The 114,148-nt window shown below is 65.8% G+C and carries 108 protein-coding genes and 3 tRNA genes (1 of these 111 cut by a window edge); 46 read left to right on the forward strand and 65 right to left on the reverse strand.

Annotation, left to right across the window (positions count from 1 at the left end; all coding sequences use genetic code 11):
* The 3 genes from BMW72_RS11625 to BMW72_RS11635 all read left to right on the forward strand — a co-directional run.
* A partial coding sequence (locus BMW72_RS11625) for an HNH endonuclease signature motif containing protein (RefSeq protein ID WP_139175912.1) occupies positions 1-428 on the forward strand: 428 nt, incomplete at its 5' end.
* Positions 429-741: 313 nt separating this feature from the next.
* Positions 742-1,032: a DUF4287 domain-containing protein gene (locus BMW72_RS11630; RefSeq protein WP_092110734.1), complete on the forward strand. Its 291-nt coding sequence runs from the start codon at positions 742-744 to the stop codon at positions 1,030-1,032.
* Between the two features lie 30 nt (positions 1,033-1,062).
* Entirely contained in the window at positions 1,063-2,025 is a 963-nt protein-coding gene (locus BMW72_RS11635; protein ID WP_092110736.1) for a phosphotransferase family protein, read from the forward strand.
* Positions 2,026-2,088: 63 nt separating this feature from the next.
* On the opposite strand, the gene BMW72_RS11640 is transcribed toward BMW72_RS11635, so the two are convergent.
* A complete protein-coding gene (locus BMW72_RS11640) occupies positions 2,089-2,649 on the reverse strand; it encodes a YceI family protein (protein ID WP_092110737.1) in 561 nt (186 codons plus the stop codon).
* 194 nt (positions 2,650-2,843) lie between these two features.
* On the opposite strand from BMW72_RS11640, the gene BMW72_RS11645 reads away from it, so the two are divergent.
* From BMW72_RS11645 to BMW72_RS11665, 5 genes are all read left to right on the forward strand, one after another.
* Positions 2,844-3,641 (forward strand): oxygenase MpaB family protein, encoded by a 798-nt coding sequence (locus tag BMW72_RS11645; protein ID WP_241983754.1) that lies wholly within the window; start codon positions 2,844-2,846, stop codon positions 3,639-3,641.
* A 6-nt stretch (positions 3,642-3,647) separates the two neighbouring features.
* A complete protein-coding gene (locus BMW72_RS11650) occupies positions 3,648-4,136 on the forward strand; it encodes an Lrp/AsnC family transcriptional regulator (RefSeq protein WP_092110741.1) in 489 nt (162 codons plus the stop codon).
* A 109-nt stretch (positions 4,137-4,245) separates the two neighbouring features.
* Positions 4,246-5,400, forward strand: coding sequence for a pyruvate dehydrogenase (acetyl-transferring) E1 component subunit alpha (gene pdhA / locus BMW72_RS11655; protein WP_092110743.1), 1,155 nt, complete (start codon positions 4,246-4,248; stop codon positions 5,398-5,400).
* Positions 5,397-6,416, forward strand: coding sequence for an alpha-ketoacid dehydrogenase subunit beta (locus tag BMW72_RS11660; protein ID WP_092110745.1), 1,020 nt, complete (start codon positions 5,397-5,399; stop codon positions 6,414-6,416). Before pdhA ends, BMW72_RS11660 begins: the two co-directional genes overlap by 4 nt.
* On the forward strand, positions 6,416-7,918 hold the full coding sequence (locus tag BMW72_RS11665) for a dihydrolipoamide acetyltransferase family protein (RefSeq protein WP_092110747.1): 1,503 nt from the start codon (positions 6,416-6,418) through the stop codon (positions 7,916-7,918). Before BMW72_RS11660 ends, BMW72_RS11665 begins: the two co-directional genes overlap by 1 nt.
* Positions 7,919-8,026: 108 nt before the next feature.
* Here the strand turns inward: BMW72_RS11665 and BMW72_RS18755 are convergent, their stop codons facing one another.
* Entirely contained in the window at positions 8,027-8,194 is a 168-nt protein-coding gene (locus tag BMW72_RS18755) for a hypothetical protein (RefSeq protein ID WP_166787635.1), read from the reverse strand.
* Between the two features lie 125 nt (positions 8,195-8,319).
* Between BMW72_RS18755 and BMW72_RS11670 the strand changes: the two genes are divergently transcribed.
* The gene (locus tag BMW72_RS11670; protein WP_092110749.1) at positions 8,320-9,702 is read left to right on the forward strand and encodes a DUF2079 domain-containing protein; all 1,383 of its coding nucleotides are present in this window, start codon (positions 8,320-8,322) and stop codon (positions 9,700-9,702) included.
* Positions 9,703-9,785: 83 nt separating this feature from the next.
* Here BMW72_RS11670 and BMW72_RS11675 read toward each other — a convergent pair whose 3' ends face one another.
* From BMW72_RS11675 to glgX, 6 genes are all read right to left on the reverse strand, one after another.
* Positions 9,786-10,772 (reverse strand): hypothetical protein, encoded by a 987-nt coding sequence (locus BMW72_RS11675; protein WP_134360326.1) that lies wholly within the window; start codon positions 10,770-10,772, stop codon positions 9,786-9,788.
* Between the two features lie 248 nt (positions 10,773-11,020).
* Positions 11,021-11,773: an enoyl-CoA hydratase/isomerase family protein gene (locus tag BMW72_RS11680; RefSeq protein ID WP_092110753.1), complete on the reverse strand. Its 753-nt coding sequence runs from the start codon at positions 11,771-11,773 to the stop codon at positions 11,021-11,023.
* Between the two features lie 72 nt (positions 11,774-11,845).
* A complete protein-coding gene (locus BMW72_RS11685; RefSeq protein ID WP_092110755.1) occupies positions 11,846-12,400 on the reverse strand; it encodes a hypothetical protein in 555 nt (184 codons plus the stop codon).
* 73 nt (positions 12,401-12,473) lie between these two features.
* The gene (gene treZ / locus BMW72_RS11690) at positions 12,474-14,240 is read right to left on the reverse strand and encodes a malto-oligosyltrehalose trehalohydrolase (RefSeq protein WP_092110757.1); all 1,767 of its coding nucleotides are present in this window, start codon (positions 14,238-14,240) and stop codon (positions 12,474-12,476) included.
* Positions 14,237-16,591 carry a malto-oligosyltrehalose synthase gene (gene treY, locus BMW72_RS11695; RefSeq protein ID WP_092110920.1) on the reverse strand — a complete coding sequence of 785 codons (2,355 nt, stop codon included), beginning with the start codon at positions 16,589-16,591 and terminating at the stop codon, positions 14,237-14,239. Before treY ends, treZ begins: the two co-directional genes overlap by 4 nt.
* 46 nt (positions 16,592-16,637) lie before the next feature.
* Positions 16,638-18,824: a glycogen debranching protein GlgX gene (gene glgX, locus BMW72_RS11700; protein WP_092110759.1), complete on the reverse strand. Its 2,187-nt coding sequence runs from the start codon at positions 18,822-18,824 to the stop codon at positions 16,638-16,640.
* A gap of 223 nt (positions 18,825-19,047) precedes the next feature.
* On the opposite strand from glgX, the gene BMW72_RS11705 reads away from it, so the two are divergent.
* Positions 19,048-19,446: a hypothetical protein gene (locus BMW72_RS11705; protein WP_092110761.1), complete on the forward strand. Its 399-nt coding sequence runs from the start codon at positions 19,048-19,050 to the stop codon at positions 19,444-19,446.
* Positions 19,447-19,483: 37 nt separating this feature from the next.
* Here the strand turns inward: BMW72_RS11705 and BMW72_RS11710 are convergent, their stop codons facing one another.
* The 14 genes from BMW72_RS11710 to rplU all read right to left on the reverse strand — a co-directional run bounded on the left by BMW72_RS11710 (position 19,484) and on the right by rplU (position 29,301).
* The gene (locus tag BMW72_RS11710; RefSeq protein ID WP_092110763.1) at positions 19,484-19,825 is read right to left on the reverse strand and encodes a TIGR02611 family protein; all 342 of its coding nucleotides are present in this window, start codon (positions 19,823-19,825) and stop codon (positions 19,484-19,486) included.
* Positions 19,826-19,870: 45 nt separating this feature from the next.
* Entirely contained in the window at positions 19,871-20,272 is a 402-nt protein-coding gene (locus tag BMW72_RS11715; protein ID WP_092110765.1) for a YchJ family protein, read from the reverse strand.
* 43 nt (positions 20,273-20,315) lie between these two features.
* Positions 20,316-20,660, reverse strand: coding sequence for a histone-like nucleoid-structuring protein Lsr2 (locus BMW72_RS11720; protein WP_092110767.1), 345 nt, complete (start codon positions 20,658-20,660; stop codon positions 20,316-20,318).
* Between the two features lie 287 nt (positions 20,661-20,947).
* Positions 20,948-21,023, reverse strand: a tRNA-Ala gene (locus BMW72_RS11725).
* 73 nt (positions 21,024-21,096) lie between these two features.
* Entirely contained in the window at positions 21,097-21,510 is a 414-nt protein-coding gene (rsfS, locus tag BMW72_RS11730) for a ribosome silencing factor (protein ID WP_092110769.1), read from the reverse strand.
* A gap of 124 nt (positions 21,511-21,634) precedes the next feature.
* Positions 21,635-22,714 carry a hypothetical protein gene (locus BMW72_RS11735; protein WP_092110771.1) on the reverse strand — a complete coding sequence of 360 codons (1,080 nt, stop codon included), beginning with the start codon at positions 22,712-22,714 and terminating at the stop codon, positions 21,635-21,637.
* A complete protein-coding gene (gene nadD / locus BMW72_RS11740; protein WP_092110773.1) occupies positions 22,711-23,304 on the reverse strand; it encodes a nicotinate-nucleotide adenylyltransferase in 594 nt (197 codons plus the stop codon). The genes BMW72_RS11735 and nadD overlap by 4 nt, the downstream gene beginning before the upstream one ends.
* Positions 23,305-23,319: 15 nt before the next feature.
* The gene (locus tag BMW72_RS11745) at positions 23,320-23,535 is read right to left on the reverse strand and encodes a hypothetical protein (RefSeq protein ID WP_092110775.1); all 216 of its coding nucleotides are present in this window, start codon (positions 23,533-23,535) and stop codon (positions 23,320-23,322) included.
* Between the two features lie 117 nt (positions 23,536-23,652).
* Entirely contained in the window at positions 23,653-24,921 is a 1,269-nt protein-coding gene (locus BMW72_RS11750) for a glutamate-5-semialdehyde dehydrogenase (RefSeq protein ID WP_092110777.1), read from the reverse strand.
* A gap of 46 nt (positions 24,922-24,967) precedes the next feature.
* Complete coding sequence (proB, locus tag BMW72_RS11755) at positions 24,968-25,774, reverse strand: glutamate 5-kinase (protein WP_092110779.1); 807 nt, start codon at positions 25,772-25,774, stop codon at positions 24,968-24,970.
* Positions 25,775-26,062: 288 nt separating this feature from the next.
* The gene (gene proB, locus BMW72_RS11760; RefSeq protein WP_092110780.1) at positions 26,063-26,869 is read right to left on the reverse strand and encodes a glutamate 5-kinase; all 807 of its coding nucleotides are present in this window, start codon (positions 26,867-26,869) and stop codon (positions 26,063-26,065) included.
* Entirely contained in the window at positions 26,866-28,563 is a 1,698-nt protein-coding gene (obgE, locus tag BMW72_RS11765; protein WP_092110782.1) for a GTPase ObgE, read from the reverse strand. The genes proB (BMW72_RS11760) and obgE overlap by 4 nt, the downstream gene beginning before the upstream one ends.
* A gap of 153 nt (positions 28,564-28,716) precedes the next feature.
* On the reverse strand, positions 28,717-28,974 hold the full coding sequence (rpmA, locus tag BMW72_RS11770; protein WP_035836705.1) for a 50S ribosomal protein L27: 258 nt from the start codon (positions 28,972-28,974) through the stop codon (positions 28,717-28,719).
* 18 nt (positions 28,975-28,992) lie between these two features.
* The gene (gene rplU, locus BMW72_RS11775; RefSeq protein ID WP_092110784.1) at positions 28,993-29,301 is read right to left on the reverse strand and encodes a 50S ribosomal protein L21; all 309 of its coding nucleotides are present in this window, start codon (positions 29,299-29,301) and stop codon (positions 28,993-28,995) included.
* A 250-nt stretch (positions 29,302-29,551) separates the two neighbouring features.
* Between rplU and BMW72_RS11780 the strand changes: the two genes are divergently transcribed.
* Positions 29,552-29,842 (forward strand): DUF4031 domain-containing protein, encoded by a 291-nt coding sequence (locus BMW72_RS11780; protein WP_092110786.1) that lies wholly within the window; start codon positions 29,552-29,554, stop codon positions 29,840-29,842.
* Here BMW72_RS11780 and BMW72_RS11785 read toward each other — a convergent pair.
* The 4 genes from BMW72_RS11785 to BMW72_RS11800 form a co-directional block, all read right to left on the reverse strand.
* On the reverse strand, positions 29,839-31,359 hold the full coding sequence (locus BMW72_RS11785; RefSeq protein WP_134360331.1) for a hypothetical protein: 1,521 nt from the start codon (positions 31,357-31,359) through the stop codon (positions 29,839-29,841). The two genes, BMW72_RS11780 and BMW72_RS11785, sit on opposite strands and share 4 nt — an antisense overlap.
* 20 nt (positions 31,360-31,379) lie before the next feature.
* The gene (locus BMW72_RS11790; protein ID WP_092110790.1) at positions 31,380-32,153 is read right to left on the reverse strand and encodes a TIGR03943 family putative permease subunit; all 774 of its coding nucleotides are present in this window, start codon (positions 32,151-32,153) and stop codon (positions 31,380-31,382) included.
* Entirely contained in the window at positions 32,143-33,120 is a 978-nt protein-coding gene (locus tag BMW72_RS11795; RefSeq protein WP_241983753.1) for a permease, read from the reverse strand. Before BMW72_RS11795 ends, BMW72_RS11790 begins: the two co-directional genes overlap by 11 nt.
* 87 nt (positions 33,121-33,207) lie before the next feature.
* Complete coding sequence (locus BMW72_RS11800) at positions 33,208-36,150, reverse strand: Rne/Rng family ribonuclease (protein ID WP_134450284.1); 2,943 nt, start codon at positions 36,148-36,150, stop codon at positions 33,208-33,210.
* A 349-nt stretch (positions 36,151-36,499) separates the two neighbouring features.
* Between BMW72_RS11800 and BMW72_RS11805 the strand changes: the two genes are divergently transcribed.
* On the forward strand, positions 36,500-37,099 hold the full coding sequence (locus BMW72_RS11805; protein WP_241983752.1) for a vitamin K epoxide reductase family protein: 600 nt from the start codon (positions 36,500-36,502) through the stop codon (positions 37,097-37,099).
* Between the two features lie 59 nt (positions 37,100-37,158).
* Here the strand turns inward: BMW72_RS11805 and ndk are convergent, their stop codons facing one another.
* From ndk to ileS, 4 genes are all read right to left on the reverse strand, one after another.
* Positions 37,159-37,581 carry a nucleoside-diphosphate kinase gene (gene ndk / locus BMW72_RS11810; RefSeq protein ID WP_092110791.1) on the reverse strand — a complete coding sequence of 141 codons (423 nt, stop codon included), beginning with the start codon at positions 37,579-37,581 and terminating at the stop codon, positions 37,159-37,161.
* Positions 37,578-37,955: a DUF4233 domain-containing protein gene (locus tag BMW72_RS11815; protein WP_166787634.1), complete on the reverse strand. Its 378-nt coding sequence runs from the start codon at positions 37,953-37,955 to the stop codon at positions 37,578-37,580. Before BMW72_RS11815 ends, ndk begins: the two co-directional genes overlap by 4 nt.
* Positions 37,952-39,322, reverse strand: coding sequence for a bifunctional folylpolyglutamate synthase/dihydrofolate synthase (locus tag BMW72_RS11820; RefSeq protein WP_092110926.1), 1,371 nt, complete (start codon positions 39,320-39,322; stop codon positions 37,952-37,954). The genes BMW72_RS11815 and BMW72_RS11820 overlap by 4 nt, the downstream gene beginning before the upstream one ends.
* 82 nt (positions 39,323-39,404) lie before the next feature.
* Positions 39,405-42,824, reverse strand: a complete 3,420-nt coding sequence (gene ileS, locus BMW72_RS11825) for an isoleucine--tRNA ligase (protein WP_422386288.1) — start codon at positions 42,822-42,824, stop codon at positions 39,405-39,407.
* 283 nt (positions 42,825-43,107) lie between these two features.
* On the opposite strand from ileS, the gene BMW72_RS11830 reads away from it, so the two are divergent.
* From BMW72_RS11830 to BMW72_RS11860, 7 genes are all read left to right on the forward strand, one after another.
* Positions 43,108-44,760 (forward strand): ABC transporter substrate-binding protein, encoded by a 1,653-nt coding sequence (locus BMW72_RS11830; RefSeq protein WP_092110796.1) that lies wholly within the window; start codon positions 43,108-43,110, stop codon positions 44,758-44,760.
* Positions 44,745-45,710, forward strand: coding sequence for an ABC transporter permease (locus BMW72_RS11835; protein WP_092110927.1), 966 nt, complete (start codon positions 44,745-44,747; stop codon positions 45,708-45,710). The genes BMW72_RS11830 and BMW72_RS11835 overlap by 16 nt, the downstream gene beginning before the upstream one ends.
* Positions 45,707-46,567: an ABC transporter permease gene (locus tag BMW72_RS11840; protein WP_092110798.1), complete on the forward strand. Its 861-nt coding sequence runs from the start codon at positions 45,707-45,709 to the stop codon at positions 46,565-46,567. The genes BMW72_RS11835 and BMW72_RS11840 overlap by 4 nt, the downstream gene beginning before the upstream one ends.
* 13 nt (positions 46,568-46,580) lie before the next feature.
* Positions 46,581-48,272: a dipeptide ABC transporter ATP-binding protein gene (locus tag BMW72_RS11845; RefSeq protein WP_338419417.1), complete on the forward strand. Its 1,692-nt coding sequence runs from the start codon at positions 46,581-46,583 to the stop codon at positions 48,270-48,272.
* Positions 48,273-48,384: 112 nt separating this feature from the next.
* Complete coding sequence (gene valS, locus BMW72_RS11850) at positions 48,385-50,982, forward strand: valine--tRNA ligase (RefSeq protein ID WP_092110799.1); 2,598 nt, start codon at positions 48,385-48,387, stop codon at positions 50,980-50,982.
* An 8-nt stretch (positions 50,983-50,990) separates the two neighbouring features.
* Positions 50,991-51,437: a GNAT family N-acetyltransferase gene (locus BMW72_RS11855; protein WP_092110801.1), complete on the forward strand. Its 447-nt coding sequence runs from the start codon at positions 50,991-50,993 to the stop codon at positions 51,435-51,437.
* 3 nt (positions 51,438-51,440) lie between these two features.
* Positions 51,441-51,710, forward strand: a complete 270-nt coding sequence (locus BMW72_RS11860) for a hypothetical protein (protein WP_092110803.1) — start codon at positions 51,441-51,443, stop codon at positions 51,708-51,710.
* Between the two features lie 51 nt (positions 51,711-51,761).
* On the opposite strand, the gene BMW72_RS11865 is transcribed toward BMW72_RS11860, so the two are convergent.
* Positions 51,762-52,595 (reverse strand): methyltransferase domain-containing protein, encoded by an 834-nt coding sequence (locus BMW72_RS11865; protein WP_092110805.1) that lies wholly within the window; start codon positions 52,593-52,595, stop codon positions 51,762-51,764.
* A gap of 50 nt (positions 52,596-52,645) precedes the next feature.
* On the opposite strand from BMW72_RS11865, the gene BMW72_RS11870 reads away from it, so the two are divergent.
* Entirely contained in the window at positions 52,646-54,709 is a 2,064-nt protein-coding gene (locus BMW72_RS11870) for a M3 family metallopeptidase (RefSeq protein ID WP_092110807.1), read from the forward strand.
* Positions 54,710-54,774: 65 nt separating this feature from the next.
* Positions 54,775-55,545, forward strand: coding sequence for a hypothetical protein (locus tag BMW72_RS11875; RefSeq protein ID WP_092110809.1), 771 nt, complete (start codon positions 54,775-54,777; stop codon positions 55,543-55,545).
* Between the two features lie 166 nt (positions 55,546-55,711).
* Here the strand turns inward: BMW72_RS11875 and clpX are convergent, their stop codons facing one another.
* The 5 genes from clpX to BMW72_RS11900 all read right to left on the reverse strand — a co-directional run bounded on the left by clpX (position 55,712) and on the right by BMW72_RS11900 (position 60,149).
* A complete protein-coding gene (clpX, locus tag BMW72_RS11880) occupies positions 55,712-56,989 on the reverse strand; it encodes an ATP-dependent Clp protease ATP-binding subunit ClpX (RefSeq protein WP_092110931.1) in 1,278 nt (425 codons plus the stop codon).
* 133 nt (positions 56,990-57,122) lie between these two features.
* Positions 57,123-57,806, reverse strand: coding sequence for an ATP-dependent Clp protease proteolytic subunit (locus BMW72_RS11885; protein WP_092110811.1), 684 nt, complete (start codon positions 57,804-57,806; stop codon positions 57,123-57,125).
* Positions 57,807-57,833: 27 nt separating this feature from the next.
* Entirely contained in the window at positions 57,834-58,436 is a 603-nt protein-coding gene (locus BMW72_RS11890; RefSeq protein ID WP_092110813.1) for an ATP-dependent Clp protease proteolytic subunit, read from the reverse strand.
* A gap of 180 nt (positions 58,437-58,616) precedes the next feature.
* Positions 58,617-60,032, reverse strand: coding sequence for a trigger factor (gene tig / locus BMW72_RS11895; RefSeq protein WP_166787633.1), 1,416 nt, complete (start codon positions 60,030-60,032; stop codon positions 58,617-58,619).
* A 43-nt stretch (positions 60,033-60,075) separates the two neighbouring features.
* Positions 60,076-60,149, reverse strand: a tRNA-Pro gene (locus BMW72_RS11900).
* Positions 60,150-60,330: 181 nt separating this feature from the next.
* On the opposite strand from BMW72_RS11900, the gene BMW72_RS11905 reads away from it, so the two are divergent.
* Positions 60,331-60,401 (forward strand) — tRNA-Gly (locus BMW72_RS11905).
* Between the two features lie 75 nt (positions 60,402-60,476).
* Here BMW72_RS11905 and BMW72_RS11910 read toward each other — a convergent pair.
* From BMW72_RS11910 to BMW72_RS11925, 4 genes are read right to left on the reverse strand one after another with little or no spacing between them, the layout of a single operon-like run.
* Positions 60,477-62,069: a multicopper oxidase family protein gene (locus BMW72_RS11910; RefSeq protein ID WP_092110817.1), complete on the reverse strand. Its 1,593-nt coding sequence runs from the start codon at positions 62,067-62,069 to the stop codon at positions 60,477-60,479.
* A gap of 59 nt (positions 62,070-62,128) precedes the next feature.
* Positions 62,129-63,124, reverse strand: coding sequence for an Fpg/Nei family DNA glycosylase (locus BMW72_RS11915; protein ID WP_092110819.1), 996 nt, complete (start codon positions 63,122-63,124; stop codon positions 62,129-62,131).
* 6 nt (positions 63,125-63,130) lie between these two features.
* Positions 63,131-63,622: a ribose-5-phosphate isomerase gene (locus tag BMW72_RS11920; protein ID WP_092110821.1), complete on the reverse strand. Its 492-nt coding sequence runs from the start codon at positions 63,620-63,622 to the stop codon at positions 63,131-63,133.
* A 9-nt stretch (positions 63,623-63,631) separates the two neighbouring features.
* Positions 63,632-64,252, reverse strand: a complete 621-nt coding sequence (locus tag BMW72_RS11925) for a mycothiol-dependent nitroreductase Rv2466c family protein (RefSeq protein ID WP_092110823.1) — start codon at positions 64,250-64,252, stop codon at positions 63,632-63,634.
* Positions 64,253-64,418: 166 nt separating this feature from the next.
* Between BMW72_RS11925 and BMW72_RS11930 the strand changes: the two genes are divergently transcribed.
* Positions 64,419-65,993, forward strand: a complete 1,575-nt coding sequence (locus tag BMW72_RS11930; RefSeq protein WP_092110825.1) for an MFS transporter — start codon at positions 64,419-64,421, stop codon at positions 65,991-65,993.
* 99 nt (positions 65,994-66,092) lie between these two features.
* Positions 66,093-67,619, forward strand: a complete 1,527-nt coding sequence (locus tag BMW72_RS11935; RefSeq protein ID WP_092110827.1) for an SDR family NAD(P)-dependent oxidoreductase — start codon at positions 66,093-66,095, stop codon at positions 67,617-67,619.
* 3 nt (positions 67,620-67,622) lie between these two features.
* Here the strand turns inward: BMW72_RS11935 and BMW72_RS11940 are convergent, their stop codons facing one another.
* On the reverse strand, positions 67,623-67,925 hold the full coding sequence (locus BMW72_RS11940) for a type II toxin-antitoxin system PemK/MazF family toxin (RefSeq protein ID WP_338419420.1): 303 nt from the start codon (positions 67,923-67,925) through the stop codon (positions 67,623-67,625).
* Entirely contained in the window at positions 67,925-68,161 is a 237-nt protein-coding gene (locus BMW72_RS11945) for a YlcI/YnfO family protein (RefSeq protein ID WP_092110941.1), read from the reverse strand. Before BMW72_RS11945 ends, BMW72_RS11940 begins: the two co-directional genes overlap by 1 nt.
* A 275-nt stretch (positions 68,162-68,436) precedes the next feature.
* Here BMW72_RS11945 and BMW72_RS11950 point away from each other — a divergent pair, with 275 nt between their 5' ends.
* Both BMW72_RS11950 and BMW72_RS11955 read left to right on the forward strand, forming a co-directional pair.
* Positions 68,437-69,309, forward strand: coding sequence for a hypothetical protein (locus BMW72_RS11950; protein ID WP_092110829.1), 873 nt, complete (start codon positions 68,437-68,439; stop codon positions 69,307-69,309).
* Positions 69,310-69,377: 68 nt separating this feature from the next.
* Positions 69,378-70,970 carry an AAA family ATPase gene (locus tag BMW72_RS11955; protein WP_092110831.1) on the forward strand — a complete coding sequence of 531 codons (1,593 nt, stop codon included), beginning with the start codon at positions 69,378-69,380 and terminating at the stop codon, positions 70,968-70,970.
* 72 nt (positions 70,971-71,042) lie between these two features.
* Here the strand turns inward: BMW72_RS11955 and BMW72_RS11960 are convergent, their stop codons facing one another.
* From BMW72_RS11960 to BMW72_RS18760, 4 genes are all read right to left on the reverse strand, one after another.
* The gene (locus tag BMW72_RS11960; RefSeq protein ID WP_092110833.1) at positions 71,043-73,682 is read right to left on the reverse strand and encodes a multicopper oxidase domain-containing protein; all 2,640 of its coding nucleotides are present in this window, start codon (positions 73,680-73,682) and stop codon (positions 71,043-71,045) included.
* Entirely contained in the window at positions 73,679-74,896 is a 1,218-nt protein-coding gene (locus tag BMW72_RS11965; RefSeq protein WP_174843152.1) for a hypothetical protein, read from the reverse strand. The genes BMW72_RS11960 and BMW72_RS11965 overlap by 4 nt, the downstream gene beginning before the upstream one ends.
* Positions 74,897-74,929: 33 nt before the next feature.
* A complete protein-coding gene (locus BMW72_RS11970; protein ID WP_092110835.1) occupies positions 74,930-75,268 on the reverse strand; it encodes a DUF2249 domain-containing protein in 339 nt (112 codons plus the stop codon).
* A gap of 149 nt (positions 75,269-75,417) precedes the next feature.
* Positions 75,418-75,555: a hypothetical protein gene (locus BMW72_RS18760; RefSeq protein WP_166787632.1), complete on the reverse strand. Its 138-nt coding sequence runs from the start codon at positions 75,553-75,555 to the stop codon at positions 75,418-75,420.
* Between the two features lie 91 nt (positions 75,556-75,646).
* Here BMW72_RS18760 and pepN point away from each other — a divergent pair, with 91 nt between their 5' ends.
* The 7 genes from pepN to BMW72_RS12005 all read left to right on the forward strand — a co-directional run bounded on the left by pepN (position 75,647) and on the right by BMW72_RS12005 (position 85,003).
* Positions 75,647-78,193, forward strand: coding sequence for an aminopeptidase N (gene pepN, locus BMW72_RS11975; protein ID WP_092110837.1), 2,547 nt, complete (start codon positions 75,647-75,649; stop codon positions 78,191-78,193).
* A 210-nt stretch (positions 78,194-78,403) separates the two neighbouring features.
* A complete protein-coding gene (locus BMW72_RS11980; protein WP_092110839.1) occupies positions 78,404-79,534 on the forward strand; it encodes a mechanosensitive ion channel family protein in 1,131 nt (376 codons plus the stop codon).
* A 99-nt stretch (positions 79,535-79,633) separates the two neighbouring features.
* On the forward strand, positions 79,634-80,041 hold the full coding sequence (locus tag BMW72_RS11985) for a globin (protein WP_092110943.1): 408 nt from the start codon (positions 79,634-79,636) through the stop codon (positions 80,039-80,041).
* 98 nt (positions 80,042-80,139) lie between these two features.
* Positions 80,140-82,947, forward strand: a complete 2,808-nt coding sequence (locus tag BMW72_RS11990; RefSeq protein WP_092110841.1) for a cation-translocating P-type ATPase — start codon at positions 80,140-80,142, stop codon at positions 82,945-82,947.
* A 39-nt stretch (positions 82,948-82,986) separates the two neighbouring features.
* Positions 82,987-83,409 carry a GNAT family acetyltransferase gene (locus tag BMW72_RS11995; RefSeq protein ID WP_092110843.1) on the forward strand — a complete coding sequence of 141 codons (423 nt, stop codon included), beginning with the start codon at positions 82,987-82,989 and terminating at the stop codon, positions 83,407-83,409.
* Between the two features lie 49 nt (positions 83,410-83,458).
* The gene (locus tag BMW72_RS12000) at positions 83,459-83,968 is read left to right on the forward strand and encodes a DinB family protein (RefSeq protein ID WP_092110945.1); all 510 of its coding nucleotides are present in this window, start codon (positions 83,459-83,461) and stop codon (positions 83,966-83,968) included.
* Between the two features lie 57 nt (positions 83,969-84,025).
* Positions 84,026-85,003 (forward strand): epimerase, encoded by a 978-nt coding sequence (locus BMW72_RS12005; protein ID WP_241983750.1) that lies wholly within the window; start codon positions 84,026-84,028, stop codon positions 85,001-85,003.
* 36 nt (positions 85,004-85,039) lie between these two features.
* Here BMW72_RS12005 and BMW72_RS12010 read toward each other — a convergent pair whose 3' ends face one another.
* The gene (locus tag BMW72_RS12010; RefSeq protein ID WP_166787631.1) at positions 85,040-85,537 is read right to left on the reverse strand and encodes a MarR family winged helix-turn-helix transcriptional regulator; all 498 of its coding nucleotides are present in this window, start codon (positions 85,535-85,537) and stop codon (positions 85,040-85,042) included.
* Between the two features lie 52 nt (positions 85,538-85,589).
* Between BMW72_RS12010 and BMW72_RS12015 the strand changes: the two genes are divergently transcribed.
* From BMW72_RS12015 to BMW72_RS12025, 3 genes are all read left to right on the forward strand, one after another.
* The gene (locus BMW72_RS12015) at positions 85,590-86,291 is read left to right on the forward strand and encodes an NADPH-dependent F420 reductase (protein ID WP_134360355.1); all 702 of its coding nucleotides are present in this window, start codon (positions 85,590-85,592) and stop codon (positions 86,289-86,291) included.
* Between the two features lie 14 nt (positions 86,292-86,305).
* Positions 86,306-87,361, forward strand: coding sequence for an LLM class flavin-dependent oxidoreductase (locus BMW72_RS12020; protein WP_092110847.1), 1,056 nt, complete (start codon positions 86,306-86,308; stop codon positions 87,359-87,361).
* A gap of 223 nt (positions 87,362-87,584) precedes the next feature.
* Entirely contained in the window at positions 87,585-88,280 is a 696-nt protein-coding gene (locus BMW72_RS12025) for a class I SAM-dependent methyltransferase (protein WP_092110849.1), read from the forward strand.
* Between the two features lie 74 nt (positions 88,281-88,354).
* On the opposite strand, the gene BMW72_RS12030 is transcribed toward BMW72_RS12025, so the two are convergent.
* The 6 genes from BMW72_RS12030 to gabT all read right to left on the reverse strand — a co-directional run bounded on the left by BMW72_RS12030 (position 88,355) and on the right by gabT (position 96,060).
* Complete coding sequence (locus BMW72_RS12030; RefSeq protein WP_134450283.1) at positions 88,355-89,029, reverse strand: hypothetical protein; 675 nt, start codon at positions 89,027-89,029, stop codon at positions 88,355-88,357.
* 339 nt (positions 89,030-89,368) lie between these two features.
* A complete protein-coding gene (locus BMW72_RS12035; RefSeq protein ID WP_092110853.1) occupies positions 89,369-90,919 on the reverse strand; it encodes an APC family permease in 1,551 nt (516 codons plus the stop codon).
* Between the two features lie 6 nt (positions 90,920-90,925).
* Positions 90,926-91,798: a universal stress protein gene (locus tag BMW72_RS12040; protein ID WP_092110855.1), complete on the reverse strand. Its 873-nt coding sequence runs from the start codon at positions 91,796-91,798 to the stop codon at positions 90,926-90,928.
* A complete protein-coding gene (locus BMW72_RS12045) occupies positions 91,795-93,171 on the reverse strand; it encodes a flavin monoamine oxidase family protein (protein WP_092110857.1) in 1,377 nt (458 codons plus the stop codon). Before BMW72_RS12045 ends, BMW72_RS12040 begins: the two co-directional genes overlap by 4 nt.
* Positions 93,172-93,196: 25 nt before the next feature.
* On the reverse strand, positions 93,197-94,684 hold the full coding sequence (locus tag BMW72_RS12050) for an NAD-dependent succinate-semialdehyde dehydrogenase (RefSeq protein WP_092110859.1): 1,488 nt from the start codon (positions 94,682-94,684) through the stop codon (positions 93,197-93,199).
* Positions 94,681-96,060, reverse strand: coding sequence for a 4-aminobutyrate--2-oxoglutarate transaminase (gene gabT, locus BMW72_RS12055; protein ID WP_092110951.1), 1,380 nt, complete (start codon positions 96,058-96,060; stop codon positions 94,681-94,683). Before gabT ends, BMW72_RS12050 begins: the two co-directional genes overlap by 4 nt.
* A 149-nt stretch (positions 96,061-96,209) precedes the next feature.
* Between gabT and BMW72_RS12060 the strand changes: the two genes are divergently transcribed.
* Complete coding sequence (locus tag BMW72_RS12060; protein ID WP_092110861.1) at positions 96,210-97,763, forward strand: PucR family transcriptional regulator; 1,554 nt, start codon at positions 96,210-96,212, stop codon at positions 97,761-97,763.
* 4 nt (positions 97,764-97,767) lie between these two features.
* Here the strand turns inward: BMW72_RS12060 and BMW72_RS12065 are convergent, their stop codons facing one another.
* The gene (locus tag BMW72_RS12065) at positions 97,768-98,445 is read right to left on the reverse strand and encodes a DUF8185 domain-containing protein (protein ID WP_092110863.1); all 678 of its coding nucleotides are present in this window, start codon (positions 98,443-98,445) and stop codon (positions 97,768-97,770) included.
* Between the two features lie 68 nt (positions 98,446-98,513).
* Here BMW72_RS12065 and BMW72_RS12070 point away from each other — a divergent pair, with 68 nt between their 5' ends.
* Entirely contained in the window at positions 98,514-99,389 is an 876-nt protein-coding gene (locus BMW72_RS12070) for an acyl-CoA thioesterase (protein WP_241983749.1), read from the forward strand.
* A 5-nt stretch (positions 99,390-99,394) separates the two neighbouring features.
* On the opposite strand, the gene BMW72_RS12075 is transcribed toward BMW72_RS12070, so the two are convergent.
* Together BMW72_RS12075 and BMW72_RS12080 are read right to left on the reverse strand one after the other, a co-directional pair.
* Positions 99,395-100,099 carry a zf-HC2 domain-containing protein gene (locus BMW72_RS12075; RefSeq protein WP_092110864.1) on the reverse strand — a complete coding sequence of 235 codons (705 nt, stop codon included), beginning with the start codon at positions 100,097-100,099 and terminating at the stop codon, positions 99,395-99,397.
* The gene (locus BMW72_RS12080) at positions 100,096-100,605 is read right to left on the reverse strand and encodes a sigma-70 family RNA polymerase sigma factor (RefSeq protein ID WP_092110866.1); all 510 of its coding nucleotides are present in this window, start codon (positions 100,603-100,605) and stop codon (positions 100,096-100,098) included. The genes BMW72_RS12075 and BMW72_RS12080 overlap by 4 nt, the downstream gene beginning before the upstream one ends.
* A 142-nt stretch (positions 100,606-100,747) precedes the next feature.
* Between BMW72_RS12080 and BMW72_RS12085 the strand changes: the two genes are divergently transcribed.
* Positions 100,748-101,197 carry a QcrA and Rieske domain-containing protein gene (locus tag BMW72_RS12085; protein ID WP_092110868.1) on the forward strand — a complete coding sequence of 150 codons (450 nt, stop codon included), beginning with the start codon at positions 100,748-100,750 and terminating at the stop codon, positions 101,195-101,197.
* A gap of 55 nt (positions 101,198-101,252) precedes the next feature.
* Here BMW72_RS12085 and BMW72_RS12090 read toward each other — a convergent pair whose 3' ends face one another.
* The 5 genes from BMW72_RS12090 to msrA form a co-directional block, all read right to left on the reverse strand.
* Positions 101,253-101,723: an acyl-CoA thioesterase gene (locus BMW72_RS12090; RefSeq protein WP_092110870.1), complete on the reverse strand. Its 471-nt coding sequence runs from the start codon at positions 101,721-101,723 to the stop codon at positions 101,253-101,255.
* A 12-nt stretch (positions 101,724-101,735) separates the two neighbouring features.
* Complete coding sequence (ettA, locus tag BMW72_RS12095; protein WP_092110872.1) at positions 101,736-103,418, reverse strand: energy-dependent translational throttle protein EttA; 1,683 nt, start codon at positions 103,416-103,418, stop codon at positions 101,736-101,738.
* A gap of 5 nt (positions 103,419-103,423) precedes the next feature.
* Complete coding sequence (locus tag BMW72_RS12100; RefSeq protein WP_134450282.1) at positions 103,424-103,993, reverse strand: DUF6993 domain-containing protein; 570 nt, start codon at positions 103,991-103,993, stop codon at positions 103,424-103,426.
* A gap of 35 nt (positions 103,994-104,028) precedes the next feature.
* A complete protein-coding gene (locus tag BMW72_RS12105; RefSeq protein WP_092110876.1) occupies positions 104,029-104,610 on the reverse strand; it encodes a single-stranded DNA-binding protein in 582 nt (193 codons plus the stop codon).
* 208 nt (positions 104,611-104,818) lie between these two features.
* A complete protein-coding gene (gene msrA / locus BMW72_RS12110) occupies positions 104,819-105,343 on the reverse strand; it encodes a peptide-methionine (S)-S-oxide reductase MsrA (protein ID WP_092110878.1) in 525 nt (174 codons plus the stop codon).
* Between the two features lie 154 nt (positions 105,344-105,497).
* Between msrA and BMW72_RS12115 the strand changes: the two genes are divergently transcribed.
* Positions 105,498-105,746, forward strand: a complete 249-nt coding sequence (locus BMW72_RS12115; RefSeq protein WP_134360365.1) for a hypothetical protein — start codon at positions 105,498-105,500, stop codon at positions 105,744-105,746.
* Positions 105,747-105,830: 84 nt separating this feature from the next.
* A complete protein-coding gene (locus tag BMW72_RS12120) occupies positions 105,831-106,592 on the forward strand; it encodes a hypothetical protein (RefSeq protein ID WP_174721695.1) in 762 nt (253 codons plus the stop codon).
* Positions 106,593-106,685: 93 nt separating this feature from the next.
* Here the strand turns inward: BMW72_RS12120 and nadE are convergent, their stop codons facing one another.
* Positions 106,686-107,507 carry an ammonia-dependent NAD(+) synthetase gene (nadE, locus tag BMW72_RS12125; RefSeq protein ID WP_092110882.1) on the reverse strand — a complete coding sequence of 274 codons (822 nt, stop codon included), beginning with the start codon at positions 107,505-107,507 and terminating at the stop codon, positions 106,686-106,688.
* Positions 107,508-107,792: 285 nt separating this feature from the next.
* Here nadE and BMW72_RS18765 point away from each other — a divergent pair, with 285 nt between their 5' ends.
* The 3 genes from BMW72_RS18765 (at position 107,793) to BMW72_RS12135 (ending at position 109,712) form a co-directional block, all read left to right on the forward strand.
* On the forward strand, positions 107,793-108,539 hold the full coding sequence (locus tag BMW72_RS18765; RefSeq protein WP_166787630.1) for a DUF222 domain-containing protein: 747 nt from the start codon (positions 107,793-107,795) through the stop codon (positions 108,537-108,539).
* A gap of 188 nt (positions 108,540-108,727) precedes the next feature.
* Positions 108,728-108,871, forward strand: a complete 144-nt coding sequence (locus BMW72_RS19290; protein ID WP_244151243.1) for a hypothetical protein — start codon at positions 108,728-108,730, stop codon at positions 108,869-108,871.
* A gap of 13 nt (positions 108,872-108,884) precedes the next feature.
* Complete coding sequence (locus BMW72_RS12135) at positions 108,885-109,712, forward strand: SDR family NAD(P)-dependent oxidoreductase (RefSeq protein WP_092110886.1); 828 nt, start codon at positions 108,885-108,887, stop codon at positions 109,710-109,712.
* Between the two features lie 591 nt (positions 109,713-110,303).
* Here the strand turns inward: BMW72_RS12135 and BMW72_RS12145 are convergent.
* Positions 110,304-110,651 carry a DUF3140 domain-containing protein gene (locus tag BMW72_RS12145; RefSeq protein WP_092110890.1) on the reverse strand — a complete coding sequence of 116 codons (348 nt, stop codon included), beginning with the start codon at positions 110,649-110,651 and terminating at the stop codon, positions 110,304-110,306.
* A gap of 205 nt (positions 110,652-110,856) precedes the next feature.
* On the opposite strand from BMW72_RS12145, the gene BMW72_RS12150 reads away from it, so the two are divergent.
* Complete coding sequence (locus BMW72_RS12150; RefSeq protein WP_092110892.1) at positions 110,857-111,072, forward strand: hypervirulence associated TUDOR domain-containing protein; 216 nt, start codon at positions 110,857-110,859, stop codon at positions 111,070-111,072.
* A 239-nt stretch (positions 111,073-111,311) separates the two neighbouring features.
* Here BMW72_RS12150 and BMW72_RS18770 read toward each other — a convergent pair whose 3' ends face one another.
* Entirely contained in the window at positions 111,312-112,829 is a 1,518-nt protein-coding gene (locus BMW72_RS18770; protein WP_092110894.1) for a TrwC relaxase, read from the reverse strand.
* Between the two features lie 250 nt (positions 112,830-113,079).
* Between BMW72_RS18770 and BMW72_RS12160 the strand changes: the two genes are divergently transcribed.
* Entirely contained in the window at positions 113,080-113,622 is a 543-nt protein-coding gene (locus tag BMW72_RS12160; RefSeq protein ID WP_092110896.1) for a hypothetical protein, read from the forward strand.
* Positions 113,623-113,828: 206 nt separating this feature from the next.
* On the opposite strand, the gene BMW72_RS19585 is transcribed toward BMW72_RS12160, so the two are convergent.
* Positions 113,829-114,148, reverse strand: partial view of a relaxase domain-containing protein gene (locus BMW72_RS19585; protein ID WP_338419415.1) — the 3' portion only. Its footprint extends 241 nt past the window's final position; 320 of the gene's 561 nt are visible here — the last part of the coding sequence; its start codon lies off the right edge, out of view — the gene reads right to left on this strand; the stop codon is at positions 113,829-113,831.

Genomic DNA, 114,148 nt, shown 5'->3' on the forward strand with positions numbered 1-114,148 from the left:
ACCAACCCGTGTTGTTCGGCCACACCGGCACGATTCTCAACCTCGGCACCAGCAACCGGTTCTTCACCACCCAACAACGAAGAGCCCTCGCCGCCCGCGACGGCGGCTGCGTCATCCCCGGCTGCACCGTGCCACCCCAACACACCCAGGCCCACCACGTCATCCCGTGGAACCAAGGCGGCCCCACCGACATCGGAAACGCCGTGCTCATCTGCAACGCCGCCCACTCCAGCATCGACACCTCCGGCTGGAACATCCAAATGCGAAACGGCCGACCCTGGATCCGCGGCCCCCTCCTCTTCGACCCCACCCAAACCTGGCGCCCCGCCGGCCAGAACCGTGCCGCCACCCCCACCGAACCATCCAACTGGAACAAATCTGTGCACCAGCCCACCGGCTTACCATCCAGCCCGCCAACTAGCGTCTAGCCTCAAGCCTCAAGCCTCAAGCCTCAAGCCTCACGCCAGCCCGCCAGCGGCCAGCGGCCAGCGGCCAGCGGCCAGCGGCCAGCGGGAATTATCTCGGACTGCCCGGGTCTGCCTGTCAAACGATATTTCCGACCTGACGCACTGGACGAAGGTTTGACGGGACAGGTACCGTAGTGACGACACGGCATGCCTGAGGTAAAAGACAAGATCTCAGCCCACGTCTCAGGCCCGCGGCGCCGACTCGGCGAGATCGCAGCTCATCTGCCTGGTGCTGTAACCAGTTCCGCGGTCCAACGCAAAACAAGGAGACCCGATGTCCTTTCAGGCCTATCTCACGGCGATCGAAGACAAGACCGGTTTGACGCCGCGTGCGCTGGTCGCGCTGGCACACGAGCGCGGTCTCGATGACCCCGCGACGAAGGCTGGCGCCATCGTCGACTGGCTCAAGGCCGACTACGGCCTCGGCCGCGGGCACGCGATGGCCTTGGTCTACGTAATCAAGAACGGCACGACGATCAGCGAGAAGCACGTCGGCACCGACGGCGTGCATCGGGACGAGTCCGTCGAGCTGTGGCTCGACGGCAAAAACTCCCGTCCGGTCTGACGCGCGCCGCGGCGGGGTTAGCGTTACAGCATGAGTTCCGTCACTCCGTCTGCGGTCGTTCTGAAATGGGCTGCCCGAGAACTCGGCGTCAGCGAGCTGCACTGGGTGCGCACGCTGCCCGGAGGCACCCACGCCACAACGACCGTCGTCGCCGCAAGCGACGGAACCGAGTTCGTGCTGCGCCAGTTTCCGCCCGGCGACGACGCTGTGCGCCGCGAAATTCGCGTTCTCGCCGGGCTCGGCGGGCTCGGGGACCTCGCCCCGCACCTGCTCGCCGCCGACCCAGACGGCACAGCGCACTCTGACAGCACAGCGCACGGTGACAGCACAGCGCACTCTCACAGCACAGCGCACGGTGACAGCACAGCGCACTCTGACAGCACAGCGCACGGTGACAGCACAGCGCACTCTGACAGCGGATGCCCGCTCATCGTCACGACCCTGCTGCCGGGTCGAGCCTCGATCACCCCCACCGACCCGCACGACTTTGCGCGGCAGCTCGGAGCAGCGCTCGCGCGCATCCACTCGCTGGCCACTGATCCGGCGCTTCCCGATCTGTTCACCGAACCGAGGGCTGATTCACCACTGCGTTCGCTGTGGCGCGAGCTCGCCGGCGAACCCCGCGTGCTCACCCACAACGATTTCTGGTCGGGCAACACCGTTTGGCAGCAGGAGAGGCTCACCGGGATCGTGGATTGGTCGGGTGCCGGGTTGGCGCCGCGTGGCTACGATCTGGCCTGGTGTCGTCAGGACCTCGTTTTTCTCTATGACGCAACGGTTGCCGAGGAGTTCACGCGCACCTACGACGAGGCATTCGGCTCCCCCACACCCAACGTGGCGCTCTGGGACCACTTCGCCGCACTGAAGGCCTACCCCCGGGTGGAAACGTGGGCGCCCAACTACCAGGACCTCGGCAGAACCGACCTCGACGGTGCCGAACTGCGCCGACGGTTGACCGAGTGGATGCTCGAGCTGGGCGTCACGGGCCACTGACGCAGGAGTTCGTTAACGAGACGGGGCCCCACCGAAGTGGGGCCCTGCTCAAAAACCTACGGGTTACGCGTTGAGCGCGGCCTGCAGTTCGAGCGTGATGGTGACCTTGTCGCCGAGCAGCATGCCGCCGGTTTCGAGTGCTGCGTTGTAGGTGAGGCCGAAGTCTTCGCGGTTGACCTCGGTCTTGGCCGTGGCACCGAACTTGTAGTTGCCGTAGGGGTCTCCGCCGAAGCCACCGAACTCGAATTCGAAGGTGGCCGGCTTGGTGACGCCCTTGATGGTGATGTTGCCGTCGACGAGGTACTCGCCCTTGACTTCACGCATACCGGTCGACGCGAAGTCGATGGTCGGGTACGTCTCGGCGTCGAAGAAGTCTCCGGTGCGCAGGTGGCCGTCGCGGTTGGGCTCATTGGTGTTGATTGAGACAACCTTGGCGGAGGCGGTGACGCTCGTTTCGAGCGGGTTCTCGCCGGTCACGAAGGTGGCGTCGAAATCATCGAAGGTGCCCTTGACCTTGCTGATGACAATGTGACGAATGCTGAAGCTGACGGAGCTGTGAGTCTTGTCGATGGTCCAGGTGCCGGCCTTGTAGCCCGGAATGCTCGTTACGGTGGTCTCGCTCATAGAAGTTCTCCTCAAGTGTGTGGGCCCAGGAATTGTCGCCCTCGGATACATGCAAGCGCATAGAAGGCGGTCGTATTCCCCAAAACCCAAATATTCATCAACCCCTGTTCGGGCGTTAAGCCGAGGCCTAGACTCAGCCCGACCGAATAGGCTCACACTGTCACGGGGTTCTGTATGTTTATTGGGAGGTAGCTGTGAGCGCACGACGGGCACAGAGCATGCAGGGCGTGGCCGGCGAGGGCGTCCTGATCGCCGCCGGGGGCCGCGCCATTCTGCTGCAGCTGGCCAACCCGGCGATCGGGCACGGCGTCGCCGATCACAGCCATTTCGCCGCCAGGCCGCTCGACCGACTGAACGGCACGCTCAGTTATGTCTATGCCACCGTGTTCGGTGATGCCGACCTGGCCGCTGCGATGGCCGCGCGCGTCAACCACGCGCACGTCCCGGTGCACTCCGATGGCACCGCTCCCAGGTACAACGCCTTTACCCCCGAATTGCAGCTCTGGGTCGCCGCAACGCTGTACGAGTCCGCCACCGACCTGCATGGTCGGCTGTACGGCCCGCTCGACGAGGAAACGGCCGATGCGGTCTATCGCGAGTACTCCCGCCTGGGCACCTCGCTGCAGGTGCCAGCACAACTCTGGCCGGCAGACCGCACCGCGTTCCGCCGCTATTGGAACGACCAGCTCGCACTTCTCACAACGGATGCCAGGACCCGCGCCGTCGCGCACGACCTGCTGCACTCACGCACCGCGCCGCTCTGGTATCGCGCCGCCCTCCCCCTGGCGCGGCTGATGACGGCCGGCCTGCTGCCTTCGCACGTACGGGTGCTGTTCGACCTGCCCTGGTCGGCGCGGCACCAGCGGCGATTCAACCGGGTGCTGGCTGGCATCCGCTTGATATATCCGCGCCTGCCGCGCCGCGTGCGCCACTGGCCGAAGAATCACTACCTGCGCGCCCTGCACGCTTCTCTGCCCGCGCCGGTAGTGTGAAAGCCCATGACGCAGCCGCAGCCTCCCCACCCCGGACTCGACAGCACGGATCGCCAGATCATCGCCGAGCTCAGCCGCGACGGGCGTCTCTCGATGCGTCAACTCGCCCTGCTGGTGCACATCTCCCGCACCGCCGCCCACACTCGGGTGCAGAAATTGATCAGCCACGGCGTGATCAACGGATTCGGCGCGCAGACCGACCGCAAGGCCCTCGGACTCAACGTATCGGCGCTCGTCGTCGTGAAGATCGGCGATGTCGCCTGGGGCGAGATCGCCGCCCAGCTGGCCCGATTGCCGTTTGTCGAGAAGGCCCAGGCGGTGAGCGGTGACATCGACATCATCCTCACGGTGAGTGCTCCCGACCATGAGCAGCTCAGTCAGGCCATTTTGCGCGACATCCACACTATGCCGGGTGTGATCTCCACCCGCTCGCACCTGATTCTCGACGAAATCATCGGTCACGCCCCCGGCTCCACCCCGGACGCTTGGCACTGATTCACGGTTTCATCGTTCCGTTTGGCCGCCGTCTGGCATCTGCTCGGCCAATCGTTCACAACTACGAAAAGGCGCAGCACACCGCGCCAAAAGGGCGCAACATTGCCTCATGAGCCTCAATGTCGAGAGCACGCCGCTGACGGCGGTGCTGGCACCCCCACCCCTTCGTTTGATCGACGACACCGGTCACGCGGTTGCCGAAAGCGAGAGCGGCGGCTTCAGGCTGCCGGCCGTCGATACCCTCCTCGGTCTTTATCGACAGATGGTCATCGCCCGCCGGTTCGACGTGCAGGTCACCGCCCTCACGAGACAGGGGCGACTGGCCACCTACCCCTCCGCCCTCGGCCAGGAGGCGTGCGAGATCGCCGCGGTCGCCGCGCTCTCGCCGCAGGACTGGCTGTTTCCGACCTACCGCGACAGCATCGCGCTGCTCACCCGAGGCGTCGAGCCGAAGGACATCCTCGCCGCCTTCCGCGGCGACTGGCACAGCGGCTACGACTATCAGCAGCATCGGATCGCCCCGCAGGCCACGCCGCTCGCCACCCAGGCGCTGCACGCCGTCGGCCTGGCCACCGCCGCCAAGCTCAAACGCGACGACACCGTGGCCCTCACCCTGCTCGGCGACGGCGCCACGAGTGAGGGCGACGCCCACGAGGCGTTCAACTTCGCCGCCGTCTGGCAGGCTCCCGTGGTCTTCGTCGTGCAGAACAACCAATTCGCCATCAGCGTGCCCCTCGACAAGCAGATGGCCTGCCGCACCATCGCCGACAAGGCGATCGGGTACGGCATGCCCGGCTACTACGTCGACGGCAACGACGTCGCCGCCATGTACGCCGTCATCTCGGCGGCCATGCACCGCGCCCGAAGCGGCGGCGGCCCCACCCTGATCGAGGGCCTCACCTACCGCATTGAAGCCCACACCAACTCGGACGACCCCACCCGGTACCGCAAAACCGCCGACGTCGACCTGTGGCGCAGCCGCGACCCGATCGAGCGCCTGGAAAAATACCTCGTCGCGCAAGGCGCCCTCTCCACCGAGGCGCGGGCCGACATCGCGGCCGTCGCTGAGCAACTCGCCGCGACCACCCGGGAATGTATGACCGATCAGGCGGTCGTCGATCCGCTCGAACTGTTCGAGCACGTCTATTCCACCCCTCGCACCGCCCTGGCCGAGCAGCGCGCCTTCCTGGCGGCCGAACTCGACGGGGATGCTTCGGCATCCGCTGCGCTGAGTGGCACGAACACCGAAGAGAGCACCCGATGAGCCCGCAGCAGACTCTGGAAACCGGCACCTCTGTGCGCGCGCCGGAAAACCTCACTATGGCCGCCGCCCTCAACGCGGCCATTCGCGATGCCATGGTCGACGATCCGACGATCGTATTGTTCGGCGAAGACGTCGGACCGCTCGGCGGCGTTTTTCGGGTCACCGACGGGCTCTACGCCGAATTCGGCGAGACCCGGGTGAGCGACTCCCCGCTGGCCGAGGCCGGCATCGTGGGTACCGCGATCGGCATGGCCATGTACGGCCTGCGCCCGGTCGTGGAAATGCAGTTCGACGCGTTCAGCTACCCGGCATTCCAGCAGATCGTGTCGCACGTGGCGAAGATGCGCAACCGCACCCGCGGCAAGATCGGGCTGCCGATCGTCATTCGCATTCCCTACGCCGGCGATATCGGCGGCGTCGAGCATCACTCCGATTCCTCCGAGGCCTACTGGACGGCAACGCCCGGACTCACGGTGGTCAGCCCGTCCAACCCGGCCGACGCCTATTCCATGCTCCGCGAGGCGATCGCCAGTGACGACCCGGTCATCTTCATGGAGCCGAAGAGCCGGTACTGGAGCAAAGCGTCGCTCGCCCTGCCGGTGCAGACCGAGCCGTTGAACAAGGCGAAGGTGCTGCGCGAGGGCACCGATGTCACGCTCATTGCGTACGGTCCGACCGTGAAGACCGCCCTCGCCACGGCCGAACAGGCAACGAATGAGGGGCTCTCGATCGAGGTCATCGATCTGCGGTCGCTCTCACCCTTCGATGACGAGACGGTGGGGGCATCCGTGCGCAAGACCGGCCGGGCCGCCATCGTGCACGAGGCCGCGCAGTTCGGCGGCTACGGCGCCGAGGTCGCCGCCCGCCTCACCGAGCGCAACTTCTTCTACCTGGCCGCTCCGATTCTGCGCATCACCGGCTTCGACATTCCGTACCCGTCGCCCAAACTCGAGGAGTACTTCTTGCCGACCCCGGACCGTATTCTGGCCGCACTCTCTACCTGGGAATGGTCCTGATGAGCCGCGAGTTTCTGCTGCCCGACCTCGGCGAGGGCCTGACCGAGGCCGAGATCGTGGCCTGGCTGGTCGCCCCCGGCGACACCATCGTCATCGATCAGGCCGTGGTCGAAGTCGAATCGGCCAAATCGATCGTGGAGCTGCCGTCACCCTACGGCGGCGTCGTGGCGAGCCTGTTCGGTGAGCCCGGTCAGATCATCCACGCCGGGCAGGTGCTGCTGACCGTGGCCGATCCGGCTGCTGCGGATGCTGCGGATGCTGCGGATGCTGTCGACGCGCCGGCCGCTCCGGCAGTCGTCGGCGTTCCCGCCGCCATGGCGACCGCAGCCCCGACCGGAGGGTCCGGCGCCGTTCTGGTGGGCTATGGCACCACCGAGAGCACTCGACCGGCGCGGCGAGTTGCCGCTGGCCGCTTCGGCACCCCGCGGGCAGCGGATGCCCCCGCACCGCCGAAACCGGCGGCTCCGCCCGCACCGACGGCACCGACGGCACCGGCCCCACCGGCACCACCGGTGGCTGTGTCGCGCGCCGAGCGCCCGGCCGCGGTGGCGGCATCCGGTTCCCCGGCCCACGTGTCCCCGGCCATCACTTCGTCCAGCACGGTCGATCCGATCCGCAGCTCCCCCGTCGTGTCGCCGATCGTACGCCGGCTGGCGCGCGAGAAAGGGTTCGATGCGAGCATGCTGGCCGGCAGCGGCCGGAACGGTCTCGTGCTGCGCAGCGACGTCGAGGATCACCTTCGCCACCTCAGCACGCCGGCTGCGGTGCCTGCCCAGCGCACCACGACCGCACCCGTCGCCTCCGACGCTAGTGCTGATATTCGCATCCCCATCTCCGGACTGCGCAAGGTGGTCTCGCAGCGGCTGACCACGTCGCGGCGGGAGATTCCGGAGGCCACGATCTGGCTCGACGTCGACGCGACCGCGCTGTTCGCGGCCCGCGACCAGCTGCTCACCGCGACCGGCGAGCGGTTCAGCGTGACGGCGCTGATCGCGCGTTTCGTCGTGGCCGGTTTGCGGCTGTACCCGGTGCTCAACTCCTCGGTCGACACCGCGAGCCAGGAAATTCTGCAGCACGGGGCGGTGAACCTCGGCATCGCCGCTCAGACATCGCGCGGGCTGATGGTTCCCGTCATCCACGGCGCGCACGCCATGAACACCCGCCGGCTGCGTGACGCTATTGCTGCCCTGGTGGCGCAGTCCCCCGACGGTACGTTCGCGCCGAGCGCCCTCACCGGCGGAACCTTCACCCTGAACAACTTCGGTTCGCTCGGCGTGGACGGCTCGGCGGCGATCATCAACCACCCGGAGGCGGCGATCCTCGGAATCGGGCGCATGATCGAACGGCCCTGGGTGGTGGATCACGAACTCGCGGTGCGCACCGTCGTGGAACTGTCAATGGTGTTCGACCACCGCGTCTGCGACGGCGGAACCGCGGCCGGGTTCCTCACCTATGTGGCCCGTTGCATCGAGAACCCGGTGAGCCTGCTGGCGGACCTGTAAGGTCGTCGGGCAGAAGAAACACCTTCGCACGGGGGATGCGAAGGTGTTTCGGTTCAGGGCGGCGTCTGGGGACGCCGCGGGGATGGTGACGGTTAGGCGTCGTTGATGTCAGACGTGCGCGGCGGACAGCGGGGCGCGCACCGCGGCGACGCGCACACTGGTGTGGTCGCATCCGGAGCACTTGAGCAGGTAGACGGGAAGCGAATTACGCTCGGCGTGGGCCGGGTTGGGGCTGAGTCGGGCTTGCGAACGGCAGAACGGGCAAGTGAGTGTCATGCGATCTCCGAGCGTGCCATTGTCGGCGGCACGCTCTCAGTCTGCGCCGTCGCTGACCGGCGGAACAGGGCCAAAGGTCCTGTATCGCTACATGGTCAGCCGCGCGGGTGCGTTAGCGTGGTCGAATGAGGGGATTTCGCGGCGGGCAGCTTCGGCCACTCCTCGTACCCGCAGCGGTCGGGCTGATGACGACCGCGCTGTACAGCGTCTTTTCGGCGCTGCAGTGGCGCAGTCTGGCCGCTCCCTCGTGGGATCTCGGCATCTTCACCCAGCTCGCCCGGCAATACGCGGCCCTCGAGGCGCCGATCGTCACCATCAAGGGCGAGGGTTTCAACCTGCTCGGTGACCACTTTCATCCGCTTCTGGTCCTCCTCGGGCCGGTGTTCACGGTGTTTCCGCACGCCTTCACCCTTCTGGTGGTGCAGAACGCGCTGTTCGGCCTCGCCGCTGCTGCCCTGACCTCTGCAGCCATTCGTCTGCTCGGGTCTACCACCGGCACGCTGTTCGGGTTGGCGTTCGCGTTCAGCTGGGGGCTGCAGGGCGCGGTGGAGGCGCAGTTCCACGAGATCGCCTTCGCCGTGCCGCTGCTGGCCCTGTCGCTGACCGCTTTTCTGCTGCGCAAGTGGGTGGCCTCGATGCTGTGGGCGATGCCGCTGGTGTTCGTGAAGGAAGACCTCGGGCTCACCGTCGCCGCCCTCGGCATCGTGCTGGCCGTGCGCAGCCGGCATCCGCTCGGAGTGTGGCTGGCCGTCTGGGGTGTCGGCTGGTTCGCGCTGGCCAGCCTGGTGATTCTGCCGCTGCTCAACCCAAACGGGGCCTGGGCTTATTCGAGCAGCATCGACCTGCTGGCTATTCTGACCAATCCGGCCGCGCTGCTGCAGCCGCAAAAGGGCGTGACCCTGGCGCTGCTCCTGGTGGCTGGTGGTCTGATCGCGGTTCGGTCGCCGCTCATGCTCGTGCTGGTACCGACGCTCGCCTGGCGCTTTCTGTCAGACAATTCCGGCTATTGGGGTCCCACCTGGCAGTACAGCGCGGTGCTCATGCCGATCGTGTTCGCCGCCGCCCTCGACGGTATCGTGCTCGCCCGCGGCAGTCGGCGGCGCTGGCTGCGCGGATTCGGACGGAAGGCGGCATCCGTTTCGATTGTGGCCGCCGTGGTGCTCGCCACGACACTGCCGCTGTTCAAACTGACGGATGTACCAGCCAATTTTTCGACGCCTCGCGCAGCCGCCGCGACGGCCGCGCTGCGCGTCGTGCCCGACGGGGCCGTGGTCGAATCGGATATCGGGCTCATGAACTATCTCGTGGAACGAACGGATGTCTACTGGCTCGGCAACCCCAATCCGCTGCCGGACTACCTCGTGATCGACCTTTCGGCTGGCGGCCTGCCCGCGGAGTGGACGTCGGCGCAGGTCGTGGCGGCGGCGCTGCATCCCGGAGTCGACTTCACGACGATCTACGCCGCCGGCGGCTACGAGGTGGCCCGCCCGACCTCCGCGACTCCCTGACCCCCGCCTTGCGGACGGGGCCCGGGCCCCGTCCACGGGCCCAGTTTATAGACTGGGCCCCGGGCCATAGGGTGGGCCCGGGACTAGCGCACCGACGGGTTCGCAGCCCTCAGTGCGTTCAGCAGGGCGGCGGCGGTGTGCGGCTCGTCGACCGTCACTGCGAACTGGTTGCCGCGGCGCAGGTTGACCACGAGGGCCGGCCCACCTCGCATCACCACGGCCGTGCGCCCGCTCGTCAGGCGGTAGCCCCAGCCGCCGTACTGCAGCGCGCTCACGGTGTCGGCAAACGCCGACTCCACCTGGTCGAGCGAGACCTTCTTCAAACGGATGCCCAACAGCCGCGACACCACACTCAGCCCACGACCGTCGACGGTGACCCGAACCTGCACAAAGACGAGCGTCACCAGTAGGATCACACCGACGACCACCCCCGTCATAACGCTGGCCGCGAGCGTCTGCTGCGCATCGGTCAGCAGCACGAAGATGGCCACTGCCCCGCCCAGCACGACGCCACCGCCGATGACGGCAATCACCGGACTCGTCACGAGCGTGCTCCAGGGCATGGACAGGTCGATTTTTGAGTTGTCGTTTTCTGTTGTCGGCGGTTCAGGTAAAACCGGGGGCATCCATTTCTGCGCCAAAAAGTACGGTAGCGCTCCATAGCCGCAGGCAGCGAAGGTGAGCAGAAGCCAGGCACCCAGTTTGGGCTCGGCATCGCCGGCGTCGATGGTGATACCGGCCGTCATCAGCCACAGCGAGGAGGCAAGGCCGGCGGCGAAGCCGAGCCCGACGTAGACCTGGCGCCGATTCGGGGCACGGCGCTCGCGAAGCCAGCCGGTCGCAAGAATCGCAGCACCCAGGCTCACCCCGAACGCAATCACGGCCATAGCCCACGTGGGGATCGTAGAACTGACCGCGCCGTCACTCCCCCACTGCCTCGGCAGCACGCTGGGAAGCCGATCAATCCAGAGCAACCACGTGACGACCACCGCCACGACGGGCAGCCAAAGGGTTGCCGCTGCTGCTACGTCCCGCGAGCGGGTGGGCGCCGAACTATTCACCAGTGTCATGATTCCCCCGATCAGGTGCGCGCCGACGAATCGGTCCGCAACCACTTCATCTAATCACGAGCGTGGCCCGTGGTGAATTCAGCAAATCGCCCGGGCGACAGCCAGACGAGCCCGGATCAGTGCGGCGCCGAGATCGCGACGGACCGAATTTCCTGAATTCACCCCGAGGTCAAATCCGTTGGTAGGCGATCGTGCACGACGGTGTTCGGCTGCCAGACGCGCCCTCACGCGGGTACTCCTGAATCGGCTCAGCGCTTGCGGCGGGCGAGGAAGGCATCCATGCGGGTGAACTTGGCTTCGGACTCGAACAGGATCGACTGGGCTGTGTTGTCGACGAGCGGATGCGCCGCCCGCGGCGCGTGGAAGACTTCCTTGGCCAGGCGGGTCGCGAGGGGATCCTGCGCACCGATGCGATCCGCCAGAGCGTGTGCGGCAGCGAGCAGATCCTCCGGATCGTGCACCTCGGTGACCAGGTGCACGGCGAGGCATTCGGGGGCACTCAGAATGCGCCCGGCGAGGATGATCTCTTTGGCCACCGGCTCTCCGACGAGCTCGGCCAGGCGCCAGAGCGCGCCGGCGGCTGGCAGGATGCCGAGCGCCGTCTCGGGGTTGCCCAGCCGCGCGCTCGTCGACGCGATGCGGAAGTCGGCCGCGTAGGCGAGCTCAGCCCCGCCGCCGAGCGCCCAGCCGTCGATCGCGGCAATGACGGGCATCGGAAGTTGCGCGATACGCGAAAACAGTCCGGAGTTGATGCCGAGCAGGGCATCGTCGCGGCGGCGTTCGCGCAGCTGGGCGATGTCGGCGCCGGAGGCGAAGACGCCGTTGGCGCCGCTGATGATGAGGATACGCGGCTGCAGCTCCAGCTCGGCGCAGACCGCGTGCAGTTCGTCGATCATGGTCTGGTCGATCGCGTTGCGCACGTCGGGACGGTTCAGCTCAACGTGCACCCGGTCGGCGCGGCGGTCGATCGTGAGGGTGGTGGGGGCAGGGTTGTGGGTCATGGTGGGACATCTCCGTTGAGGTCGGGCGGGGCAAATGGCGGTAGAACGCGGCAGTGGTCGGCAGCAGGCCGGTCAGGAGCCGGCGGCAGGTTCAGGGGCAGCCGACCGTGAGGAGCCAGGGGCGGCAGAGGCTGCAACAGTGTCTGGGCCGGCATCCGGCGCGCCGGCCGGGAAGACGCGTTTGTAGCTGCGACCGTCGGGCAGCGTAACGGTGCGGCTGACCAGGGTGCCGCGGCGCACCTGCAGGTAGATCGCCTGGGCGCTGACCCCACGGGCGGCCGCGGCCTCGGCGACCGACAGGCCGGGCAGGTCCGTCGGCACGCTGCTCGGCCGAACTGATCGCTTGCGACCGGCTGCCAGGCGGGCGCTGATCTCTTCGTCGCTGCCGCCCCAGCGCCACTTAGCTGCCGGAGCCTTGAGACCGGTTGCAGCGGCGATCTCGTTCCACGATGTCTTCGCCAAAACGGCGTCACGAACGGCCACGAGCGTCGCCGGGTCCTGCTCGAGCGCGGTCTGCAGCGAGCGGATGGCGCGCAGCCGTTCCAGGGGCGAGCCGTCGGCATCCGCTTGCAGGGTCAGCAGCCGCTGGAGCGCGGCGGTCGTCGTCGCCGAGAGAAACGAATCCACAGGTGCATCCTCACCGGCCGCGGGTGCAGCGTTCAGCCCTATCTTGCCAGACTGGATGCGTCGTTGAAACAGCTCAAGCGAGCACGACGACCGAGTGCGGGGCCAACAGCAGAGCATTGGGCAGCCGGCCCTGCACGGCTTCACCGCTCGTGGCGAAGGACACGAGAATGTCACCCCGCCCGGCCGGAATCTGAGTCGACTGGGCCCCGAGATTGATGAGGATCTTGGTGCCGCCACGGTGCAGCCGCAACCAGCCGGCAGCCGCATCGAACTCCACCGCGATCTGATCGAACCGGGGGTCGGTGAAATCCGGCTGCGCCCGACGCAGCACGGCGAGCTCACGGTAGAACCCGAGCAGGCGCGCGTGCGCGGGTTCTACGGCTTCACTCCAATCGAGTTTGGACCGCTCGAAGGTTTGCTCATCCTGTGGGTCGGGCACCTGGTCCGGATCCCAGCCCATGCGGGCGAACTCACTGATACGACCGGTTGCGGTGGCGGTACCGAGCTCCGGTTCGGGATGGGAGGTGAAGAACTGCCACGGCGTGGAGGCTCCCCATTCTTCGCCCATGAACAGCATTGGCGTGTACGGGCCGAGCAGGGTCAACGCCGCCGCAATCGCCAGCTGACCGGAGTCGAGCTGGCTGCTGAGCCGGTCACCGACGGCCCGATTGCCGATCTGGTCGTGGTTCTGGGAGGCGACGACGAGCCGCCAGGTGGGCATCCGTTCGAGATCGATCCGTCGACCGTGGGTACGCTCGCGAAAGCTCGAGTAGGTGCCGTCGTGGAAGAACCCGTGTGTGAGCACCTTGGCGAGGGCGTCGAGTGGCTCGAAATCGGCGTAATAACCGGTGGTTTCACCGGTGAGAGCAACGTGTACGGCATGGTGAAAGTCGTCACTCCACTGCGCGTCGAGGCCATAGCCATTGGCCTCGCGCGGTGTCACGAGCCGAGGGTCATTGAGGTCGGATTCGGCAATCAGAGTGCGCGGCCGCCCGGTTTCGGCGCTCAGCGCGGAGACCTCGACAGCGAGCTGTTCGAGCAGGTGGGTGGCGCTCGCGTCGCGCAGCGCGTGCACCGCATCGAGGCGCAGGCCGTCGACGTGGTAGTCGCCGAGCCACATCAGCGCGTTGTCGAGAATGTAGCGACGCACCGGGTCGGAGTGCGGTCCGTCGAGATTGAGCGAGGAACCCCAGGTGTTGCCGGCGGCCTCGCTCAGGTACGGGCCGAACTGCGGCAGGTAGTTGCCGCTGGGCCCGAGGTGGTTGTACACGACGTCCTGGATGACGCCGATGCCGTGCTGATGGCAGGCGTCGACGAAGTCCTGGTACGCGGCTGGTCCGCCGTAGCCCTCGTGCACGGCATACCAGAGCACGCCGTCGTAACCCCAGTTGTGGGTGCCGTTGAAGGCGTTCACCGGCAACAGCTCGACGAAGTCGACGCCGATTGACTGCAGGTGGTCGAGCCGACCGGCGGCTGCTTCGAGGGTGCCCTCCGGGGTGAACGTTCCCAGATGCAACTCGTAGATTACGGTACCGGCCAGCTGTCGACCGGTGAAGCCCTCGTCGTGCCAGATGTGGGCCGAGGCGTCGAACGTACGGGAGAGTGCGTGCACCCCGGCGGGCTGGCGCCGCGACCGAGGGTCGGCAAACGGTCCGCGACCGTCAACGATGAATCCGTAATCGACATCGACGGTCGGCTCACCCGCGACGGCCGGGCGAGCGGATTCCGGCAGCTCCCACCACCCATCGTCTCGCGCCGCTAGGTCGAGCCGGTCGGGGCCGAGCTGCAGCTGCACGGCGTGCGCGTCGGGTGCCCAGACGGCGAATTTCTGATCGTTCATGCGTGTCGTCCTGTGGGAGTGTCGGTGGCGCGTCGATTGCCTTCGGCGGGGATCAGCAGCGCCACCGGGTAACGCGCGAGCAGGTCGGCGACGCGCAGGATCGGACCCGTGAAACGTTCCCCGGTGAGCACGTCCATGTAGCCGCGTCCGGCGACGCCGATCGTTGTGTTTCCCCAGCCACCACCGGCCAGCAGTCCGATCGGTAGCCGAGTGGCCAGGGTGATCGCTCCTCCACGATCGAACGCCACGGCATGGGTGGCGGCTGCTCCGAAAACGGGCACGGCGGCGTAGCGGGTGAAGAGCTCTGCCCGATCGCGCCGCAGGCGCAGTGCCCGGCACGTGACCAATAGTTTGGCTGCGCCGGTCTCATCGACCGGAGGGAGCCATCCGCTGTCGATGCGGGCGAGCAGCCGCTGGCGCAACTCATAGTCGACCGAGCGCCGGTTGTCGGGGTCGACGAGTGAAGATTCCCAGAGCTCGCTGCCCTGATATACGTCGGGTACGCCCGGCATGGTCAGTTGCATCAGTTTGAGCGAGAGCGAATTGCTCCAGCCGGCCGGCTGCACCCGAGAGACCAGGTTGGTAGCGAGGTCGCGGGTGGGACCGGGCTCGGTGACGGCCGTGACGAGGTGGTCGAGTTTGGTTTCGAATTCGATGTTCTGGCTCGTCCAGGTGGTGGAGGTGCCGGCCTCGCGCGCCGCCTTGAGCGCGTAGGCCGAGAGTCGTTCCCGGCCGGCCGGCCAGGCGCCGATGATCGCCTGCCACAGCAGGTTCTCGAAGGGCGCATCCCCGAGCGGATGCGCCGCCCGCAGCTGTTCCAGGGCTACCTCCCACTCGGCGGGGATCTCGGCGAGCACCGAGATGCGCGCTCGCACGTCTTCGCCACGTTTGGTGTCGTGGGTCGACAAGGTCGTCATGGAGTGTGGAAATCCGGCCTGCCGGGTGCGCTGTCGGTGGTGGAACTCGGCAAGAGTCACCGTGAACTCGTCGGGATCGGCGCCGACCTCATTGAGCGAGGTCAGCCGGCTGAACCGATAGTAGGCGCGGTCTTCGACGCCCTTGGCCATCACCATGCCCGAGGTCTGTTGAAAGCGCATCGCGGCCGGATGCCCCGGGTCGCCGAGGAGCGGCAACAGCCGGTTGAGCTCAGCCGCAAGCTCCGGGCGGTGGGCGGCCGATCGGCGCGCCGCCTCCTGCAGGCTCTCCAGCCCCAGCGGGAGGTAGGAGCGGTAGACCGGAAACCAGGCCAGCAGGTCGGCCAGGGCCTCGGCGGTGAGGTCGGCAATGACGTCATCTGCCGCGCTGTTGGGCAGGAGCCGGGCGATGCGCTGTACCTCGGAGTGCAGGATGCCGTCGGCCACGTCGCGTTTGTTGCGATAGACCAGAGTCGCCCAGGTGGCGGCTGGATCGCCGTGCAGGCGGGATTCGAGGGCGTCGAGGGCGTCTCGCCCAGCGGGATCGACGAGTACCCGGTCGACGTCGGCGAGGGCGTCATATCCGGTCGTGCCGGCCGTTGCCCAGCTCGTTGGCAGTTGCTCGGGCCCCTCCAGAATCTTCTCCACCAGCACGTAGCAGCCGTTCGTGGCCAGGCGCAGTGCTTCGAGGTAACCGGCCGGATCGGCGAGGCCGTCGGGATGATCGACCCGCAGCCCTTGCACAAGACCCTCCCGCAGCCAGCGCAGAATCTCGCGGTGCGACTCTTCGAATACCCACGGCACCTCTACCCGGATACCGGCGAGGCTGTTCACGGCAAAAAAGCGGCGGTAGTTCAACTCGGCGTCGGCCCGACGCCAGTTCACGAGCTCGTAGTGCTGACGCTCGTGTACCTCGGCCGGGCTCGCCCCGTCGTCGGCGGTTCCAGCGGCGACGGGAAAGCGGTTGTCGAAATAGCGCAATTCGCCGTCGACGAGCTCCAGCCGGTCGAGCTCGGCAGGCCCATCTCCGAGTACAGGGATGCGAATCTTTCCGTGCCCGAACGCCCAGTCAACGTCGAAGGCCTCGGCGTAGCGCGACTGTTGGCCGTTCTGCAGCAGGTCCCACCACCACGAGTTGTGACGCGGCGTCGCGACTCCCATGTGGTTGGGCACGATGTCGACGAGCACGCCTAGCCCGGCCCGGTGCGCAGCCCCAGAGAGTCGGTCGAGCGCCTCCGCCCCACCGCGTTCGGGATCGACGACTGAGTGGTCCACGACGTCGTACCCGTGGTCGGATCCGGCTTCGGCCTGCAGCAGCGGCGACAGGTAGATCCAGTCGGCGCCGAGATCGCGAAGGTAGCCGACCAGGCTCGCGGCGGCATCGAGGTCGAAGCCCGCCGTGATCTGCAGGCGGTAGGTGGAGAGCGGGACGGCCACGGGTCCCGTCGCCGTTGAATCTGTGTCGAAGGTCACCGGCCCGGCCTCAGCTGGGTCCGGGCAGGGTGATCAGGCCTGTGGCGTTGGCCAGTGAGGCCGCAACCGAGTGATCCGGCGCGACTTCGGGCTCGTGATAGGCGCGCAGCACCACGAGGGAGCGGCCAGCCACGGTCTGGATGGCTCCCGCCGGACGGGCGATCGCATCCGCTCCTTCACCGGCCGTGTCGACGACGATTTCCCAGGCCGGGGCGTATTCGTCGGGTGGCAGAGTGAACTCGACGTCGCCGGCATCAGCGTTGAACAACAGCAGAAAATTGACGTCGACGACGTCCTGACCCCTCACGTCACGCTCGCGGATGCCGTTGCCATTGAGGAACTTCGCGACCGCCTTGGCATGGTTCTGATCCCAGTCGTCGGACACCATCGGTTCACCATCGGTGTTGAGCCAGACGATGTCGGGCAACGATTCGTCAGCCAGCCGCTCCACCGGGCGCCCGTCGAAGAACCGGCTGCGTCGAAATGTCGGGTGCTCGCGGCGCAGGCGGGAAACAGCGGCCGTGAATTCGATCAGCGGCCCATCGGCGTCAGCCCAGTGCACCCAGGTCAGTTCGGAATCCTGCGCGTAGGTGTTGTTGTTGCCCAGCTGGGTGCGGCCCAACTCGTCGCCGTGCAGCAGCATCGGCACCCCCTGCGACAGGAGCAGGGTGGCGATGAAATTGCGTGCCTGTCGGGCGCGCAGTCCCCGAATCTCGGGATCATCCGTGGTCCCTTCCACGCCGGAATTCCACGACCGGTTGTGCGACTCACCGTCGTTGTTGTCTTCGCCGTTGGCATCGTTGTGTTTCTCGTTGTACGAGACGAGGTCGGCGATGGTGAAGCCGTCGTGGGCGGTGACAAAGTTGATCGAGGCCATCGGGCGGCGGCCGGAGTGTTCGTAGAGGTCGGCTGATCCGGCTACTCGGGAGGCGAATTCGCCGAGGGTAGACGGTTCGCCGCGCCAGAAGTCGCGCACGGTATCGCGGTACTTGCCGTTCCATTCCGACCACTGGGAGGGGAAATTGCCCACCTGGTAGCCTCCGGGGCCGACATCCCACGGCTCGGCGATGAGCTTGACCTGCGAAACGATCGGGTCTTGCTGTACGAGCTCGAAGAAGGTCGAGAGCTTGTCGACCTCGTATAGGTCGCGGGCCAGGGCGCTGGCCAGATCGAACCGAAAGCCGTCGACGTGCATCTCGAGCACCCAGTAGCGAAGCGAGTCCATGATGAGCTGAAGCACGTGCGGGTGCCGAACGTTGAGGGTGTTTCCGGTGCCCGTGTAGTCCATGTAGTAGCGCTTGTCGTCGTCCATCAGACGGTAGTAAGCCTCGTTGTCGATGCCCTTGAACGAGAGGGTCGGCCCCATATGGTTGCCCTCGGCGGTGTGGTTGTAGACCACGTCGAGGATGACCTCGATGCCCGCAGTGTGCAGGCTGCGCACCATGCCCTTGAATTCCTGCACCTGCTGGCCGAGGTCACCGGTGGAGGAATACGCGTTGTGTGGAGCGAAGAATCCGATTGTGTTGTAGCCCCAATAGTTGTTGAGGCCCTGCTCCACCAGGGCGCCGTCGTTGACGAACTGGTGCACCGGCATCAGTTCGATGGCGGTCACGCCCAGCTTTTGCAGGTGGTCGATGACGGATGGATGCGCCAGGCCCGCGTAGGTGCCCCGCTGCGACTCCGGCACGGAGTCCTGCAGTTTGGTCAGGCCCTTGACGTGAGCCTCGTAGATGAACGACTCGCTGTAGGGCGTGCGCAAGGACCGGTCACCGGTCCAGTCGAAGAACGGGTTGACGACCACGCCGAGCATCATGTGCGCGGCCGAGTCCTCATTGTTGGGCGAGTCGGGGTCGTCGAAGTCGTAGGAGAACAACGACGGGTCCCAGTCGATGGCACCGGTCGTCGCCTTGGCATAAGGATCAAGCAGTAGCTTGCTCGGGTTCAGCCGGTTACCGGCCGCCGGGTTGTAGTCGCCGTGTACCCGATAGCCGTAGCGCTGGCCCGGCTGCACGAGCGGCAGGTAACAGTGCCAGATATAAGCAGATGATTCGCGCACTTCGATGCGCGTCTCACCGCCGTTTTCGTCGATGAGACACAATTCGACGCGTTGGGCGGCTTCGCTGAACAGGGCGAAATTTGTTCCGCTCCCGTCGAAGGTTGCGCCGAGGGGATAGGCGGTTCCGGGCCAGGTTTCCATGAGACTCCTCGAAAAGAAGGTGGGACACGGTCAATGCACGAGCAGCGACATAGCACCGCGCTGCGGGTGACCGAATCGCGCTTGGAGAATACGCTACAGGCATCCGCTGACATATCCGGTCACCCGGGCCCCACCCCGCGAAAAAGGCCCGGCCCTGCAAGAATGCCCGGCCCTGCAAGAATGGAGTGGTGCCATCGGCGGCGCCACGAGGACGGGAGTCACCATGACAGAATCTGAGCTCATCGGCCACTGGGTCAAAGCGCGGGCGCACATCATCGCGTCTCAGGCAGCCCCGACCTTTCTCCTGACTGCCATCGTCGGCTTTCTCGCCCTCGGCCTCCCGACCGCCGACCTGAGCGTGCGCATTGCCGCGGCGGGTATTCTGCTGGCGTCGGGAATCTTCGGTGCACTCGCGCAGATTTCCGCCGCGAATGAGGGGCTTGCCGTCATCGCCGACCTGCGCGCCCTGGAAACACCCGGCTCGCTCGCCCGATGCGTCGTGGCCATGGCTCGGTGGGTGAATGTCGTGCGCTACGTCACTCCGGCGATCTTCGTCATCGTTTACGTGGCCTTGCTGGCATCGCTCTTCTTCAGCGCCCCGGCTCTGCACTTCGGTCGCTGACGGCCCGGCTCTCTCGGCGGTACCTCACCCGGGGGCATCAGGCGGAGCTCGACACCCGGCGCTCGCGGCGAGCTCGCCACCACGCCCACGCCCGCGTCACGATGCGTTTGAAGAATTCGCCCACCCGACGGGCCGCGGCGAACTCCGTTCCAAGTACGGCGAGGCCTAGAAAGACGATGAGCCAGCCGGGACCCGGCAGGGGAATGAGCACGACGCCGATCACGATGATGATCGTGCCGAGCAGCCCAACGCCAAGGCGATAAGCGAACAGCAGGTAGGGGTGCCCGTCTACCCAGGCACGCGTGCGACGCAGAACACGACGCACCGGATGCCGCGGATCGCTTCCGCTGGCCATATCCCGGGACAGATGCTCAGACATGCACCCCAATCTAAGCCCGCTTTCTGGGAGGTCACCTCCAAGGAACTAAACGGCCGAACTATCCGGCAAGGAATCAAGGTAATACCACCGGTGGTCAGTTTTGCGAAAGCGGCTGACTTCGTGTTGCTGTGCTGCAATTCCGTTCTCCCGGTAATGAGCGATGAATTCCACGACTCCTGCGTTATCGAGCAGACCGCCGCGTTCGGTGCGCACGATATCGAGCCGCCGCCACGATATCGCCGCATCCAATTCGAGTCGCTCCGGTCTGGTGAGCGGATGCCACGATTTCAGCAGATACTGTACGTCACCGTAGGCAAAGGCGCTATACCGCGAACGCATAAGCCACTCGGCTGTGGGCGATTGGGCTGCATCGATATGAAAACGTGCGCAGCACACCGAATAGGTGTCCCCGCTCAGGCAGGGACACCGTTCATCCTGGTGATTCATGGCCGGTGAAGCTGAGCTCAGGAAGGCTGGAGCCTGCGGGCCTCTACTTGGCCTGAGCGTTTGCGTAGGCCTCGCGTACGGTTCCCGCAATGCGCCCGCGATCGGACACCTGAACGTCGTTGGCGGCCGCCCAGGCCCGGATGGCCTGCAGCTCGGCGCGGTCGGAACCGGCCGAACCGGCAGCGCGCGGCTTGGCGGGAACATAACCCACGCGCCGCGATACGTTGATATACGGTTTCACGGCCGCGCGAAATTCAGCGAGGTTTTCTGCGGACAGATCAATCTCATAGGAGTCTCCGTCAAACGTGTACGAAACGGTAGCTCCGGAGCCATTCTCGATAACGGTGCCGTCAAGGTCATCCAGCAGTTGAACCGTGGTCTTCTTCATTCTGAAATTCTCCAATGGGGTGTCGAATACATTCGGGATGGATACATTCGCATGTGGCATTAGCCACTAACGAATTATCGCTGGCCATACCGCTTTTGCGATACCCGCCACGCGATATTTCTTTTTGCCTCCACCTTTCCGGCACCGCCCACAGGTCGGCTCTGCTTCCTGCGCGGTTTCCCGAACGTTCCGCAGCATCCGCTCCGAAAAAATATCGGAAAGAATATTTAGCACAGCGTCGCAGGCACAAAAAAATAACCCCGACATTGTCGGGGCTACTTCTTCTTTGGTGGATCCGAGGGGATTCGAACCCCTGACCCCCTGCATGCCATGCAGGTGCGCTACCAGCTGCGCCACGGACCCAGATTGCTGTTCCGAATCTCTCCGAAACAACTTTGTTAGCTTACAACACAGAATGTGATCTGCGAAACCAAAGCTACTCCGCGACCTCATCGGAGACCGCGTCGGCCGCGTTTTCTGCCGCCACCTTCGACGGGATACCGGTCGGGATAACCGGGCAGTCTTTCCAAAGGCGCTCGAGGGAGTAGTACTGACGCTCCTCCTCGTGGAAGACGTGAACAACCAGGTCGCCGAAGTCCACGAGCACCCAGCGGCCGGCAGCGCGCCCTTCGCGGCGCAGCGGCTTATGGCCGGCCTCGATGAGCTTGTCTTCGATCTCACCGGCGATGGCGACGACGTTGCGCTCGGAGCGCCCCGTGACGATGAAGAAGATGTCGGCCAGGGGAAGCGGGTTCGAGACGTCGAGGGCAACCAGGTCTTCTCCTCCCTTCGAGTCGGCGGCGGCGACAGCGATGGAGAGCAGCTCGAGTGCGTGAGGTGAAGTGGTCATGAATGAATCCTTGAGATTGTGCCCCGGGGCGTGAATGCGCTCGCGGCGATGATAAGGGGAAACAACGACGGCGAGCCACATAGGCTCGCGAAGCAGAAATGGGTGGGGCGGGTACCGGAGGCCACTAGTAAGCGCCCGAGAGATAGCCGATGACGAACAGCGCCAGTACGCCGACCGCCAGAACAGCCGTTGCGATGACCGAGATCATGGGAAGCGACGCGCGCTGTTTCTTCGGCGGGGTCAACATGCCCCGTGTGGAAGCGTGGGTGCTAACCGCACGACTTGCGCTGACCGGAGCCGAATCCCCACCCAGCTGATCGGCGTCGAGCTGGTCCATCATGTGGTCCATCTCCGACGAATCAAACAGGTTCGGGTGAGCACCGGTCGAACCAAGACTGCGCGGCAGATCGAACGACCCGGTGATCATGATCTCACCGGTGTTGGAGATTGGGCTTGCACTGCTGGGCTGGTGGGGTATGGATGGCAGAATCAGCGCATTCGTGGTGGTGGGAATGCCACCGGCCCCGATTCCGCGGTTGATCAGTTCGTCGAGCGACTGGTCGGGCTGCGACAGATCGACCCGCGGTGTATCCGCGTCGACGGACCAGTGCCCGATGGGCGGTGTCCAGGCGGAAGTCGCACTGGACCGCTCCTCGTGCGGCCGGATCGGTTCGGGCACGACCGGTTCGGGCACGATCGGTTCGGGCTCGATCGGTTCAGCCGCGATCGGTTCGGCATACATCTGTTCGGGTTCAACGAGCGGAGCAGCGGTGGACTGGGTCGGCTCGGGCTCGATCAGCTCCGCCTCGACCAGCTCGGAATCTGAGGGTGCAGCTGCGGCCGGGGCAGCGTCGGGCTTTGCCAGTTCTTCCCGCGCGTGCAGGGCGCGCAGTTCCCGGCGGCTCAGGATGTGCGGCGCCGAACTCACCGCGGTGGGCTCGTTCGGGTGTGCTGGCTCTGTGGCCTCGATCGACGGCGACTCAGCCTCGGCGTCCGACTCGGAAATGGAATGGTGCCGACTCGAACGTCGTGATGACGCCGAGGTTGATGCAGCGAAGGATGCCGGGCGAAGCGCGGCCGGAGCCAGCACCGGAACGTCCAGCGTGGGAATGGCCTCGTTGACGAGGACACCGTCGTCACCCTGGCTGCGGGCACGCTCACGCGCCTGACGTCGGCTGAGCGGCTGAGGGTCTCCCAACGTCATGCCACACTCCGATACAGATGATGCTTTGAGATGTACTGGACGACCCCGTCGGGAACCAGATACCAGACCGGGAATCCCCGATTGACCCGTGCCCGGCAGTCAGTGGACGAAATAGCCAGTGCCGGAACTTCCAATAAGCTTACGTCCTGGTTCGGCAAACCCGAAACGCTCAGCTCATGGCCCGGACGACTCACAGCGACGAAGTGCGCCAGCTGCCAGAGCTCGCGCACATCTTTCCAGCCGAGAATCTGGGTGATCGCATCCGCTCCGGTAATGAAGAACAGCTCCGCGCCGGGCCGTTCCTCGTGCAGGTCGCGCAGCGTGTCAATGGTGTACGTCGGCCCCACACGGTCGATATCGACTCGACTCACGGTGAACCGCGGATTGGACGCGGTTGCGATCACGGTCATCAGGTACCGATGTTCGCCGCGGGTCACCCCGCTCTTCTGCCAGGGCTGGCCGGTCGGCACGAAAATGACCTCGTCGAGGTCAAAACTCTGCGCGACCTCACTGGCAGCAACGAGGTGCCCATGGTGAATGGGGTCGAACGTTCCGCCCATTACGCCGATGCGCGGCCGTCGAACTGTCACGGTAAGACCAGGCTTCTAGTGGCCACCGGAAGTGGACGTACCGCTGTGTCCGCCGTGCGCTGCGGCGTAGGCGTCAGCCTTGCCGCTGTGGCGGTTGGCGACCTCGCGAAAGCTCCACAGCACAACGCCGAGGGCCAGAAACAGCACGGCGGCGACCATCGGGTAGACGATGAGCGGCAACGGGAGGGCGATGTGCTCGACCTCGGTCAGCACGGCACTCAGAAAATACATCGGTTCTCCATTCACGGGCCACGGGGTCAGGCGCGGCTTGAGGCGGCTGCGACGGGTCGCGGGCCTGACGGCTCACGCCGTCGCCCTATTCTAGCCGGACCCCGGCGTCGTCCGAACTCAGGCACGCACCTGTCCCGTGCCGCGCACGATCCATTTTGTGCTGGTCAGCTCGGGCAAACCCATGGGCCCTCTGGCATGCAGCTTCTGGGTGGAAATGCCCACCTCGGCGCCGAAGCCGAATTCGCCGCCGTCGGTGAACCGGGTCGAGGTATTGACCATGACCGCCGCCGAATCGACCTCGTTCAGGAATCGCTCGGCGTTCTGCAGATCGTTGGTGATGATCGACTCGGTGTGCCCGGTGGAATAGCGACGAATGTGCTCGATGGCCTCGTCGAGCGAATCCACGATCGCCACCGAGATGTCCAGGCTCATGTGTTCCGTGCCCCAGTCGTCATCGGTTGCCGGGACCGCGGCGGGATAGAGGGCGCGCGCGCGAGCATCCGCGTGAATGGTGACACCGGATGCCGCGAGCTTGGCCAGCACATCGGGAAGCAGTCGTTCGGCCGCGCTGCGGTGCACGAGCAGAGTTTCCAGGGCGTTGCAGACGCTCGGCCGGTGAGTCTTGGAGTTGTGCACGATGTCGATCGCCCACTGCTTTGTCGCCGACTCGTCGAGGAACACGTGCACGACGCCCGCACCGGTCTCGATGACCGGCACCTGGGACTCAGTCACCACGGTCTGGATGAGGTTCGCACTTCCCCGCGGTATGAGCACGTCGACGTAGCCGCGCGCTTTCATGAGCTCAGTGGCTCCGGCACGGCCGAAGGGATCGATAGTCTGCACCGAGTCGGGGTTGAGCCCGGCCGCGGTGAGGGCCGCCTGCACGAGATCAACGAGCACTCGGTTGCTGTTCTCCGCGGCTGAGCCGCCGCGGAGCACAACGGCATTGCCGCTCTTCAGCGCGAGGGCGGCGAGGTCCACGGTGACGTTGGGGCGAGCCTCATAGATGACGCCGATGACGCCGAAGGGAACACGCACCTGGCTGATCTTGATGCCGTTGGGCAGGCTGCTGCCGCGCACGACCTGACCGACCGGGTCGGTCAGCAGGGCGATCTGTTCGACGGAGTCGGCGAGGGCGGCGATGCGCGGCGCGTCGAGCTTGAGACGGTCGAGCAGGCCGGCGGTGAGACCGTTGGTGGCCCCGGCTGCGAGATCGGCCTGGTTAGCCGTGACGATCTGGTCGACGTGGTCGCGCAGCGACTGAGCGACCAGTTTGAGTGCTGCGTTTTTCACCTGTGTCGGTGCGGAAGCGAGCGACAGCGAGGCGGTGCGGGCGGCCTCGAGGGTGGGCGTGAGCTGGGCGACATCGTTCAATGACTGCAACATGCCCTCCAGTTTACCGGAGGGCATGGGCAGGGACTATTTCGGCCGGCTAAGGCAGACGGAGGGCTGACGGTGCGGCCGATGGTTCGAACCAGGTTCCGACCGGTTCTCCGCGCAGTGCCTCGGCCACCAGCCCGGTCGCGGTGACGAGCACGGCGGTACCGGCCTGAGCGGCGATCCGGGCGGCCGAAATCTTGGTGCTGGCTCCCCCGGTGCCAACACCGTTGACCTTGGTCGCGCCGAATTCCATACCGACGAGCGGATCACCGGAGGCGACGTGGCTGATGCGCTCGGCGCCGGGCAGGTGCGGCGGGCAGGTGTAGAGGGCATCGACGTCGCTGAGCAGCACGAGCAGGTCGGCACCGATCAGGATGGCGACGAGGGCGGCAAGCCGGTCGTTGTCGCCGAATCGGATCTCGTGCGTCGCCACCGTGTCGTTCTCGTTCACGATCGGCAGGATCCGCAGCGCCATCAAGCGTTCCATCGCCCGCTGGGCGTTTCCGCGGTGGGTGGCATTGTCGAGATCGCTCGCCGTGAGCAGCACCTGTCCGGCGACGATGTCGTACCGGTCAAGGCTGTCCTGGTACCGAAAGATCAGCAGATTCTGGCCAACGGATGCCGCTGCCTGCTGGGTGGCCAGGTCGGTCGGCCGTTCCTGCAGTTGCAGGTACGGCATGCCGATCGCAATCGCGCCCGATGACACCAGAATGACTTCGGTGCCGCGGCTGTGCGCTTCGGCGAGGGCGTCGACGAGCGGTGCGATCTGCCCGGCATTCTCACCGCTGATCGAGGAGGAACCGACCTTGACGACAATGCGTGCCGCCGAACGAACGGCGTGCTGCGACTGGGCCCTCATCGGCGGAGGCTGGTTCGGCCGACGATACTCACGCTGAAACCATTGACGACGCGCAACCCCACAAGCAACTGGCCCTCCGGCAAGAATTCTGGACGCGTAGTGCGACCATCGGCAGTTTAGCGCAGCCGACCCGCACGCCTGATCAGAGCAGCGCGCGACTCTCGGCGCTGGCCGTCGGCTCAAACCAGGTGCCAACATGATCGCCGCTGCAGTAATTAGAGCAGTGCGCGCCGGTCTTCGCTGGCCGTCGGCTCAAACCAGGTGCCAACATGATCGCCGCTGCAGTAATTAGAGCAGTGCGCGCCGCTCTTCGCTGGCCGTCGGCTCAAACCAGGTGCCTACATTATCGCCGCGAAGAGCGGCAGCGGCCAGTTCGGTTGAGGTGACCAGAACGGCGGTGCCGGCCTTGGTGGCGAGGCGAGCAGCGACGACCTTGGTGCTCGCTCCCCCGGTTCCGACGCCGGTTGCTCCGCTGGAGCTGAATTCGAAGCCATCGAGCGGGTCGTCGGCGGCAATGAAATCGAGTTTCTCCGCCCCCGGCAGGTGCGGCGGCTTGGTGTAGAGCGCGTCGACGTCGCTGAGCATGATCAGCAGGTCAGCGTGGATGAGGGTCGCGACGAGCGCCGCGAGGCGGTCGTTGCTGCCGAACCGCAAACCGTAGACGGCCACGGTGTCGTTCTCGTTGACGACGGGCAAAATACGCAGGTCGAGCAGGCGTTCCAGCGCACGACGGGTGTTGCTGCGGTGCGGTTCTTTGAGGGCGTCGCCCTCGGTGAGCAGCACGGTGCCGGCCGCGATGCCGTAGCGGTCGAGGCTTTCCTGGTAGCGAAAGATCAGCACGTTCTGCCCGACGGCGGCCGCCGCCTGCTGGGTGGCAACGTCGCTGGGTCGCTCCTCCAGGTTGAGGAAGGGCATACCGGTGGCGACGGCGCCCGACGAAATCAGCACGACCTCGGTGCCGCGACCGTAGGCCTCGGCCAGGGCGTCAACGAGGGGGGTGATCTGGTCGGAATTCTCGCCGCTGATCGAGGAGGACCCGACCTTCACAACGACACGTTTCGCGCCCGCTACGTTGTCTCTGGCTAAGCCACTCACTTCTGAACTTCTTTCGTTGTGTCGCCGCCAACTTCGGTTTCGGTATCGGTTTCGAGTTCGGCGTCGGCTTCTGCTCCGGTGTCGGTCGGCGCGGTGTCGGTCGGCGCGGTGTCGGTCGGCGCGGTGTCGGCGACTCCCCCATCGGCGGTCAGCTCCACATCGGCAAGACGCACATCTTCGTTGTATTCCTCTTCGCCGGTCTGCCACATGCCCGCTTCGCGCTCACGAATGAGTTCGGCTCGGGCCGACGACTTGGCGTCCATCCGGCCAAAGTACTCTTCGCGACGTTCGTTGCTGGTGCGGCGCTTGGGCTCGTCGAGGCGAGCGTCGGTGCCGCGGGGAGCGGTGATGAGCTCGGCGGTCGACGTGAGAGTGGGCTCCCAGTCGAACACGACACCGTGGCCCGGGCCGATGATGACGGTCGAACCCGCGACGGCACCGGATTTGTACAGCTCGTTCTCGATACCGAGCTTGGCGAGTCGGTCCGCGAGGAAGCCGACGGCCTCGTCGTTGGTGAAGTCGGTCTGCTGAATCCAGCGCTCCGGCTTCGTGCCCAGAATGCGGTAAATGTTGCCGAAGGTGCCACCCTCGACCTTGATGACGAAGCCACCCTCGTCGACGGCCTTGGGACGGATGATGATGCGCGGCTTCTTCGCTTCGGCTGCGGCAGCCTCGGCGCGGCCCTGCTCAACGACCTCGGCGAGGGCGTAGTTGAGTTGCTTGAGCCCTTCGTGGGTGACGCTGGAGATCTCGAACACGCGGTACCCGCGGGCTTCGAGGTCGGCCTTGACGAAAGCGGCCAGTTCGCGGCCTTCGGGAACATCGATCTTGTTCAGGGCGATGAGCTGGGAGCGCTGCAGCAGCGGCTTCTGGCCCTCGGGTACCGGGTAGGCGTCGAGTTCACCGAGAATGACGTCGAGGTCACTGATCGGGTCGCGGCCGGGCTCGAGCGTGGCGCAGTCCAGAACGTGCAGCAGGGCCGTGCAGCGTTCCACATGTCGCAAAAATTCAAGGCCGAGGCCTTTACCCTCGCTCGCGCCCTCGATCAGGCCGGGCACGTCGGCGATAGTGTAGCGCGACTCACCCGACTCGACAACGCCGAGGTTGGGGTGCAGGGTGGTGAAGGGGTAGTCGGCGATCTTAGGCCGAGCGGCGCTCATTGCGGCGATCAGGCTCGACTTGCCGGCGGACGGGTACCCGACGAGAGCAACGTCCGCGACGGTCTTGAGTTCGAGGTAGACGTCGCCTTCCCAGCCGAGCGTGCCGAGCAGGGCGAAGCCGGGAGCCTTGCGCTTGGTCGAGGCGAGGGCGGCGTTGCCGAGCCCGCCCTGGCCACCGGGCGCGACGATGAGGCGCAGCCCGGGTTCGTTCATGTCGAGGAGCTGGTTGCCCTCCACGTCCTTGACCACGGTGCCGATGGGAACCATGAGTTCACGCATCTCACCGTTGTGGCCGTTGCGGTGATCGCCCATTCCGGGGCCGCCATTGTCGGAGCTGCGGTGTGGCGAACGGTGGTAGCCGAGCAGGGTGGTCGTGCTCGGGTCGGCGACGAGAACCAGGTCTCCGCCGCCGCCGCCGTTACCACCGTCGGGGCCGGCGAGGGGTTTGAACTTCTCACGTTTGACCGAAACGCATCCGTTTCCTCCATTGCCCGCTCGTAAATGCAGCGTCACGTGGTCAACGAATGTGGCCATGGAGTGCCCCTTTCAGGTGGCGCAAGAAATGCTTCAAAACAGAGGTGCTATGAAACGAATGCGGTGAAACTACAAGATCGTGCAGAAAATCGTTCGACGGACAAACACGTCAGGGCGGACCGAAGCCCGCCCTGACGATCAAATTATGCGAACCTACTCGGCCGCCACCACGATGTTGATGACCTTGCGGCCACCCTTGGCACCGAACTGCACGGAGCCGGCTTCGAGGGCGAAGAGCGTGTCGTCGCCGCCACGGCCAACGTTGACGCCGGGGTGGAAGTGCGTGCCGCGCTGACGAACGATGATCTCGCCCGCGCCGACAACCTGACCGCCGAAGCGCTTTACGCCGAGACGCTGGGCGTTCGAGTCACGACCGTTGCGAGTGGAACTCGCACCTTTTTTATGTGCCATCTGTCTATCTCCTCAGGCCTAGATAATGCCGGTAACCTGAACGCGAGTGAGCTCCTGACGGTGCCCCTGACGCTTCTTGTACCCGGTCTTGTTCTTGAACTTCTGGATGACGATCTTCGGGCCGCGAAGGTTGTTCAAAACCTCGGCGGTGACCTTGATCTTGGCCAGCGACGTAGAGTCAGAGGTGATCTTGTCGCCGTCGACGAGAAGCACGGCGGCCAGCTCGACGTTGCCGTCCTTGTCAGCCTTGATGCGGTCCATCGTCACGATGGTACCGACCTCTACCTTCTCCTGCCGCCCTCCGGCGCGCACAACTGCGTAAACCACTTTACGTACCAATCTCTGGGGAGCCCGAGGATTTCCGATTCTGGAATCTCACTGCTCTGACTTGTCTGCTGTATTCACTGCAGTACACGGACCGGCTGGCCCAGCGCACTCAGAAAACCCTGGTCTTTGCGTTTATTTTTCTAACGCACACCAAGGGTTGACTTTACCTGATCCGCTACCCATGGTCAAACCAACGGCACGGCGTGTCTGAACCACGGATGAAACACAGTGCGGCTCGTAGACTTCGATCATGGCAATACTTATCGACCAGCCTAGCTGGCCGGCGCACGGTACGGTGTGGGCGCACCTTGTGAGCGACTCACATCTCGAGGAACTGCACGCTTTCGCGGTCGCCGCCGAGATTCCCCGGCGTGGTTTCGATCTGGACCACTACGACGTGCCCGAAGCGCGCTACGCCGATCTGGTCGCGGCCGGGGCGCTGCCGGTGACCTTTCGCGAGATGATCGTGCGGTTGCGCTCCAGCGGTCTGCGGGTGAGCGCTCGGGAACGGCGCGAGCGCCAGGGCGCCCCGCCGCCTTAGTGCCAGCTGGTATCGAACCCGAGCACGCTGCGGCGAATCTCACCGGTGGCGACGTTCACGAACAGGGTGGTCGCATCCGCTGCCTGGGAATTGACGGGATAACCGTCGGAGACTTCGGTGTTTCGGTTCGGCACAATCTGCACGGCCAGAAACTGGTCGTTTGGAGAGAGTTCGAAACCGACGATCGTTTCCGAAGCGGATGCCGGCGCATAGACCGTGCGCGCCTCACCGTTCTGCACGAGGGAGAGGTACTGGCGCACGGCACCGGTGGCCGGGTCGAACTCGGCGACCCGCTGCACGTAGCCGTTGGGATCTGTACCGTCTGCTCCCCCGGCGAGAAACCGGAGTTCGGCGGTATACCGCGTGGTGCCCACGACGCTCTGCGGCACAATGATGGACTCGGTGCCCTGCGACAGGTCGAGCATATACTGACCGTCACGGTCGGAGACGGCGACGCGCACACCGTCGGGTGCGAACGCGGTGAGGTTGGCGAATTGCCCGAGCGGAACCGGTGGGTCGAGTTCCGGCTCGTTTTCCAGGGGGTTGCCACCGGACTGATCGAGCGGATTGATCAGCATCATGGTGGAGTCGTACTGCTGGGCGACGATGTCGGCGCGACCGGCCATGAAGCCCCAGGTCGTGACGCTGAGCGGATCGCCGTCGACGTCGAGAACCGCCGTGGCCGCATTGGTGCGCAGGTCCAGCACGAACAGCACGTTGTCGTAGTGCGGGCCGGGGGCATCCGCTGCACTATCGAATCGAAAGCCGAGCAGCGACTGGCCAGGCGCGGCCTGCAGGTCGTGCACGAGGCCGGCGCCGGGCAGGTTGAGGGCTTCGGCTGCGCCGTCGGCGTCGACACGGTAGAGCGCATTCGTGAAGTCAGAACCACCGTGCTCGGAACTGCCCTGCTCGGAGTTGACCGTGACCACGGCGAGTTCGCTGCCGATCGGGACGAATTCCTGAATGTTCGGGGAAGCAAAGGCCACGTCGGTGTCTGCTGAACCGGTCGTGGTGCGCAGAATGCGGTCGGCGGCGCGGGCACCGGCATCCGCTGACGGGGCCGCGCGACTGAGATAGTACAGCGAGGGTTCACTCGTGCTGAATTTTGCGGTGAGGGTTGAGTCCCGATTGACTGCCGTACCGGTGACCCCGCGCACGGCGACCGCGTAGTCGGTGTTGTAAGCCAGCGGCTGGGAAAAGGAGATGACGACCGAGTTTGCGCTCGTCGTCACCTGGAACGTCGTGGCGGGCTCGATGCTGATCTGTTCAGGGGTGACCTCCTCGAGTTGTCGGTTCGTCGCAAGCACCAGGCGTGCGTTGGCGGACGACACGACGGCGGCCCTGTCGATGTCGACGGCGGTGAGGCGGGGGCCGCTGACCAGGTTGACGGCGATGAGCGCGGCGCAGGCGGCGACGAGGCCACCGACCAGTATCCAGAGGGAGCGGCGGAACGGGCGCATCGATCGGGGCGGACTGGGTTGCCCGGTCAGCAGATCAACCCTGGGCTCAGTAGACATAGGCGCAGTAGACATAGGGGTCAGTAGACATACGGGTCATTCGGCTGGTCGACGACAAGGATTTCGACCGGGGTGATCGCGAGCGGGTCGCTCGCCGCCGCGCTCACGCTCAGGTCGAACCGGCCGGTGACCTGCACCCAGTCGTCGACCTCGTATTCGGCCTGCCAGCCCGACAGGTAGACCGGAACGCCGATCGGCTGGGCGTCGACGGCGCAGCAGGTCACGACGAACCGGGCGACGTAGAACACGTTCTCGGGGTCCTGGGCGTCGGGTGTCACGAATCCGATCACTTGAGCGGTCTTGTCGGAGTAGAAGGCGGGATCGGATGACTGGGCCAGCAGGGACACCCATTCCCGCACGCTGAGCTGTTCGAAGTCGCCGGTGCCGATGAGCGTCGCAGCCTGCTCGGCGTCATCATCGGTGCCCAGCCCGCCGGAATTCACCTCTCGCTGGGTCGCGGTCGCGCTGCTCAGGGTGGTCGGCGGAACGATGACCATGGCGACCCCCATGACCAGGAGCAGCACGACTCCCACCCCGGTCAGGGTCGTCTCGACCGGTCCGGTGCGCTCGACCTCGAAGGTGCGGCGCCGGGCGAATCCAGCGGCCACAAGCACGAGCCCGATGACTGCCATGGCCATCGTGAACACGAAGTAACGGGGGTGGATATAGAGGCCGAGCTGGCCGCTCAGGCCCAGCCAGAGGGTCGCCACGACGACCACGAGGCTGAGCAGCACGCCCTGCCAGCGCTCCGCCCAATAACGCAGGGCAGCGTTCGTCTTGCGGTCAGGCAACATAGTTCACCAGCAATCCGAGCGCCGCACTCATCAGGCCCACCACGACGGTGATCTGCAGCAGGGTGCGACTCGTGAAGGTCGTGCGCATGAGGGCGAGCATCTTGACGTCGATCAGGGCGCCGAACACCAAAAACGCCACGATGCCGCCGGGCAGAAAGGTGCTGCCGAAGGACAGCACGAAGAAGGCGTCGACGTTGGAGCAGACCGCCACGATGAAGGCCAGGGCCATCATGGCCAAAACCGACCACACCGGGTTGCTGCCGAGAGCGAGCAGCACCGACCGCGGAACGAACACCTGGGTGAGGGCGGCAACGGCGGAACCAATGAACAGGGCCGGCATGATCACCGAGGTCTCGCGAATGAAAATCTCGGTGGTGCGGCTGAACCGGCTCTCCCGGTTGTGCGCATGATCGTGCCCGCTGGTGGAACCGAGCATGCAGGCCGCCGCGAACCGGCTGGTCAGCAGGCTTTGCGGGTTGGGGTGTTTGCTGAACAGCCAGCCGACCACGTTGGCGATGAGGAATCCGCCGAGCAGGCGGGCCACCAGGATATGGCCGTCCCAGCCGAAGGCCTGGTGCGTGGTGATTATGGTGATCGGGTTCAGAATGGGCGCGGCGAGCAGAAAAGTGATCGATTCGGAGACGGTGAACCCGCCGACCATGAATCCGCGGGCGAGCGGGACGTTGCCGCACTCGCAGACCGGAAAGAACATGCCGAGCAGCGAGATCGACGCGCGACGCAGAATCGGGTTGCGCGGCAAGTGCCGGGCCAGTACTCCGTGCGGCAGCCAGACCTGCACGACCGCCGAGAGCAGGATGCCCAGAAAAACGAACGGCACCGACTCGATGATGACGCTGATCGCGAGGGTCAGGGTGTCCTGCACCCGGTCCGGCAGCGAGAAATCGCTCAGTTGTTCGTCGACGAAGGCCGGTGACATTGCCCGCACGACGAAAACGGCGAGCACCACCAGCACCCCCGCGGTGAGGCCGAGAGGCCATCGCCGCAGGAGAGGGAGTTGCCCGCCGATTGCGTTACCGTCTGACTTTATCGACGGTTAGGCGCCGTGCGGCGGCTGGCCGGGCGCCGATGTGGCGGTCGTCGTACCCGTCGCGGTCAACATGGCCTGGCCGGTGGAACCGCCGGCGGTCGTGACGCGGCGGCTGCGCGCGCGTCCCTGCCCGGGCAGTTTCGGTTCGGGCAGCGAGTCCAGCACCGAATCCAACAGCTGGTCGGTGACCTGCTTACTGGGGCGCCGGGCGGTGCGCGTTGACTTCTTCACCGGAATGTCGAGGATGTCGACGGACTCGGATTGTTCCGCCGCGGGCGCCTGAACCGCCGGACTGGCTACTGTCGGGGCGCCGGCTGCCAGGGTGCTGCGGCCGCCGCGGGTGCGGGGTGCTGCATCCGCTGCCGGGGTGGAAACGGTGTCGACGCTGAACGGCTCGCTGCTTCGCTCACTGACAGGGGCAGCGGATGCCGCTGGCTCAGTCTGCTGCGTGCTGGCTTGCTCGCTGGCCTGACGGGCGCGGGCCTGTTCGGAGCGCGACTGCTGACCGCGCCCGTTCTGACCACGCGAACGCGACTGGCGGCCACGCGAACGCTCGGTGCCGGTCTCGACGGTGTTGGCCTGCTCAGCCACGACCTGCTCGGTGACTCCCGGCTCGGTGTTGCCCTGTTCGGTGTCGGCCGGCTCGGTGTTGGCCGGCTCGGTGTTGCCCTGTTCGGTGTCGGCTGGCTCGGTGTTGCCCTGTTCGGTGCCGACCGGAGAGAGAGCCGGTGCGTCGGCATCCGCTGCCCGGGTTTCGGCCGGAACGATGGCAATGGAACCGGTGCGGGTGATGGTGCGGGCGGCGATCAAGGCGAGGGCGTGCTTGGCGTCCTCGGTGATGCCGTGGGTGCCCTGGCCGCTCTTCGGCGCGTCGGAAACGCCGGTGCCGCCGAAGTGGGCGTCACGGTTGCCTCCATCACGCTGCCCCGAGCTGTCCCGGTTGCTCGAGCCGTTAGTGGCACCAGGGGTGCTGCCCGACCCGTTGCTGCCCGAACCGGTGCTGCCGGCCGTGCTGCCGTTCTTGGTGCGCGGGCGGCGTTCCTGCGGCGGCTGCGCGGTCTGGCGGTGCTTCACGACCGGATCGTGGTGCACGATGATGCCGCGGCCTGCGCAGGCCTCGCAGTTCTCGCTGAACGATTCCAGCAGGCCCAGGCCAAGCTTCTTGCGGGTCATCTGCACGAGTCCGAGCGAGGTGACCTCGGCCACCTGATGCTTGGTGCGGTCACGGCTGAGGCACTCGATGAGGCGACGGGACACGAGGTCGCGGTTCGACTCGAGCACCATGTCGATGAAGTCGACGACGATGATGCCGCCGATGTCTCGCAGGCGCAGCTGGCGCACGATTTCTTCGGCCGCTTCGAGGTTGTTCTTGGTGACGGTCTCTTCGAGGTTTCCGCCGCTGCCAACGAACTTGCCGGTGTTGACGTCGACGACGGTCATGGCCTCGGTGCGGTCGATCACGAGGGATCCGCCGGACGGCAGCCACACCTTGCGGTCGAGGGCCTTTTCGATCTGCTCCGAGATGCGGAACTCGTCGAACGCGTCGACCTCGCCCTCATAGGTTTCAACCCTTTCGAGGAGGTCGGGGGCGACCTGGCTGAGATAGGTCTCGATCGTGGAGCGCACGTCGGGGCCGGCCACGACCATGCGCTGAAAGTCTTCGTTGAAGACGTCGCGCACGATCTTGACCAGCAAGTCGGGTTCGCTGTGCAGTTCGGCGGGGGCCTGGGCCGATTCGACCTGTTCGGCGATGTTCGCCCACTGCAGGCGCAGTCGGTTGACGTCGACGGTGAGCTGTTCGTCGGTCGCACCCTCGGCGGCGGTGCGTACGATGACGCCCACGTTGTCGGGCAGAACCTCCTTGAGGATCTTCTTCAGGCGCGCACGTTCGGTGTCGGGGAGCTTGCGGCTGATGCCGTTCATCGAGCCGTTGGGCACGTAGACGAGGTAACGGCCGGGCAGGGAAACCTGGCTGGTCAGGCGGGCGCCCTTGTGACCGATCGGGTCCTTGGTCACCTGCACGAGTACCTTGTCGCCGGGCTTGAGGGCAAGCTCGATGCGGCGGGCCTGGTTGCTGGTGCCGGAATTCTCGGCAGCGGCGTCCCAGTCGACCTCACCGGAGTACAGCACGGCATTGCGGCCGCGGCCGATGTCAACGAAGGCGGCCTCCATGCTCGGGAGCACGTTCTGCACCCGGCCGAGGTAGACGTTGCCGATGAGCGAGGCGTCCTGGTTCTTGGCGACGTAGTGCTCGACCAGCACGCCGTCTTCGAGCACACCGATCTGAATCTTGTTGTGCTTGGCGCGCACGACCATGAGGCGGTCGACGGACTCACGGCGGGCGAGGAACTCGGCCTCTGTGATGACCGGGCGACGACGACCGGCGTCACGGCCGTCGCGGCGGCGCTGCTTCTTTGCTTCGAGCCGTGTGGACCCCTTGATGCGCTGGGGTTCGGTTATGAGTTCGGGTTCACGGGGTGCGCGCACCTTGACGACCGTGTTGGCGGGGTCGTCGGTTCCGGACCGGTTCTCATCGCCGGTGCGACGACGGGCCCGGCGGCGAACCGTCGTGGCCTCCACGTCGTCGTCGTCGTCAAGTTCGTGGTGTTCCTGGTGGGACTGCTGCTGTGACGAGCGGATGCCGGTACGAGCCGGCATCGGCAGAATCTCCGGCGCCTGGAAGAGCAGGGAGAAGGACGAGCGCACCGGGGCCGCGACCTGGTCGTCGGCCGTGGCGTCTGCCGGGGTGGTTGGCGTAGCGTCGATCATCTGCTGGGCTCCGGTGACGTTGTTGTACTCGGCGATGGTCACCTTCGCGGGGGCGTCGGCCACTGGCACGATGGGCGCCTCGATTGCCGGCACGGTCGGTACTGAGACCAGCGCCTTCCGTGTTGATTTGCGAGTGCCGAACAGGCTCTTGCGTTTTTTGTTTTCGTTGTCTTCCACCATCACTGGTGCGCTCCTTGACCGCTGTGGGTGACCGCGCCACCCACCGGTTACTCTCTCGTGCGAGCCGGTCACCTTCGTGACCACCTCGCGAATGTTTTACTACGGCAACCGGCTTTGCTCCCTGTTGCTGCTCGGGGGCGGTGCTCTGGCTGCTAAAACTTCGGGTCGTGGGACCCTAATTCCGGGCGACTGTTGCCCGGGCAAGCTCTGTACTCATTAAGCTCTGTCTTCATTAAGCACTGTCTTCATTAAGCACTGTGGCGTCTGCTTGAGCGCGGCTCAACGACTATCAACGATTATCGCATGTAATCGCACAAAGCCACGCCGTGCGCGTGGCATAATCGCAAGAGTGCCACAGACAGAGCGTTCACAGCGTCCAACCGGCCTGGCTTTTTTCCTGATCACCGCCGGAATCATCGCGTTTGCAGCGGCCTTCGCCCTCACGCTCGACAAGATCCACTTGCTCGAGGATCCGAACGCTCAGCTGAGCTGCAGTTTCAGTGTTCTCATCGGTTGCGCGACCAATCTCTCCGCGCCGCAGGGAGCCGTGTTCGGCTTTCCGAACTCGCTGATCGGACTCGCCGCCTGGAGTGTGATCATCACGATCGGCATGGCGATACTGGCCGGGGCGCGGTTTGCCCGCTGGTTCTGGGTGGGACTCAACGTCGGCATGCTCGCCGCGATCACCCTCGTGATCTGGTTCATCGGCCAGAGCATCTTCGTGCTCGACGTGCTCTGCCCTTGGTGCATGGTGACCTGGGCGGTGACCATTCCGGTTTTTCTCACCGTGACCCTCTATAACGTGAAGGTCGGCAACCTGCCGGGTGGGGCATCCGTTCGCCGCGTGGCTGCCGGAGCCTATTCGTGGATTTTCGTCATCACGATCGTCTGCTATATCGTGTTTTTCATCGTTGCGCAGGTCAACATGGACGTGCTGAACCGACTGTAATCTGAACCGAAAATTGCCCCCGCTCAGAATTGAGACGAGGGCAATTGGCGTGGTGCTGGCTAGTCGAACCAGAGGGCGAGCTCGCGCGCGGCGGACTCGGCTGAGTCCGAGCCGTGCACGAGGTTCTGCTGAACCTTCACGCCCCAGTCGCGACCGAGGTCACCGCGGATGGTGCCGGGCGCGGCGGTCGTGGGGTCGGTGGTGCCGGCGAGGGCACGGAAGCCCTCGATGACCCGGTTGCCGGCGATGCGGAACGCGACGATGGGGCCGCTCTCCATGAATTCCACGAGGGGCTCGTAGAACGGCTTGCCCTCGTGCTCGGCGTAGTGCGCGGCGAGCAGCGAGCGGTCGGGTTCGACGAGCTTCACGTCGACGAGGGAATACCCCTTGGCTTCGATGCGGCGCAAAATTTCGCCGGTCAGGTTGCGGGCAACGCCGTCGGGCTTGACCAGGACGAGGGTTTCTTCGATCGGGGTGTTCATACAGTCTCCTTGGATTGGTCGGGATTTGAGTGGTCGATGCGGGAACCGGTGATCATGCAGTAGGTCCACATGGCGGCAAACAGGGCGCCGACGAAGAACATGGCCGGCGTGACGAACCCGGTGGCGATGATGACCGCCTGCAGCAGCCAGCCGATCGCGTACGACCAGCGATAGCGCAGGAGTCCGATCAGCGCGACCATAGCGAGGACGAGCAGCACACCGCCGATGATGACGGCGAGCGGGGAGACCGGGCCGGGTTCGGCCTGGACCGACACCAGGCCGAGCGTGACGACGGTGCCCAGGAAGACGACGATGGTCTCGAAGCCGAGGAGGATCGTGGCGAGCGAGCGTGTGACCGAGCGCGGCCCCCTCATTTCTCCATCCATTCGCCGGCGGCGGCGAGGGTGATCGCTTCGCCGACGAGCACGATGGATCCGGTGACCAGCACGGCCCGCTTGGGCGCCTCGGCGGCCCACTCGCGAGCGCTGTCGAGGGCACCGGCCAGGTCGTCGAAGCGGAACGTGACCTGCTCGCTGGTCCACTCGGCGATATTGTCGGCGAGGTCGTCCATGCGCACGGCACGTTCGGAGTGCGGCTCGGTGACGTAGAACCGGTCGACCTGGGGGGCGAGGGCCGCGATGATGCCTCCAGCGTCCTTGTCGGCGAGGATTCCGACCACGACGGCGATCTCGTCGAAGTCGAAGTACGCCTCGAGGGCCGCCGCGAGGGCCGTGGCACCGTGCGGGTTGTGCGCGGCGTCCACGAGCACGGTCGGTTCGATACCGACCAGTTGCAGGCGTCCGGGTGAGGTCGCGCTGCCGAGTCCCTCAGCGAGCAGATCCCCGACCAGGGCCTGGCTGCCCGCGCCGAGGAACGATTCGACGGCGGCGATGGCGAGTGCCGCGTTTTGGGCCTGGTGGGTGCCGTAGAGCGGCAGGAACAACTCGTTGTAGGTGCCGGCGAGGCCGCGCACCGAGATGACCTGGCCGCCGACCGCGACGGTGCTCGAGAGCAGTTCGAACCCCTCGTTCTCGCGGGCGAGGGTCGACTCGCTCAGTTCGACTGCACGGTCGAGTTCGGCCTGAACTTCCGGGCTCTGGGCTGCAGAAACCACGGCTGCCGCCGGCTTGATGATGCCGCTCTTGGTGCGGGCGATCTCGGCGACGGTGTTGCCGAGGCGCAGGGTGTGATCGAGGGCGATCGGGGTGAACACGGCCACCTGGCCGTCGGCGACATTGGTGGAATCCCATTCGCCGCCCATGCCGACCTCGATCACGGCGACGTCCACCGGTGCGTCGGCGAAGCAGGCGAAGGCGAGCACGGTGAGCGCCTCGAAGAAGGTCAGGGGTACCTCGCCGGCCGCTTCGAGCTCCTGGTCAACGAGCCCCAGATAGGGCTGGATGTCGGCCCAGTTCGCGGCGAGAATCTGGTCGCTGATCGGTTCGCCGTCAATGACGATGCGTTCGTTCAGCCGCACCAGGTGTGGGCTGGTCAGCAGGCCGGTGCGCAGGCCATAGGCGCGCACAATGCTCTCGACCAGACGGCTCGTGCTGGTCTTTCCGTTGGTGCCGGCCACGTGAATGATCGGGTACGAACTCTGCGGATCACCGAGAAAGTCCAGTGCGCGCCGGGTGGGCGCGAGGCGCGGCTGCGGCTGCGCCTCCCCCACCCGCAACAGCAGCTCGGCGAAGACGGCGTCTCCCGCTTCGCGGAAGGCGTCGAGGGGCGCCGGCTGGTTCATCGGCTCCTCATCGTCGCCGCGCCCGGTGATGTTCTTCCAGTCGGCGCTGTCGTCGGCGGGGATACCGTCGGTCGGGGTGTTATCAGACAAGGATGGCTCCGTTCACGCGTGCGACGGCTACGATGACGGCGCCCAGATTGACATAGTGGTCGGCTGCGAACCGTACGTAGTGCTCGACCGGCGCGCCGACGCGCGCTTCGAGCCACTCGGACGGCAGGTCAGCGGGAAAGTCGCCGGTGGACGGGCGGTGGGTGCTGAAACTCGTTGCGAGGGTCTCGGCCGCAACATCGACTCCCCGAGCGAGGTCGAAGGAATCGGCATCCGCTTCGCTTTGAAAGACGAGATCCAAACGGATGCGGTCGCTCACCTGAAAGCCCGCCGACTTGCGGGTGTCCTGCACGGCGCGAATGAGGTCGCGGGCGAAGCCCTCGGCCTCGAGCTCGGGGGTGGTGGTGGTCGCGAGCAGCGCGAAACCGCCGCCGGGCAGCAGCGCGAGGGCGGCGGCACCGTCGCCGGCGTCGCTGTTCGCTTCAAGGGTCAGCTCGTACTCACTCGGCTCCAGGGCGATGCCGCCGGCCGTGACGACGCCGTCGGTCTCGCTCCAGTCGCCGGCGCGGGCGGCCTTGATGACCAGCTGCACCTGCTTGCCGAGGCGGGGACCGGCGGCGCGGGCGTTGACGACGAGCTTGCTCGTGACACCGTAGGCTGGGGCGCTGTCGTCTTCGAGTTCGATCAGCGTGACCGTCTTCAGGTTGAGCTCGTCGCGGAGAATGGCGACGAAAGAGGCCAGCGCCTGCGTGTTGCCGGTGACGACGGTGAGGTTGGTCAGCGGCAGGCGCACCCGCAGGCCGGCCTGTTTGCGCAGCGACAGCACGGTGCTGCTGATCAGGCGCACCTGGTCCATCGTCGTGACGAGCTCATCGTCGGCGGGGAACAGGGTGGCGTCGGGCCAGTCTTCGAGGTGCACGCTGCGGCCGCCGGTGAGCCCCTGCCAGATGCGCTCGGTGACGAGGGGCAGCAGCGGCGCGGTGACCCGGCAAACGGTTTCCAACACGGTGTACAGGGTGTCGAAGGCTTCGTGGGCGGTGGCCCCTTCGGCGGCACCGCCCCAGAACCGGTCGCGCGACCGACGCACGTACCAGTTGGTGAGCACGTCGGCGAAGTCACGCAGCCGTGCGGCGGCGACGGTGCTGTCGAGGGCTTCGAGGTCGCTCGTGACGCCGACGATAAGGTCGCGGGTCTTGGCGAGCAGGTATCGATCGAGCACGTCGGTCGAATCGGTGCGCCAGGTGGCTTCATAGCCGCTGGCACCGTTGGCGGAAGATTTAGTGGACGACGACGCATTCGCATAGAGGGTGAAGAAGTAGTACGTGCTCCACAGCGGCAGCATGACCTGGCGGGCACCTTCGCGAATGCCCTCCTCGGTGACGACAAGGTTGCCGCCGCGCAGCACCGGGGAGCTCATCAGGAACCAGCGCATGGCGTCGGCACCGTCACGGTCGAAAACTTCGTTCACGTCGGGGTAGTTGCGCAGCGACTTGCTCATCTTCTGGCCGTCGTTGCCGAGTACGATGCCGTGGCTGACCACGTTCTTGAAGGCCGGTCGGTCGAACAGGGCGGTGGAGAGCACGTGCAGCAGGTAGAACCAGCCGCGGGTCTGCCCGATGTACTCCACGATGAAGTCGGCGGGGTTGTGGGCTTCGAACCATTCCCGATTCTCGAACGGGTAGTGCACCTGCGCGAACGGCATCGAGCCGGAGTCGAACCAGACGTCGAGCACATCGGTGATGCGCCGCATCGTGGACTGTCCGGTGGGGTCGTCGGGGTTCGGTCGGGTCAGCTGATCGATGTACGGGCGGTGCAGGTCGGTCGGGCGCACCCCGAAGTCGGCGGCCAACTCGTCGAGCGAGCCGTAGACATCCGTTCGGGGGTATTCGGGGTTGTCGCTCTTCCAGACCGGGATGGGTGAACCCCAGTAGCGGTTGCGGCTGATCGACCAGTCGCGGGCGTTGCCGATCCACTTGCCGAACTGGCCGTCCTTGACGTTTTCCGGAACCCAGTTCACCTGTTGGTTGAGCTCGACCATGCGCGGACGAAAGTCGGTGACGCGCACGAACCAGCTCGACACCGCCTTGTAGATGAGCGGGTTGCGGCAGCGCCAGCAGTGCGGGTATGAGTGCTCGTAGCTGGCCTGGCGAATGAGCCGGCCGTTGGCCTTGAGCAGCGCGGTGAGCGGCTTGTTGGCGTCGCTCCAGAGCTGGCCGGCCACTTCGGGAACGTCGCTGAGAAACTTTCCGCCGTCGTCGAGCGAGAGGATCACCGGGATGCCGGCGGCCTCACAGACCTTCTGGTCTTCCTCGCCGTAGGCGGGAGCCTGGTGCACGATGCCGGTACCGTCGCTCGTGGTGACGTAGTCGGCCACGAGGATGCGCCAGGCGTTCTGGGTGCCCCAGACCGCTTCGTCGGCATAGTAATCGAACAGGCGGTCGTAGCTGACACCCTCGAGCTCGAGCCCGGTCACCGTGCGCGAAACGGATGCGACGGCCTCAGCCGCCGACTCATAGCCGAGGTCCTTGGCGTAGTTGCCGACCAGGTCGATCGCGATGAGGTATTCGGCGCCGAGCACCGTGGCATCGGCTGATCCTTCGCGCAGCACCTCGGCATCGGGTGTGCCGTTCGGGCCGGCCGGCACGACGGCGTAGACGATTTCGGGGCCCACGGCGAGCGCGAAGTTCGTCGGGAGGGTCCACGGGGTCGTGGTCCAGGCCAGCGCACGCACGGCGGTGAGGCCGAGCGCTTCGGCCTTGGCGCCGATCAGCGGAAAGGTGACCGTGACCGTCTGGTCCTGACGCATCTTGTAGACGTCGTCGTCCATGCGCAGTTCGTGGTTGGAGAGCGGGGTCTGGTCGCGCCAGCAATAGGGCAGCACCCGGTAGCCCTCGTAGGCCAGCCCCTTGGTGTGCAGCTGCTTGAATGCCCAGATCACCGACTCCATGAAGGTGATGTCGAGGGTCTTGTAGTCGTTCTCGAAGTCGACCCAGCGAGCCTGGCGGGTGACGTACTCTTCCCAGTCCTTGGTGTATTCGAGCACCGACTCGCGGGCCACCGCGTTGAACGCCGCAAGACCCATCTCTTCGATCTGGCTCTTATCGGTGATGCCGAGCTTGCGTTCGGCTTCGAGTTCGGCGGGCAGGCCGTGGGTGTCCCAGCCGAACCGGCGGTGCACCTGCTTGCCGCGCATGGTCTGAAACCGGGGGAACAGGTCTTTGGCGTAGCCGGTGAGCAGGTGGCCGTAGTGCGGCAGACCGTTGGCGAACGGCGGGCCGTCGTAGAAGGTCCACTCCTCGGCACCGTCGCGCTGGTCGATCGAGGCCTGAAAGGTGTCGTCGTTCTTCCAGAATTCGAGCACCTCGTTTTCAAGGGCCGGAAAGTTCGGCGAGGGAACGATGGCCTCGGCAGGCGTGCCGTGGGGGGGCGTAGTACTGCTCTTGGGGTACAAAATGCTTCTCCTACCGGGACGGGTCACTGGGGCCCTGCTCCACGAGGACGAACGATTCTGTAGAAATCGCCGCGGTACCACCTCGCTTGCCGCCCGAAACCGCTGGGCGACCGCTTGTTCAAAGGCTGTGACGGGCCCGACCCGTTCGGTTCTACTGAGCTGCCAACCCGAGGGCGGGCATCCGTTCTTCCAAAGACTCCCCGGTGATAGCCGGGTCACTGTCATTGACCACAATCGTACCGGATGAACGACCGCCGTAGCCTAACGTTGAGGGGTGAAGAATCAAATGCGGCGCCCAGCCCGTCCCCGTCGTCTGCTCGCCGCCACGACCGGCATCGTCGCCCTCGGGCTGCTGTTGGCCGGCTGCACGCCGGCCGGCCCGAACGAACCGGCCGGCGAGCCCCGAAGCGGCGGCACGCTCACCTACGCCTCCGGCGACGCCGAGCCGAGCTGCCTCGACCCGCACGTCGGCGGAAACTTTCCCCAGGCGCTGGTCAGCGCCCAGTACCTCGAATCGCTCGTCTCCCGTAACGACGCCGGCCAGATCATTCCCTGGCTGGCCGAGTCCTGGACCCCGAGCGACGACGGCCTGACCTGGGACTTCACCCTGCGCGCCGATGTGACCTTCACCGACGGCACCGCATTCGACGCCGCAGCCGTGCAGGCCAACATCGCGCACCTGCAGAACCCGACGACACTCTCCTCGACCGGATACCTGGCCCTCGGCAAGGTGAAGACCGTTGCGGCGGTCTCCCCCACCGTCGTGCGCTTCACCCTGACAGAACCGGACAGCGCCCTGCTCGAGTCACTGTCCCAGCCCTGGCTCGCCATGGAATCGCCGGCCGCCCTCGAACGCAGCCAGGACGAGAACTGTGCCAGCCCGGTCGGCACCGGCCCGTTCATCGTGCAGAGCTGGGTGAAGCAGAACGCCATCACCCTCGTGCGCAACGACGATTACGTCTCCCCTCCAGCGGATGCCGCCCACGCCGGCCCCGCCTACCTTGAGGAGGTCATCTGGCGGTTCATCCCCGACTCGGCATCGCGCTACGCGGCCCTGCAGTCCGGCGAGGTCGACGTGATCGACAATGCCCAGCCGGACACGATCGTGCAGGCGAAGCAGAGCGATTCAATCGAGCAGCTCGACTCGCCCCGGCCCGGCGCCGCCAACCGCATCGAACTGAACTCGGGTCAGGCCCCCTTCAACGATGTGCGGGTGCGGGAGGCGTTCATCCGCTCGGCCAACGTGGACGATGCCGTGTCGAGCCTGTTCCAGGGCACGGCCACCCGCTCGTACTCGGCGCTGTCGAGCGTTGAGGGCACCGCCATCTCGAACGCCGCCCTGTTCGACTACGACCCGGCCGCCGCCGCCGAACTGCTCGATGCGGCCGGCTGGAACGAAACGGATGCCGACGGCTACCGGGCCAAAGACGGTGTGCGGCTGTCGGTGGAGTTTCCGGTGAGCACCAACCAGTCCATTCCGGCCGAGCAGAGCGTGTTCGAGCAGATTCAGGCGACCGCGAAGGAGACCGGCTTCGAGGTGAACCTCGCTCCGATGGATCTCTCCAGCTGGTACGCCGCCCTCGCCTCCAACGACTACGACGCGGTGAGCGCGCCGTACACCAAGGTCGGCCCCGACGTGCTGCGCATTCTGTACCACTCCGACAGCATCGTGCCGGCGCCAAGCGGGTACTTCGCCAACCTCGCCCAGGTGAACGACCCCGAGATCGATGCGCTGCTCACGACGGCGGCGCGCACCACGGATACCGACGAGCGCAGCTCCCTCTACGCCGACGCCCAGAACCGCATTCTGGAAGGCTTCTACCTTCTGCCGCTCTACGACCAGCAGAATCACTTTCTGCTGCGCGGCGATGTGCAGGGCCTTCGCACCCTGCCGACCGTGGCCGTGCCCACCCTGTACGACACGTGGCTGAACCGGTAAGCCCACGCCGGGCCGCGCTGCGAGTGTTCGCCCCCGTGGCAGCCCGCCTCGGCGGAGCGATCTTCGTACTCTGGGCGGTGGCCTCGATCACCTTTTTCGCGGTGCGCCTCATCCCGGGCGACCCGGCCCAGGCGGTGCTCGGCGGCCCCGGATCGCAGGCGTCCCCCGAAGCTCTCGCCGCGGTGCGCACCGAATACGGGTTCGACAAACCCGTTTTGGTGCAGTATCTGGCCCAGCTCGGCCGCCTCGCCACCGGTGATCTCGGCCGGTCGTACGCCCTCAATCAGGATGTCGGGCCGCTCGTGCTCGATCAGCTCGGCGGCACCGTGCTGCTGGCCGTTCTGGCCCTGGCTCTGGCCTGGCTGCTTGCCCTCGCGCTGGCCGCCTGGTCGACGCGCGGCGGCACGGTCGCCGCCCGGGTGGGGTCCGGCCTCGAGATCGTCGCGGCGGCGCTGCCGCATTTCTGGCTGGCGACCTCGCTGATCGTGGTGTTCAGCATTTGGCTCGGCGTGCTGCCGCCGATCAGTACCGTTGGCGCCGCCGGACTGGTGCTTCCGGTGCTCACCCTCGCGATTCCGCTGGCCGGTTTTCTCGGCCAGATTCTGCGCGAATCGCTGCTCGCGGCGTTGGAGAGCCCCTTCGTGCTCTCGGCCCGCGCCCGCGGCGAGAGTGAGCGCGGAGTGCTCTGGACCCATGCGCTGCGGCACGCCTCCCTGCCCGCAATCAGCCTCTCCGGCTGGGCGTTCGGTTCACTGATCAGCGGCGCGGTGGTCGTTGAAACCATTTTCGCTCGCCCCGGGCTCGGTCGCACCCTGCTGACCGCCGTCACCCTGCGAGACGTTCCCGTGGTGATCGGCGTGGTCATGATCGTCGCGGTCGCCTACATTCTGATGACGCTGCTGACGGATGCCGCCACTCGCCTGGTCGATCCCCGATTGCGCAGCGAATGAGCGATCTCGAGGTGCAGGCCGAGCTAGCCACCCAGGCTGCCCGCTCGGGTCAACCGCGCCGCCTCGGCCTGGCCGAGGCGACAGCCGGACTGCTGGCCGTCTTTCTGCTGGTCGCTGCTGTGACGCCGCAGCTGTTGGCCCTCGGCGACCCTCTCGGCATTGACCCGCTCTCGGCGTTCATGCCGCCGACGGGAGCGCACGTCTTCGGCACCGATGAGTCGGGCCGGGACATCTTCACCCGGGTGGTGCACGGCACCCAGTACTCGCTTGTGATCGGTGCCGCCGCCACGGCGATCGGGTTGGGGCTCGGCATCGTGCTCGGCACCCTGGCCGGGATGCTCGGCCGAGTGGTGGACTTCACCGTGAATCGGTTTCTTGAGGTGCTGTTCGCGTTTCCCGGCTTGCTCCTGGCCCTGCTGTTCATCGTCATCTTCGGCCCGGGAGTGGCGACCGCCACCATCGCCGTCGGGCTGTCCACAGCGCCCGGGTATGCCCGGATCATTCGCGCGCAGCTGATCACGGTGCGCTCGGCGGCGTTCGTCGAGGCGGCGACCGTTCTTGGTCGCACCCGCTGGCAGATTCTGCTGCGTCACATTCTGCCGAACACCCTCGCACCGCTGTTGGTGCTCGCAACCCTCGGCATCGGGCAGGCCATCGTCTGGGCGGCGACGCTGAGCTACCTCGGCCTCGGCGCCGAACCGCCGACGGCCGAGTGGGGCGCCATGCTCTCGGCCGGGCGCACCTACATCACATCGGCCTGGTGGATGAGCTTCTTTCCCGGCCTGTTCATCGTGCTGACCGCCGTGACGGCCACGGTGCTCGGCCGCAGCATCGACCGAAGAATGAGGCACGCATGAACCCGAAGCACGAATGACCATGACCGAACCGGCGGCGGCACTGACCGTCCACAATTTGCGGGTGGGCTTCGGCGCCGACCCGGTCGTTCGCGGTGTCTCGTTCGAGATCGCCCGGGGCGAGTGCCTCGCCATCGTCGGCGAATCAGGCTCGGGCAAGAGCGTGACCGCGCGCAGCCTGCTCGGTCTCGCCGGGGCGAACGCCCGGGTCGGCGCTGACCAGCTCGAACTCGGCGGGCAGACCGTGCTCGGCCTCACCGACCGTGCCTGGCGGGCCCGCCGAGGCAAGGACGTGGGCCTGGTGCTGCAGGATGCCCTGGTCTCGCTCGACCCGCTGCGGCCGATCGGCCGGGAAATTGCCGACTCGCTGCGCCTGCACACCACCCTCGGCGCCGCCGCCCGGGCACGCCGGGTGCTGGAACTGCTCGACGCGGTCGGCCTGCCCGAGCCGGCGACTCAGGTGCAGAAGCTCTCCGGGCAGCTCTCCGGCGGGGAACGTCAGCGCGCCCTGATCGCCGCCGCGATCGCCCTGGACCCGCCGCTGCTCATCGCCGACGAGCCGACCACGGCGCTCGACGTAACCGTGCAGGCGCAGATTCTGGCCCTGCTCGAGCACATCACGCGGGCCGGCACCGCCGTGCTGCTGATCAGTCATGACCTCGCCGTGGTGAGCCGCATCGCGCACCGGGTCGCGGTGATGCACGACGGCCGCATGATCGAGACCGGCCGCACCGAACAGGTTCTGGGCGCCCCCCGGCACGAGCAGACCCAACGTATGGTCGCGGCGATCCCGGCCGACAAACCGCGCGGCACTCGGCTCTCCCTCAGCACCCGCCCAAGGGATGCCGCGAGCCCGGTTTCAGCAGACAGCACCGTTTTGGCAAACAGTACGGTTTTGGACGACAGCACGGTTTCGGCAGCCAGCACGGTCGTGCTCGAAGCCATCGGACTGTCCAAGTCTTATCGACGACCGGACGGCAGCCGGCACCTCGCCGTCGACGACGTCTCCTTCGCGCTGCAGCGCGGCAGCACCCTCGGAATCGTCGGCGAGTCCGGCTCGGGCAAGACCACGACCGCCCGACTGCTGCTCGCTCTGCTGCCGCCGGATCGGGGTGCGGTGCGGGTGTTCGGCGAGCCGTGGAGCGCGGCGAGCGAGAAGACCCGGCGCGGGCTGCGCCCCGGCGTCGGCGCTATCTACCAGGATGCCCTCGGCTCGTTCGACCCGCGCTGGAACGTCGCCGAGATCCTCACCGACGCACTGGGCCTTTCGCCGGGCCTCCGTCAGCGACGCCGCGCACCGCAGACGACGGCTCGGCTTTTGACCCTGCTCGACGAGGTCGGCCTCGCCGCCGCGGTGCTGACCCGCCGCCCGCTCGAACTCTCGGGCGGTCAGCGTCAGCGGGTCGGCATTGCCAGGGCCCTGGCCGGTCGACCGGAGATACTCATCTGCGACGAACCGGTCTCGTCGCTCGATGTGAGCGTGCAGGCCCAGGTGCTCGACCTGCTCGACGACCTGCAGCGGGAGCGCGGCCTCAGCCTGATTTTCATCTCGCACGACCTCGGTGTGGTGCAGCACGTCAGCGACGAGATCGCGGTCATGCGAGCTGGTCGCGTCGTGGAGAGCGGGCCGGCGGCGCGCGTGTTCGCCGCGCCGCAGCATCCGTATTCGGTGCAGCTGCTCGCCGCCGTACCCCGGCTGCCGGCTTGAACGATCTGCCGGATTGACCCCCGTTCGGGGAAAAAGGGCCGATCGGGTAGATTAGACGGGCACACTCAGGCACCTCACCATCGACACGGTGCCGAATATACCGAACCGGAGAATGATGACCCACGCTGACCGCGTTCCTGAAAAGCCTGCCCTCGAAGGGCTCGAAGCCAAATGGGAGACCCGCTGGGAGAGCGACGGCACCTACCGGTTCGCTCGTGAGAACGCCACCCGCGACACGATTTATTCGATCGACACGCCCCCGCCGACCGCGTCGGGCTCACTGCACATCGGCCACGTGTTCTCGTACACCCATACCGACGTCGTCGCCCGGTTTCAGCGGATGCGCGGCAAGAACGTGTTCTACCCGATGGGTTGGGACGACAACGGCCTGCCCACCGAACGGCGCGTGCAGAACTATTACGGCGTGCGCTGCGACCCGTCGCTTCGCTACACCGACAACTTCGTTCCCCCGTTCGAAGGCGGCGACGGCAAGAGTTCCAAGGCCGCCGACCAGCTGCCGATCAGCCGCCGCAACTTCATCGAACTGTGCGAAACCCTCACCAAAGAAGATGAGAAGCAGTTCGAAGCGCTCTGGCGCACCCTCGGCCTCTCCGTCGACTGGACCCAGACCTACCGCACCATCGGCCAGGAAGCCCTGTTCACCTCGCAGCTTGCCTTTCTCGGCAACGTCGAACGCGGTGAGGCCTACCAGGCCATGGCCCCCACCCTGTGGGACGTCACCTTCCGCACCGCCGTCGCCCAGGCCGAGCTCGAAGACAAGGACATGCCCGCCGCGTACCACCGGGTGGCGTTCGCCAAGCCTGACGGTTCCACCATCGAGATCGAGACCACCCGACCTGAACTGCTCCCGGCCTGCGTTGCCCTCGTCGCGCATCCCGACGACGAACGCTACAAGCACCTGTTCGGCACCACGGTGACGACCCCGGTGTTCGGCGTCGAAGTTCCCGTGCTCGCCCACCACCTGGCCCAGAAAGACAAGGGCTCAGGAATCGCCATGATCTGCACCTTCGGCGACGTGACCGACGTGGTGTGGTGGCGTGAACTCGACCTGCCCAACCGCGCCATCATGGGTTTCGACGGCCGCATCATCGCCGAGGTTCCGGAAGCCATCGTTTCCGAAGCCGGCCGCGCTGCCTACGCCCAACTCGCCGGCAAGACCGTGTTCTCGGCCAAACAGGCCGTCGTGGAGCTGCTCAAGGCCAGCGGCGACCTGATCGGCGATCCGAAGCCGATCGTGCACGCGGTGAAGTTCTTCGAAAAGGGCGACAAGCCGCTCGAAATCGTCTCCACCCGGCAGTGGTACATCCGCAACGGCGCCCGCGACGAGAAGCTGCGCGCCCGCCTGCTCGAGCACGGCTCCGAGCTTGCCTGGCACCCCGAATTCATGAAGGTGCGCTACGAGAACTGGGTGAACGGCCTCACCGGCGACTGGCTCGTCTCCCGCCAGCGCTTCTTCGGCGTGCCACTGCCGGTCTGGTACCCGCTCGACTCCGACACGAACCCGGTCTTCGACCAGCCGATCGTGGCCACCCGCGACCTGCTGCCGGTCGATCCCTCCTCGGATGCCGCGCCCGGCTACACCGAAAGCCAGCGCGGCCAGGCCGGCGGTTTCGTCGGCGAGGTCGACGTCATGGACACCTGGGCCACCTCCTCACTCACCCCGCAGCTCGCCGGCGGCTGGGAACGCGACCCGGAACTGTTCAACCTGGTCTTCCCCTACTCGCTGCGTCCGCAGGGCCAGGACATCATTCGCACCTGGTTGTTCTCCACCCTGCTGCGCGCCGAGCAGCAGCACGGTATCTCGCCGTGGCAGCATGCCGCCCTCAGCGGCTTCATCGTGGACCCCGACCGCAAGAAGATGAGCAAGTCGAAGGGCAACGTGGTCACCCCGGCCGACATGCTCGAGCTGCACGGCTCCGACGCGGTGCGCTACTGGGCGGCATCGTCTCGGCTCGGGACCGATGCCGCTTTCGACCCGAAGAACCCGACGCAGATCAAGATCGGCCGTCGTCTCGCCATCAAGATCCTCAACGCGAGCAAGTTCGTCGCCATGTCGCAGGGCAGCCGAACGGCCCCGATCACCGAACCGGTCGACCAGAGCATGCTGGCGGGCCTCACCGCTGTCGTCGCCCAGGCCACGACAGCGTTCGAGAACTACGACCACGCTCGGGCGCTGGAAACCACCGAGAGCTTCTTCTGGACCTTCTGCGACGACTACCTCGAGCTCGTCAAGGAACGCGCCTACGGCGAGCCGGGCCCGGAGCAGGCCTCGGCCGTTGCCGCCCTGCGCACGGCGCTCGCCACCCTGCTGCGCCTGTTCGCGCCGTTCGTTCCATTCGCCACCGAAGAGGCCTGGTCCTGGTCGAACGAGGGCTCGGTGCACACCTCTCCGTGGCCGGTCGCGGCCGATCTGCTCGGCAGCGACGCGGTCGCCACCGGCAACATCGCCCTGCTCGACCTGGCCAGCCGCGCGCTGACCGGCATCCGTCGGGCTAAAACGGATGCGAAGGCGTCGCAGAAATCTGAGGTGGAATCTGCAGTAATATGCGGTGCACCCGCCGAGATCGCACTACTCACCCTGGCCGCCGCGGATCTCAAGGCGGTCGGTCGGATTCACGAATTGACCTTTATCGACGGCAGCGAACTCGCTGTGACCGACATCGTGTTCGCCACGGTGTTGGAAAGTTAGGAGACCCGATGTCAGTAACCGTGCGCCCGCTGGGCGACAAAGACTTTTTCCCCTGGCTGGGCCTGTTCGAGGGCTACAGCGCGTTCTATGAGAGCGAACTGACCGATCAGAAGGCCCTGCAGGTCTGGAGCTGGATCATCGACCCGAACAACTCGCTTGACGGTGCCGTCGCGGTTGACGACCGGGGCGATTTCGTCGGCCTCGCGCACTACCGCACCGTGCCGCGCACCCTCAGCGGCGACCTCGCCCTGTTCCTCGACGACCTCTACGTTGCCGAGGACGCCCGCGGCAAGGGTGTCGGCACACTGCTGATGGACTTCACCAAGGCGTACGCGCGCGAGCGAAAGCTGGCCCAGGTGCAGCTGGTGACCGCGGCCGACAACGCTACCGCGCAGGTGCTCTACGACCAGGTCGGTACCCGTACCGACTGGGTCACCTACGAAATCGACGTCTAGACCGTGCAGCTGGGCACGCGTTGGACTCTCGGGGGAACCCTGCCCACCGGGCTTCCCCACGTCGTTGAAATCGCCGTCAAGGCCGTCGAAGACGACCTCACGGCGCTCGCCGTCGATACCAGTACGTGGCGTTGGACGCTGACCTGGCTGGAGTCCAAGCCGGTGATCGAACTCGACGACGGCACGGTCATCCGCTTCAACCCGGTCGACGACAGCGCGACCATCACGCAGCCGTCGACGAGCACGGATGATGACGACGAGGACTGGATCTGATCCGGAGCGGCAGCCGCGCGGCCTGACCGCACCGGGTTTCAGGCCCGAGCGTCAGGCGCGGGCCAGAATTTCGCCGTGCGGCATACCGAACCAGCCGTCGGGGTCACGCACCCACTCTCGCCAGGCCGCGGCCATCCGCTTGAGGTCGGCGAGATCGGCCACCCCCGATTCGATGGCGTGGGCCGCGAAGCTGGATTCGGTCACCCGCACCGCCCACGATTCCCCCCACCACTCACGCTCGGCGTCGGACGCGAAGCACCAGACGGATGCGCTGCTGGTCACGGTGGTGAAGCCGGCCCGCCTGGCCCAGGTTTTGAGGGACCGGCCAGCGTCGGGGTCGCCGCCGTTCCAGTAGTGCACCTCGCGGTAGACCCGCATCCAGTCGACCAGCCCGTCGATCGGCGGCGCAATCATGACTCCCCCATAGTCCACGTCGCGGGCGGCGAACACGCCGCCGGGCCGCAACACCCGGCGGATCTCGGTCATCGCCGCGACCGGGTTGGCGAGGTGCTGCATCACCTGGTGGGCGTGCACGATGTCAAAGGTGTCGTCGGCGAAATCGAGCGCGTAGACGTCGCCGACCTGAAAGCTCGCGTTGTGCACCCCCTCGTCGGCGGAGAGACCGGTCGCACGCGCGACGATGTCAGGCGACGCGTCTATGCCGACAACTCGTCCGGGAGCGAGACGCCGGGCCAGATCGACCGTGATAGTGCCGGGGCCGCAGCCGACATCGAGCAGCACACCTCCGGTGCACAGCTCCGGAATGAGGTAGGCCGCCGAGTTCGCGACCGTGCGCCAGGTGTGCGAACGCAGCACGCTCTCGTGGTGACCGTGAATGTATTCGTCACGGGGGGCGGACTCAGAATTGCCGGTCAGGTCGGTCATGGTCAGATCCTACGCGCCGCCCGAGCGGCCGCGATGGTTAGGGTGGAGGCATGGCCTCGACAGCGAACAACCCGTTTTTCACCTGCAGCACCCTGCCCTACCAGCTGCCGCCGTTCGCCGCCATCACCGACCTGCACTACCGGCCCGCATTTCGCCACGGCATGACCGAGCAGCTCGCCGAGGTCGACGCTATCACCGCCACAGCGGATGCCCCCACCTTCGAGAACACCCTCGTCGCCCTCGAGCGCAGCGGGCAGACGCTGGCGCGCGTCGCCGAGGTGTTCTTCAACCAGAGTTCCTCCGACTCGAGTGACTTCACCACCGACCTGGAAGAAGAACTCGCGCCGCTGCTCGCCGCCCACGCCGACGCGATCCGGCTCGATCCCCTGCTCTACGAGCGCATCGCCGCCCTGCACGCCGAGCGGTCGCGACTCGGCCTCGATGCCGAGTCGCTCTACCTGATCGAGCGGTATTTCACCGAGTTCACGCTCGCCGGGGCCGGCCTGAACGACGGCGACAAGCAATCCCTGCGTGAATTCAACGCGCGACTGTCGACCCTCACCACCCGGTTCGAAAAGAACCTGCTGTGTGACACCAACGCCCTCGCGCTCGTGCTCGACGACGTGGCCGAGCTCGACGGCCTGACCGAGGGCGAGATATCCGCGGCGGCCGAAGCAGCCAGGGAACGGGGCCTCACCGGGCAATACGTGATCAGTCTCGTCCTTCCCACATCGCACCCCTATCTCGCGAGCCTGACCAACCGGGGGGTGCGCGAACGGTTGCTCGCGGCGAGTCGCGCGCGCGGCATCCGTTCTGATGCGGCGGGCGCCGACACTGACAACCGGCCCCTCGTGATCGAGATCACCCATTTGCGCGCCGAACGGGCCCGGCTGCTCGGGTTCGACAACCATGCCGCCTACGTGACCGCCGATCAAACCGCGAAAACGCCCGCTGCCGTCTGGAACCTGCTGGCCCGCCTGGCTCCCGCCGCCGCCCGCAACGCCTTGCTCGAGCAGGCCGACCTGCAGGCCGTGATCGATGCGGACGGCGGCGGTTTCGAGCTGGCCGCGTGGGACTGGGCGTTCTACACCGAGAAGGTGCGCCGAGCCAAATATGACGTCGACACCGCCGCCATGCGTCCCTATTTCGAGCTTGAGAGCGTTCTCGCCAACGGCGTGTTCTTTGCGGCCAACCGGCTGTACGGGCTCACCTTCACCGCTCGGCCCGATCTGGTGGGCTGGCACCCCGATTCGCGCGTCTTCGAGGTCACCGCCGAAGACGGCTCTGCCGTCGGGCTGTACATCGGCGACTTCTACACCCGGGATTCCAAGCGCGGCGGGGCCTGGATGAACGCCCTGGTCTCACAGTCCTCCCTGCTCGGCACTGACACGTCTGTGGTCTGCAACAACCTCAACGTCTCCAAGCCGGCTGCCGGCCAGCCCACCCTGCTCACCTACGACCAGGTCACCACCCTGTTCCACGAGTTCGGCCACGCCCTGCACGGGCTGCTGGCGCGCGCCACCTATCCCAAGTTCTCCGGCACCAACGTGTACCGCGACTTTGTGGAATTTCCCAGCCAGGTCAATGAGATGTGGATGCTCTGGCCCGACGTGCTCGCCAACTATGCCCGCCACTTCGAGACCAATGAGCAGATGCCGCAGCAACTAGTCGACCGCATTCAGGCGTCGTCGGCGTTCAACGAGGGTTTCCTGACCAGCGAATATCTCGCCGCCGCGCTGCTCGATCAGGCCTGGCACCGCATTGATGCCGGCACGATCGTCACCGACGTGGCCCGGTTTGAAGCGGATGCCCTCGCCTCCGTCGGTCTCGACAATCCCGCCATTCCCACCCGCTACGCCAGCACCTACTTCGCGCACACGTTCTCCGGCGGCTACGACGCCGGCTACTACTCGTACATCTGGAGCGAGGTACTCGACGCCGACACCGTCGAATGGTTCAAGGAGAATGGCGGCCTGACCCGCGCGAACGGCGATCGTTTTCGTGATCGGCTGCTCGGGGTGGGCGGCACCAAAGATCCGCTCGAGGCCTACCGCCATTGGCGCGGTCGGCCCGCCGACCTGCAGCCGCTGCTCGACCGACGCGGCCTCAACTAGCCGTTCGCTCGCACCCTCAGTATTGAGGATGCGCGGGACGATCCGCGGCCGTAGGCTACGTGGCCATGGACGTTCCGACGGGTCTCATTCAGGGCAGGGGGCGGCGGCGGTTTCTCCGGATCGCCGCCATCGTTCTTGCCGTCATGTTGCTGAGCGGGCTCGTCTCACACTACTTGCGCGAGAACATCGCCATCAGCACTCCGGGCTGGCGTGGCCTCAGCGCGCTAGCGGGTCTGGTCTACGCTGACGGCGAGGCGAATCTGTGGGCCTGGGCGTCCGGACTCCTCCTCGCCGGTATCGCCCTGTGCCTGGCCACCGTCGGCTTCGCTGCACGAAATGAGGGAGATCTGGGCGCACCCTACTTCGTGCTCGCCGCCGTCGCCGTCGAATTGTCGGCCGATGAGATCGCCCAGTTGCACGAAAAACTCGCCCGCTTTGACCTCGACAGCCGCTTCACCTTCGCTTGGCTCACTGTCGGTGTGCCGTTGGCCGTTGTCGCGTGCCTGCTTCTGCTCTGGATCGCCCGCAAGATCGACCGACTTCTTCGCCGCCGTCTCATCGTCGCAGGCGCTATCTACCTTCTCGGTGCCGTTGGCTTTGAGGCCATTGGCGGCATCGCGGTGGGAGGCCGCCTCGACGAGTTATCGCGCGCCAGCCTGACCTACCATGCGCTTGTCGGTATGGAAGAGGGACTTGAAGTGACCGGTGCGCTCATCGCGCTGGGTGCCGTGCTGTCCGCGCTGGTCGTTGAACGCATGGAAACCGGAATACTGCTGCGAACTCGTTTCGGTCGCGCAGGTGAACACCCCCTCAAGAGTGCACCGGCGACTCAGTGAGGCCAGACCAGATCAGAACCAACCTCCGTGGCACTCGATAGCCGGACGTCGAATGCACCGCGAAGCGACCGCTACAGCACCAGCCACTCCAACATCATGGCCACCGCCAACATGAGTTGTTCGATCCCCAGCAATCCCAGCAAATACCCGCCGGGGTACGCCCGAACTAGGCCGACTTCACCTGGCGAGTCTTGTGCAACACCATTTCGGCTGGCGCATTGTGCAGCACCGTGTCGCGGGTAATGATGACCCGCTCCACGTCGGTCGTGGACGGCACCTCGAACATGACCGGGCCGAGCACTTCTTCGAGGATGGCCCGCAGCCCGCGGGCGCCGGTCTTGCGCAGCACGGCGAGGTCGGCGATGGCTTCCAATGCCGGCTGTTCGAATTCGAGTTCAACCCCGTCGAGCTCGAACATACGCTGGTATTGACGCACGAGTGCATTCTTGGGCACGGTGAGAATCTGCATCAGGGCCACCTGGTCGAGTTGGGTGACCGTGGTGACCACGGGAAGACGACCGATGAACTCGGGAATCAGCCCGAACTTGTGCAGGTCCTCGGGCAGCACCTCGCTGAACAGGTTGATGTCGTCGCCCTTGATGTGCAGCGGAGCCCCGAAGCCGATGCCCTTCTTACCGGCGCGGGACGAGATGATGTCTTCGAGCCCGGCGAAAGCACCAGCCACGATGAACAGCACGTTTGTGGTGTCGATCTGAATGAATTCCTGATGCGGATGCTTGCGCCCACCCTGCGGGGGAACCGAGGCGATCGTGCCCTCAAGAATCTTCAGCAGCGCCTGCTGCACGCCCTCGCCCGACACATCGCGGGTGATCGAGGGGTTCTCGGCCTTGCGGGCGATCTTGTCGATCTCATCAATGTAGATGATGCCGGTCTCAGCCCGCTTGACGTCATAGTCGGCAGCCTGAATGAGCTTGAGCAGAATATTCTCGACGTCTTCGCCGACGTAACCGGCTTCGGTGAGGGCCGTCGCATCCGCTACGGCAAAGGGAACGTTGAGGCGCTTCGCGAGGGTCTGGGCCAGGTAGGTCTTGCCGCAGCCGGTCGGGCCGATCAACAGAATGTTGGACTTGGCGATCTCCACGTCGTCGTGAATGGCTTCGGCTGCGGTGAGCGTTGCCCGAGACCGCACACGCTTGTAATGGTTGTACACGGCGACGGCGAGGGCACGCTTGGCGGGTTCTTGGCCAATGACGTATTCCTCGAGAAAGCCGAAGATTTCTTTGGGCTTGGGGAGGTCGAATTCACCGGCGGCGGCCTCAGAGCCGGCTTCGGCCAGACGCTCTTCGATGATTTCATTGCACAGCTCGACGCATTCGTCGCAGATATAAACGCCGGGGCCGGCGATGAGCTGTTGTACCTGCTTCTGGCTCTTTCCGCAGAAGGAACACTTGAGCAGGTCGGCACTTTCACCGATTCGGGCCATGTCAGCCTCCTCCATTGGTCTCGCTGCAATTGAGCCTAGCCTGTGCGTGTGACAGTTACGTGCAGCACGCCACAAACCGAAACGGCGCGCCGCCCGAAGGCGACGCGCCAGCCGGCCGGTTCAGGTCTTTAGGCTATTTAACGAGCATAGGAAGGTTCTTACGGCTGGTCAGAACCTGGTCGATGAGCCCGTACTCGAGAGCATCGGCGGCGCTCATGATCTTGTCGCGGTCGATGTCCTTATTGACCTGCTCCACGCTCCGGTTGGAGTGGTGTGCGAGGGTCTCTTCGAGCCAGACCCGCATGCGTAGAATCTCGGCCGCCTGAATCTCGATGTCCGAGGCCTGGCCACCGCCCTGGCCGCCAACCGAGGGCTGGTGGATCAGGATGCGCGCGTTCGGTAGGGCGAGACGCTTGCCCGCTGTACCGCCAGCGAGCAGCACGGCCGCAGCGGATGCCGCCTGGCCGAGGCAGACCGTCATCACGTGCGGGCGGATGTACTGCATCGTGTCGTAGATCGCCGTCATTGCGGTGAACGATCCGCCCGGCGAGTTGATGTACATCGTGATGTCGCGGTCAGGGTCCTGGCTCTCGAGTACGAGAAGCTGGGCCATGACGTCATCGGCCGAGGCGTCGTCAACCTGCACGCCAAGAAAGATGATGCGGTCTTCGAACAGCTTGGCGTAGGGGTCCTGGCGCTTGTAGCCGTAGGCGGTGCGCTCTTCGAAGGTGGGGAGGATGTAGCGCGACTCGGGAGCGTTCTTAGTAGAGCCGCCCATCGAGCTGTAGGCCGTTCCACCGAATGTGGGGATAGTCATGATTTCTTCCTGTTCAGTTTCGGTGGGCTACTTGGACACGTCGGCGTCGGGGTCAGTGCCGCCACCGCCGATAACGTCCGAAGCGGATGCGCGCAGGTGATCGACGAAACCGTATTCGAGGGCTTCCTGGGCGCTGAACCAGTTGTCACGGTCACCGTCGGCGTTAATTTGTTCCGGGGTCTTTCCGGTCTGCGCGGCCGTGATCTCGGAGAGGCGCTGCTTCATGTCGAGAATGAGGCGGGCCTGGGTCTGGATGTCGGCGGCCGTGCCACCGAAGCCGCCGGACGGCTGGTGCAACAGTACCCGCGCGTTCGGGGTGATGTAGCGCTTGCCCTTGGTGCCGCTCGTGAGCAGGAACTGGCCCATCGAGGCCGCCATGCCGATACCGACGGTGACGATGTCGTTGGGTACGAACTGCATCGTGTCGTAAATCGCCATGCCGGCAGTGATCGATCCACCGGGAGAGTTGATGTAGAGGTAGATGTCGCGTTTGGAATCTTCCGCTGCCAGCAGGAGGATCTTCGCGCAGATCTCGTTCGCGTTTTCGTCACGGACCTCTGAGCCGAGCCAGATGATGCGGTCCTTCAGCAGTCGGTCAAATACACCGTTGGTGGGTGTCGGGTCGGCCATGTCGTGCTCCGTTTCAGTTGTCGCTTCTCAATGAATCTATCGGAGCGCGCGAGCGAAAACGGCTCTGTTCGCCCTCGGCAGATAACCGGATGCCGCGCACGGCTCCTGCAGCATGCAGAAGGCCGACTGGAGTGAATCCAGTCGGCCCGTGCCCGCCATCAGGCGGTACTGCTGCAAACGCTACTTCTTGGCAGCGGCCTTCTTCTTCTTGGGCTTCTCTTCAACCTCGGCGTCAGCGTCAGCGTCAGCGACCGGAGCTGCCTCGGCGTCGCCGGCAGCGGCATCCGCTTCAACAACCGGCTCGGCGTCGGTGACGTCGTCGACCGGGCCGGTGAACGCGCTCAGGTCGACCGGCTTGCCGTTGGAGTCAACGACCTCGGCCTTGCCCAGGGCGATGGCGAGGGCCTTGTTGCGGGCGACTTCGGCCACCATCGACGGGATCTGGCCGTTGGTGTTGAGGGTCTGCACGAATTCGCTCGGGTCCATGCCGTACTGGCTGGCGCCCTGGATGAGGTACTGGGTGAGCTCGTCCTGGCTGACCTTGACCTGCTCGGCTTCGGCGATCGTGTCGAGCAGAATCTGCTGACGGAAGGTCTTCTCGCTGGCTTCGGTGACCTCGGCGCGGTGGGTGTCGTCTTCGAGGCGGCTTTCGCCCTCGAGGTGGCGGTTGACCTCGTCGAGGATGATCGCGGCGGGGATCGGAACCTCGACCGAGCCGAGGAGCGTCTCAATGAGACGCTCGCGGGCCTGGCTGCCCTGGCCGAAGGCCTTGTTCTGTTCCACCTGAACCTTGAGGCTCTCGGTGAGCTCGGCGATGGTGTCGAACTCGCTCGAGATCTGAGCGAAGTCGTCGTCAGCGGCGGGAAGTTCGCGTTCCTTGACGGCGATGACCGTGATCGTGATCTCGGCCGTCTCACCCTCGTGGTCTCCGCCCATGAGGTCGGAGTTGAAGGTGGTGGTCTCGCCGGCGCTGAGCGAGTCGAGGGCCTCGTCGATGCCGTCGATGAGGTCGCCGGAGCCGACCTCGTAGGAGATGCCGCTCGCGGTGTCGACCTCTTCGCCGTCGATCGCGGCGTTCAGGTCGATCTGGGCGAAGTCACCGGTCTTGGCGGGGCGGTCAACCGTGATGAGCGTGCCGAAGCGGCTGCGCAGCTTGTCGAGTTCCTCGGCAACTTCGTCGTCGGACACCTCGACGGCGTCGACAGTGAGCTTGAGGCCGGCGTAGTCGGGCAGGTCGATCTCGGGGCGCACGTCAACCTCGATGGCGAGGAGCAGGTCACCGGAGAAGTCGGTGTTGCTCGGCCATTCGACGATGTCGGCCTCTGGACGGCCCAGCGGGCGCAGCTTGTTCTCTTCGACGGCCGCGCGGTAGAAACCGTCGAGACCCTCGTTGACGGCGTGTTCCAGAACGGCAGCCTTGCCGACGCGCTGGTCGATGATGGCCGGCGGGATTTTTCCCTTACGGAAACCCGGGATGTTGATGTCTTCGGCGATGTGGCCGTAGGCGTGGGTGATGGCTGGCTTCAGCTCTGCTGGGCTCACCGTGATGGTGAGCTTGGCGCGCGTGGGGCTCAGTTTTTCGACCGTGGACTTCACTCGAGACTCTCCTGTGTATTGAAACGGTGTGCTGCGGGTAATGTCGGGGCGACAGGAGTTGAACCTGCGACTTCTCGCCCCCAAAACGAGCGCTCTACCAAGCTGAGCTACGCCCCGGATCTTTCAATCCGCTGGTACTGATAACTGGGGAGCCAACCTGCTGGCGCGTGAGAACGCTCGCGACAGGCGGATTGACCTCAACCAGTCTAATGCACGCCATTCGAGCGGATGCGCGCCCCCTGGCATCCGGCACCCGGTTTCTTGTACTACGCTATCCCAGTGCCCGAATGTTGGGCGTGGGGTCGTAGCTCAATGGTAGAGCCTGAGTTTTCCAAACTTATGACGCGGGTTCGATTCCCGTCGACCCCTCTGTATCGACCGTAAGGACAACGTCGAATTGCGAAAGCCGCCAGCTTCTGCTGACGGCTTTCGCTGTTTAATCCGCTAGTGCCCGTGGGCCGGCGACAGCGCGCGCGGCCCGCTGCCGACGGCCAGGTTCGATTGAGGCACCCTCGCGTCGTGAGCGGTCGGCGGGGTGCCGGCCTGCTCTCCCGGCTTGACGACGACGAACTGGCCCATCATTCCGGCATCTTCGTGCGCCAGCATGTGGCAGTGGAACATGTACGGAAAGTCGGGATCGGTGTACTCAGCGAACTGCATGATCAGTTCATAGCGCACCCCCGGCTCGAGGTAGATCGTGTCTTTCCAGCCCGAGAGTTCGGCCGGCGGTGGCTCGGTACCTACCCGCAGCACCTGAAACTGCACGGCGTGCACGTGAAAGTTGTGCGGCAACGGCATGGCGTTGTCAACGGTCCACACCTCGGTGGCGCCGGCCTCGACGGTCTCATCGATGCGCGTCATGTCCATCAAGCGGTTGTTGATCGTGTAGCCGTTGAGGGTGAAGGAGCGGTCGGCGGAGGCATCCGCTTTCCGCAACGGTTCCATGGCGGCGAGGGTGGTCGAGGGGGCGCCGATGCTGCTGAGCGTGGCGGCGGCGCGCAGCTCCAGCACGTCGAGCGTGTCGTCGCCGGCGTTGCGGGTGGCGGCACTGGCCGAGGTGCCGAGGTCGGGCGGGGTGGACTGTAGATTTACCGTCTCGCCCGGGGTGACCTGCACGAGAATCTCGGCACGCTCCCCCGGTGACAAACGGATGCCGTCCATCGGCGCCGCCTCCGCGAGCAGTCCCCCGTCGGTCGCGATCAGGTCGAAGGACCGGCCGTCGCTGAGCCCGAAGTCATACATTCGCGACGTGGATCCATTGACCAGGCGAAGCCGCACCACCTCGGACGTGACATCGAGGTAGGGCGCGAGGGTTCCGTTGACCAGCAGCTGGTCGCCGATCGGCCCGATGTAGCCGCGCACGTCGGTGACGAATTGACCGTCGTCATCGAAACGGCGGTCCTGCACGACCACGGGAATGTCGTCGACACCGTAGGTGCGGGGCAGGGTGAGCGCTGCTTCCTCGTCGTCCTGCACCAGGAAGAGACCGGCCAGGCCCATTTCGACCTGGTGTTCCGTCTTTCCGTCGGGGTGCGGGTGGTACCACAGGGTCGCTGCGGGCTGGTCGATGGTGAAGTTCGGGCTCCAGGTGGCGCCCGGTTCGACCATCTGGTGCGGGCCACCGTCCATCTCGGCGGGCAGGCTCATGCCATGCCAGTGCACGGTGGTGGCCTCCCTCAGATCGTTCGCGACATTGATGCGCACGTCCTCCCCCCGGGCGGCGACGAGTGTGGGGCCGAGGTAGCTGCCGTTGTAGCCCCAGGTGTCGGTGTCAACGCCCGACGTGAACTCGGTTGTCCCCGATTCGGCCGTGAGGTCGAAGACTCGCTCTCCGTCAGCGTTGACGGTCGATTCAGCCAGCGGCGGGATGGCGAGCGGGTTCACAAAGTCGATCGTGCCGACGGTGTCGATCACGCCGGCGCCAGTGTCGGTCGAGCAGGCGGTCAAGCCCACGGCCAGCACGACCGTGCCGATCAGACCACCACTGATCAGGGTGGCAACACGACGGCGGGGGCGCACAAAGCGAGACGGGAGCATGACTCTATTTTCGCAGCCCGCCTGATGCGCTCACACCACGCCGGTTCCCAGCGAGTGCTTCAGGCCTGGCACCGCGGGCACCAGTACAGCTTGCGGGCGGCCATCTCTTCGAGCACGATGTGCGTTCCGCAGACCCGGCAGGGCAGGCCTTCCCGCTTGTACACCCAGTGCCGGTCGGCGCGATTCTTCATGGCCAGCCGATAGGTATCGCCCTCGAGCTTGTCCATGGTCATCATCTGCCCGGTCGCAACGCCGATGTGCAGCAGGTGGGCCCAGTCCTGCCAGAGCGCGCGCACAACCTCGTCGCTCAAAGACTTGCCGGGAGCGTGCGGGTTGAGGCCGGCCCGAAAGAGCATCTCGGCCCGGTAGACGTTTCCGATGCCGCTGACCACGGTCTGATCCATCAGCAGGCGGCCGATCGGCGCCGGCTTCCTGCGCACAACACTCACGAACCGCGCTTCGGCTTCCGGACTGTTGTCCAGTTCCGGGTCGGGTCCGAGTTTGGCGATGACGGCCTCGACCTGGGCCGGGTCAAGCACCTCGCACGCAGTCGGTCCGCGCAGGTCGGCGCAGACCGTGTCGCTGAGCAGGCGCACCCGCACCTGGCCGACCGGCTCGGGCGGAAAGGTGTCGGCGAGGTCGATCTCCTTTTCCTGCTCCGACATGCGCACCCGGGTGCGGCGCGGCGCCCCGATACTGAAGATCGAGTTCTCGCCGTTCTGGTCGAAGGTTGGGGCATCCGCTGAAAGATCGGTGCCGTGCTGGTTGGTCTGGCCCATCCGGCCGTTGGCCGCGGCCATCGTGGCATCCATGAGGATGTCTCCGCTGAAATCCCAGGCGCCGTACATTCCCAAGTGGATGCGCAACCACAGTCCGTGGTCGAACTCCAGGAACATCTGCTTGCCGACGGCGCGGGCATCCGTCACCGTGTGCCCGGTCAGTTGAGCGGCACCGGTCACGAACCGGCCCTGCGGCGAACTGACCGTGACCCGGTGGCCGACGAAATTGCGTTGGAACTGTCGGGTGATGCGGTGAACGGAATGACCCTCTGGCACCTCAGATCACTTTTCGTCGACGTTCTTGCCGACGATGGTTCCGCTGGTTTCATACTCCGCCAGCTGACGGATGCGACGCACGTGCCGCTCCTCCTCGCTGAACGGCTCGGCAATGAAGGCGTCGATGAAGCCGGTGGCCTCCCCGATGGTGTGCTCGCGGGCGCCGATCGAGATGATGTTGGCGTCGTTGTGTTCCCGGGCCAGCCGGGCGGTGGAGAGGTTCCAGACCAGGGCGGCGCGGGCGCCGGACACCTTGTTGGCGGCCATCTGCTCACCATTGCCCGAGCCGCCGAATACGATGCCGAGCGCTTCGATGCCGCTCTCCCGGTCGTCGACGGTGGCCTGCGCGGCGTTGATGCAGAAGGCCGGGTAGTCGTCGAGGGCGTCGTACGTCTGCGGCCCGTGGTCGATGACCTCGTGGCCGGCTGCACGCAGGTGCGTGATCAGGTGGTGGCTGAGGTCGAGTCCGGCATGGTCCGTGGCGATATGGATGCGCATAAGAGCAGTCTATTTAGTGCCGACGACCTCCGCGAAAATCGGCTCCCGGATGCGACTGCGCTTGAGCTCGAAGAATCCGTCGTAATTGGCGAGGGCCACGACGCCGTCCCAGAGCGCGAGGGCCGCATCGCCCATCGGTGCCGGGGAGATGACGGGGCCGAAGAAGGCCACGCCGTTGACGGCGATCACCGGGGTTCCGACGTCCTGGCCGACGCGGTTGATGCCGTCGAAGTGACTCGCCCGCATCTCCCGGTCGTACTCATCGCTGTCGGCGAAGGCGGCGAAGTCAGCGGGCAGGCCGACCTCGGCGAGCGCGGCCAGGATGACCTCGTCAGCATCAACGCTGCCCCCGGGGTGAATGAGGACGCCGAGGGCGTCATAGAGTGCCTTGACCATCTTTTGGCCGTGCAGCTCACCAGCGGCGGCCACGAGGCGGGTGTACTTCAGCGCCCGCGGAAAGAACGCCGCGTATTCCGCGCTCACGTCCTGATCTTCATTGAGGACGGCAAGGCTCATCACGTGCCAGGTCACCTCGAAATCGCGCAGTCGGGCGACCTCGTCGACCCAACGCGAAGTCATCCAGGCCCAGGGGCACGACGGGTCAAACCAGAAGTCAACGGAATCAGTCATGCGACCAGCCTAAGCGGGGCCAGCGGGGCTCCCGCATCCCCATTCCTGAGAATGCCGTTTGGGCAATGTCCCCCATGAGGGGGTATTGTGGCTGGGTTGAAAAAAAACTGCACCACGCAGTACAGCTTTGTCTTCGCAGCACAATATCTCCCCGGGAGAAATTCACATGCCCACTGACCGAAGCACGTCCAACCTGAATTCCGGCGCCACTAGCGCCGGGGCAGCACGGGGCAAGCCCGCAAGGACCCTCCGCCGCCGCCGCATCGCGGTCTCCGACGTCAACGTCGTCGACAAGCCCATCATGAAGCGCGCCCTCGGCGGCACCATCGTGGGAAACACCATGGAATGGTATGACGTAGGTATCTTCGGGTACCTCATCACCACCATGGGTCCGGTCTTCCTGCCGGAGGCGGACGCATCCGTTCAAACCCTGTTTCTGCTCGGAACCTTCGCCGCGACCTTCTTCGCCCGCCCGCTCGGCGGGGTGTTCTTCGGCTGGCTCGGCGACCGAATCGGCCGCCAGAAGGTGCTCGCCACCACCCTGATCCTGATGGCCGCCTCGACCTTCGCCGTCGGGCTGCTGCCCGGCTACGCTCAGGTCGGCGTCTGGGCCGCGGTCTTGCTGGTGTTCGTCAAACTCGTCCAGGGCTTCTCAACCGGCGGCGAGTACGCCGGCGCAACGACCTTCGTCAGCGAGCACGCCCCCGACACGCAGCGCGGCTACTTCGCGAGCTTCCTCGACATGGGCAGTTATCTCGGGTTCGCCATCGGAGCCTCACTGGTCTCGGTGCTGCAGCTCACCCTCGGGCAGGACATCATGGAGGCGTGGGGCTGGCGTATCCCGTTCCTCATCGCCGGTCCGCTCGGCCTTATCGCCATCTACTTCCGCATGAAGATCGACGAGTCGCCGGCCTTCCAGGCCACCCTCGACGCGCAGGAGGAAGCCCAGAAGAACCCGGTCGGCGCGACAGCCGACACTCCCAAGGGCCCGATTGCCATTTTCAAGGCGTACTGGCGCAACATCATCATCGCGATGATCCTGGTGGCCGCGGCGAACACTGTTGGCTACGCCCTCACCTCGTACATGCCCACCTATCTCACCGAGAACAAGGGGTACGACGAGTTGCACGGTACAGCGCTGACCATTCCGATTCTCGTGGTCATGGCCCTATGCATCCCGCTGGCCGGCCGGCTGTCCGACCGCATCGGGCGTCGCCCGGTGCTGTGGATCGGTGCGATCAGCACCGTCGTGCTGTCGTACCCGGCATTCCTGCTGATCGGCATCGGTGAGATCTGGTCGACCCTGCTCGGCCTGGCGCTCATCGCGTTCCCGGTCACCTTCTACGTCTCCAACCTGGCTTCAGCCCTGCCGGCGCTGTTCCCGACGGCGAGCCGTTACGGCGCGATGGGCATCTCCTACAACTTCGCCGTGGCCATTTTCGGTGGAACCACGCCGTTCATCATCGCGGCGCTCATCGTGGGCACCGGCAACGACCTGATGCCGGCCTTCTACCTGATGGGCACCTCGCTGATCGGGGCGATCGCCATCTACTTTCTCAAGGAATCGGCCAACCGCCCACTCCCGGGTTCGATGCCGAGCGTCAACACCCACGAGGAAGCGCACGAACTGGTCAAGACGCAGGACGACAACCCCCTGCTCGACACCGACGAGATGCCGTTCGACCATACCTTCGAGCCGCCGACCAACGCCCTACCCATTCAGGAACCGGCCAGGCTCTAGTTCAGTAATTGCCTGCGGGCGTGCGCGGCTTCGGTCGCGCGCGCCCGTTTGTCGTTGTTCGAAACGGATGCTCCCAGTCGGCCCGCGTAGAATTTGCGGATGACCTCCGCGCCCCCCAACACTGCGCCCTCCACCGCGGCCGAAACGAGCGCAGCCGAACCCGGAACCGAGTTTGCCGGAATCGACCCGCACGACCTCGAAGTGACCCTGCGGGTACTCGCCTCGCTCAGCGACGTGGATCCGGACAGCACCGACTTCGTCACCGTGCGCCAAGCTACCGCCAAGATGTTCAAGTCGGTCAAGATGTCGCGGCGCCTCGAGAAGCGCGCCATCATCGCGGACGCCGACCGCAGTGTGATCGCCGCCACGGCCACCGGCGCCCCCACTCGCATCGACGACGAGACCCGCGGCGCCCAGCTCTCGCTCGGCACGAGCGCGGCCACGGCCGGCGAACTGCTCGTTCCCCGCGCCTGCTACATCTGCAAGCAGAAGTACACCGTCGTCGACGCCTTCTACCACCAGCTCTGCCCGAGCTGCGCGCTCATGAGCCACGCCAAACGCGATGCCCGCACCGACCTCACCGGCAAGCGCGCCCTGCTCACCGGTGGCCGCGCCAAGATCGGCATGTACATCGCCCTGCGCCTGCTGCGCGACGGCGCCCACACCACCGTCACCACCCGGTTTCCGCGCGATGCCGTTCGCCGGTTCGCTGCGATGGACGATTCCAACGACTGGCTGCACCGCCTGCGCATCGTCGGCATCGACCTGCGCGACCCGGCCCAGGTGATTGCCCTCGCCGATTCGGTTGCAGCCCAGGGCCCCCTCGACATTCTCATCAACAACGCCGCGCAGACCGTGCGGCGCTCGCGCGGCTCGTACTCCCCCCTGGTTGAAGCCGAGGATTCCCCGCTGCCCGACGGCCCGCTGCCCGAGATCGTCTCGTTCGGGCACACGAATGATGCGCATCCGCTGGCCCTCGCCGCGTCGGTCTCCGGGCATCCGCTCCTCGCCGGTGCCTCTGGCGCCGGTGCACTCACCGCGGATGACCTCACCCGCCTCGCCCTCGCGGCCGGCTCGTCATCGCTCGAACGCCTCGCCGCCGGCACCGCGATCGACGCCGGCGGGCTCGTGCCCGATCTGCACGAGGTGAACAGCTGGACCGCAAACGTCGAAGACGTCGATCCGCTCGAGATGCTCGAAGTGCAGCTGTGCAATACGACGGCACCATTTTTGCTGGTGAGCCGCCTGCGGGCGTCGCTGACAGCATCCGCTGCCCGCCGCACCTATATCGTGAACGTCTCGGCGATGGAGGGTGTGTTCGGCCGCGGTTACAAGGGCCCCGGTCACCCGCACACCAACATGGCCAAGGCCGCGCTCAATATGCTCACCCGCACGAGTGCGAAGGAGATGCTCGTCGACGGCATTCTCATGACGAGCGTCGACACCGGCTGGATCACCGACGAACGACCGCATCCCACCAAGGTGCGCCTGGCCGAGGAGGGTTTTCATGCCCCGCTCGACCTGGTCGACGGCGCCGCCCGGGTGTACGACCCGATCGTGCGCGGCGAGGCCGGTGAAGACCTCTACGGCGTCTTTCTCAAGGATTACCAGCCCGGCGCCTGGTAACCCTCAGTCGAGGTCGAACGCCGTGTGAATGGCGGCGCTGAGCTGTGGCTCCTGGCGCGGCAGTAGAAATCCGATTTGGCGGCCGAGGCTGGCCACCGGGATGGTCACGATGTTATCGCAGCTCACGACGCAGTTCTGGTCGAGGCCGTTCGCCGGGCCGACCGAAACTTCGGTGGACAGTCCGCGCACGGTGCTGGTGATGGGGGCGACCGTCACCCGCGTGAGGTGCGGGCGCACGAGCTCACGGGTGAGCACGAGAACCGGCCGTGCCTTGTCGAGGTGCGCAATGTGAATCGCGCGCATCATCACGCGAGGTCCGACGGAATGATCGCGCCGTAGCGTGCGAGGTCGTCCAGGTCGTCACGGATTGTCGGCTGCTCGGACAGAATGCGCACATCACGCAGTGCAATCTCGCGGCGACGTTCTCGTTCGAGGGCCCGGGTGATCACAGCGGCGCGGCTGCTGTCGCGGCCCTCGGTCACCGCTCGGTCCAGGTAGTCCACGATGTCGTCGGGCAGGCGTACCGCGATCTGTCGGCTCATGCGCGTCAGCATACCACTTTGGGATTCATTACGGTATGGCGATGCAAAAGCCCGTAATCTGTCGAGGAAAGCACAGGTCACGAGCGAAAAGTCGCCACTGCCAGGCTGACCGCAGGCTACGCCTCAGCCGGCAGACCGCCAGCACAGGATGATCACAATTTCCGCAGCAGCGAGAGGGGTCGAACGGCCCTGCTGGTGAGCATTGATTGGCGTGAGAATGGGTAGCAAGACCTCGGCCCGAATACCCAAGGTCGCAGGTCCCTGGAGGAGAAGGAATGACTGCTGATTCGCTGCCGACTACGGCTCACCGCACCGACACAAGCGCTCGGCTGACCCAGTCACATCGCTCGCTGTGGCTCTCGATTGCCGCTGCCCTGCTCGCTTGGGGCGGCAGCATCCTGACCCTCGCCAACAGCGCTGTCTACGACCAGCTCACTCCGGTGTTTCTCCCGCAGGCTCTCGCCCAGGACGCGGCGAATCTCATCGTCGCTGCCCCGATGCTCGCCGTCAGTGCGGTTCTGGCGCTCCGCGGGTCTGTCCGCGCTCACCTGATCTGGCTTGGTGTGCTGGCCTTTACTGTCTACAACTACGTAATCTACGCGTTCTCCGTTCCGTTCGGGCCGCTCTATCCGCTCTGGACGGCGGTTCTGGGCTTGAGCCTGTTCGCACTCATCGGCGGCGTGCGCACCCTTACCGATGCTACGAGCACCGCCCGGTTTCGCAGCCATCGGGCGACCAGCGTCGCCGCGTGGGTGTTGCTGATCGTGGCCGGATTGTTCGCGCTGATCTGGCTCAGGGAGGATCTGCCCGCCTTACTCGGCCGAACGACCCAGCAGAGCTCAACCGACATGAACCTGCCCACCAATCCGGTCCACACACTCGACTACATCTTCTTCCTGCCGTCGGCGTTCTACGTGGGGATCGGGCTGCTGCGAGAAAACCCGTTTGCCTCGCGCGCGACCGCTCCGTTCCTCATCTTCATGGTCCTCACCTGCGTGCCAATTGTCCTGACTCCCGTTGCGCAGGCCGTCAGCGGGCAGTCGCCGGTATGGAGCATTCTCGCCCCGATTGGTGTCATCGCGGCAGTCGTGCTCAGCAGCGTCACCTGGCTCCTGATAACCGTCCGACAGGCGCCAGCGGGTCTCTGACCGTGTTGGTGCGCCCTACGATTGGCACCATCCGGTGCAGATCATCGGGCACCAGGGAGGAACGCACCATGATCGAGGACACTTTCGACCGCGACGTCGTGCGCTCGTTCAAGAAGTTCATAGAGCGCGTCGTGGCGACAGCGGATGCCCAGAACCCGTCCGGACTGTCTCCCCTCGGCGACGCGATCAGCGAGTTTCTGGGAGCGAACGCGTCGACGTTGCCGGTCGTGTCTGAGACGCTCGCCGATCATCGCCTGGTCGACGCCGACGTGGCCCTGACCACCCTGGGCGGTCTCGATCAAAGCAACGTCCGCGGTGTCTCCGGTGGACAACAGCGTTTTCACTCGAGCTTGTCGGAGCTCGTGGCCAGCCCGTTCCAGGGCTTCGGACTCGGGCCGGTGGACTACTCGGCCCGGGCCACCGGACCGACGTCGACCCGCCAGGTGGTCTCCTTCGGCCTCAGGCTCATCCGCTTCGAGGGCCAGCCGATCGCGGTGCTGCAACGCGCCGCCAACCCGCAATTCGGCCGCAACACGGCCGAACTCGAGATTATGGCCGAGTCGCCCGAAACCGTCACGGCATTTCTCGAGCGCCTCCGCGGCCTCATGATCGAGCACAGCGTGCTGCGCGGGCAGGTGCTCTCGTTCGTGCAGACCGAGTATGGGGCCGGAGCCGGAATCACCTTTCTGGAACGCCCCGTGGTTTCAGCCGCCGCCATTGTGCTGCCGGAGAGCATCCTCAGCACCATCACCGACCACGTCATCGGAATCGGTGAGCAGCGCCAGGTTTTACTCGCTGCCGGGCAACATTTGAAGCGCGGGGTGCTGCTCTACGGGCCTCCCGGCACCGGCAAGACCCTCACCGTGCGCCACCTGCTGAGCGAAACTCCGGGCATCACCGCCGTGTTGCTCACCGGGTCCAGCATTGTGCACATCGCTGCGGCCGCCGAGATCGCACGCACCTTCGCGCCGTCGATGGTCGTGCTGGAAGACATCGACCTGGTCGCGATGCAACGCAACGCCACGCCCCAGCCGCTTTTATTCGAGGTGCTCGACGCCCTCGACGGGCTCGACGGTGACGCTGACGTGGCGTTCGTCATGACCACGAACCGGGTCGAGGTGCTCGAGCGCGCCCTCGCCGAACGACCCGGCCGCGTCGATCTGGCCGTGGAGGTGCCCCTACCCGCCCTGGCCGAACGCGAGCGGCTGTTCCGCCGCTACGCGCAGAACCTGCCGTTCAGCCCGGCCGCCCTCGACGCCGCGGCCGGCCGCGCGGAGGGCGTGACCGGGTCGTTTGCGAAGGAGCTCATTCGCCGGGCAGTACTCCGCGCCGCCCTGCGCGAAGGCACGGTCGACGACACCGACCTGCAGGCGTCCCTCGACGACCTGTTGTCGGCCGGTGAATCCCTCACCCGACGCCTCCTCGGCACCAGCAGTGGCGACACCCCGCGCTGGCAGCCCGATGAGGAGCCGAGCGATGGGCCGAACGAAGGCAGCTACGTTCCACGGCACGGTTTGGTGATGACGCGCGAAGCCTCGTTCGGCTGGGTCACCGCAAGCGCAGCGCAATTGTCGGCGGCGCCGCCGCCGGCGCCGGCGCACGACGCGACGCGGGAACCTCCTCACGAGCCCCCCGCAAACCCGGCCGAGCCGGTGCAGTGACCGCTGGGGCGCTGGGTCAGGGCGATCGGCTCACCGGCCAGCGCCAGTATGAGACGGATGCCCCGGTACCGGTTACGGCAACACCTCGAAGATACCGCGGGCGCCCTTCTCGGCGTCCGACATGACGTGGCTGACGAAGGGGTAGTGGCCCGGCTGGGTGAAGCTGAGTTCGACGAACCCACCCTGGGCAACAGCGAGATCGAGCACCTGGGAGCCGCCGGTACCGGTGCGGCCGCCGTCCTTCAGCAGGTAGTCGCCCTCCTTGTAGACGGTGGAGAATTGACCGCCCACCACGTGGAAGGCGCTGCCCACGTTGGGCCCCGCGGCCAGCACCCAGACGCGCACGGTCTCTCCCGCCTTCGCCTTCAACGGTCGGGCGGCGTATTGGTTGGCGTACCCGTTGAAGACCACGACGTCGGGGAACTGCGTCGCCACCTTCGCGGCATCCACTTCACCGCCCTGAGCGCCGAGGTACAGTTCGGACTGCACGAGGAGGTACTCGCGGTCCACCGCCGCCAGGCCGGGCGGGTCGATGATCACCGCACCGAACATGCCGTTCGCGATGTGCACCGACATAGGCATGGTGGAGCAGTGGTAGAGCCAGATGCCCGACCGGGTGGCGGTGAAGGTGTAGACCAGTGACTCTCCCGGCGCGATGGTGCGCATCACGGAGTCGGGCGCGATGTCGCCGGCGTGGAAGTCGATCGAGTGCCCGAGCGTGCCCTCGTTCACGAGTGTGATCTCGAAGACGTCGCCGACGGTGCCGCGCAGGGTGGGCCCGGGCGCGGTGCCGTTGAATGTCCAGAGCATCTGGGTGACACCGGGCGCCACCTCGGTCTCCACGTTCCGTACGACGAGGGTACGCCGATGCGTTGTGGCGAGGGGGGCTGGTTCCAGTGTGGCGTCCCGCGCACGGAAGGCAGCGTCGGGTTCAGCCAGTGCATCGAGGTCATCGGCGGCTGATGCCCCGGTCGTGGCGGAGCCGTGGCCGGAATGGGCGGCGCTATCGGCGCCTGCGCTATCGGCGCCTGCGCTATCGGCGCCCACGGCGACGATGCTGATTTCCATGCCCAGCAGCCGATGCCCGGCGATCGAACACCAGCCGGCCACGCTCGCGCCGATCACGCCAACGTGCACGGTCTCGGCGGCGCCCGGGTCGAGTGACCCCGACACCAGACCGGATTCCAGGACCAGGTTGTGCACCATGTCGTCGCCATTGGTGAGGGTGATCACCAGCTCATCGCCGACCGGCACCTCGATGCGGTCGGGCACGAAGCGGGTGCCCACCATGTCGACGGCCACCGTCGTGGTCTGCCCGGTGATGGCCAGGGCGCCCCCGGCTGAGGATCCGGCGGCCTGGGTCGACACCGTCGACAGGCCCACCGAGGCCGGGTCGATCACAATGCCGACGGTCACCGTGAGCAGCAGTGCGCTCGCCGCCGCGAGCATCCGCCCGGTACTGCGCGGCCGATCGCCCGGCACCGGCCGTTCGCCCGGCGCCACGCGCACGAGCGGCAGGGCGCGCACCCGCCGGTTGACCCGCAGCGCACGGGTGAACAACACCAGGAAACTGGCCAGGCTGACCACGATCAGCATCGACAAGGCCACCGTGAGAGTGCTGGAGACGGGCAGCAACGACAGCGCGAGGGCGCCATTGACGACCGCGACCCGAAAGAGTCCGCCCCGGTCGAGCTCTGCCGCGGTGGCTTTGAGGGCGGCAGGACCGCCCCCGAGCGCTACGGGCACCAGGTAGCTGAGGGCACCGAGTAAAATCTGGGCGGCGAAGCCGATCGCGAAGTAGGGCACGAGGGTTTCGACGCCGGCGGCCGCGGCCGTCCAGCTGGGGGCGAGAGCCACCTGTAGCCCGAAACCGAGGGTGCAGAGCGCAAACCAGATCTGCGCGACACCGAGGCTCCAGGCGGCGAAGGTGACGGCGGGCGCTTTGCGCAGGTGTCCGAGGCCCTCTCCGAGCACTCGACCCAGAGCTACCAGGTACACAAGAACGCCGAACGCCACAACCAGGCGCAGGTCGGCCAGGCAGCCGACGAGTTGCAGCCCGAGACCACCGACCAGCACCGTCAGGGTGCGGCCAGCCGCCACTGTGGCACCCTCGACGCGGGTGTGCAGCACCGTGGGCCAGAGCAGCGCGACGGTTCCGATCACGGTGAGGCCAACCCAGCCGAGCAGGTTGAGAGCCAGGTGGCCGATGAACAGGCGTTCGTAGGCCTCACCGCCGCCGTCGAGCCGGGCCATCAGGATGCCGAGGGTCACGCCGCCGGCGAGCATCACGGCGCTAACTACGTAGTAGCACACGAGTGGGGCGAACCGGCCGGGCATCGCACCATGGGTCTGGCCCACGATCACGGCGGCGTGGGCGAGCGCGTTCAGGCCCACCAGGATGCCGCCGACCAGTACGAGGGGGTACCAGCCGATGACCATGCCCGTCATCAGGGCGATAGCGCCAACGGTGTGCATGCTCAGCCGCAGCCCGAGCGAAAAGTGGTGGCCGAGGGCTTTGCGCCGCAGCAGGGTGTCGGCGAAGTGCTGACTCCAGATGAGAATCGCCGTGCTGACCCCGCCGAGCAGCAGCAGGTGCACGAGCAGCCAGCCCGACGACGGCACCTGGCGGTGCAGCAGGGTGAGAATCACCGCGGCAGCGAGCCAGGCGGGCACCAGGCTGCCGGAGACGATGTGCCAGAGCTTGTCTTTCATAGCAGTGAACCCCGAAGGGCTGCGCTCGACGGTACGGTGGTGCCGCGCGGCGCGGCGAGCAGTCCGGTTCCGTTCGGAAGCAGCACCGAGAGCACGGCAATCAGCACGAACAGCAGCACCGCGACGATGTTGAACACACCGCCCCACTGCACCAGCACCGGCCAACCGTAGGTGTCGCCGAGCAGCACCCGGGCCAGCAGCGACACGTGCAGCAGCACCGCCGGCAGGTACATGACCGGCCGGTAGGGCAGCGGCCGGCGCAGCACGGCGGGGAGGATGGTGGGCGCGTGCGCCATGATCATCGACATCACGAAGCCCAGGAACACGGCGTGCATCAGGGCGTCGTACGCGGGGCCGGAATAGACCGGGCCCTGCAGCAACCAGATACCGCCGACGACAAGCAGCCAGCCATAGCCGGCCAGCAGGCAGCCGGCCATGTAGCGGGGCAGCCCGGTGGACCGCACCAGGCGTGTGGCCACGTCGTGCCGGAACAGCCAGCCCACCAGGGCCAGCATCCCGGCACCGAGCAGGGGGTAGCCGGCGACCGGCCAGACCAGGGCCACGACCGAGCCGAAGCTGAGGTTCAGGCTGATGCCGAGCATCCACCCTTCAGCCCGGCGGTTGACGGTGGGCGAAATACGGGACAGCTCGAGGCGCTCACCGGCGATCGTGAGCACCAGGTAGAGGATGAGCAGTGGCGCGAGCTGCGGGATACCGATGCCGCGCAGCCAGAAGATGGTGGCCATCAGTCCCGCGAGGGCGCCGAGCACCTGCACCGCGGTGGATACCGCGCCCTGCTTGCGCCAGATCTCGGCATAGATGGCCAGCAGCAGGGCGCTGCCGGCGACCAGGGCGGTCTGGCCCACGATGACGGGCAGCGGTGAGATGAGGGCGATGCCCCCGCCGCCGAACAGGCCGGGGGCGAAGTAGGCCCAGCCGCGGCGCACCGCCACGGCTCGTTCGAGCGCGACAACGGTGCCCACGAAACCGAACACCATCAGCGGGCCGTGCACCGCGCTGAGCCGCACGGCGTCGATCGGCGCGGCAAGGCCGAGCAACAATAGGGCGCCGTCGAGTCCGGCCAGCAGGGCGATGCCGCCGAGGAGAAGAAAGCCCAGCCGGGCGGTGACATTGGGTCGTGCCGGCGAACCGGGGCCACGTGCGCTGCCGGTTCGTCGAAGAGAGCCCGGCGTGGTCGTCGGCGGCGTAGTCATCGGCGGCATGGTCAGGTCAGGCTGGCGGCGGGGTCAGTTGGCGCGGGTCAGGCGCACGGTCCAGGTTTCGGGTCCGCTTTCGAGGTAGGAAACGGCGAAATCGCCGGGGCGGGCGGCTTCGAGCTGTCCGAGGAGCGGCAGCGGGTTGTGCGAGGCCACCAGGTCGAGGGTGAAGCCGGGCTGGATGGCTCCGAGTGCGCCGAAGATCGTGGCATGGCGGATGGCGTGCGGGATCGGGCGACTGTCGAGAACGATGGTCTCGGCGTCGTCGTGGCCGCAGGCGCACGCGTGTGCGGCGGGAGCGTTGGCGGGTGCGGCGTCGGGCCCGGCACCGGGTCGGCTGACAGACAGGTTGATCGTTTCGGCAGTCATGGACTTTTCTCCTTCGCCGGGTCGAGTGACCCTTATCGCCAGTTTAGAGGATTTTATTCCTTTCAATTGACCGGGCGTGTTTGCCCCGTGCAGCCGAGCCGCACTGAACATCAGGTTCGGTTGTCACTTCACCGGCGGCAGCCGATCGATCAGCGTCGCGTTCTCGGGGTCGTTGCCACGCCGGCGGCCCACCCCTCGTAGCAGGCGCTCATTCCGCGCGCTTCACGCTCGGCGAAGGCCCGGTAGCGGGCGCTCGTGGCAACCGTTGGATCAGTGTTCTCTCTCATGGGCACATCGTAATCATGGTTAGGCTTGCGGGGTGCGATGGCGCCACGAGTGCCAAAGCCTCACAATCGTGAATCGAATTGGAGAACTAAGTTGCCTGGAGAAAACCTCACCCGCATCGAAGCGACCGAGCGCGCCGCGCTGGTCACCGTAGCGAGCTACAACGTTGTGCTCGATCTCACCACCGGTCCCACGACGTTCGGCAGCACGACCACGGTGCGCTTTAGTGCCACCGCAGGCGCCTCCACCTTCATTGACGCCATCACCGCGCGGGTTTACTCGGTGACCCTCAACGGCGCAGCGCTCGATGCGGCCGCGGTGAGTGACGGCATCCGCATTCAGCTGCACGACCTGCAGGCCGAGAACGAGCTGGTCGTCGTCGCTGACGCGCTTTATACCAACACCGGTGAGGGCCTGCACCGCTTCGTCGACCCGGTCGACGACGAGGTCTACCTGTACAGCCAGTTCGAGGTGCCCGACTCCCGCCGGGTGTTCGCGGTGTTCGAGCAACCCGACCTGAAGGCTAAATTCTCCTTCACCGTCACGGCGCCGCGGGAGTGGCAGGTCGTCTCCAACTCCACCACGCCCACGCCGATCGACGCCGGCAACGGTGCCAGCACCTGGGCGTTCGAACCGACCCACGTGATCTCGAGCTACATCACCGCGCTCATCGCCGGCCCCTACGCCGTCGTACGCAGCGAACTCACGTCGAGCGACGGACGCACCATTCCGCTCGGCGTGTTCAGCCGCAAGAGCCTTAGCGAATACCTCGACGCCGACTACATCCTCGCGAAGACCCGCCAGGGCTTCGCCTACTACGAGGAGAAATTCGGCTACGCCTACCCGTTCGACAAGTACGACCAACTGTTCGTGCCGGAGTTCAACGCCGGCGCCATGGAAAACGCCGGCGCGGTCACCTTCACCGAAACCTACATCTTTCGCTCCAAGGTGACCGACGCCATCAAGGAACGCCGCGTCGTGACGATTCTGCACGAGCTCGCCCACATGTGGTTCGGCGACCTCGTCACCATGACCTGGTGGAACGACCTCTGGCTCAACGAGAGCTTCGCCGAGTGGGCGTCGACCATCGCCACCGCCGAAGCCACCGAGTGGCACGAAGCCTGGACCACCTTCGCCGTGATGGAGAAGAGCTGGGCCTACAAGCAGGACCAGCTGCCCTCGACCCACCCCGTCGTCGCCACCATCCGCGACCTCGACGACGTTCTGGTCAACTTCGACGGCATCACCTACGCCAAGGGCGGCTCCGTGCTCAAGCAACTCGCCGCCTGGGTGGGCATCGATGCCTTCTTCACCGGCGTCGGCTCCTACTTTCAGAAGCACCAGTGGGGCAACACCGAGCTGCGCGACCTGCTGGTCGAGCTCGAACTGGCCAGCGGCCGCGACCTCGGCGAATGGGCCGCGCTGTGGCTGGAAACCGCCGGCGTCAACACCCTGCGCCCCGAGATCACCGTCGACGCGGCCGGCCGGATCACCGGCTTCGCCGTACTGCAGAGCGCCGCCGCCGAGTACCCCACCCTTCGCCCGCACCGCCTCGCGATCGGCTTCTATACCTTCAACGATGCCCACCAGCTGGTGCGCACCCATCGGGTCGAGCTCGACGTCGACGGCCCCCGAACGGATGTCCCCGCTCTCGTCGGCCGCGACCGCGCCGACCTGATCCTGCTCAACGACGACGACCTGAGCTACGCCAAGGTGCGCCTCGACCCGGCCTCGCAGGCCGTCGCCCTCGAACACCTCGCCGAAATTTCGAGCCCACTCGCCCGCGCCCTGGTCTGGGGTTCGATCTGGGACGCCACCCGCGACGCCGAAACCACGGCCCGCGACTTCGTGCGCCTGGTGCTGAACAACGTCGCCACCGAAACCGAGTCGACCACCCTGCGCACCGTGCTCGGCCAGGTTGTGCTCACCGCGAGCTACTATGTGGCGCAGCCGCATCGCGACGCCGTGACCACCGAGGTGGCCGACGCCCTCTGGACGCTCGCGCTGGGCGCGGCAGCCGGCAGCGACGCTCAATTCCAGTTCGTGAAGTTCTTCGCCGCCGTCGCGGCCACCCCCGCGCAGCTCGACCAGGTGGCCGCTTTGCGCTCGGGCGAGACCCTGCTCGAGGGACTCACGGTCGACACCGACCTCGCCTGGGAGCTGCTCACCGCCCTCGTGGCCGGTGGGCGTGCCGACGCCACCGAGATCGATGCCGCGCTCGACGCCGACAACACGGCCACCGGAGCTCAGTCGGCTGCCCTGGCCCGAGCTGCCCTGCCCACCGCGGAGGGCAAGCAGGCAGCCTGGTCATCGCTCATCGACGTGGACACGGCCGCGACGACGATCGTGCGCACGACGGCCGCTGGATTCCTGCGGGTCAACGATGCGAAGCTGCTCGAGCCGTTCGTCACGACCTACTTCGACATGCTGCAGGCGGTGTGGGAGGCGCGGAGCTTCTCGATCGGCGAGAAGCTCGTCATCGGCCTCTACCCGGCACCGCTGAACAACCAGGCCCTCGCCGACGCGACGCAAGCCTGGCTCGACGCCAACCCGGAGCCGGCCGCGCTGCGCCGCCTGGTGGTGGAGAACCTCGCCGGGGTCGAGCGGTCGCTTCGGGTGCAGGCGCGCGACGCCGAGTAGCTCACCACGGCAGACAACCCCGCGATCGGCCCCGGCCGGTCGCGGGGTTTCGTGCATCGCGCCGTTCACAGCAAACTCCACGCAAACTGGGCGGATGCCACTGGCTGCGTTGCAGGCACCGGGTCACGCCGGCCGCACGGCCGGGTCTGCAGCCCCGGCCGAAGCCACTTCACGGGTGACGCCAAAGCCCCTCGGTAGACTGGCTCTGATATGAACTGGGAAACATTCTGGGCCGACCTCGGCACCTACTTCGCTCAAATTACGTGGACCGTCTACCTGGAGAAGATCTTCGCCGTCGCGATGATCGTCATCATCGCCTTCGCCGTGCGCTGGGCCCTGCAATATGTCATTCGGCGGGTCGTGCAGCAGATTGTCTCGGGCGTCAAGAAAAACCAGAAGGTCGACGACACCCAGGCGCTGAACGTGTCGCCGCTGGCCGCGGTGCGGGTCGTGCAGCGCTCCCGCACGCTCGGCGCGGTGCTGGCGAACATCGTCAACGTGTTCATTCTGATCACGGCGCTGCTGCTCATCGTCACCACCCTGAACAAGGACATTCTCGGCTCATTCGCCCTGCTCACGGCAGCGATCGGTGCCGGCCTCGGTTTCGGTGCGCAGAACATCGTCAAGGACATTCTGAACGGCCTGTTCATGGTCGTCGAGGATCAGATCGGCGTGGGCGACATCGTCGACGTGGGCTTCGCATCCGGTGTCGTCGAAACGGTCGGAATTCGCATCACGCAGGTGCGCGACGTCGACGGCACCCTCTGGTTCGTGCGCAACGGCGAGATTCTGCGCGTCGGTAACATGTCACAAGGCTGGGCCCGCGTCATCATCGACCTTGCCATCCCCTACAGCTCCGACGTCGAAGCCGTGCAGGACGAACTGTTGCGCGTGGCCAGCGCCCTCGCCTCGAGCCGCAAGTGGCGTGCGTTCATCCTCGAAAAACCTGAGATCTGGGGCCTCGAGTCGATCAGCGCCGAAGCCCTCGTCACCCGCCTCGTTGTCAAGACCCGGGTATCGGCCAAGTGGGACTTCGCCCGCGACCTGCGCCTGCACATGAAAAAGGCCCTCGACGGCATGGGAGTGCCGCTCACCCCGCTCAACAGTGTGGTCATGACCACCGGCGACGGCACCATTGACGGCTCTGCCGTTGAACCCGCCGAGGGTGCTCTGGACGCTGCCGAAGAGGCCGCAGCCGCCGTGCCCGATGTCATGGCCGGCGTACGTACCGGCCCCGTGTCGGTGCGTAAGCCCCGCGGGCCGCGCAAGGCCAAGCCGAAGAATGTTCCGGCTCCAATGAAACCGCCGGACCCGGAAACTCGTGGCGACGGCATTGACTAGCCTGAAGTAACCACGCATCACGCCTCGAGCAGAAAGCCGCACCACGTGACAACTGAACGACACCCGACCGACCAGCCGACCGCCCCTGCCGGCGTGCACCTGCGCGAAGGAGAGAACGGTGCGGTCGTGGTGCCGACATTCTTCGACGAGGTCGGCGGGACGCCGTTCTTCGAGAAGCTCGTGCACGACTTCTACGTGGGAGTGGCCACCGACCCTGTTTTGAAGCCGATGTATCCCGAGGACGACCTCGGACCGGCCGAACACCGCCTGGTCATGTTCCTCGAACAGTTCTGGGGCGGTCCGGGCACCTACAGCGAGCAACGCGGCCACCCGCGCCTGCGCCAGCGGCACGTGCCGTTCAAGGTCAATCCGGATGCCCGCGACCGCTGGCTCGCCCACATGAAAGTTGCCGTGGAAGCAGCCAATCTGCCGCCGCTGCAGCAGGGCATCCTCTGGGACTATCTGGAACGCGCCGCCTTCGCGATGGTGAACAGCTTCGAGGAGTAGGCCGCGCCCATGCTTGAACCCGGCCGGCTCTCGGTAGGCTCACTGTAGAAATACGGGTCGACGGATTCCCACCGCAACCCCTGACCCGGGGAGTTGGCATGCAGGAGAGCACCGCAGCACACGGCGACAACGCCTCGCCGCCGAGCACCGACCAGGTCGTTGCGGCGATCGCAGCCGGTGACGCCTATCGTGACACCGAACCTGACGTGCTGGCGCGATTCGAGACGCGCCGCACCGGGCTGACCGATGCCGAGGTGGCCCGGCACCGCGCACTGTTCGGCGACAACGTGATCGTGCAGGTGCAGCAGGAATCGATGCTGCTGCGCTATCTCCACCAGTTCAAGGACTGGATGATCGTTCTGCTGCTCGCGTGCGCGGCGATCACCGGCTACCTCGGCGACACGCTGACCTCCGCCGTGCTCGTACTGCTGGTGCTGTTGAACACCTCCATCGGGTTCGTGCAGGAATACCGCGCCGGCAAGACCATGGATGCCCTGCAACACCTCGCTCAATCGCTCACCCAGGTGTTGCGGGAGAACGTGTTCGGCCAGGTGGACTCCGCCGAGCTCGTCGTGGGCGATGTCGTGCGGCTGGAGGAGGGCGCGGCGGTGCCGGCGGACATCCGCTTGATCGAAGCGACCGCGTTCTCGACCAATGAATTCGCCCTCACCGGCGAGAGCGACCCCACCCGCAAATATACCCACGCCATCATGACCGAGGTCGCGGTCGCCGAGCGGCACAACACCGCGCACGCCGGTACGACGGTGGCCACCGGTGAGGCGATCGGCGTCGTCGTGGCCACCGGCACCCACACCGAGCTCGGGCGCATCGCCCGCCTCACCCAGTCGGCGCCGCGCACGGTGAGCCCATTACAGCGCGAGATGGGCTACCTAGCCCGCAATATCACCTATGTAGCGGTGGCCCTGGCCCTGGTGTTGCTTGTCGTCGCGGTGCAGGCTGACCTGCCGTTCCATGCGGCGCTGTTGTTCGCTGTCGGTTTTGCGAGCGCGGTCATTCCGCAGGGGCTGCCGGCCGAGGTGAACACGGCCCTCGCCCAGGCGGCCGGGGCGCTCGCACAGCGGCAGGCCCTGGTCAAGCGGCTCAGCGCGGTAGAAACGCTCGGCGCCACCGAGGTGATCTGCACCGACAAGACCGGCACGCTCACCAAGAACGAGATGACGGTGACCGAACTAGTCGTGGCCGGCCGCGACTATGTCGTGACCGGCATCGGCTATGCGCCGGAGGGCAGTATCGAGCCGGCGGGCGCGGCATCCGCTGATCGGGTGCGGCTCACCGCTTTTCTGCGCACCGGGTTGCTCGCGAGCAACGCCCGGCTGCTCGCCCCCGACGACAGCCATGCCGGCTGGCATATCCTCGGCGACCCCACCGAAGGCGCCCTCGTCACGGTCGCCGCGAAGGCCGGAGTGGACCTCGCCGCGACCGATCGTGAGGTGCGGGAGTTTCCGTTCGACTCGGCCCGAAAACTCATGACCTCCATTCGGGAGAGCCCCGAGGGCTCCCTCGTCGCCCACGTGAAAGGAGCGCCAGAGAGCATCGTGCAGCGCTGCTCGCACATCGACGACGGCGGCACCCTGCGGCCGATCACCGACGCCGATCGCGAGGCCTTTCTCGACCGGCACGCCGAGAAGTCCGATCGTTGCCTGCGCAACCTCGCCTTCGCCACCCGCACCGTCACCCCAGCGGATGCCGCGGCGGTCGACCCGCAGGCCGTCGAACGGGATCTCGTGCTGCTCGGCCTCGTGTCGATGGTCGACCCGATTCGCGAGTCGGTGCCGGGCGCCATGCGGACCGCCCTGGACGCGCGGATTCGGGTGAACATCATCACGGGAGACTTCTCCCGCACCGCCGAGGCCATCGCCCGTCAGGCCGGCCTCGACAGCACGGACCAACTGACCGTCGTCACGGCCGACGCATTGCGCTCAATGCCCGACGATCAGGTACTCGCCCACGCGCTCAAGGGCTATACCGTGTTCAGCCGGGTCGATCCCGAAGACAAGACCCGCATCGTCGACCTCGTGAAGAAGTCGGGCCACGTCGTGGCCGTCACCGGTGACGGCATCAACGATGCCCCGGCGCTGCGTCATGCCAGCATCGGAGTCGCGATGGGTGCCTCCGGAACGGATGTCGCCAAGGAAGCCGCCGAGGTCGTACTACTCGACGATAGCTTCTCCACCCTGGTCGGCGCCATTGAGAAGGGCCGGGTGATCTACGCAAACATCGCCAAGGGTGTGCTCGCCTGTCTCACGTCGAACGTCGCCGAGCTCGTGGTCAATATTGTGAGCCTGCTGCTCGCCACGATCGCCGGCGTTCCGCTCGCACTGAACGTGCTGCAGATTCTCGCGATCGACCTGCTCGGCGAGTTGTTGCCGATCGCTGCGCTCGGCAAAGATCCGGAATCGGGCCGGATCATGACGCGTGGGCCGCGCGATCCGAAGGCGCACATCGTCAACCGGCGCAGCATCCTCGATGTGGTCTATGCCGGCTCGCTCATCGGCCTGCTGGCAATCGGCAACTACCTGCTGTTCTACTCGCGGGCCGGTGTGAACCCGTTCGACGGCCCGCTCGCCGCCGCAATCGTCGCGCAGGCCACCACCATGACCTACGTGACGATTCTGGTCTGCCAGCTGGTCAACATCGTGCAGCGCCGCAGCGAGCTGGGCGCGTTCAGCCGCTACCAGTTCTCGAACCCCACCTTCTGGCTCGCCTGCGCCTTCGGCGTGGCGGTGATGCTTGCGATCGTCTACGTACCGTTCGTCAACGTGCTGTTCTCGACCGGCCCGCTCGGCTTCACGGACTGGGGCTTCGTGCTGCTCTCCGCCCTGATCTACCTCACCGTACGCGAGGCCGGACGGCTGCTTCGCAGCAGGCGCCACCAGGTCGCCTAGGTGACGCGGTTTGCTGCCGACGGCGTCGATACTGGAGACATGACGATCCGCGACCTGACCGCGTCCGACATCGACGCAGCGGCTGCCCTCTGGCATCAGGCTGGGCTGACCCGACCGTGGAACTCACCCGAGCTTGACGCGCAGCGCGCCCTCGACGGCGACACGTCGACGGTGCTTGGCGCCTTCGACGACGAGCGGCTGGTCGGCGCCGTCATGGTCGGCCACGATGGGCACCGCGGATGGGTGTATTACCTCGCGGTTGATGAGAGCCAACGCGGAACCGGGTTGGGAATGCGGATGATGGCTGCCGCAGAAGACTGGCTGCGCACCAACGGTGTCGCGAAGGTTCAGCTCATGGTGCGTTCGGGCAACGACGCCGTTCTGGGGTTCTACGAGCACCTGGGCTACGAGGACGCCAACGTGCAGGTTCGGTCCAAATGGCTGTTCCAGCCTGCGTCCTGAAAGTGGCCGGCATCTAGTGTCGATCAGAGGGCTGTGCGAGGCTGACTTCATGGACCGCATCGATCCCCAGCCCGCCGCGAACGAGCGCACCACGCTGCTGAAATTTCTCGACTACCACCGGGCGACACTGCTGATCAAGGTCGACGGACTGGGCGCCGCCGAGATGAACCAGCCGATTGCCACGTCAACGCTGACGCTCTCCGGCCTGCTGAAACACCTGGCGCTCGTGGAAGACGACTGGATCCAGGTGCGCTTTCTAGGACTTGCGGAGGAGGAACCGTGGGCCAGCGCTCCGTGGGACGACGACCGTGACTGGGAATTCAACAGCGCGCAGTTCGACGATCCGAACGCTCTCCGAAGCCTTTACCAGGCTGCGTGCGAACGCACGCGGAGCGCACTCGTCGACACCGACCTCGAGACACTCTCTGTCGGAACGGACCGTGACGGTCAGCAATGGAACCTGCGCTGGATCCTCACCCACCTGATCGAGGAGACGGCCAGGCACAACGGCCACGCCGACCTGCTCCGCGAGGCCATCGACGGAATCGTCGGCGAATAGTCGGCAGCTGAGAGCCGCCACTCGCGCAGCGGTCAACGCCCCTCGTATGCTGGACTCGTGGGGAACATTCGAGGACGTGCGGTAATAGCGGGAGCAACAGGATTCATCGGGCGGCGGCTCGTTCGCGAGCTCCGCGACCAGGGTTATGACGTTGTCTGCATCGGCCGGAACGGGCCGGACGCGCGGTGGGACAACGCATCCGCTGTACGGGCGTTGGTTGATGGTTCCGAGCTCGTGGTCAACCTCGCCGGCAAGAGCGTCAATTGTCGATACACCGACCGGAATCGCGACGAGATTCTGCGTTCTCGCATCGACAGCACTCGACAGCTCGGCGAGGCCATTGAAAGCAGCGCGGCACCCCCACGAGTCTGGCTGAACGCGAGCACCGCGACCATTTACCGCTATTCCCTCGACCGACCAATGACCGAGGCGACCGGGGACATCGGCACGGGGTTTTCTGTCGACATCGCGCAAGCGTGGGAAGCGGAATTCTATTCCCGCGAACTGGCCACCACCCGCCGCGTCGCGCTGCGAATGGCGATCGTGCTGGGTGACGGCCCCGCAACTGCGACCTTGGTCCGGCTCGCGCGCATCGGGCTCGGCGGTCCTCAGGTCGACGGCTGGTGGTTCCCGCATCGGCGGTATCGCGGGATCGGCGCGAACCCGACAGGGAGTAGGACTCGAACACACCATTCCCGCGGACGCCAGAAGTTCAGCTGGATTCACATCGACGATGTCGTCAAAGCGGTCAAGTTCATCGTCGAGAACGACGCGCTTGACGGGCCGGTCAACCTGTCGGCACCGCGAATCAGTGACAACCGCACCCTCATGGCGACGCTTCGGCGGCGAGTCGGAGCCGCCGTCGGGCTGCCAGCATTCAGGTGGATGCTCGAGCCGGCCATGTTGATACTGCGCACCGAACCAGAATTGGTACTGAAAAGCCGCTGGGTCACGCCGGAACGTCTGCTTCAGGCTGGATACACATTCACCTGGCCCGATCTCGGACCTGCGATCAACGATGTTGTGAAGCGATAATCTGCCTTTCTACGTTGGAACACCGCTGGCCCGACTTCAGGGCGCGGTGAAAGTCCCGACCGCCTCGCAGGGGCTGGCCGTTGGATCCGCTCGGTGCACGCTCGTGGCCAGCATCCCCAGGAGACCCTCGAGCTGGTGGCCGGCATCCGTTGAAATGCCAGAGAGGATGCCGGCTTCCACGTCGGCCACGCGCCGCTCGTAGCGGGCGAGAACGCTCACTCCCTCTGGTGTGGCTCGAATCTTTCGGGCCCGGCGATCACTCGGATCGGGAATGCGTTCCACGAGCCTGGCATCCACCATGCCGTCGAGCAGGTAGGTGAGCACGGTGCGATCGATGGCCAGGTGCGCACCGATGGCCTGCTGCGACGGCAGGTCGCGGTGAATGACGGTGGACAGTACCTGGTAACAGCGCACTCCCCCGGGCAACCCCTCAACGGCGGTCTCGAGCTGTCGTTGATATCCGCGCAGAACCATTGCGAGGTTCCATCCGAGGTCTCCCGGCACCGTGGCCGGCAGCATCGATTCGGTTGTCATGACAGCCATCGTACCGCAAACCATGCAGTTGCATAGATATTCTCCTGGGCATATGATCTGTAGAGCATCATATTTTGACGGGAGTAGCGCCATGAGCAGTCCGCACGCCACCACAATCGGCATTTTGGGAGCCGGCCGGGTCGGCACCGCACTCGCCCGGCAAGCCATGAAAGCCGGCTATCGAGTGCGCATCGCGACAACCCAATCGGCGGCGGACAATGCTCTTCTCGTTGAGATCGTGACGCCGGGGGCGGTGGCCGTGCAGGCGAGCGAGGCCGCAGCATCCGATCTCGTCGTGTTGGCCATTCCACTGCACAAGTACCGCACACTCAACCCCCTCGATCTCACGGGCCGAATCGTCATCGACGCGATGAACTATTGGGCGCCGGTTGACGGGGTCTTCGATGATTTCGAAAGCGACTCGCGCACCACGAGCGAGGTCGTCGAATCGTTCCTGACCGGCGCTCGTGTGGTGAAGTCGCTCAACCACATCGGTTATCACGAGCTCGAAGAAGACGACAAGCCCGCTGGGGATGCCTCGCGCCGCGCCCTCGCGCTCGCCGGTGACGACGCCGCAGCCAAATCCTTCGTCTCGCATTTCATTGACCGCCTCGGTTACGACGCCGTTGATGCGGGACCCCTCGCCGCCGGCCGGTCCTTTCAGCCGGCCACCGAGATCTTCACCGGCAGCCACACCGCGAACCAGCTCGTCGCCCTCATTCAGAAGGACCGTCCGCTCGCGGACGCCGCCTAAGCTCACACACGCAAATGGAGAACACCTTGGAAATCGGCGCCTACAGCTTCGGCGATACGCAACTCAATCCCGACGGGAGTTCGCGCTCCACCGCGGAGGCGATTCGGAACCTGTTCGACGCCATCGTGCTGGCCGACAAGGCCGGGCTCGACTACTTCGGCATCGGCGAGCACCACACCGTGTCGATGCCCGCCTCTTCGCCCGGTGCGATCATCGCCGCCGCCGCGGCCGCCACGACCCGCATCAAACTGGGCAGCGCGGCGAGCATCATCGGAACGGATGACCCGGTGCGGGTCTTCCAGCAGTTCGCCACCGCCGATGCGATCTCGGGCGGCGGCCGCATCGAAATCACCGCCGGCCGCGGCTCCTCGGTCGAGACTTTTCCTCTGTTCGGCTATGAGCTCGACGACTACGACGAGCTCTACGCGCAGAAGCTCGACCTGCTGCTCACGCTCAACACCAGCGCCACCGAGAACGTGACCTGGTCGGGCAGCGCGCGTCCGTCGATCCCCCAGCTCGACGTCGTGCCGCGCCCGGTACAGGGCTCCATGCCGATCTGGATCGCGACCGGCGGCAGCGCGCCGTCATCAGCCCGCGCCGGACGCCTCGGTCTGCCCCTCGCCTACGCCATCATCGGCGGGCAGCCGCACCGGTTTGCGCCCCTCGCCGACCTCTACCGGCAGTCAGCCAAACAGGCCGGTCACACCGATGACAACATCAAGGTCTCCGTCGCGACCTTCGGCCTGGTAGCCCCGACCAAGAAGGAAGCCGTCGAGCGGATGTATCCGGGCTGGGTCAACCTCAACGTGGAGATGGGTCGGCTGCGCGGCTGGCCGGCGCCGCAGCGCAGTTCCTATCTGGCCCAGGTCGATGCCCCCAGCGCCTACTTCGTCGGCGACCCCGACGACGTCGCGGAACGCATCGTCGCCCTGCACGGGCACCTCGGCCACATGCGCCACTTTCTGCAGGGCGACCACGGCGGGCTCCCCCAGGAGCACCTGCTCGAGTCCATCACCCTGCTCGCGACCGAGGTCAAGCCTCGCGTGGAGCGCCTCCTCGCCGCGAAGTGACGGTCTCGCGTGCCGAGGCGGCCGGTTAGCGGCGATTGTCGGGGGCATCCGCTGCTGCAGAGCGGGGTCGGCCATCAGAATCCTTGCTAATTCGGCTTATCAATTTGCCAGCAGTCTATCGCTGCGCAAAAATCAGCTAGAGCGCCAACAGATCGAAGTCTGTCGCCGGCTTCGCCCCCGAGAACGCTTTAAAACGTGCTCCCCACCAAACGAAGGTTGCCCCGTGAATGAGCCAGCACCCACCCCGGCCGAGTATTGGGAGAACCGGTACCGCGAGAACGGCAAATCCTGGAGCGGGAATGTCAACGCCGCGCTCGAACGTGAAGTCGCAGGAGTCGCCCCGGGGACAGCACTCGACATCGGCAGCGGTGAGGGCGGGGACGCACTGTGGCTGGCACACAACGGCTGGGTCGTGACCGCAGTCGATATCGCCCCAACAGCCTTGGCCATCGGCGCTGCGGCCCAGGGCCCAGACGATGTCGTGACCTGGGTAGCTGCGGACCTCGCCGATTGGACGCCACCGGGCAGCTACGACCTGGTCACCTCCTGTTTTCTGCACTCTTTTGTCGAGCTTCCGCGCGAGGCGATCCTGCGGAGGGCCGCTGCCGCGGTCGCACCCGAAGGGCTGCTGCTCGTCGTCGGTCACTCGGGCGCCCCGCACTGGCTGACCGCGCACGATGACGACGAACCTCACGCCGACGAGCACCACCAGAACCCAGGCGAGCACCGGCACGATGACGCTGACCTGCCCACAGCAGACGACGTTCTTGCTGCACTGTTTTTCGACAATGAGCGTCTCGATCGTGCCGAGTGGACCGTGCTCACCAACGGGCTGGTCGAACGCCCGATCACCGCTCCCGACGGGTCAGTGATCAGCATCGTCGACAGCGTACTGAAACTGCGACGCACAGCGGCCTGACGGAGACTTCGGCGGAGGATATCCTCAACGTCATGACCCGCTACGTGATCGACGCGCCGACGACGACGCCCGGCCTAGTCAGCCGGGCCGTAGGGCGAGCGAACGACCTCGTCGGCAGAACTGAGGTGCACGCGCCGCGCTCGATCAGCCAGCACGATCGCGACCACTCCGAGCAGCACCGTGCCGCCAATGCGCACCAGGGCGTCGACACTCATCAACACCACGGCCTCCAGCCCGAAACCCTGGCGGCTGTTCACCGTCACGACTGCCGAAAGCAACCACGAAACGGATGCTGCCCCCACGACTCCCGCCGGCACCCAGTTCCACGGCGCCGCCACGACGCCCGCGCGAGCGATCTGCATGACCGCGACCAGCGCCAACGCAAACGTCACGAAAGAGTCGACGTAACCAAACGCGAACAGCCCGTCCGACAGGGGGTCGTTCGAAAAGCTGGACGCGATGACATCCTGCAGCACCGACCCGAGCAGAAGCCAAGCGGCCAGCGCCGTCAGGGCGATGGTCCCCAGCGGACGCCGAGCCGTCACGCTTCCAGCCCCGCGGATACCGAATGCGAAGACCAACAGGGCTGCGGAGAAGAGTACCGGCCTGATACTCCCGCCGAGTGGGATCAGGGCCAGCGCGGGCTGTGCGACGCCGATGACCACCGTGGCGAGCAACAATGCTCCACCGATCAACCACGCGCGCGATGCATCAGACTCTGAGCGATGTGACTTCAATGCCTCAACCATGGTCCCCATGGTACTCAGCGAGCTCGCAGACAGTTCTCGAGCACGACGGACCCAGGTGGTAGCGCCACCTACTGCTCCACACCGGGCTGGAAAATCCTCATCCGAGGCGACCAATACTGGCCGCAACCCGCCGCTGAGATCGACCCGGCACAGACGCTGATCGCCCTGCCCAGCAAGAACCCGTTCCTACAGCAGCCGCTCCCGCTCGAAGTCCCGAGCCAACGGTTCGATGTCGGGCTGTGACCCGGGGCTGTGAAACTCAACCGTCAGTGGCTGCACGTGACGGGCGCGGCATCCGCTCTCGACAAGCGGACGCCGCATCCCACGCAACATTCTCGACTATTCCTCGTGCTCGCCGTAGCGCGGCGCGGCCAGGCTGAGCGTCTCGCCGCGGAAGAAGGCCGGACGCACCCGGGACTGCACGAGCATGATGACTACGCCGATGAGCAGAATGGCCATGCCGAGCACGAAGACCAGACCCAGCCCGAAGATCTCGGAACCGCTGCCGTAGTTCGGATCCATGCTGTCGATGAGGGTCGTGCAAAACAGCACCGTCAGGATGATGCCGCCGACCAACGGGAACACGAAGGTGAAGAAGGCGTTCCGCACGGTGGCGAACCACTGCCGGCGAAAGTACCAGACGCAGGCGAACGCGGTCAGGCCGTAGTAAAAGCAGATCATCATGCCGAGGGTCGTGATGGTGTCCCAGAGCACGTCCTCACTGACGAATCGCATGATCGTATAGAACCCGGCGGCGACGATCGCCGAGGCGATGGTCGCATACCCGGGGGTGAAGAAGCGCGGGCTGACCTTGGCGTAGGCCGGCGGCAGGGCGCCGTAGTGGCCCATCGCGAGCAGGGTACGGGCCGGTGAGACGAAAGTGGACTGCAGCGACGCGGCCGAACTGGAGAGCACGGCGATCGACATGAGCACCGCGAACGGTCCGAGTGCCGGGCCGGCCAGGGCAAAGAACACGTTGCCCTGAATGTCGGGGTTGCCCAGGCCCACGCCCACGCCGCCGACGCCCGCGAAGGAGATGGCCGCGATCGCGACGAACAGGTAGAGCACCATGACGATGATCACGGTGAGGGTCGCGGCGCGACCGGGCGTCGAGCGCGAGCCCTTGGTCTCTTCCGACATGGTCAGCGTGACGTCCCAGCCCCAGAAGATGAAGATGGACAGGCTCAGTCCGGCCGCGAAAGCCGAGAACGAGGTGACGGCGAAGGGGTCGAACCACGAGAGCGAGACCGGCGTCGGGTCGAACGCCGAGCCGTTCGCAATATGCACGAAAGCCATGATGCCGAAGCCGACCAACACGATCAGTTGAAAACCGACCAGCCAGTACTGCACCTTCTGGGTCGTCTGCATGTCCCGATAACTGATCCAGGTGGCGATCAGAATGAACACGAGACAGGTTCCCACGTTGATGAACGGATTGCCGGCGAGCCCCGCAATCTCGGCGCTGTTGCCGAAGATCTGCGAGAGCATCAGGTAGAAGAAGTCGACCGCGATGCCGGCGAGGTTGCTCAGCACCACGACCGTGGCGGCGATGAGGCCCCAGCCGGCCATCCAGCCGATCCAGGGCCCGAAAGCCCGCGTCGCCCAGGTGAAGCTCGTGCCGCTGTCCGGCATGGCCTTGTTCAGTTCGCGGTAGCCGAGGGCCACGAGCAGCATGGGGATGAAGCCGGCCACGAAGATCGCCGGGAGTTGCAGACCGACCTCGGCCACGGTGGGGCCGAGGGCTCCGGTGAGCGTGTAAGCAGGGGCAATGCAGGAGATGCCGATGATGACGGCACCGACCAGTCCGACGGAGCCGGCGCTCAGGCCCTTCTTGGAGATGCCACCGTTCTGCTGGTCAACGGCTGCACTGGCGTTGAGTTCTTGAGTCATTGTCTCTTATTCCTTCACCGTCTCGATGAAATCTCGCGGCACCACGATAAGCGGTACCGGCAGTTCGCGCAGCATCTTGGCCGCAATCGAACCCAGAAAAAGTCGATTTGGTTGCGCCAGCCGGCTGGAGCCGACCAGGCAGACCTCGGCTGCATCCCAATGCAGGCCGCGAACGGCGTGCTCGATGCTGCCGCCGGAGGCGACGCTCGCCGTGACATCGAGCCCGTCCATCAAATGTTCGGTGGCGTAATCGAGCACCGACTGGGCGGGGTCGGCGGCCAGCTGAATGGCCTCGGCATCGGCGCCGGGGCGATCGATGGCGACGAGAGAAACCAGCCGCAGCGGGGCATCCACTGTGCGTGCCAGGCGGATGCCGGCCGTCAGCAGTCCGTCGGCTCCCGGTTTGGTGCCAACCGCGCAGGTGACCCGGCCGATCGGTTCGTCGGTGCCCATGACCCTGGTGCCTTCGGGCGCAAGCGCCACGGGCACAGGGGAGGAATGCAGCAGCCCGCCAGCGACGCTGCCGATCGCGAACCGGCCGAGCAGGCCGTGCGTGGCCGCGCCGACCACGATCAGATTTGCCTCCAGCCGCGCGGCAGCGGCGAGCAGCCCCTGGGTGAAGGAGTCGGCGTGTTCGAGGTGGGTGTGCACGGAGATGCCCGCAGGCACCAGGGCGCGCGCTTCGTCCAGCCAGCCCTCGGCCGTGTCGAGCAAGAGGCGGTCGTATCCGGGGTCGGCGGGGGTCAGCGTCGCGCGCTCGCCCCCGTTGAGCACGAGCACCACGTCGAGTACGGAGCCGGGCGCCCGGGCGAGGCGCACGCCGAGGGCCAGGGCATCCGCTCCCGCCGGGGTGGCGGTGTAACCGACCAGAAACCTCACGCGCTCGGCCCGGTCAGGGGCGCGGGGGCCGCGATGATCGCCGCCGCCGTTTCCTGCCCGACCCGAATGGCGCCGTCAACGTGCTGGTAGCCCTTACCGGCCATATCGCTGCAGGAGAAAGAGATGGGACCGACGGGGCTGCGCAGCTCGGCGCCGTACCGGGCCAGTCCGCCCATATCGAAGCTTGCCGCGTAGGCGCCGCGGGTCCATTCTTCGGAGCCCCAGTCGCTTTCGTAGTAGACGACCGGGTGCAGCGCCTGCTCTCCGTAGTAGTGCGACATCGACTCGAGGATGCGCTTCTTGCGTTCGTCGGCCGAAAGCGCGAAGACGCCGTCCGCTTCCTCATCGGAGACAAAACCCACCAGGGTACCGCGCGGGTCGTCGAAGTTGGTGTTGTCGTAGGCCTCGTGCACCAGCTCGTAGGGGCTGAAGGCGGTACCGGAGAGATTGTCGGCACGCCAGAACGGTGTCTCGTAAACGGCGTGCACCTTGATCACGAAGCCCATGGAGAGGTGCTGGTGCAGCTGCTGCTGCCGACGCGGCAGGGGAGGGTCGAAGCTGATCCGGCTGATCAGCGGCGGCGGAACGGCCACGATGGCGTGCCGGGCGGTCACCGTCATGCCGTCGGCGACAACCGTGACACCCGCCTCGTTCCAGGCGAGGCTGCGCACGGGCTGCCCGAGATAGACATCGCTGCCGAGCTTCTCGGCCAGCAGCAGCGGCACCTGCTGCAGCCCGCCGACCACGCGCTCGTCGAGAATGAAATCGGCGTCGACGAGGTTACTGAACGACCCGGCGCTGGCCGCCATGAGCAGCGCCTGCAAGGCCGAGAACGCGTGCGCCGGCTTGGTGAGCATGGCCCCGGCAATGAACATGCCGATGTTGTCGCGGGCTTCCTGGTCGTCGGTCTGCGTCTCCAGCCAGCGACTGAACGATATCTCGTCGAGTTCCTTGGCGAGCGGATGCTCCCAGGGACGATCCGGGTTGATCTCGGCCACGAGGGCGTCGAGCTTGTCAATCAAGCCCACGATCTGCGCCTCGGTACCGGCCGGAACGGGAAAGATCTCCCCGTCGAACCGGCTGACCACACCGGACCCGTTGATGTAAACGTTGCGGCCGGCCCGGTAGCGTGGATAGGTTTCCAGGCCCAGCTCGGCCAGCGTGCCCTTGAGGGCATGCTGGTCGGGCGAGACCCATTGGCCGCCGATCTCGAGCATGGCGCCCTCGATCTGGTCGGTCCACAGGCGCCCGCCGACGCGATCGCGGGCTTCGAGCACGACCACACTGAGGCCGGCTTTCTGCAGTGCGGTGGCGGCGGTGAGACCGGATGCCCCGGCGCCGATAATAACGACGTCACGATCAATCGTGGTCATGGTTGCTCCTGTGGTGACTGGCGGGTTAGACCGCGGGAATGAGGGTGTACTTGGTCGAGAGGTACTCGTGGATGCCTTCGAGGCCACCCTCACGACCCAGTCCGGACTGTTTGACACCGCCGAACGGTGCCGCGGCGTTGGAGACGAGGCCGGTATTCAGGCCCATCATTCCCGTGTCGATACTGTCGATCATACGGTGTCCACGTGCGATATCGGTGGTGAAAACATAACCAATCAGACCATATTCGGTGTCATTTGACATTTCAATGGCCTCTTCGTCTGTTTCGAAGGTTCTGATGCCAACGACAGGTCCGAAGATCTCCTCCCGCACCATGCGGCTGTCGGCGCTCACGTTGGCCAACACGGTCGGCGTGTAGAACGAGCCGGGGCCCTCGGGGCGCGTGCCGCCGGTGAGCAGGGTGGCACCGTGGGCGAGGGCGTCCTGCACCAGGGATTCAATGTTGTCGACGGCCGCGTCGGTCACGAGCGGACCGAAGTTCACCGTGGGGTCGATGCCGGGGCCCGGCACGAGCTCGTTCACTCGCGCGGTCAGTCGACGGCCGAATTCCTCGGCTACCGACGCGTGCACGATGAATCGGTTGGCAGCCGTGCAGGCTTGGCCGGTGTTGCGAAACTTCGCGATCATCGCTCCGGTGACTGCCTTCTCAAGGTCGGCGTCGGCGAACACGACGAAGGGAGCGTTGCCGCCGAGCTCCATCGAGGTGCGCAGCACATTCTGGGCGGCCTGGGCGATGAGCGCCCGCCCGACGACGGTCGACCCGGTGAAGCTGAGCTTGCGCAGCCGAGGGTCGGCGATGATCGGGGCCGATACCGCCTGCGACTGGTTCGTCGTGATGACGTTAACGACACCGGCCGGCACACCGGCATCTTCCAGCAGCTGCACGAACAGCAGGGTGGTCAGCGGTGTCAGCTCAGCCGGCTTGACCACCACGGTGCAGCCGGCGGCGAGTGCCGGCGCGATCTTGCGGGTGGCCATGGCGAGGGGAAAGTTCCACGGCGTGATCAGGTAGCAGGGCCCGACCGGTCGTTGGGTTACGACCATCGTGCCGGTCCCCTCCGGGGTGGGGCCGTAGCGGCCGCTGATGCGCACGGCTTCTTCGCTGAACCAGCGCAGAAACTCGCCGCCGTAGCTGACCTCGGAGTTGGCTTCGGCGATCGGCTTGCCCATTTCGAGCGTCATGAGGGTGGCGAAGTCGTCACGTCGCTCCTGCAGCAGGTCGAAGGCGCGCCGCAGAATCTCGGCGCGTATCCGGGCCGGGGTGGCCGCCCACGAGCTCGCTGCCCGAGCGGCCGCATCGAGCGCACGGGTGCCGTCGGCGACGGATGCGTTCTGAATCTGCTTGAGAACCCGCCCGGTAGCCGGGTCGGTCACCACGATCAGATCCCCCGTGCCGTTTACCCACTGGCCGTCGATGTACAGCTGGTCGGGTACCCGAGCCAACAGTTCGACCTCCGTCGACCGCACAGCGGCACTCTCGATCACGGCGCTCATGCTGCGGCCGAATCGGCAGCCAGCGCGTCGGCCAGAACCTGCAAGCCCTCGAGCAGCAGGTCGTCGGGAATGCTGAGCGGCGGCAGAAGGCGGATGACGTTGCCGTAGGTTCCGCAGCCGAGCAGGATCACACCCTGCGCGTGGCAGGCGGCGATGACGCGATTGGTCAGCCCAGCATCCGGCTCCCCGGTAGCGGGGTCGACGATTTCGATGGCCGTCATGGCGCCGCGACCGCGCACCTCAATGATGCGCGAGTCGACCGCGGCGAGCGCGGTCAGGCGGTCACCCATGATCTGTCCGAGGGTGGCGGCGCGCTCCACCAGGTTGTCCGTCTCGTAGGTGTCGATGGTGGCGAGCGCGGCGGCACAGGCGAGCGGGTTGCCACCGTAGGTACCACCGAGGCCGCCGGCCTGCGGCGAGTCCATGATGTCGGCGCGGCCGGTGACGGCCGACAGCGGCAAGCCGCCGGCGATGCCCTTGGCGGTGCAGATCATGTCGGGCACGATGCCCTCGAATTCACAGGCGAACATGTGCCCCGTGCGGGCGAAGCCGGTCTGGATTTCGTCGGCGATGAAGACGACCTCGTTGGCGCGGCACCAGGCCAGCAGGGTGGCCAGAAAACCCGGAGCTGGAACGATGAAGCCGCCCTCGCCCTGGATGGGTTCGATGATGATCGCGGCGAGGTTGCTCGCGCCGACCTGCTTCTCGATCTGGGAGATGGCCCGATTGGCTGCAACGACGCCGTCTAGGCCGCCGTCGCGCAGCGGGTAGGACATCGGTGCGCGGTAGACCTCGGGAGCGAACGGACCGAAGCCGCTCTTGTACGGCTGGTTCTTGGCGGTCAGGCCCATGGTCAGGTTGGTGCGGCCGTGATAGGCATGGTCGAAGGCCACGATGGCCTGCTTGCCGGTGAAGTGCCGGGCGATTTTGACGGCGTTCTCGACCGCTTCAGCACCGGAGTTGAACAGCACGCTGCGCTTCTCGTGGTCACCGGGCGTGAGCCGGTTCAGGGCTTCGGCCACTTCGATGTAGGAGTCGTAGGGTGCCACGGTGAAGCAGGTGTGGGTGAACTGAGCCAGCTGGGCAGCGACGGCCTCGACGACGCGCGGAGCGCTGTTGCCGACGCCGGTGACGGCGATGCCCGATCCGAGGTCGATGAGTGAGTTGCCGTCGATGTCAACGAGAACGCCTCCGCCGGCGGCTGCGACGTAGACGGGCAGCGCGATGCCGACGCCGGCCGAGACCGCCCGGGCCTTACGTTCACTCAGCGCCTTCGACTTCGGCCCGGGGATGCTCGTGACCAGCTTGCGTTCCTGAGCCAGCGAGGGACCACCGAGCGGCGTGCCGGTGGGGCGAGCGGGAGCTACGAGTGTCATGAGGGTTCCGATCGATGCGAGGGCGGTATCGCGGCACGATGCCGCTGTGCCAGAGCAGCACGGGGCAATGTTAGACAGAAACAGGTCAGCCACCGCCATCCCGCCTGTATAGTGTGGGCATGTCAACTCGCCTATCTGTATAGGGACCGATGCTTCCCACCCTGCGCTTGCTCCTCGCTGAACCGAATCTCGGACTCACCCTGCTCGGAGACCCCGAACCAGCGGCCCGTGGGGCGATGCTCGAGCGAACCGTGGAGTGGGTGCACAGTTCCGATCTGATCGACCCGACCCCGTTCCTCTCCGCCGATCAGGTGCTGCTCACGACCGGCACCCAGTTCGGCGCCGACACGGCAGCGGATGTCGACTTCCTCCCCTACGTGCAGCGCCTGGCTGCCCGAGGCATCACCGCCCTCGGTTTCGGCACCGAGGTGATTCGGGACGGCACACCCGACGCGCTGCTCGCGGCCTGCCAGTCGCTGGGGGTGCCCCTGTTCGAGGTTCCCTATCGCACGCCGTTCATTGCCGTGGCCCGGGCAGCCGGCGATCTCGTGGCCGAGGATCGATTCGCGCGCGCCACCTGGGCCCTCAAAGCCCAGCGCGCCATCGCGCTCGCCGCGCTGCGCCCCGACGGTTTGAGCGCGACCCTCGCCGAACTGTCCACCCAGCTCGGCCACTGGGTGGCCCTGTTCGATGTCAGCGGCACCCTCGACCGGGTGTTTCCCCGCGAAACCTTCACCGTCACCCCCGACGCCCTCGCCACCGTGCAGCACGAGGCCCGGCGACTGCTGGCCCGCGGCCAGCGCTCCAGCAGCACCATCGACGCCGGCGGCGAAACCCTCACGCTGCAGACCCTCGGCGGCCACGACCACCTGCGCGGGGTGCTGGCCCTCGGCGGCCCTCGCGCCCTCGACCAGGCCAGCACCGAGGTCGTCACGAGCGTGATCGCACTCGCCGGCCTCGCCCTGGAGCAGAACAACGCCCTCGCCCGCGCCCAGGGACTGCTGCGCACCGGGCTGATGCACACCCTGCTTGGCGGGGACCAGAAACTGGTCGAGCAGATCTCCCGGCAGATGTGGGGTGCACTCCCCGTCGCACCGGTGCAGGTCGCCGTCGTCGACGCGCCGGCGCCGCGCCGCGACGCCATCACGGACTACCTCGAGCTGCGCGTTGAGGATTCCCCCGGGCAGGTGTTCTTCGCCCGCCAGGACGACACCATCGTGCTGTGTCTCGACCGCGCGGCGCACGGCATCCTGGTGAATTTGTGCACGCTGTTCGACCTGCACGCCGGTGTCTCGGAGCCGAGCAGCTATCGCCAGCTGCCCCGCGCCCTCGAACAGGCCGAGCAGGGACTGGCCAGGGCCAAAGAAGGCGCACCGGGCGTGACCGAGTTCGGCGTCGTCGCCCGGCAGGGCGTGCTAGCGCTCCTCGCGAGAACGGATGCCCGCGAGGTCGGCCTGGCCACGCTCGCGCCGGTGCTCGCGCACGACCGCGTGCACGCCACAGAGCTTCTAGGAACCGTGCGTGCCTGGCTGCTCTGCAACGGGCACTTCGGCGAAGCCGCAGCCCAGCTCGGCGTGCACCGCCACACAGTGCGCACCCGCATCCAGCAGGCGGAGCAGCTGCTCGCTCGCGACCTCGGGTCGTTTCCGGCCCGGGCGGATGTCTGGGCGGCGCTGCTCGCGACCGACAACGCCGTTCTGTAAAAGGTCAGGCCGTGAGGGTCCACGGCTTGCGCCGCACCAGCACGTGCCCGCGGCTCGTGCTGAGGCGGGTCCACAACCCCGACTCGAACAGTTGCACCGGTTCGTCGTCGGCGAGAAATCCCAGGCTGAACGCCGCAAAACCGGCTCCGGTGGGCACGAATTCGAGTCCGTCGACCTGGCGGCCCCAAACCTCCGAGCGCACACGCTCAACGATCAACTCGCCGACGCCCTCGGGAACAGTCGCGGCAACCTCGTCGATCCCGGCCCGAGCGGCCACTTCGAGATTTGCCGCCGGAGTCTGACCGTGCGGTTCCCAGCCGCCCTTCGGCGGGGAGATGCCGGCCCAGGTCACCGTGTTGACCTCAAGGGGAACGGTCACCGTGACCGGCACGGTCGGGTCGCTCGTGGTGGATTCGAGGCGCTTGAGACGCTCCAGCAGGGACCGCACCGGCACGACCTTGTCGAGGTCCACCGGCTCGGTCAGGGCGAAGGTGCGCAAGCCCAGCACTGTCGGGCTCGCATCGAGCAGACCCCGCGGATAGAAGATGGCGGTGTAAACCGCGAGAACGCCCTCGGTGGCCATGAGGCGCACCGAACCATCGAGAACACGTCCGGAGCGTGACAGAAACACGATCAGGTCGCTGAGGGACTGGGAATCGGTAAGAGTGAATGACTGGCTCATCATCTCCTAAACTACCAAGATACGAAACATCCGCATGCCGCGGTCGCGAACTTGCCCGAGGAGACAGCATGCACAAGCCGATGGAAGGCCTCCTGGCTGTCCTCGATCTGACCGACACCGGTGCCCGCACCAGCGAAGACATCTTCACCGGTCCGTCCCAGTGGATGCCGCTCGGCCGCGTGTTCGGCGGACAGGTGCTGGCCCAGTCGCTCGTCGCCGCGATGCGCACGGTTCCCGACGAACGCCACGTGCACTCCATGCACGGGTATTTTCTGCGGCCCGGCGACGTCAATCAGCCGATCACCTTTTCGGTCGAGCGCATTCATGACGGTCGCTCGTTCTCCACCCGCCGCACGCAGTGCTATCAGGACGGCGTGCCGATCCTGTCGATGATCGCCTCGTTCCAGGACGCCGACGAGGGCCTGGAACACCACGTCGAGATGCCCACCGACATCCCCGACCCGGAGAGCCTGCCGACGGCATCCGATTCACTCTCCCACATCGACCATTCGGTGGCCCGCTACTGGGCGAGCGAGCGCCCGTTTGATATGCGGCATGTTCCCTCGCCGATCTATCTCAAGGTCAACGGTGAACACACCTCTCGCCAGGCCGTCTGGATGAAGACGTTCTCCCCGCTGCCCGACGACCCCGACCTGCACCGCGCGGCACTGGCCTACGCGAGCGATTATTCGATCATGGAGCCGATCATGCGCCGGCACGGCGTCGCCTGGTCCTCTCCGGGACTGAAAGTCGCGAGCCTGGACCACGCCATGTGGTGGCACCGGTTCGGTCGGGTCGACGAGTGGTTGCTCTATGTGCAGGATTCCCCGAGCGCGCAGGGGGGCCGCGGCCTCGCGACCGGCAGCATCTTCAACCGCGAGGGTGTGCTCCTGGCCACCGTCGCGCAGGAGGGCATGCTGCGCGTGCCCATCGTTCTCGAGTAGCTCGCCTACCAAGTCGGTTTGGATTCAAGCAACACCCGCTCGTCGGGCATCCACCGAATATCCACACTCGCGATGTCGTTCTCGGCGACGCTCGTGGTGCCGGCCGCGCTGATCGTCGTGCCGGGGCTCGAGATCCAGCTGGCGACGAGGGTCTCCTGGCCGTCCCGGTCGGTTACGAACAGGGCGTACGGCTGCGGCCCGAAATCGTTGCCGCTCTCGGCGTAGCTGCAGCTCGCATCGATGCGGGTACCCCAGTCTTTGCCGGTCAGGCTGAACGTAGCGGTGAGCGGGCTGGGAACGACCGCGGTCATCGCGACGGCCGGTTCGCTCACGCTGCGATTGGGTTGTGGGAGCCAGCCCGGCACGACCAGGGCAGCGGATGCCGCGATCGCGGCCGCCGCGACCACCGCGCCGGCGGCGAGCAGCCGGGCCCGCCGGGTTCGCGCCCTGGCCGCCTGCACCAGTCGGGGCAGCAGGATGGCGGAGGGGGCGGCATCCGTTCGGGGACCAAAGGCCTGGCCAAGCTGCAGGGCCTGGTCGAGCGGAACCTGTGCCAGCAGCCCGGGCAGGCCCACGAGGTGGGCGACCGCCTGGCTGCAGGCGACGCAGTCGTTGAGGTGACGCTCATAGTCCCGTCGGTCACCCGGTGACAGGGCGCCGAGCACGTAGGCGCCATCCCAGTCGCTGTACTGATCTGCCGGGGTGTTCATCGTTCCGTCACTCCTCGCTCCTGCAGGGCAAGCCGCAGGGCGCGCAGGCCGTAGTGCAGCCGTGATTTGACGGTTCCTTCGGGAATGGCGAGGTCCCCGGCGGTCTCGGCCACGGACTGACCCCGGTAGTACGCGCAGACGATGACCGCCCTGTGGTCAGCCGAGAGGTCGTGCAGGGCATCCGCAACAAGCCAGGCGTCGAGCAACGCGTCGGTCTGGTCGTCAGTGGGAACCTCGGGCAGCTGGTCGGTCGGTATCTCGTGCCGGGCCCGTGCCGAGCGACGATCGTCAATCACCAGGTTGCGCGCCACCGTGAAGAGCCAGGCCCTGGCTGATACTTCAGTCTGGTCGAGCAGACGGGGGCGTCGCCACGCGCGCAGCAGGGTCTCCTGGACGACGTCGTCAGCGAACGCGGGGTCGTGGGTCAAGCGCACGACATAACGCCACAACAGTGCCGCGTGTTCGTCGTGGAGGGCCTGCAAGAGTTCGGTACGCTCATCGGCCATGACCTACCTCCCCTGCTTAACACGATGATGTGGTCGTTGCGGTTCATGCCAAGGGCTGAAACACTGAACCGAACCGCTCCCGACCTCGTTTTCAGCTATAGCAGAGCCAACCTACCCGCGAACGCGTTCATCAAGGAGAATCATGACACCGGCACTCAACCTGTCCCGTCGCACCATGATGCTGGCCGGCGGAGGCGCTGCCGCAGCGGTGACCCTGGCCGCGTGCAGCAGCCCAACGGATGCCGCCACCGTCCCCCCGAGTTCGGCACCGACCGACTCGGGCAGTGCCGCCGCCGCGTCACCGACAGAAATCGCCAAACTCGCCGACATACCCGTCGGCGGCGGCCTGGCCGCAACCCTCGACGGCCAACCGATCCTGCTCGCGCAACCGACCAAGGGCACGGTCGTCGCTTTCAGCGCCATCTGCACGCACCAGGGCTGCAAGGTGAAGCCGGCGGCGACGGAGTTCGATTGCCCGTGCCACCAGTCCCGGTACGACCTCGCGACCGGCGAGGTTCTCGGCGGTCCGGCCCCGCGGGCGCTCGACAAGGTGACCGTCACGGTCGACGGCGACACGGTGCTGGCCGGGTGACGACCGATGATCAGGGACTAATCAGGGACTAATCAGGGACTGATCAGTCGCTTGATCAGCGGCGGGCGAACGCGATCGGTGCGTCAAGATAGGGCGTCCAGGCCGCGCGTTCGGTGTCGTTGATGCGCCGCGGTCGCTCGCTCGCTGCATCGACGAGCACAATGGTCGTGTTCGCTCGGGCATACAACAGCTCGGGAACCACGCCCTCCGGGCTGTACACCTCATAGCAGACATCGAGGCTGGCCCCGCCGAGTTTGCCGAGCCACAGTCGCACGTCCAGCGGCTGCCGCAGGTAGGGCACCGGCGCGAGATATTCGATCTCCTGCCGCGCGATGAGCGTCAGGGTCGCCGCTCCCGGGCGTCCGTCGAGCACGGCCGTGCTCGCGCCGATCGCCCCGTCGTCTTCGGTCACCCAGAAGGCCAGGATGCGCGCCTCCTCGAGCAGGCGCAGCATCTCGGCATTGTTGACGTGTCCGTAGGCGTCGAGGTCGGACCAACGCAGGCGGATCGGTACGTGCAGCTTCACCGGTTCGGCTCTCTAGTCGCGGGTGAGCTTGCGGTAGGCGGAACGGTGCGGCTTGGCCGCATCCGGGCCGAGACGTTCGATTTTGTTCTGCTCGTACGACTCGAAGTTACCCTCGAACCAGTACCAGTTGGCCGGGTTGTCGTCGGTGCCCTCATACGAGAGGATGTGCGTGGCCACCCGGTCGAGGAACCACCGATCGTGGGTGATCACCACGGCGCAACCCGGAAACTCAAGCAGCGCGTTCTCAAGCGACCCCAGGGTTTCAACGTCGAGGTCGTTGGTGGGCTCATCGAGCAGCAGCAGGTTGCCGCCCTGTTTCAGGGTGAGGGCCAGGTTCAGACGGTTGCGCTCACCACCGGAGAGCACACCGGCCTTCTTCTGCTGGTCGGGGCCTTTGAAACCGAAGGTCGACACGTAGGCGCGCGACGGAATCTCGGTCTTGCCGACCTGGATGTAGTCCTGACCGTCGGAGACGACCTCCCACAGCGTCTTGTTGGGGTCGATGCCGCCCCGGTCCTGGTCGACGTAGGAGATGTCAACCGTTTCACCGATCCGCAGCTCACCGCCGTCGAGCGGTTCCTTGCCGACGATGGTCTTGAACAGGGTGGTCTTTCCCACGCCGTTCGGGCCGATGATACCGACGATGCCGTTGCGCGGCAGGGTGAAGCTGAGGTTGTCGATGAGCATGCGCCCGTCGAAGCCCTTCTCCAGCTTGGTCGCGTCGATGACCTGGGCGCCGAGGCGCGGCCCGACCGGAATCACGATTTCTTCGAAGTCGAGTTTGCGGGTGCTCTCGGCCGCGGTGACCATCTCTTCGTAGCGAGCCAGTCGAGCCTTCGACTTCACCTGGCGGCCCTTGGCGTTGGAGCGAACCCACTCGAGCTCGTCGGCGAGACGACGCGACAGCTTGGCGTCCTTCTTGCCCTGCACGAGCAAACGTTCCTGCTTCTTCTCCAGGTAGGTCGAGTAGTTGCCCTCGTACGGGTACAGGTGTCCGCGGTCAATCTCGGCGATCCACTCGGCGACGTGGTCGAGGAAGTACCGGTCGTGGGTGACGGCGAGCACGGCGCCCGGGTACTTGGCGAGGTGCTGCTCGAGCCACAGCACGCTTTCGGCGTCGAGGTGGTTGGTGGGTTCGTCGAGCAACAGCAGGTCGGGCTTCTGCAGCAGCAACTTGGTCAGCGCAACGCGGCGTTTCTCACCACCGGAGAGGTTGGACACCTCGGAGTCGCCCGGCGGGGTGCGCAGGGCGTCCATGGCCTGTTCGAGCTGGGAGTCGAGGTCCCAGGCATCCGCTGCATCGATGGCTTCCTGCAGCACGCCCATTTCGGCGAGCAGGGTGTCGAAATCGGCGTCGGGTTCACCCAGGGCGAGGCTGATCTCGTTGAACCGGTCGACCTTGGCCTTGATCGGTCCGACGCCCTCCTGCACGTTCTCGAGCACGGTCTTGCTCTCGTCGAGCTGCGGCTCCTGCATGAGGATGCCGACCGTGTAACCCGGGGAGAGTCTCGCCTCGCCGTTGCTGGGCGTGTCCAGACCAGCCATGATCTTGAGGATGGTGGACTTTCCGGCACCGTTGGGGCCGACGACACCGATCTTGGCACCGGGAAAGAAGGACATGGTGACGTCGTCAAGGATCAGCTTTTCGCCGATCGCCTTGCGAGCGCGGACCATTGAGTAAATGAATTCGGCCATAGTGTTTACCAGTCTATTTGCCGGGTGGCCCCGACCAGACACAAACCGGTCGACAGAATGGGCGCGACCACGCTGTGGAAGCCATTGCTGGCCGGGCCGATCTGGCCGATCAGACATTCGCCGGCGAACCGCACCGAGAACTGCACCGCGTCGGCGGCGAGATCGGCCTGAGTGCGGTCGAAGGTCACTTCCATGGCGGCCCGGTCGAACCCGCCGGCCGCGAGCGCGTCGATGTAGTCGCGTCCCCCGGCGGCCGGATTGGCTTTGATGACCCCTGCCGCCACAAAGTTGAAGTAAACGAGGTTCTCGGCGGCGGTTCCGGTGGGCAGCAGCCTCGGGCTGGAATCGGACGTCGCCGAAGGCTCCGGCTCCGGCTCGGCGGAGCCAGACGACGCCGGCGCGGTGGTGCCGGGCTCGGCCGGGCTGACGGTGCAGGCCGTCAGGCCGACCGCGAGGAGCAGAACTGCGCCCACCACTCCCACGCCCCCCAATCCCCGGGTACGCCGCAACTGTCGGGTGCGCCGCCGCCCGGAACCCATCGTCATCTTCTGCTCCGCCGGTTCTGCCACGCTCACGAACTGCCTCCCCCAGTCCACACATGTGGACGATGCTACGAGTCTAAACGCGCATACGCATCCTGGTCAGCGTCGCTGTCGATTGGAACAAAGCCGTCTCCAGAACGGTCGATGCGACCGGGTTCGGCCTCGTACGCTGCGAAGGAGTCCGCGGATTCAACCGGTTCCGGCTCGGTCAGATCTGCACCAGCCTGATCGGTACCGCTCTGCTCGGCACCGTTCTGCTCGGCAACGCTCTGGTACGCACCAGCACGCGCTGGTGGCCCGCTGCGCACCGGTGTCGTGGTGTACCAGGCGAGGTCGTGTCCGACGGAGTCAGCAATGATCTCAACGGAAGTCCCGGATTTTTCGGCGTTGCTCCATTTGCGAACGACCAACCGCCCGGTGACGACGACGTGCTCGCCTTTGCTCAGCGACTTGCCCGCATTCGCGGCCAGCTGGCGAAACGTCGTGACGGAGTACCAGCAGCTCTCGTCAACGATCCATTCATCTGTGGCCTTGTCACGGTGACTCTGGCGGGAGGCCAGCCGAAAGGTGGTGATCGGGGTGCCGTTCTTGCCGAAGATCACACGGGGGACGGAGCCGATGACTCCGGATATTGTGATTTGGTCGCTCATGGTTTCTCCCGGCACAGTGATTGCGTGAAAACGCAAGCGCACGGCGCCAAGCTTTCTGCCGGCGCACACGACCCGGGAACGACAACTCGTGCCAGTCTTCGTCGTTCCCAGGTCGCACACTGCGAGTGTGCCGCCCGCAGTAATCTCTTGGTGCGGGCGGCGGGGAATCGGTGGAGAATCCTCCCCGCTAGCGGCTGGGGAGGAGGAACTAGCCGACGAGGTATTCGGAGTACGACTTGCGAATCTTGTTGACCTTCGGCACCGCGACCGCCATGCAGTAGCCCTGACCGGGGTTCTTGTTGAAGAAGTCCTGGTGGTAGTCCTCGGCCTCGTGATAGTCGCCGAGCGGTTCGATCGTGGTCGTGATGCCGGAGCCCCACCATTCGCTCGCCCGATCACGAGCCGTTTCGAACAGTTGCTTCTGCTCATCGTCGGTGTAGAACATGGCCGACCGGTACTGGGTACCCACGTCATTGCCCTGGCGGTTGAGCTGAGTCGGATCGTGCAGCGTGAAGAACACGTCAAGAATGACGCTGGCCGGAATGACCTCGGGGTCGAAGGTCACGGCGACGGCTTCGGCATGGCCGGTGCGCCCGGTGCAGACCGCTTCGTAGCTCGGAGTGGCGGTGGTGCCGCCGGTATACCCGGACACCACGTCACTCACTCCGCGTAAGACCCGATAGACAGCATCGAGACACCAGAAACATCCACCCGCGACCACAAAAGTTTGCACCCGATCAGCCTAACTCGTCGGTCGCTCTGCACCCAGTTGGAACCGGTGTTCCCGCCGCCTGTTCGCCCAAAGCGGATGTCGGTGGTCCCCCATACGCTGAGTGAAAGACCCGCGGCCGGCCAGGTGACCAGTGATTCCCAACGAAGGAGCTCGAATGTCCACTCTCAGTGCACCGCGTACCGCTCGCGCAGGAGTTCCCGTGGTCCGTGGCCGCTCCTTTATCCTCGTTCGCGACGGGCTCTGGCGCATTGTCGACCCCGACGGCGCTGTCATCGGCTACATCGAATGTCACCCGGGGGGCGACGGCGATCGCTACAGCGCTCGCCGAGTGGTCTTCGCGACCCGCACCCGTGAGGTTGGTGTGTTCTGGCGCTTCGACGACGCGGTCGACTGTTTTCGCTAGCCGTCACCTATTTGATGCATTTGGGTGGGGGCACGCCGCGTCTGGTCCCCGAGAACGGGGTGCGGCGCGGATAAAATCCACCACATGGAATGGTGGAATAGCTTCGTAGCCTGGTTTGCCGCTGAAAGCACCCGACCGCTGGTTTTCACCGCGGTCGTGTTCGTCGGCGCGATCGTCATTGCCAGCGTGCTGGCCGCGTTGATCTCGCGCGGAGCCGTCAGACGCATCCTCACCCAGCGAGACCGCGAGATCAAGGTGGCAGCGATCGCTGCCCTGGTCGACGCTGCGACCGAGGCATCCGTCTGGAATTCGTTGACACCGCAGGAACAGGTCATGAGCGATCGCGCCGTCGGCCAGGCTGACATCCAGGTGCGGTTGTTGCCGATCCGCGGATCGGGAATCGCTGCGAACTGGGCCAACCACGAACTGTATGAACTCAAGCGCACCTCCGCCACCTTCGGCTACCAACTGGAGCCGGCCCTGGTGGAGTTTCGTGACCGCTTGGTCGAATGGCAGAACAAGCCGGCCCGCGCGCGCAAGATCTTTCAGGGCGACCTGGACCGGTGGAAGGCTCAGAACTCCTCGACCGAGAAGAGCCTGCTGGCCGAGCAGGACGCCTGGGTGGCCCAGCAGCATCACGACCAGTACACGGCGAGCGATTCCGCTCCGGTACCGGTGCGGGCTGCACCGATCACCCCCGCGGCGGTGAACCGTGGGGTGGCATCCGCTTCACCGGTATCGTCCGATGCCTCAACGGAAACGCAACGACTGCTCGACGACGTGAACAAACTCGAGGTGCGCAGCACCGACCCGCTGACCCGATCCTCGGCGGCACCGACGCTCTGAGCGTCGATAACATCGGCATCGAGCCGGTCGGCGCTTCTGCGCTGACCGGCTCGTTTTTTATGCCCGGTGGGGAGCTGCTTTCGCCACTCGTCGCTACTTCCACCACTCGTCGAAGAGGGAGGCCGGCACCCGCCGCTTGTGCTCGGTGTTGAGGTAGCGCGCTTCGATGGCGTCGGCCACTTCGTCTTCGACCGGCTGTCCCTCGAGAAAATCGTCGATGTGCTCGTACTGCAGCCCGAGGTTGGCCTCGTCGGTCTGGCCGGGTGTGTGGTCGAGCAGGTCGGCGGTGGGATCTTTCAGGTAGAGCTGCTCGGGCGCGCCCAGCTCCATCAGCAGGGCTCGGCCCTGGCGCTTGGTCAAGCCGGTCAGCGGCAGAATGTCTGTGCCGCCGTCGCCGTACTTGGTGAAGAATCCGGTCACCGCTTCGGCGGCATGGTCGGTGCCGACCACGAGCAGACCGAGCTGGCCGGCCAAAGCATACTGGGCGATCATGCGCGAGCGGGCTTTGACGTTGCCCTTGGTGAAGTCGGTCATAGCCACATCGAGGCTCGCCAGAAATTCGCTCTCGAACCCGTCCACGGCCAGTTCGATGTTGAAGGTGGCTTGCGAGGGCGGGCGGATGAATTCCAACGCGAGTTGGGCATCCGCTTCGTCGCGCTGCACGGCGTAGGGCAGGCGCACGGCCACGAAGGTGGCCGGGTGCCCCTCGTCAACGAGTTCGTCGACCGCCATCGCACACAACCGGCCGGCGAGGGTCGAGTCCTGGCCTCCGCTGATGCCCAGGACCAGGCCTTGGGCGCCGGTGCGCTTGAGGTAGTCCTTGAGGAATTTCACCCGGCGGCGCACCTCCGCGGCCGGTTCGATGGTGGGTGAGACGTTGAGTTCCGCGATGATTCGCGCCTGGAGTTCTCGCATAGTTGAATCTACCAACCCTCGAGAAGTCGTGCTGCCTGGTTGTTGTCCAACTGTTGAAGCAACCCGTCACCGACTCTGGCAGTCAGAAGAAACATCTGAATTCGTGTCATTGTGATCATGAGATTCCCTCGCGCTTAGGGGTGGTGTGCGGTAGAATTATGGGTGAAGGAAGCACCGCCGCCATGCCCCTCACCGCCCCGCCCGCCGCAGCCGGTCCCGTGCCGGAGGGTTCCCGGGTTGAGGCGGTCGCTCAGGCCGGCGCCCTTCTGGCGGCGGCGTTTGACGGTGACCTTTGGGTACTTCGACGATGCGGAGGCCATCGCGGTGCTGGCGGCACTCGAGGGTCTCCGTCGTAAGCTCGATGGGGCCAGACTACGTTCCACCACCGACATCGGGGTTCGGGCCGAGACCGACCTCGGGAACGGGTCGCTGGCCTTTTGTAACGGATGCCGCACCCGGGTCGAGTTCATCGCCCAGCTCGCCGGCATCAGTGGCCGTGAAGCCAAACGGCACCTGAAGCTGGGTGAGAGCACGGTGGAACGCACCCCGATGGGGCTGCCGGTAGCCGCCCGGTACCCGGTGATCGCCGATGCGCTCGGCAGCGGCGAGCTCGGCCTCGAATCGGCGGAGATCATCGCGACGACCCTCACCGCGCTGCACGGCACGGTGCTGCAGAGCGACCTCGACCACGTCGAACGTGCCCTCGTCGCCTCCGCGACCGGAGCGATCACGCCGGAGACTGCCGGGCTGCCGGGCTGCCGGGGGCGGGCATCCGCTTCGCACCCGACCTGCTGCGCGCGCAGGCCCTGGAATGGCAGGGGCGGCTCGACCCCGACGGCACCGCCCCGAGCGGGCACGCCCCACTTGAGACCGCGCCGAGTATTGATGGCGTCGGTCACGATGTTGGTCGGCATAAGCCGGCGCAAGAAGCAGCAGCTGCGGGCCGTGGCGGCCAGGATGAATTCGAACATGGCGCGGCCTCTCAAATATTGTCCTCGCCACGAGCGATGGCGCGCAATATCGGTGACCTGAGAAAATTCCAAATCAGATCAACCACAGACGAAAGCACCGAAAATGCGTTCCAAAAGCGGATGCTCGCGCACCGCCCTGCGGTCCTCGCAGGCAATAATCGGCAACGGCGACACTCCCACACCCGCACAATGTTGCGCAGAACGGATACTGACCGCCGTGGCGGCCGTTTCGCCAATACAAAGGACGAAATGAAAGCCACTGTCCAGACCCGCGGTGGCACTCAGCGGATGCCCAGCCGGGAATTCCTCCTGTCGATCATGGTTCTCCTTAAGACGCGTCAGGATCGGCGAGCGTCAGTGCCCGCTGGAGAAACCGACGCCGGCCTCAACTGAAAGAAGATCAAACATGGACATCAACAATCTCGATCTCACAGATCGACGCGGAATCATCACGGGGGCGGGTCAAGGCATCGGTCGCGCAATCGCCCTCGAATTTGGTCGACGCGGTGGCCACCTGCTGCTTGTCGGCCGCCAACTGGCCACGCTCACTGAAACCGGTCGACTCGTCGCCGCCGCAGGCGGAACGACCGAGATCCTGGTGGAAGACCTGACCAAGCCTGGTGCCGTCGAGCGCATCGCACACACCGTCGCTTCCTGGAAAACCGTTGACCTCCTCGTCAATAATGCCGGCAATGTGCGCGCGGGTCGGCTCGAGCTCACCAGCGATGCGGATGTTCACTCGATGATTGATCTGAACCTCACGGCCCCGATCCTGTTGACAAAAGCACTGCTCCCTGCACTTCGCGAAAGCGGTCAGCAACGCGGAAGTATCCTCCTAAACGTCTCCAGCGGGATAGCACTTGTTGGAATGCCGTTCTATTCGATCTATGCTGCAACAAAGTCAGGCTTGGCCCAATTCGGCGAGTCGCTTCGCCGGGAATTGACCGGAACGGGTGTGCACGTCGCGACCGTGTACCCCGGCGCGACCGACACTGACATGATGAGGTCGCAGAATGCCGGCGCCGAACTCGGCTGGGGACGCCGCAGTCTGGCCGACGTCATCACCGATCTGATTACGGCCCTGCAGGCCGGCGAACATGAAATCAACACCGCGCCGGAAGGCCGCCGTGCCATGCAAGACCTCAACCGCACTGACCCGATGGCAGTGGATGCCGCCCTCGCGCCCGGTCTGGAGAACCTCGAACTCGCTGTCCGGGACCACCGCAGCATTTAGGAGTCCGCGCGCTCCGGCCTGCCTCCGGCAGCCGCCCTGCGAGCTCGCTCATCGTGCGCACAGGAGTGCTTAGACGAGCCGCCACCTGTCTGTGTGTGGCGGGCTCGTCTGCCCGAATGAGCCAAGCAACAACGCAGTACCTGCCGTCTCCATAGACACCCGCAGTACCTGATCCGCCGCACTTTTCGACAGGTTGATGCCCGCCGGGGTCGATCCGGTGAACGACAGTTAGCGAAGCCGGGCGTCCGTGATCAGCGGCCCGGTCACAGCGCCAGCGCTCGTAGTCTGCACCACGCTGAGAACGTCGGCCGGTATCCCACGCTCCTGAAGCACCTGGTCAAAAAAACAGCGCGCTGAGCGGGGTGAGAGTGGCTTGCCCATCCCGAGCGTCATCAGCAGTGCAAAGTCATAGACCCCGACGCTCACTGCTTCGAACGCGCCCAAAGCCCGACTGTGATCGCGCCTCAATGAAGCAGGCCTGTTGGCGGCGCGTGTTGCGGCGGAACTTTTCGTGCAACGTGGGGCGCCATCCGGAACTTAGTCGCGCATTCGGCTGCCTGTACCGGTGTGTTCGCCCGCGGCAGCGCAAAGCTAAACCTTCTTCAGCGGATCATTTCCCCAGTTCATCAACGAGTAGCGCCAGCGCGAGTGCTCGACATCGGAATCCGGTTTCTGTGCCGAATGTCGCTTGACGTAGCCGACCACCTTATGCATGTGTTCGATATCGGACGCGGTCAGATCTCCTCTATTTGTTCCAAGAATCGTGACGATCCTGCGTCCGGACCGATGGCCGGTGGATTCCCCGCTACCATCGTCTTTCTGTCCGACCTCTTTGGATTCGTCTGTGTCGAGCCACGACGAGATCTCACTGGCGGTCATCGTGACCGCGTTTTTCCAGTCGTCCCAGATCGCATCAACATCGTTCGCTTTAGCTGCCATAACTCAATCATCGTGGTGAAGCTTCACCTCGACAAGGGCGTGTGTTGGCTTAGTGGGGTGATCCGAACTTTTACGAAAGGGCTCGGTCACAAGAAGCACTCTTGGCCCTACGAACATTCGAATTGCGCGCATCGGCCGAACTGGCGGCGAGCTGATAGTTGACTTCCCACTAGTACCTGGACACAGCCGTCCGTAGGCTGCGAGCATGAAAGTTTTCAGCACAGGTGACCGAGTGAGTTGGGCGACGTCTCAGGGGCGAACTCAGGGGGAAGTCGTCGACAAGAAGACGAGCGACTTTGACTTCGCGGGCACAACGTTTCACGCCTCGAAAGATGACCCTAAATATATCGTGAAGTCCGAGAAGACGGATGCGGAAGCCGCCCACAAGGCCAGTGCCCTGCGCAAGCTGTCGCCACGATAGGGCAACTGCTATTCGAACAAATAGGCACTTCTATCCGGCTGCCGGTACCTTCGGTTTGCACTGGATGAAGGGCGGGGGCGGGGCTGGCCGGAGCGAACCCGATCCAGGAGTTTGACCTAAGTCCTGAACCGTTTGGCTACTAACGACGGCTCGCAGACCAGCGGCACGCTTCCGCGAGCTCGTCCAGCGATTTCCGAGCGGGCTTTCGGCCGACCTGGCTAGAATGTCCTCAAAGCATTTCAGAGACGGATGCCCGCGGATGGGAGTCCCGCGGCGATAGCCGGTAACAGTGCATCGAAGGTGTCATCTCCTTTTGCGAGCCGCTGCGCTGCCGCAAGCGCGGCATGAGCGCGGGCGGCATGAGCGCGGGCGGCATGAGCGCGGTCGGCATGAGCGCGGTCGGCATGAGCGCGGTCGGCATGAGCGCGGTCGGCATCGAGCTTCTGGGCCGTCGAATCCGGAACTGCCCCAAGCGGCCGAACACCGGTGATGCCGTAGCGGTCTCGGTAGGCCGCGACGGCGCATCCGTTTTGGTGCCACGCGACTGCGGCCGCCCCGCGGGGCGCGGGGCCGAGCGCCCGAGTCCACGGCTCCCCCGCGAGCAACGCCTGGTCGAGCACAGCGGCCGCTCGCGACTCGATCAGGTCGGCGCGCTCGGCCAGCGCCTGGTGCATGGCAGCGTCCATCGGCCCGATCGCGCGCGGGATCAGCCCTGCGACGAGACGCGGCGCACGGCGCGTGCGACCGGCTCCGGTATCCCGCGACTCGACCGCCGCGACCCTTGACCGCAGTACCGCAGCGATGTCTTGCGCATCCTCGAACCCGCGCGCCGCGACCACGCGTGGCAGCAGGCTCGCCACGTCGACATAGTGGGCCTCCGCCCGCCTTAGCTCTGCAGTCAGCGGCCCGAAGGCATCGGAATTGATCACGTCCAAGGCCTGGCCCGGCGACAGACCACTCGCACGCACCAGCGCGGCCCACCGGTCGTGCTGCGCAGCCGCCGCGAGGGTCTCGTACTCCGCCGCGAGTTGCGCCACTGAGCCCCACGCATCCTGCTCGGCCGCCAGAGTTTCGTGGGCGGACAGCTCGGCGCCGACGTGCTGCAAAATGCCACAGAGGATGCTGCGCGCCGTCGCGTCCGCCACGTCACCCGGCCGCGGCCCGACGTGGGCAATGTCGGGGCGGTCGACGGCGACGTAGGCGGTGTTCGCTTCCCGTCCCCGCGTCATCGCAACGTACAGGTTCTCGCGCGGCATGCTCGGCGCCACGACGACGTGCGCGGTATCGGTCGTGAGGCCCTGCGCCCGGTGCGAGGTGACCGCGTAGCCCAGGTCGACGTGCTGAGCGAGGTACGACGCGGGCAGCAGCACCGCGCTCCCCCACCGCCGACCCTGCCGCTGCACCTCGACCGAACCGTTCCGATGCACGCCGATCACGTTCCACCGGTCGCCGTTCCGCACCCAGCCGCGCGACGCAAACAGTCGCCGATCGTTCCGACGGGTGATGACCATGTCACCGACGGCGGCGCGGGTTCCGTCGTGCAGGGCGACCTCGTACAGCGCGTTGACGCGACCCTCCAGAATCAGTTCGGTGCGAGCGCGCACGTTCAGCGCCGCGACCGCCTCGTTCGAGTCGCTGATCAGCACGGTCAACTTGCCCGAGCGGATGTCCGCACGCCACGCCTCGTAGGCAGCATCCGCCATCGCCTCGGTGCTGCCATCGCGCAGGCGATCGTGTCCGGCATACCGGTCAATCACGTCGGGGTTGCCTTGGCGCAGTTTGAGGGACGCGGTCTTCTACCACTCGTGCAGGAAGAGGTGCACGTCAATGAGTTTGTCCGAAAAAGTGGTCGGCGTTCAACAGGAGGCGTACTGTCACCATGTGCTGGTGCCGCCGCTCAAATCGTTGAGTTTACGAAGGGCTTGACGCCATCTAAGTGACGGTCAATACTAACGGCATTGGCAGAACCCCGACCCACTTCGTCGGGCTCAGCAAGGAGAAGTTCGCATGCGGAAGCGATTCGCTGTCGGAACGGTCACGATTTCCGTGGTGCTTGCACTCTTACTCTCGGGATGTGTAGGCAGCAGGATCGTATCCACCGGCGCGGATGATGCTGCTCGAGCAGCGGCGAACCTGATTCACAGGGGCGCGGACGCTGGGGCGCGGGGCGCGGCCGCGGTCCTGCTCCACACCGGAGTCGACGATGCGGCCGCCTTTCGGAGCGCGGCGAACGCGGCAGTTGATGACGCCGTTCAGGCTCCTCGCTGGACTAAGTTCAAATCGCAATTCGCCGCGAAGGTAGCAATGACGCGCGAAAGCCCGTTGTGCGAGCCGGCAATCGATCTGGTCTTCGCAAAAGATTCCGAGGATGTAATCGATGCGTTGTACGGGCTCGCTGGGGAGGCGGATGCCCGAGGTGACGGGCAGGAGCTCTATAACGACACGCTCGACTTGATTGAGATCTGGGAGAATTACGACCCAGCAGAACCCGACAAAACATATCTCACGGTCAGTACGGCCCTATTTCAAGACTTCTACTGCGTTGACTAAGGTGCATCGGCTCAACACTCGCTCGGGTCACTAACCCGCCCGAGCCGGGCACGCCCCACTTGAGACCGGAGAGTGCGAATCGAATCGAACACGATGTTTGGTCCGCCCAAGCGCAGCAAGGAGTGGTGAACGCGGGCGGTCAAGGTCCAAGTGAGCTCAAACCTGCGGCAGCCTTTCAGGTGCTGCCTCGTATCAAGCGATGGCGCTCAATACGGCAAGGTGGGACTGATATCGACTGCCCAGTCGACGCGCTGGTCAAGTAGAACGTCCACGCCGTCTCCGGGGACCTGCCATTCCGTGAACAGCGCATCGGTCCTGCGTGGCTCTTGCGAGGAACGATGTCGTCGGTCTCGACCTCTTCCTGCGTACGCTCGCTCAAATGGCTCGTACGAGCCAGTGTTGTTGCGAGACCTCTGGGCCGGACTGTTCAATAGGGTGAGGGTTTCGAGGCTCGCATTGAGCGCGTCCACAGCCTCACGCGGCAGGTCCTCCGCGCGGAGCAACACCGGAGGCGACTGGGCGACGG

It is taken from the genome of Cryobacterium luteum (assembly GCF_900110125.1).
Lineage (GTDB): Bacteria > Actinomycetota > Actinomycetes > Actinomycetales > Microbacteriaceae > Cryobacterium > Cryobacterium luteum.

Bases quoted from the DNA above. Each gene is read 5' to 3' on its own strand.
- glgX (WP_092110759.1), bottom strand. From the start codon at position 18,824: ATGGAAACCTGGCCCGGAACCGCCTATCCCCTCGGCGCAACCTTCGAC.
- ettA (WP_092110872.1), bottom strand. From the start codon at position 103,418: ATGGCCGAATTCATTTACTCAATGGTCCGCGCTCGCAAGGCGATCGGC.
- BMW72_RS11950 (WP_092110829.1), top strand. From the start codon at position 68,437: ATGACTGCTGATTCGCTGCCGACTACGGCTCACCGCACCGACACAAGC.
- BMW72_RS11955 (WP_092110831.1), top strand. From the start codon at position 69,378: ATGATCGAGGACACTTTCGACCGCGACGTCGTGCGCTCGTTCAAGAAG.
- BMW72_RS12015 (WP_134360355.1), top strand. From the start codon at position 85,590: ATGATCTGTAGAGCATCATATTTTGACGGGAGTAGCGCCATGAGCAGT.
- BMW72_RS12070 (WP_241983749.1), top strand. From the start codon at position 98,514: ATGCACAAGCCGATGGAAGGCCTCCTGGCTGTCCTCGATCTGACCGAC.
- BMW72_RS11680 (WP_092110753.1), bottom strand. From the start codon at position 11,773: ATGACCCACAACCCTGCCCCCACCACCCTCACGATCGACCGCCGCGCC.
- nadE (WP_092110882.1), bottom strand. From the start codon at position 107,507: ATGCGAGAACTCCAGGCGCGAATCATCGCGGAACTCAACGTCTCACCC.
- BMW72_RS11785 (WP_134360331.1), bottom strand. From the start codon at position 31,359: ATGTCTACTGAGCCCAGGGTTGATCTGCTGACCGGGCAACCCAGTCCG.
- BMW72_RS11875 (WP_092110809.1), top strand. From the start codon at position 54,775: ATGGACGTTCCGACGGGTCTCATTCAGGGCAGGGGGCGGCGGCGGTTT.
- BMW72_RS11990 (WP_092110841.1), top strand. From the start codon at position 80,140: ATGCAGGAGAGCACCGCAGCACACGGCGACAACGCCTCGCCGCCGAGC.
- BMW72_RS11675 (WP_134360326.1), bottom strand. From the start codon at position 10,772: ATGACACTGGTGAATAGTTCGGCGCCCACCCGCTCGCGGGACGTAGCA.
- BMW72_RS11710 (WP_092110763.1), bottom strand. From the start codon at position 19,825: ATGTCTGAGCATCTGTCCCGGGATATGGCCAGCGGAAGCGATCCGCGG.
- BMW72_RS12105 (WP_092110876.1), bottom strand. From the start codon at position 104,610: ATGAGCGACCAAATCACAATATCCGGAGTCATCGGCTCCGTCCCCCGT.
- BMW72_RS11855 (WP_092110801.1), top strand. From the start codon at position 50,991: ATGTCAGTAACCGTGCGCCCGCTGGGCGACAAAGACTTTTTCCCCTGG.
- BMW72_RS11840 (WP_092110798.1), top strand. From the start codon at position 45,707: ATGAGCGATCTCGAGGTGCAGGCCGAGCTAGCCACCCAGGCTGCCCGC.
- BMW72_RS11970 (WP_092110835.1), bottom strand. From the start codon at position 75,268: ATGACTGCCGAAACGATCAACCTGTCTGTCAGCCGACCCGGTGCCGGG.
- BMW72_RS12010 (WP_166787631.1), bottom strand. From the start codon at position 85,537: ATGACAACCGAATCGATGCTGCCGGCCACGGTGCCGGGAGACCTCGGA.
- BMW72_RS12000 (WP_092110945.1), top strand. From the start codon at position 83,459: ATGGACCGCATCGATCCCCAGCCCGCCGCGAACGAGCGCACCACGCTG.
- BMW72_RS11935 (WP_092110827.1), top strand. From the start codon at position 66,093: ATGACCTCCGCGCCCCCCAACACTGCGCCCTCCACCGCGGCCGAAACG.
- BMW72_RS11650 (WP_092110741.1), top strand. From the start codon at position 3,648: ATGACGCAGCCGCAGCCTCCCCACCCCGGACTCGACAGCACGGATCGC.
- BMW72_RS11845 (WP_338419417.1), top strand. From the start codon at position 46,581: ATGACCATGACCGAACCGGCGGCGGCACTGACCGTCCACAATTTGCGG.
- BMW72_RS11930 (WP_092110825.1), top strand. From the start codon at position 64,419: ATGCCCACTGACCGAAGCACGTCCAACCTGAATTCCGGCGCCACTAGC.
- BMW72_RS11745 (WP_092110775.1), bottom strand. From the start codon at position 23,535: ATGTATTTTCTGAGTGCCGTGCTGACCGAGGTCGAGCACATCGCCCTC.
- BMW72_RS11640 (WP_092110737.1), bottom strand. From the start codon at position 2,649: ATGAGCGAGACCACCGTAACGAGCATTCCGGGCTACAAGGCCGGCACC.
- BMW72_RS11885 (WP_092110811.1), bottom strand. From the start codon at position 57,806: ATGACTATCCCCACATTCGGTGGAACGGCCTACAGCTCGATGGGCGGC.
- BMW72_RS11670 (WP_092110749.1), top strand. From the start codon at position 8,320: ATGAGGGGATTTCGCGGCGGGCAGCTTCGGCCACTCCTCGTACCCGCA.
- BMW72_RS12035 (WP_092110853.1), bottom strand. From the start codon at position 90,919: ATGACTCAAGAACTCAACGCCAGTGCAGCCGTTGACCAGCAGAACGGT.
- ndk (WP_092110791.1), bottom strand. From the start codon at position 37,581: ATGAACACCCCGATCGAAGAAACCCTCGTCCTGGTCAAGCCCGACGGC.
- BMW72_RS12080 (WP_092110866.1), bottom strand. From the start codon at position 100,605: ATGGCCGATGAGCGTACCGAACTCTTGCAGGCCCTCCACGACGAACAC.
- BMW72_RS11865 (WP_092110805.1), bottom strand. From the start codon at position 52,595: ATGACCGACCTGACCGGCAATTCTGAGTCCGCCCCCCGTGACGAATAC.
- BMW72_RS11960 (WP_092110833.1), bottom strand. From the start codon at position 73,682: ATGAAAGACAAGCTCTGGCACATCGTCTCCGGCAGCCTGGTGCCCGCC.
- BMW72_RS12135 (WP_092110886.1), top strand. From the start codon at position 108,885: ATGGACATCAACAATCTCGATCTCACAGATCGACGCGGAATCATCACG.
- BMW72_RS11735 (WP_092110771.1), bottom strand. From the start codon at position 22,714: ATGACGTTGGGAGACCCTCAGCCGCTCAGCCGACGTCAGGCGCGTGAG.
- BMW72_RS12065 (WP_092110863.1), bottom strand. From the start codon at position 98,445: ATGAGCCAGTCATTCACTCTTACCGATTCCCAGTCCCTCAGCGACCTG.
- BMW72_RS12020 (WP_092110847.1), top strand. From the start codon at position 86,306: ATGGAGAACACCTTGGAAATCGGCGCCTACAGCTTCGGCGATACGCAA.
- BMW72_RS12085 (WP_092110868.1), top strand. From the start codon at position 100,748: ATGACACCGGCACTCAACCTGTCCCGTCGCACCATGATGCTGGCCGGC.
- clpX (WP_092110931.1), bottom strand. From the start codon at position 56,989: ATGGCCCGAATCGGTGAAAGTGCCGACCTGCTCAAGTGTTCCTTCTGC.
- valS (WP_092110799.1), top strand. From the start codon at position 48,385: ATGATGACCCACGCTGACCGCGTTCCTGAAAAGCCTGCCCTCGAAGGG.
- BMW72_RS19290 (WP_244151243.1), top strand. From the start codon at position 108,728: ATGAAAGCCACTGTCCAGACCCGCGGTGGCACTCAGCGGATGCCCAGC.
- BMW72_RS11780 (WP_092110786.1), top strand. From the start codon at position 29,552: ATGGCAATACTTATCGACCAGCCTAGCTGGCCGGCGCACGGTACGGTG.
- BMW72_RS11815 (WP_166787634.1), bottom strand. From the start codon at position 37,955: ATGAGGGGGCCGCGCTCGGTCACACGCTCGCTCGCCACGATCCTCCTC.
- BMW72_RS11920 (WP_092110821.1), bottom strand. From the start codon at position 63,622: ATGCGCATCCATATCGCCACGGACCATGCCGGACTCGACCTCAGCCAC.
- BMW72_RS11635 (WP_092110736.1), top strand. From the start codon at position 1,063: ATGAGTTCCGTCACTCCGTCTGCGGTCGTTCTGAAATGGGCTGCCCGA.
- BMW72_RS11870 (WP_092110807.1), top strand. From the start codon at position 52,646: ATGGCCTCGACAGCGAACAACCCGTTTTTCACCTGCAGCACCCTGCCC.
- BMW72_RS18755 (WP_166787635.1), bottom strand. From the start codon at position 8,194: ATGACACTCACTTGCCCGTTCTGCCGTTCGCAAGCCCGACTCAGCCCC.
- proB (WP_092110779.1), bottom strand. From the start codon at position 25,774: ATGAGGGCCCAGTCGCAGCACGCCGTTCGTTCGGCGGCACGCATTGTC.
- rpmA (WP_035836705.1), bottom strand. From the start codon at position 28,974: ATGGCACATAAAAAAGGTGCGAGTTCCACTCGCAACGGTCGTGACTCG.
- BMW72_RS11660 (WP_092110745.1), top strand. From the start codon at position 5,397: ATGAGCCCGCAGCAGACTCTGGAAACCGGCACCTCTGTGCGCGCGCCG.
- pdhA (WP_092110743.1), top strand. From the start codon at position 4,246: ATGAGCCTCAATGTCGAGAGCACGCCGCTGACGGCGGTGCTGGCACCC.
- BMW72_RS11890 (WP_092110813.1), bottom strand. From the start codon at position 58,436: ATGGCCGACCCGACACCCACCAACGGTGTATTTGACCGACTGCTGAAG.
- BMW72_RS11980 (WP_092110839.1), top strand. From the start codon at position 78,404: ATGAACTGGGAAACATTCTGGGCCGACCTCGGCACCTACTTCGCTCAA.
- BMW72_RS11945 (WP_092110941.1), bottom strand. From the start codon at position 68,161: ATGAGCCGACAGATCGCGGTACGCCTGCCCGACGACATCGTGGACTAC.
- BMW72_RS11715 (WP_092110765.1), bottom strand. From the start codon at position 20,272: ATGAATCACCAGGATGAACGGTGTCCCTGCCTGAGCGGGGACACCTAT.
- BMW72_RS11940 (WP_338419420.1), bottom strand. From the start codon at position 67,925: ATGATGCGCGCGATTCACATTGCGCACCTCGACAAGGCACGGCCGGTT.
- BMW72_RS11750 (WP_092110777.1), bottom strand. From the start codon at position 24,921: ATGTTGCAGTCATTGAACGATGTCGCCCAGCTCACGCCCACCCTCGAG.
- BMW72_RS12150 (WP_092110892.1), top strand. From the start codon at position 110,857: ATGAAAGTTTTCAGCACAGGTGACCGAGTGAGTTGGGCGACGTCTCAG.
- BMW72_RS12030 (WP_134450283.1), bottom strand. From the start codon at position 89,029: ATGGTTGAGGCATTGAAGTCACATCGCTCAGAGTCTGATGCATCGCGC.
- BMW72_RS18760 (WP_166787632.1), bottom strand. From the start codon at position 75,555: ATGAGAGAGAACACTGATCCAACGGTTGCCACGAGCGCCCGCTACCGG.
- BMW72_RS11720 (WP_092110767.1), bottom strand. From the start codon at position 20,660: ATGAAGAAGACCACGGTTCAACTGCTGGATGACCTTGACGGCACCGTT.
- BMW72_RS12160 (WP_092110896.1), top strand. From the start codon at position 113,080: ATGCGGAAGCGATTCGCTGTCGGAACGGTCACGATTTCCGTGGTGCTT.
- BMW72_RS11800 (WP_134450284.1), bottom strand. From the start codon at position 36,150: ATGGTGGAAGACAACGAAAACAAAAAACGCAAGAGCCTGTTCGGCACT.
- BMW72_RS11790 (WP_092110790.1), bottom strand. From the start codon at position 32,153: ATGTTGCCTGACCGCAAGACGAACGCTGCCCTGCGTTATTGGGCGGAG.
- BMW72_RS11995 (WP_092110843.1), top strand. From the start codon at position 82,987: ATGACGATCCGCGACCTGACCGCGTCCGACATCGACGCAGCGGCTGCC.
- BMW72_RS11705 (WP_092110761.1), top strand. From the start codon at position 19,048: ATGACAGAATCTGAGCTCATCGGCCACTGGGTCAAAGCGCGGGCGCAC.
- BMW72_RS11925 (WP_092110823.1), bottom strand. From the start codon at position 64,252: ATGACTGATTCCGTTGACTTCTGGTTTGACCCGTCGTGCCCCTGGGCC.
- BMW72_RS12060 (WP_092110861.1), top strand. From the start codon at position 96,210: ATGCTTCCCACCCTGCGCTTGCTCCTCGCTGAACCGAATCTCGGACTC.
- BMW72_RS12045 (WP_092110857.1), bottom strand. From the start codon at position 93,171: ATGACCACGATTGATCGTGACGTCGTTATTATCGGCGCCGGGGCATCC.
- treZ (WP_092110757.1), bottom strand. From the start codon at position 14,240: ATGAACGATCAGAAATTCGCCGTCTGGGCACCCGACGCGCACGCCGTG.
- BMW72_RS11630 (WP_092110734.1), top strand. From the start codon at position 742: ATGTCCTTTCAGGCCTATCTCACGGCGATCGAAGACAAGACCGGTTTG.
- BMW72_RS12050 (WP_092110859.1), bottom strand. From the start codon at position 94,684: ATGAGCGCCGTGATCGAGAGTGCCGCTGTGCGGTCGACGGAGGTCGAA.
- rsfS (WP_092110769.1), bottom strand. From the start codon at position 21,510: ATGACCACTTCACCTCACGCACTCGAGCTGCTCTCCATCGCTGTCGCC.
- obgE (WP_092110782.1), bottom strand. From the start codon at position 28,563: ATGGCCACATTCGTTGACCACGTGACGCTGCATTTACGAGCGGGCAAT.
- BMW72_RS12075 (WP_092110864.1), bottom strand. From the start codon at position 100,099: ATGAACACCCCGGCAGATCAGTACAGCGACTGGGATGGCGCCTACGTG.
- BMW72_RS11665 (WP_092110747.1), top strand. From the start codon at position 6,416: ATGAGCCGCGAGTTTCTGCTGCCCGACCTCGGCGAGGGCCTGACCGAG.
- BMW72_RS11830 (WP_092110796.1), top strand. From the start codon at position 43,108: ATGCGGCGCCCAGCCCGTCCCCGTCGTCTGCTCGCCGCCACGACCGGC.
- BMW72_RS12115 (WP_134360365.1), top strand. From the start codon at position 105,498: ATGTCCACTCTCAGTGCACCGCGTACCGCTCGCGCAGGAGTTCCCGTG.
- BMW72_RS11910 (WP_092110817.1), bottom strand. From the start codon at position 62,069: ATGCTCCCGTCTCGCTTTGTGCGCCCCCGCCGTCGTGTTGCCACCCTG.
- BMW72_RS11820 (WP_092110926.1), bottom strand. From the start codon at position 39,322: ATGAACCAGCCGGCGCCCCTCGACGCCTTCCGCGAAGCGGGAGACGCC.
- BMW72_RS12145 (WP_092110890.1), bottom strand. From the start codon at position 110,651: ATGGCAGCTAAAGCGAACGATGTTGATGCGATCTGGGACGACTGGAAA.
- gabT (WP_092110951.1), bottom strand. From the start codon at position 96,060: ATGACACTCGTAGCTCCCGCTCGCCCCACCGGCACGCCGCTCGGTGGT.
- BMW72_RS11965 (WP_174843152.1), bottom strand. From the start codon at position 74,896: ATGACTACGCCGCCGACGACCACGCCGGGCTCTCTTCGACGAACCGGC.
- BMW72_RS12120 (WP_174721695.1), top strand. From the start codon at position 105,831: ATGGAATGGTGGAATAGCTTCGTAGCCTGGTTTGCCGCTGAAAGCACC.